91 protein-coding genes and 3 tRNA genes (1 of these 94 running past the window's edge) are annotated in these 115,343 nt (G+C 32.5%); 47 read left to right on the top strand and 47 right to left on the bottom strand.

Annotated features, from left to right (window positions below):
- Positions 1-334 precede the first annotated feature (334 nt).
- The 3 genes from BC748_RS11665 to BC748_RS11675 form a co-directional block, all read right to left on the bottom strand.
- Entirely contained in the window at positions 335-955 is a 621-nt protein-coding gene (locus tag BC748_RS11665; protein WP_133533677.1) for a hypothetical protein, read from the bottom strand.
- 419 nt (positions 956-1,374) lie between these two features.
- A complete protein-coding gene (locus BC748_RS11670) occupies positions 1,375-3,831 on the bottom strand; it encodes a TonB-dependent receptor (protein WP_133533678.1) in 2,457 nt (818 codons plus the stop codon).
- Between the two features lie 42 nt (positions 3,832-3,873).
- Entirely contained in the window at positions 3,874-4,239 is a 366-nt protein-coding gene (locus tag BC748_RS11675) for an ArsC/Spx/MgsR family protein (protein ID WP_133533679.1), read from the bottom strand.
- 70 nt (positions 4,240-4,309) lie between these two features.
- Between BC748_RS11675 and BC748_RS11680 the strand changes: the two genes are divergently transcribed.
- Both BC748_RS11680 and BC748_RS11685 read left to right on the top strand, forming a co-directional pair.
- Positions 4,310-5,275 carry a CPBP family intramembrane glutamic endopeptidase gene (locus BC748_RS11680; protein WP_133533680.1) on the top strand — a complete coding sequence of 322 codons (966 nt, stop codon included), beginning with the start codon at positions 4,310-4,312 and terminating at the stop codon, positions 5,273-5,275.
- The gene (locus BC748_RS11685) at positions 5,256-6,296 is read left to right on the top strand and encodes an AMP-binding protein (RefSeq protein WP_133533786.1); all 1,041 of its coding nucleotides are present in this window, start codon (positions 5,256-5,258) and stop codon (positions 6,294-6,296) included. The genes BC748_RS11680 and BC748_RS11685 overlap by 20 nt, the downstream gene beginning before the upstream one ends.
- A gap of 9 nt (positions 6,297-6,305) precedes the next feature.
- Here the strand turns inward: BC748_RS11685 and BC748_RS11690 are convergent, their stop codons facing one another.
- The 4 genes from BC748_RS11690 to BC748_RS11705 form a co-directional block, all read right to left on the bottom strand.
- Positions 6,306-7,928 (bottom strand): M1 family metallopeptidase, encoded by a 1,623-nt coding sequence (locus BC748_RS11690; RefSeq protein WP_133533681.1) that lies wholly within the window; start codon positions 7,926-7,928, stop codon positions 6,306-6,308.
- 137 nt (positions 7,929-8,065) lie between these two features.
- Positions 8,066-9,712 carry an RluA family pseudouridine synthase gene (locus BC748_RS11695; RefSeq protein ID WP_133533682.1) on the bottom strand — a complete coding sequence of 549 codons (1,647 nt, stop codon included), beginning with the start codon at positions 9,710-9,712 and terminating at the stop codon, positions 8,066-8,068.
- Positions 9,713-10,008: 296 nt separating this feature from the next.
- Entirely contained in the window at positions 10,009-10,575 is a 567-nt protein-coding gene (locus BC748_RS11700) for a hypothetical protein (RefSeq protein WP_133533683.1), read from the bottom strand.
- A 38-nt stretch (positions 10,576-10,613) separates the two neighbouring features.
- Positions 10,614-12,242 carry an acyl-CoA carboxylase subunit beta gene (locus BC748_RS11705; protein WP_133533684.1) on the bottom strand — a complete coding sequence of 543 codons (1,629 nt, stop codon included), beginning with the start codon at positions 12,240-12,242 and terminating at the stop codon, positions 10,614-10,616.
- A 189-nt stretch (positions 12,243-12,431) separates the two neighbouring features.
- Here BC748_RS11705 and BC748_RS11710 point away from each other — a divergent pair, with 189 nt between their 5' ends.
- The 4 genes from BC748_RS11710 (at position 12,432) to BC748_RS11725 (ending at position 16,378) form a co-directional block, all read left to right on the top strand.
- Positions 12,432-13,073: a DUF47 domain-containing protein gene (locus BC748_RS11710; RefSeq protein WP_133533685.1), complete on the top strand. Its 642-nt coding sequence runs from the start codon at positions 12,432-12,434 to the stop codon at positions 13,071-13,073.
- Positions 13,074-13,101: 28 nt separating this feature from the next.
- Positions 13,102-14,433, top strand: coding sequence for an inorganic phosphate transporter (locus tag BC748_RS11715; RefSeq protein WP_133533686.1), 1,332 nt, complete (start codon positions 13,102-13,104; stop codon positions 14,431-14,433).
- Between the two features lie 130 nt (positions 14,434-14,563).
- The gene (locus BC748_RS11720) at positions 14,564-15,787 is read left to right on the top strand and encodes a porin (protein ID WP_133533687.1); all 1,224 of its coding nucleotides are present in this window, start codon (positions 14,564-14,566) and stop codon (positions 15,785-15,787) included.
- Positions 15,788-15,931: 144 nt separating this feature from the next.
- Positions 15,932-16,378 (top strand): hypothetical protein, encoded by a 447-nt coding sequence (locus tag BC748_RS11725; protein ID WP_133533688.1) that lies wholly within the window; start codon positions 15,932-15,934, stop codon positions 16,376-16,378.
- Positions 16,379-16,720: 342 nt separating this feature from the next.
- On the opposite strand, the gene lpxD (BC748_RS11730) is transcribed toward BC748_RS11725, so the two are convergent.
- Positions 16,721-17,719, bottom strand: coding sequence for a UDP-3-O-(3-hydroxymyristoyl)glucosamine N-acyltransferase (gene lpxD / locus BC748_RS11730; protein ID WP_133533689.1), 999 nt, complete (start codon positions 17,717-17,719; stop codon positions 16,721-16,723).
- A 217-nt stretch (positions 17,720-17,936) separates the two neighbouring features.
- The gene (cphA, locus tag BC748_RS11735) at positions 17,937-20,555 is read right to left on the bottom strand and encodes a cyanophycin synthetase (RefSeq protein WP_133533690.1); all 2,619 of its coding nucleotides are present in this window, start codon (positions 20,553-20,555) and stop codon (positions 17,937-17,939) included.
- 273 nt (positions 20,556-20,828) lie between these two features.
- Between cphA and BC748_RS11740 the strand changes: the two genes are divergently transcribed.
- A complete protein-coding gene (locus tag BC748_RS11740) occupies positions 20,829-22,535 on the top strand; it encodes a S8/S53 family peptidase (protein ID WP_133533691.1) in 1,707 nt (568 codons plus the stop codon).
- Positions 22,536-22,538: 3 nt separating this feature from the next.
- Here BC748_RS11740 and BC748_RS11745 read toward each other — a convergent pair whose 3' ends face one another.
- From BC748_RS11745 to BC748_RS11760, 4 genes are read right to left on the bottom strand one after another with little or no spacing between them, the layout of a single operon-like run.
- Positions 22,539-23,384 carry an alpha/beta hydrolase gene (locus BC748_RS11745; protein WP_133533692.1) on the bottom strand — a complete coding sequence of 282 codons (846 nt, stop codon included), beginning with the start codon at positions 23,382-23,384 and terminating at the stop codon, positions 22,539-22,541.
- A 34-nt stretch (positions 23,385-23,418) separates the two neighbouring features.
- On the bottom strand, positions 23,419-24,198 hold the full coding sequence (locus BC748_RS11750; RefSeq protein ID WP_133533693.1) for a zinc ribbon domain-containing protein: 780 nt from the start codon (positions 24,196-24,198) through the stop codon (positions 23,419-23,421).
- A 3-nt stretch (positions 24,199-24,201) separates the two neighbouring features.
- On the bottom strand, positions 24,202-25,296 hold the full coding sequence (locus BC748_RS11755; RefSeq protein ID WP_133533694.1) for a Nif3-like dinuclear metal center hexameric protein: 1,095 nt from the start codon (positions 25,294-25,296) through the stop codon (positions 24,202-24,204).
- Positions 25,297-25,354: 58 nt separating this feature from the next.
- The gene (locus tag BC748_RS11760) at positions 25,355-25,918 is read right to left on the bottom strand and encodes a hypothetical protein (RefSeq protein WP_133533695.1); all 564 of its coding nucleotides are present in this window, start codon (positions 25,916-25,918) and stop codon (positions 25,355-25,357) included.
- A gap of 49 nt (positions 25,919-25,967) precedes the next feature.
- On the opposite strand from BC748_RS11760, the gene lpxK reads away from it, so the two are divergent.
- Together lpxK and BC748_RS11770 are read left to right on the top strand one after the other, a co-directional pair.
- The gene (lpxK, locus tag BC748_RS11765; protein WP_133533696.1) at positions 25,968-26,987 is read left to right on the top strand and encodes a tetraacyldisaccharide 4'-kinase; all 1,020 of its coding nucleotides are present in this window, start codon (positions 25,968-25,970) and stop codon (positions 26,985-26,987) included.
- Entirely contained in the window at positions 26,959-27,771 is an 813-nt protein-coding gene (locus tag BC748_RS11770) for a purine-nucleoside phosphorylase (protein ID WP_133533697.1), read from the top strand. Before lpxK ends, BC748_RS11770 begins: the two co-directional genes overlap by 29 nt.
- Here the strand turns inward: BC748_RS11770 and BC748_RS11775 are convergent.
- The 10 genes from BC748_RS11775 to rluF form a co-directional block, all read right to left on the bottom strand.
- Positions 27,746-29,932 (bottom strand): ATP-binding protein, encoded by a 2,187-nt coding sequence (locus BC748_RS11775; protein WP_133533698.1) that lies wholly within the window; start codon positions 29,930-29,932, stop codon positions 27,746-27,748. The two genes, BC748_RS11770 and BC748_RS11775, sit on opposite strands and share 26 nt — an antisense overlap.
- Before the next feature lie 44 nt (positions 29,933-29,976).
- Positions 29,977-30,966, bottom strand: coding sequence for a type I glyceraldehyde-3-phosphate dehydrogenase (gene gap / locus BC748_RS11780; RefSeq protein WP_133533699.1), 990 nt, complete (start codon positions 30,964-30,966; stop codon positions 29,977-29,979).
- Between the two features lie 3 nt (positions 30,967-30,969).
- Positions 30,970-31,842, bottom strand: a complete 873-nt coding sequence (gene lipA / locus BC748_RS11785) for a lipoyl synthase (protein ID WP_133533700.1) — start codon at positions 31,840-31,842, stop codon at positions 30,970-30,972.
- Between the two features lie 110 nt (positions 31,843-31,952).
- Positions 31,953-33,182 carry a peptidylprolyl isomerase gene (locus BC748_RS11790; protein WP_133533701.1) on the bottom strand — a complete coding sequence of 410 codons (1,230 nt, stop codon included), beginning with the start codon at positions 33,180-33,182 and terminating at the stop codon, positions 31,953-31,955.
- 17 nt (positions 33,183-33,199) lie between these two features.
- Positions 33,200-34,318: a peptidylprolyl isomerase gene (locus BC748_RS11795; RefSeq protein ID WP_133533702.1), complete on the bottom strand. Its 1,119-nt coding sequence runs from the start codon at positions 34,316-34,318 to the stop codon at positions 33,200-33,202.
- The gene (gldI, locus tag BC748_RS11800) at positions 34,311-34,892 is read right to left on the bottom strand and encodes a gliding motility-associated peptidyl-prolyl isomerase GldI (protein WP_133533703.1); all 582 of its coding nucleotides are present in this window, start codon (positions 34,890-34,892) and stop codon (positions 34,311-34,313) included. The genes BC748_RS11795 and gldI overlap by 8 nt, the downstream gene beginning before the upstream one ends.
- A 2-nt stretch (positions 34,893-34,894) precedes the next feature.
- Positions 34,895-35,899, bottom strand: a complete 1,005-nt coding sequence (locus BC748_RS11805) for a DHH family phosphoesterase (protein ID WP_133533704.1) — start codon at positions 35,897-35,899, stop codon at positions 34,895-34,897.
- Positions 35,900-35,991: 92 nt separating this feature from the next.
- Complete coding sequence (locus BC748_RS11810; RefSeq protein WP_133533705.1) at positions 35,992-36,453, bottom strand: hypothetical protein; 462 nt, start codon at positions 36,451-36,453, stop codon at positions 35,992-35,994.
- Between the two features lie 40 nt (positions 36,454-36,493).
- On the bottom strand, positions 36,494-36,865 hold the full coding sequence (crcB, locus tag BC748_RS11815; protein ID WP_133533706.1) for a fluoride efflux transporter CrcB: 372 nt from the start codon (positions 36,863-36,865) through the stop codon (positions 36,494-36,496).
- Positions 36,866-37,660 (bottom strand): 23S rRNA pseudouridine(2604) synthase RluF, encoded by a 795-nt coding sequence (gene rluF / locus BC748_RS11820; RefSeq protein ID WP_133533707.1) that lies wholly within the window; start codon positions 37,658-37,660, stop codon positions 36,866-36,868.
- Positions 37,661-37,774: 114 nt separating this feature from the next.
- Here rluF and BC748_RS11825 point away from each other — a divergent pair, with 114 nt between their 5' ends.
- The 3 genes from BC748_RS11825 (at position 37,775) to BC748_RS11835 (ending at position 40,071) form a co-directional block, all read left to right on the top strand.
- Complete coding sequence (locus BC748_RS11825) at positions 37,775-38,647, top strand: cyanophycinase (protein WP_133533708.1); 873 nt, start codon at positions 37,775-37,777, stop codon at positions 38,645-38,647.
- 91 nt (positions 38,648-38,738) lie between these two features.
- Complete coding sequence (locus BC748_RS11830) at positions 38,739-39,584, top strand: isoaspartyl peptidase/L-asparaginase (RefSeq protein ID WP_133533709.1); 846 nt, start codon at positions 38,739-38,741, stop codon at positions 39,582-39,584.
- A 10-nt stretch (positions 39,585-39,594) separates the two neighbouring features.
- Positions 39,595-40,071: a hypothetical protein gene (locus BC748_RS11835; RefSeq protein WP_133533710.1), complete on the top strand. Its 477-nt coding sequence runs from the start codon at positions 39,595-39,597 to the stop codon at positions 40,069-40,071.
- Between the two features lie 23 nt (positions 40,072-40,094).
- Here the strand turns inward: BC748_RS11835 and bla are convergent, their stop codons facing one another.
- The 6 genes from bla to BC748_RS11865 form a co-directional block, all read right to left on the bottom strand.
- Positions 40,095-40,853 (bottom strand): subclass B1 metallo-beta-lactamase, encoded by a 759-nt coding sequence (bla, locus tag BC748_RS11840; RefSeq protein ID WP_133533711.1) that lies wholly within the window; start codon positions 40,851-40,853, stop codon positions 40,095-40,097.
- A 486-nt stretch (positions 40,854-41,339) separates the two neighbouring features.
- Entirely contained in the window at positions 41,340-41,897 is a 558-nt protein-coding gene (locus BC748_RS11845; protein WP_133533712.1) for a hypothetical protein, read from the bottom strand.
- 154 nt (positions 41,898-42,051) lie between these two features.
- Entirely contained in the window at positions 42,052-42,804 is a 753-nt protein-coding gene (locus BC748_RS11850) for a hypothetical protein (RefSeq protein WP_133533713.1), read from the bottom strand.
- Positions 42,805-42,926: 122 nt separating this feature from the next.
- Entirely contained in the window at positions 42,927-45,536 is a 2,610-nt protein-coding gene (locus BC748_RS11855) for a zinc-dependent metalloprotease (RefSeq protein ID WP_133533714.1), read from the bottom strand.
- Between the two features lie 163 nt (positions 45,537-45,699).
- Positions 45,700-48,618 (bottom strand): M16 family metallopeptidase, encoded by a 2,919-nt coding sequence (locus BC748_RS11860; protein ID WP_133533715.1) that lies wholly within the window; start codon positions 48,616-48,618, stop codon positions 45,700-45,702.
- A 69-nt stretch (positions 48,619-48,687) separates the two neighbouring features.
- A complete protein-coding gene (locus tag BC748_RS11865; RefSeq protein WP_133533716.1) occupies positions 48,688-49,185 on the bottom strand; it encodes a GNAT family N-acetyltransferase in 498 nt (165 codons plus the stop codon).
- 129 nt (positions 49,186-49,314) lie between these two features.
- Between BC748_RS11865 and menD the strand changes: the two genes are divergently transcribed.
- From menD to BC748_RS11935, 14 genes are all read left to right on the top strand, one after another.
- Positions 49,315-50,976 carry a 2-succinyl-5-enolpyruvyl-6-hydroxy-3-cyclohexene-1-carboxylic-acid synthase gene (menD, locus tag BC748_RS11870; protein ID WP_133533717.1) on the top strand — a complete coding sequence of 554 codons (1,662 nt, stop codon included), beginning with the start codon at positions 49,315-49,317 and terminating at the stop codon, positions 50,974-50,976.
- Between the two features lie 21 nt (positions 50,977-50,997).
- Positions 50,998-52,230 (top strand): HD domain-containing protein, encoded by a 1,233-nt coding sequence (locus BC748_RS11875; RefSeq protein WP_133533718.1) that lies wholly within the window; start codon positions 50,998-51,000, stop codon positions 52,228-52,230.
- 33 nt (positions 52,231-52,263) lie between these two features.
- On the top strand, positions 52,264-53,283 hold the full coding sequence (lpxD, locus tag BC748_RS11880; RefSeq protein WP_133533719.1) for a UDP-3-O-(3-hydroxymyristoyl)glucosamine N-acyltransferase: 1,020 nt from the start codon (positions 52,264-52,266) through the stop codon (positions 53,281-53,283).
- A 16-nt stretch (positions 53,284-53,299) separates the two neighbouring features.
- Positions 53,300-54,688 (top strand): bifunctional UDP-3-O-[3-hydroxymyristoyl] N-acetylglucosamine deacetylase/3-hydroxyacyl-ACP dehydratase, encoded by a 1,389-nt coding sequence (locus tag BC748_RS11885; RefSeq protein WP_133533720.1) that lies wholly within the window; start codon positions 53,300-53,302, stop codon positions 54,686-54,688.
- Between the two features lie 63 nt (positions 54,689-54,751).
- Positions 54,752-55,537, top strand: coding sequence for an acyl-ACP--UDP-N-acetylglucosamine O-acyltransferase (lpxA, locus tag BC748_RS11890; protein ID WP_133533721.1), 786 nt, complete (start codon positions 54,752-54,754; stop codon positions 55,535-55,537).
- A gap of 65 nt (positions 55,538-55,602) precedes the next feature.
- The gene (gene efp / locus BC748_RS11895) at positions 55,603-56,169 is read left to right on the top strand and encodes an elongation factor P (protein ID WP_133533722.1); all 567 of its coding nucleotides are present in this window, start codon (positions 55,603-55,605) and stop codon (positions 56,167-56,169) included.
- A gap of 72 nt (positions 56,170-56,241) precedes the next feature.
- Positions 56,242-57,171 carry a UDP-3-O-(3-hydroxymyristoyl)glucosamine N-acyltransferase gene (locus tag BC748_RS11900; protein ID WP_133533723.1) on the top strand — a complete coding sequence of 310 codons (930 nt, stop codon included), beginning with the start codon at positions 56,242-56,244 and terminating at the stop codon, positions 57,169-57,171.
- A 3-nt stretch (positions 57,172-57,174) separates the two neighbouring features.
- Positions 57,175-57,534 (top strand): nuclear transport factor 2 family protein, encoded by a 360-nt coding sequence (locus BC748_RS11905; RefSeq protein WP_133533724.1) that lies wholly within the window; start codon positions 57,175-57,177, stop codon positions 57,532-57,534.
- A gap of 131 nt (positions 57,535-57,665) precedes the next feature.
- Positions 57,666-58,538, top strand: a complete 873-nt coding sequence (gene sucD, locus BC748_RS11910; protein ID WP_133533725.1) for a succinate--CoA ligase subunit alpha — start codon at positions 57,666-57,668, stop codon at positions 58,536-58,538.
- A 464-nt stretch (positions 58,539-59,002) separates the two neighbouring features.
- Positions 59,003-61,345 carry a DUF7619 domain-containing protein gene (locus BC748_RS11915; RefSeq protein ID WP_133533726.1) on the top strand — a complete coding sequence of 781 codons (2,343 nt, stop codon included), beginning with the start codon at positions 59,003-59,005 and terminating at the stop codon, positions 61,343-61,345.
- A gap of 12 nt (positions 61,346-61,357) precedes the next feature.
- Positions 61,358-64,012 carry a DUF7619 domain-containing protein gene (locus tag BC748_RS11920; RefSeq protein ID WP_133533727.1) on the top strand — a complete coding sequence of 885 codons (2,655 nt, stop codon included), beginning with the start codon at positions 61,358-61,360 and terminating at the stop codon, positions 64,010-64,012.
- 12 nt (positions 64,013-64,024) lie between these two features.
- A complete protein-coding gene (locus tag BC748_RS11925) occupies positions 64,025-66,496 on the top strand; it encodes a T9SS type A sorting domain-containing protein (protein ID WP_133533728.1) in 2,472 nt (823 codons plus the stop codon).
- Between the two features lie 12 nt (positions 66,497-66,508).
- The gene (locus tag BC748_RS11930) at positions 66,509-68,992 is read left to right on the top strand and encodes a DUF7619 domain-containing protein (RefSeq protein ID WP_133533729.1); all 2,484 of its coding nucleotides are present in this window, start codon (positions 66,509-66,511) and stop codon (positions 68,990-68,992) included.
- Between the two features lie 12 nt (positions 68,993-69,004).
- Entirely contained in the window at positions 69,005-71,452 is a 2,448-nt protein-coding gene (locus BC748_RS11935) for a DUF7619 domain-containing protein (protein ID WP_133533730.1), read from the top strand.
- Here BC748_RS11935 and BC748_RS11940 read toward each other — a convergent pair whose 3' ends face one another.
- From BC748_RS11940 to BC748_RS11950, 3 genes are all read right to left on the bottom strand, one after another.
- Positions 71,453-71,932, bottom strand: a complete 480-nt coding sequence (locus BC748_RS11940) for a hypothetical protein (RefSeq protein ID WP_133533731.1) — start codon at positions 71,930-71,932, stop codon at positions 71,453-71,455.
- A 193-nt stretch (positions 71,933-72,125) separates the two neighbouring features.
- Positions 72,126-72,887: a C40 family peptidase gene (locus BC748_RS11945; protein ID WP_133533732.1), complete on the bottom strand. Its 762-nt coding sequence runs from the start codon at positions 72,885-72,887 to the stop codon at positions 72,126-72,128.
- 78 nt (positions 72,888-72,965) lie between these two features.
- Positions 72,966-74,144 carry an acetyl-CoA C-acyltransferase gene (locus tag BC748_RS11950; protein ID WP_133533733.1) on the bottom strand — a complete coding sequence of 393 codons (1,179 nt, stop codon included), beginning with the start codon at positions 74,142-74,144 and terminating at the stop codon, positions 72,966-72,968.
- Between the two features lie 252 nt (positions 74,145-74,396).
- Here BC748_RS11950 and BC748_RS11955 point away from each other — a divergent pair.
- The 3 genes from BC748_RS11955 to BC748_RS11965 all read left to right on the top strand — a co-directional run bounded on the left by BC748_RS11955 (position 74,397) and on the right by BC748_RS11965 (position 74,683).
- Positions 74,397-74,483, top strand: a tRNA-Ser gene (locus BC748_RS11955).
- Between the two features lie 33 nt (positions 74,484-74,516).
- Positions 74,517-74,591: transfer RNA gene (locus tag BC748_RS11960), tRNA-Pro, on the top strand.
- Positions 74,592-74,609: 18 nt separating this feature from the next.
- Positions 74,610-74,683 (top strand) — tRNA-Arg (locus tag BC748_RS11965).
- 36 nt (positions 74,684-74,719) lie between these two features.
- On the opposite strand, the gene BC748_RS11970 is transcribed toward BC748_RS11965, so the two are convergent.
- On the bottom strand, positions 74,720-75,775 hold the full coding sequence (locus tag BC748_RS11970) for a DUF3810 domain-containing protein (RefSeq protein WP_133533734.1): 1,056 nt from the start codon (positions 75,773-75,775) through the stop codon (positions 74,720-74,722).
- Between the two features lie 163 nt (positions 75,776-75,938).
- Between BC748_RS11970 and BC748_RS11975 the strand changes: the two genes are divergently transcribed.
- Positions 75,939-77,405, top strand: coding sequence for an aminoacyl-histidine dipeptidase (locus BC748_RS11975; RefSeq protein WP_133533735.1), 1,467 nt, complete (start codon positions 75,939-75,941; stop codon positions 77,403-77,405).
- Between the two features lie 95 nt (positions 77,406-77,500).
- Here the strand turns inward: BC748_RS11975 and BC748_RS11980 are convergent, their stop codons facing one another.
- Positions 77,501-78,364, bottom strand: coding sequence for an AraC family transcriptional regulator (locus BC748_RS11980; protein ID WP_133533736.1), 864 nt, complete (start codon positions 78,362-78,364; stop codon positions 77,501-77,503).
- An 80-nt stretch (positions 78,365-78,444) separates the two neighbouring features.
- Between BC748_RS11980 and BC748_RS11985 the strand changes: the two genes are divergently transcribed.
- From BC748_RS11985 to BC748_RS11995, 3 genes are all read left to right on the top strand, one after another.
- Positions 78,445-78,807 (top strand): DUF983 domain-containing protein, encoded by a 363-nt coding sequence (locus BC748_RS11985; protein WP_133533737.1) that lies wholly within the window; start codon positions 78,445-78,447, stop codon positions 78,805-78,807.
- 106 nt (positions 78,808-78,913) lie between these two features.
- A complete protein-coding gene (locus tag BC748_RS11990) occupies positions 78,914-79,966 on the top strand; it encodes a hypothetical protein (RefSeq protein ID WP_133533738.1) in 1,053 nt (350 codons plus the stop codon).
- Complete coding sequence (locus BC748_RS11995; RefSeq protein ID WP_133533739.1) at positions 79,926-82,196, top strand: hypothetical protein; 2,271 nt, start codon at positions 79,926-79,928, stop codon at positions 82,194-82,196. Before BC748_RS11990 ends, BC748_RS11995 begins: the two co-directional genes overlap by 41 nt.
- Positions 82,197-82,212: 16 nt before the next feature.
- Here the strand turns inward: BC748_RS11995 and BC748_RS12000 are convergent, their stop codons facing one another.
- The 3 genes from BC748_RS12000 to BC748_RS12010 all read right to left on the bottom strand — a co-directional run bounded on the left by BC748_RS12000 (position 82,213) and on the right by BC748_RS12010 (position 86,244).
- Positions 82,213-83,403, bottom strand: a complete 1,191-nt coding sequence (locus tag BC748_RS12000; RefSeq protein WP_133533740.1) for a PepSY-associated TM helix domain-containing protein — start codon at positions 83,401-83,403, stop codon at positions 82,213-82,215.
- Between the two features lie 75 nt (positions 83,404-83,478).
- A complete protein-coding gene (locus tag BC748_RS12005; RefSeq protein WP_133533741.1) occupies positions 83,479-85,590 on the bottom strand; it encodes a TonB-dependent siderophore receptor in 2,112 nt (703 codons plus the stop codon).
- A 177-nt stretch (positions 85,591-85,767) separates the two neighbouring features.
- Positions 85,768-86,244: a DUF6265 family protein gene (locus tag BC748_RS12010; protein ID WP_246014040.1), complete on the bottom strand. Its 477-nt coding sequence runs from the start codon at positions 86,242-86,244 to the stop codon at positions 85,768-85,770.
- Positions 86,245-86,342: 98 nt separating this feature from the next.
- Here BC748_RS12010 and prfA point away from each other — a divergent pair, with 98 nt between their 5' ends.
- The 4 genes from prfA to BC748_RS12030 all read left to right on the top strand — a co-directional run bounded on the left by prfA (position 86,343) and on the right by BC748_RS12030 (position 90,685).
- Entirely contained in the window at positions 86,343-87,416 is a 1,074-nt protein-coding gene (gene prfA, locus BC748_RS12015) for a peptide chain release factor 1 (protein ID WP_133533742.1), read from the top strand.
- 10 nt (positions 87,417-87,426) lie between these two features.
- The gene (locus BC748_RS12020; protein WP_133533743.1) at positions 87,427-88,998 is read left to right on the top strand and encodes a T9SS type A sorting domain-containing protein; all 1,572 of its coding nucleotides are present in this window, start codon (positions 87,427-87,429) and stop codon (positions 88,996-88,998) included.
- Between the two features lie 77 nt (positions 88,999-89,075).
- Positions 89,076-89,897 (top strand): orotidine-5'-phosphate decarboxylase, encoded by an 822-nt coding sequence (gene pyrF / locus BC748_RS12025; protein WP_133533744.1) that lies wholly within the window; start codon positions 89,076-89,078, stop codon positions 89,895-89,897.
- On the top strand, positions 89,894-90,685 hold the full coding sequence (locus BC748_RS12030) for an alpha/beta fold hydrolase (RefSeq protein ID WP_133533745.1): 792 nt from the start codon (positions 89,894-89,896) through the stop codon (positions 90,683-90,685). The genes pyrF and BC748_RS12030 overlap by 4 nt, the downstream gene beginning before the upstream one ends.
- Here BC748_RS12030 and BC748_RS14390 read toward each other — a convergent pair.
- Together BC748_RS14390 and BC748_RS12040 are read right to left on the bottom strand one after the other, a co-directional pair.
- Positions 90,639-90,917 (bottom strand): T9SS type A sorting domain-containing protein, encoded by a 279-nt coding sequence (locus tag BC748_RS14390; protein WP_425459554.1) that lies wholly within the window; start codon positions 90,915-90,917, stop codon positions 90,639-90,641. The genes BC748_RS12030 and BC748_RS14390 overlap by 47 nt on opposite strands.
- A gap of 38 nt (positions 90,918-90,955) precedes the next feature.
- Entirely contained in the window at positions 90,956-92,965 is a 2,010-nt protein-coding gene (locus BC748_RS12040) for a T9SS type A sorting domain-containing protein (protein ID WP_133533747.1), read from the bottom strand.
- Positions 92,966-93,046: 81 nt separating this feature from the next.
- Here BC748_RS12040 and BC748_RS12045 point away from each other — a divergent pair, with 81 nt between their 5' ends.
- On the top strand, positions 93,047-93,856 hold the full coding sequence (locus BC748_RS12045) for an ABC transporter substrate-binding protein (RefSeq protein ID WP_133533748.1): 810 nt from the start codon (positions 93,047-93,049) through the stop codon (positions 93,854-93,856).
- A gap of 157 nt (positions 93,857-94,013) precedes the next feature.
- Here the strand turns inward: BC748_RS12045 and BC748_RS12050 are convergent, their stop codons facing one another.
- Positions 94,014-94,721 carry a DUF4197 domain-containing protein gene (locus tag BC748_RS12050; protein ID WP_133533749.1) on the bottom strand — a complete coding sequence of 236 codons (708 nt, stop codon included), beginning with the start codon at positions 94,719-94,721 and terminating at the stop codon, positions 94,014-94,016.
- Between the two features lie 122 nt (positions 94,722-94,843).
- Here BC748_RS12050 and BC748_RS12055 point away from each other — a divergent pair, with 122 nt between their 5' ends.
- Positions 94,844-98,269, top strand: coding sequence for a methylmalonyl-CoA mutase family protein (locus BC748_RS12055; protein WP_133533750.1), 3,426 nt, complete (start codon positions 94,844-94,846; stop codon positions 98,267-98,269).
- Between the two features lie 124 nt (positions 98,270-98,393).
- Positions 98,394-98,888, top strand: a complete 495-nt coding sequence (locus BC748_RS12060) for a hypothetical protein (RefSeq protein WP_133533751.1) — start codon at positions 98,394-98,396, stop codon at positions 98,886-98,888.
- A 210-nt stretch (positions 98,889-99,098) separates the two neighbouring features.
- Here BC748_RS12060 and BC748_RS12065 read toward each other — a convergent pair whose 3' ends face one another.
- The 5 genes from BC748_RS12065 to BC748_RS14215 all read right to left on the bottom strand — a co-directional run bounded on the left by BC748_RS12065 (position 99,099) and on the right by BC748_RS14215 (position 105,279).
- Positions 99,099-102,650: a choice-of-anchor I family protein gene (locus tag BC748_RS12065; RefSeq protein ID WP_133533752.1), complete on the bottom strand. Its 3,552-nt coding sequence runs from the start codon at positions 102,648-102,650 to the stop codon at positions 99,099-99,101.
- A gap of 394 nt (positions 102,651-103,044) precedes the next feature.
- The gene (locus BC748_RS12070) at positions 103,045-103,251 is read right to left on the bottom strand and encodes a hypothetical protein (protein WP_162846463.1); all 207 of its coding nucleotides are present in this window, start codon (positions 103,249-103,251) and stop codon (positions 103,045-103,047) included.
- A gap of 170 nt (positions 103,252-103,421) precedes the next feature.
- Positions 103,422-104,123: a VIT1/CCC1 transporter family protein gene (locus BC748_RS12075; protein WP_133533754.1), complete on the bottom strand. Its 702-nt coding sequence runs from the start codon at positions 104,121-104,123 to the stop codon at positions 103,422-103,424.
- A 249-nt stretch (positions 104,124-104,372) separates the two neighbouring features.
- Complete coding sequence (locus tag BC748_RS12080; RefSeq protein WP_133533755.1) at positions 104,373-104,768, bottom strand: hypothetical protein; 396 nt, start codon at positions 104,766-104,768, stop codon at positions 104,373-104,375.
- A gap of 358 nt (positions 104,769-105,126) precedes the next feature.
- Complete coding sequence (locus tag BC748_RS14215; RefSeq protein ID WP_162846464.1) at positions 105,127-105,279, bottom strand: hypothetical protein; 153 nt, start codon at positions 105,277-105,279, stop codon at positions 105,127-105,129.
- Between the two features lie 120 nt (positions 105,280-105,399).
- On the opposite strand from BC748_RS14215, the gene fabG reads away from it, so the two are divergent.
- From fabG to BC748_RS12095, 3 genes are read left to right on the top strand one after another with little or no spacing between them, the layout of a single operon-like run.
- Complete coding sequence (gene fabG / locus BC748_RS12085) at positions 105,400-106,146, top strand: 3-oxoacyl-[acyl-carrier-protein] reductase (RefSeq protein WP_133533756.1); 747 nt, start codon at positions 105,400-105,402, stop codon at positions 106,144-106,146.
- 45 nt (positions 106,147-106,191) lie between these two features.
- Positions 106,192-106,566: a four helix bundle protein gene (locus BC748_RS12090; RefSeq protein ID WP_133533757.1), complete on the top strand. Its 375-nt coding sequence runs from the start codon at positions 106,192-106,194 to the stop codon at positions 106,564-106,566.
- Between the two features lie 26 nt (positions 106,567-106,592).
- Positions 106,593-108,620 carry a hypothetical protein gene (locus tag BC748_RS12095; protein ID WP_133533758.1) on the top strand — a complete coding sequence of 676 codons (2,028 nt, stop codon included), beginning with the start codon at positions 106,593-106,595 and terminating at the stop codon, positions 108,618-108,620.
- 1 nt (position 108,621) lies between these two features.
- On the opposite strand, the gene BC748_RS12100 is transcribed toward BC748_RS12095, so the two are convergent.
- Positions 108,622-109,344, bottom strand: coding sequence for a YoaK family protein (locus BC748_RS12100; RefSeq protein ID WP_133533759.1), 723 nt, complete (start codon positions 109,342-109,344; stop codon positions 108,622-108,624).
- Positions 109,345-109,397: 53 nt separating this feature from the next.
- A complete protein-coding gene (locus BC748_RS12105; RefSeq protein ID WP_133533760.1) occupies positions 109,398-111,491 on the bottom strand; it encodes an LTA synthase family protein in 2,094 nt (697 codons plus the stop codon).
- Positions 111,492-111,598: 107 nt separating this feature from the next.
- Here BC748_RS12105 and BC748_RS12110 point away from each other — a divergent pair, with 107 nt between their 5' ends.
- From BC748_RS12110 to BC748_RS12125, 4 genes are all read left to right on the top strand, one after another.
- Complete coding sequence (locus BC748_RS12110; protein ID WP_133533761.1) at positions 111,599-112,261, top strand: response regulator transcription factor; 663 nt, start codon at positions 111,599-111,601, stop codon at positions 112,259-112,261.
- A gap of 2 nt (positions 112,262-112,263) precedes the next feature.
- A complete protein-coding gene (locus BC748_RS12115) occupies positions 112,264-113,652 on the top strand; it encodes a sensor histidine kinase (protein WP_133533762.1) in 1,389 nt (462 codons plus the stop codon).
- 190 nt (positions 113,653-113,842) lie between these two features.
- Positions 113,843-114,985: an alpha/beta hydrolase gene (locus tag BC748_RS12120; RefSeq protein ID WP_133533763.1), complete on the top strand. Its 1,143-nt coding sequence runs from the start codon at positions 113,843-113,845 to the stop codon at positions 114,983-114,985.
- A 116-nt stretch (positions 114,986-115,101) separates the two neighbouring features.
- Positions 115,102-115,343, top strand: partial view of a leucyl aminopeptidase family protein gene (locus BC748_RS12125; RefSeq protein WP_133533764.1) — the beginning only. 1,180 nt of this gene lie beyond the right edge of the window; 242 of the gene's 1,422 nt are visible here — the first part of the coding sequence; it begins with the start codon at positions 115,102-115,104; its stop codon lies beyond the right edge, outside the window.

The raw sequence follows: 115,343 nt of genomic DNA on the forward strand, positions 1-115,343 counted from the left end.
TATTGGATGGGCTTTTTTGTTTTTAGTGCTTTTGTAATTTATATGAAATAGCTATTCTTTTGGTGTAAGTTGATATTCTTCAAATGGTGTTTGATATTCTTGTGATGTAAGTCAATTTTCTTCTGATGTATATCAATTTTCTTTTAATGTAAGTGAGTATTCTTTTGATGCAAGTTGATATTCGCCTGATGTTGGTTGATATTCTTGTGATGGAAGTCAATATTCTTTAAGTGTAAGTAGATTTCTTATGATGTTATCCGATTTTCTTCAAATGGAGTTTTATTTATACAAATATTAAAGGGTTTCTTGTTGGAAACCCTTTTGAATTATGTTGTTATTTTTTTCTTGGACGGGTGAATTTTATACCACTTACTTGTTTATACTGAGGACTCGATGCTCCGAAAGCTGATTTTATATAGTTTTTTGTTGTATAAGCTAAATCTGCTAAACCTGTTTCGGGAGTATAGAGTGTTTTGTCTAGGGCTATTATTGCATTGCTATATGATATGTATATATCTTTTACTGTTTGGTTTATTATAAACAGTTGCTGTTGATAGAATTTCATATTTGCTGTTGTTAGCTCTGTTTCGGATGGATTGTATTTGGCTTCTGAATCAGCTAGTTTAATTAATTCTAGAAAGAAATCTGCTTGACGGTCATAACTTTGTTGGGATGTTGAGATTGTATCTGGATTGTCTTTACCATCGATTTTGGTTTTTGGTAATCCTGGTGCTCTTTTTCCTTGAATTTTTCGATTAATTGCAATTGCTTTTTCAATTGTTTCTTTTGTTGCACCGCATGATTGGAATACACCAATTACTCTTGTTGATAGCCGTTTTAGTGGTTCAAAAAGGGCTATTCTTTCACCTCTTATTTTGTTTAGTGGAATTTCTGTATCCTTGACTAATTCTAAATCGGATTCGGCTGTTGTTTTCTTTGTGTTTAATTCCGTCAACTGAATTGCTGTGTTGGATGGTGCGTAGTTGACACCATATCCTGTTGTGAATGAAATTAACGTACCAAAGTTGGTTACGTTTTTTAAGTTTCCTACTTCTGAAGTTGAACTCTTAATTAAATTATTTATTTGTTATTTGTGAACTATTTCACACAAATTCGATAGCAAATTCCTTGCCAAAGTTTGTAGGTTACTACTTAATTATATGTTATTTTTATCGTAGTTGACCTTCAAATGTATTTTGACTACGCTCAATACAAACTAGGGTGACAAAATGTGGTTATTATAAAGTATTTCTTTTATATCTATTATTGGATTTTCATTAGTATTATATTGCATTGAATTGGTAATGTTCTATAATAAAAAAAGCGCTCTCAATTGAAAGCGCTTTACTTTTATAAAGTAAAATTTAGTATTGATTATCCTTGAAAATCTCCGCCATCGTCTCCGCCATTTCCGTTGCGTGGTTTTTCTCTTTCGTTTTTCTTCACGTTAAATCTGTAAGTGAAGGACAGTGTGATTTGTCTTTCTCTCCATTGGAATTCGCCATAAGAATCTACTTGTCCAGGAAGATAGGTTTCGGATATTCTTTTTCTAGAATTTAGAAGATCGCTTACGTTTAATGATATGGTTGCTTTTTCTTTGAAAACATCTTTACTAAATGCTAAATTCATTGCAAATACGCCAAGATTTTTTCCTTGTGCAGTTCTTTGTGAACCATTATATGTCATGTTTGTTTGCCAATCTATTTTATAAGGTAAGTTTATTTTTGATGTAAGTCTTGCAAACCATGAAGTTGCTTTGTTGTCGAAGTTTTGGATTATTTCGTCACCATTGTTGTCAATATAGCTGAAATCGCCATCGGTTTCGTTGTAGAAGAAGTTGAAGTTACTGTTTAGTTTCCACCATTTGTATGGAGAATAATTTAGTGTAAATTCAAATCCAGTACGATATTCTTTGGCTAAATTGATTGGTGTACTTATAATTACTGGTATTCCATCTTGGAAATCACCATTTGGTCTTCTAACAAATTGGAACGAATCATTTGTAATATTGAAATACATTGAAGTATTGAAAGTTATTTTACTCCATTTTTTTAAGAAACCTAGATCGAATGCATCGGTAAACGCTGGATCTAAATCTGGGTTACCGATAAAGATGTTTACATTACTTGAAAGGTTGTTGAATGGATTTAATTGTCTTCCTCTTGGTCTTTGAATTCTTTTGCTGTAGCTTAATGATACATCGCTAGTTTCAGATATTTCATAAGTGAAAAATGCAGATGGGAAGAAGTTGTTGTATTTTTTATTGTTAAAATCGTTGGTTGCTAACTGATTAACATCAATATTAGAGTCTTCCCAACGTAATCCATAAAGCATGGAAAGTTTATTGAATTTAGTTCCGAATTGCGTGTAAAGCGCATTTACCTTTTCTTTGTATTCTAGTGTGTTTGTGAATTGAGGAAAAGGAATTCCGTTTCTTATCACGCTGTAATCCGTTATATTTCTAATAAAATTACCTAAATAACCTGCCTCGAACTGGGTGTTTTTTCCTATTGGTAAAACGTAGTCGGCTTGAATTAAATTACGACTTTGTTCTTGATTGTTTAAGGTATTGTCTGTTGCAACAATCGCAGAATTATTTGTGCTATCAGTAATTAGTGCAATATTATTATCGGTGTTTGATGAAAACGAACCATCAACAGTCAGTTTGTGTCCGTCTTTTTTGAATTTTTTGGTGAAATTAGTGCTGAATTCAATATTTTCACTCTTGCTGTCTTCTTCGTTTACACGGTTTCTGGTATAATCGTAAATAAAATCTACGTCGTAATAGTCTTGAAATACATCATCAATATTGTTTCCGCTACTTTTTCTATAATTTAGTGTGTTGGTCCACGTTAAAGACTTTGATAAAAACCAATCAAAACCAAAATTTCCGTTATAGGATTTATTTAGTCTCTCGTTTTCACGATTTTCGTACATGTAATCACGTGTAGAATTGTCGTCATTTAAGTATCTAGAGTTGGTAAAAGAGTTTCCTGGACTGTTTCTATAGCTGTATCCTTGTGTTGTAAATAGATTAAATTCTTCTCCTTTAAAATTTAATGTTCCGCTAAGTCCATGATTTTCAGGATAACCTGTATTGGCAATCAATGTTCCGTTTAGTCCTTGATTTTTACCTTTTTTAAGAATAATATTTAGAATTCCACCGCCACCTTCGGCGTCATATCTTGCAGAAGGATTGGTTATTACTTCCACTTTATCTATTGCATCGGCAGGAATTAATCGTAAAGCATCAGTAACACTAATTGCATTTGAAGGTCTTCCGTCGATAAGTATTTTTACATTTTCATTACCTCTTAAGCTAACATTTCCTTCCACATCTACAGAAACGGATGGAATGTTGTCTAAAATATCACTTACAGTTCCGCCTTTTACCATCAAATCATTACCAACGTTGTATACTTTTTTATCCAATTTGATTTCAACCGTTGTTTTTTCAGCTCGAATGATAACTTCATCCAATTGTTTTGCACCTTCATCAAGAATTATTGTACCTAAATTAGTGTTTTGCGTTATAGATTTGTTATTTATTTCGTTCGGCTGAAATGAAATAAACTCAATAACAATATTGTAATTTCCTGAAGCTACATCAATAGAAAACTCACCTTTATTGTTAGTTATTCCGCCAAAAACTGAATTTGGATTGGTTGTACTTTTTAATGTAATGGTAGAATACTCTAGTGGAAGATTAGTTGACTTTTCTATAACTTTTCCAGTAACTTTAAATTTTGCGCCACCAGCATTTGGTTGTGCATGAGAAATGAAAGAAATTAAAAAAAGAATTGCGGCTAAAATCGTTTTGATGCTTTTCATTGAAAATGAGTTAAAATTTCAACGGCAAAAATACTCTTTCACTTAGGATTGGTTTCCCAAAACTTTGTTAAATAAAACTTCGGATTTGCTTAAGTCTCTAGCTATGACTGCATAGTTTTTACTTATGACGATTGGTCTTTCGATGAGAATTGGGTTTTTTTGTATCACTTTAATCAGTTCTTTGCGGCTTAGTTTTTTTCCTTTGTAGTTTTCTATCCAAATGGGTTCTTTTTGGCGAATTAAATCAATTGGTTCTAGGTTTAATTTTTTGAGTAGGATTTCAATTTCGTTTGTATCTAATGGATTTTCAAGATATTTCACTATTGTATATTCAATATTTTTTTCATCAAGAAAAGCCAAACAGTTTCTTGATTTTCCACAACGAGGATTATGTAGTACTTCAATCATATATATTTTTTCACAAAGTTCTTTATTTTGGCGTAAAAAATGTTAAATTAGACGAAATAAAATTTTTATTATGTTTTTAGAAAATGCTATCACACGCGAAAACAAGTTTTGGAAATATATTGTAGGTTCAATTATTGTTATTGTAGCGTCGTTTTTGGGACAAATCCCTTTTTTGATTGCTGTAGCCGCAAAATCTTTCTCAAGTGGAAAAGCTTTTCCAACGGATGAAAAATCGGTTATGTCTTTTTTGAGCCCTAATTTATCATTGTTTTTATTACTGATTTCGTTTGCGGTTGCTCTATTAGTACTGTATTTTGTTGTCAAATATTTTCACAAACAGACGTTTTTATCGGTAACAACTTCACGAAGTAGGATGGATTGGAAGCGATTTTTCTTTTCATTTACTATTTGGGGAATTTTTACAATTGCTTCAACTGTTTTGATGTATTATGATAGTCCTGAAAACTTTAGCATTAATTTCAAACCCATTCCTTTTGCTATTTTGGCGGTTATAGCCATTGTTTTGATACCAATTCAAACAAGTACTGAAGAATATGTTTTTAGAGGTTATTTGATGCAAGGATTTGCTGTTTTGGCAAAGAATAGATGGTTTCCTTTAGTGTTAACCTCAGTTATTTTTGGGACGTTACACATCGCTAATCCTGAAGTGCAAAAGCTTGGGTATATCGTAATGATTTACTACATCGGAACAGGTTTTTTTCTAGGAATAATTACGTTAATGGATGAAGGAATGGAATTGGCATTGGGTTTTCATGCTGCTAATAATTTAATTGCAGCTTTGTTAATTACATCCGATTGGTCTGCCTTTCAAACCGAATCAATTTTAAAAGATAATTCAGAACCTTCGGCAGGATTGGAAGTTTTAATTCCGGTTTTTGTTATATTTCCTTTATTGTTGTTCCTTTTTAGTAAGAAATACAAATGGACCGATTGGAAAGAGAAATTAACTGGAAAAATAAATATAGTAGAAGTTAAACCTATTCAAAATATTGAAAATCATGACAGTAACTTATGAAAATGTACATAATAAATTTAAGCTAAACGGGTTTCATTTGGACAAGGATGATTTGTGTCGTGTTGCTTATAGTTTTATAAAAGAAGGAGAAGATTTTGAAAAACCAGTGGGCGATTTTCTACTGGATTGGTTTGATAATAAGGAGTTTATCCAAATGCAAACTTCGGGTACAACTGGAACGCCAAAAATCATTTCGGTGAGCAAACAAGCAATGGTCAATTCGGCTTTGGCTACAGGCGATTTTTTTGGTTTAGAACCTGGAAATAAAGCATTGCATTGTCTTCCTGTTAAATATGTTGCGGGAAAAATGATGTTGGTTCGAGCGATGATTTTAGGTTTGGATCTAGAGTTTGTTGCGCCAAGTTCTCATCCGTTGCGCAATAACGAATATGATTATGATTTTGTTGCAATGGTTCCGCTACAAGCTCAGAATTCTATTAGTGAACTAAAACGCGTTAAAAAAATGATTGTTGGTGGAGCAAAAATCAATAATTCGCTCGAAAAGCAATTAATTAAATTAAAGACCGAAGCGTTTGAAACCTATGGAATGACGGAAACTATTACACATATTGCTGCTAAAAAAGTAGGCGAGAAGGCATTTACTGTTTTGCCAGATGTTACGATTTCCTATGATGATAGAAATTGTTTGGTTATTCACGCACCAAGGATTTCGGATGAAGTAATCGTAACGAATGACATCGTAGAGCTGATTAATGAAAATCAATTTATCTTCCTAGGTCGAATGGATAATGTGATCAATAGTGGAGGAATTAAATTAATTCCAGAACAAATTGAAGAAAAACTAGCTGGAAAAATTGACGTTCGTTTTTTTATTGCTTCCAAAGAAGATAAAGAACTAGGCGAAAAAGTAATTTTGGTTGTTGAAGGGGAAAAACAAGCTATTGATGACGCTATTTTTGCCGATTTGGACAAATATGAAAAACCAAAAGAAATTGTTTTTGTTCCAAAATTTAAAGAAACACCAACTGGAAAGATTTTGCGAAATGAAACATTACTTTAATGAAAAGTTTTAATTATTCTCAAATGATTTTTTGACAAAGAAGTTATCACTAACTTCTATTTTATCCGTGGGTTTTACTTTAAAATTCGATTTAACCCAAGCATTTACTGGATAAATTCGTTTTGATTTGCCGTTTATTTTAATATCTATGGGCATGAAAAAATTAGTTTCATTGGTTGTCCATTTGTAGAATAAACGTTTGTTTTCGATTTTATATTCCAATTTTGGAATAGAAGTGTGACGCAAATACTGATTGAAAACAGCGGTTAAATCCATTCCGCTTTCTTTGTTGAAAAAAGCAATAACGGTTTCGGTATCAATGATTTTATGACGGAAAGTGTTAGAATAATCCAAAATCAGTTTCCACCATTTTGTGTCATCATTGATAACATGACGCAAGGTGTTTAAAAGTAAAGCACCTTTTGGATACATATCGCCTGAACCTTCATTATTAACGCCATAGTTTCCAATGATAGGACTGCTATTAAAAACATTTTTCTGCAAACCTTTGGCATATTGCATCGCTTTTTCGTAGCCCAATTGGCACTCTACAAAAACAATTTCAGTGTATTGTGTAAATCCTTCGTGTATCCACATGTCAGCAATATCTTTGGAAGTAATGCTGTTTCCAAACCATTCGTGTCCACTTTCGTGAATGGTTATATAATCAAAAGTTAGTCCAATTCCTGTTCGAGATAAATCATTTCCAAGATATCCTTTTAAATACTTATTCCCATAAGCCACAGCACTTTGATGTTCCATACCTAAATAAGGAGTTTCAACTAGTTTGTAGCCATCTTCTTTGAAAGGATAGTCGCCAAACTTATTCTGAAAACAATCCATCATCGGTTTTACTTCTTCAAAATGTTTTCTTGCTTTTTCTTCGTTATAGCTTAAAACATAATAGTCTAAATCCAATCCTTTGTGATTGTCATGAATGTGAACATAATCACCGATATTTAGTGTAATAGTGTAATTGTTGATTGGATTTTTAACTTCCCAATCCCAACGAGTAAAGTCATTTTCTAGCTTTTCCGAACCTATGAATCTTCCGTTGGAAACATTCATTAAGCCATTAGGAACAGCTACTTTTATACTTGCACCATTTTCTGGTTCGTCGCTTTGAGAATCTTTACATGGATACCATAAACTTGCCCCAGTTCCTTGAACGGCAACGCCAATCCAATCTTTTCCGTTTTTATCTTTATTAAATACAAAACCGCCATCCCATGGTGCATTTCTCGCAACTACAGGATTTCCTTGGTAAAAAAATTGAATGGATTGTGTTGTTTCTTTATTTAATTCAGATGGGAAAGAGATAAAAACAGCATTGAATTCTCTTTTGTAATCTAATTTTTGTTTATTCCAAATGATGGAATCGATTTGCATATTATCAAACAAATCGACTTGAATTTTTTTAGTATTTTCAACTACTTTAAAAATAATTTCGTTGTTGCCTTTAATCTTTTTTGTTCTTGGTAAAACCATGATATCAAGATTGTAGCGCACAACATCGAAACAGGTTCTTTCAAAACGCAATCCGCCGTGAAGACTGTCTTTTCGGGTAAAAGTTTCTTGTGCTGTAACGATATGCGTTATGAAAAGAAATAGAAATAAGGATGTTTTTTTCATACTATGGTTTGTTTTTTAGCCCTGATTGTAGTGGAAATCCTTTTTTTATTTTTTCTAAAAAAGCACTTCGACTGCGCTCAGTGTGACAAAAAAATAAAAAAAGATTGCAACGAAAAGCAGGAATAAGGTTTGTTTTATTACCAAACGTTTTGCTTTTCAAAATCAATTTCCACTTGAATTGTCATTTCTTCCTTCGAAAATGGGTGAATAAAAGTAATACTTTCGGCGTGAAGATGCAAACGATTGGCTTTGGTTCCATATAAATCGTCGCCAACGATTGGACAATTTAATCCCAAATGGTGCGCTGCGTGAACGCGCAACTGATGCGTTCGTCCAGTGATCGGGTAGAAGTGAACCAAGGTTTGATTGTTTCGAATTTCGATGGTTTTCCATTCGGTTTTTGCTGGTTTTCCGTGTTCAAAACATACGATTTGATTGGGACGATTGTCTAAATCTACACGAAGAGGCAATTCAATTTTTCCATTATTGGCTTTTACAACTCCATCTAGCAACGCTACGTAGCGCTTTTTTACTTTCCTTTTAATGAATTGTGCTTGCAGATTTTTATAACTTTCAAAGCTTTTCCCAATCAAGATAATACCTGAAGTTGACATATCTAACCGATGAACAATCATAGCGTTAGGATATCTCGATTGTATTCGAGTTTGCACAGAATCAGTAATTTGTTTTCCTGGAACCGAGAGGAATTCGGCAGGCTTGTTTACCGCAATGATGTGTTCATCTTCAAAGACGATTTCGAGTTCTTTTCCGTCGGCTGGATTGATTTCAAACGGATTTTTATCGGTTTCAATGCCTTTGAGCATATGTTTTAAAATAGGTTCGCATTTGCCCATGCAAGCTGGATAAAACTGTTGGTGTTTTCTAACTTCGGATTTTGGCGATTTTCCCCACCAAAATTCCGCCATAGCAATTGGTTTTAAATTATGTTGAAAAGCATAATGCAACAGTTTTGGCGCAGCACATTCACCCGAACCTGCTGGCGGATTTCCGTTGAAGATTTCTGCTAAACTTTTGAGTTGCTTGTCTTTATTGAGAAAAGCATATTCGGTAAAAAGTTGCTGTTGCAAAGTAGCCGATTTTTCTTTTCGTTCTTCTTTTAATTGGTTGATTTTATTGGTGAATTGTTCTAAATTTTGTTTGGCATCATTCAGTTTATAATTCCAGTATTGCGACATTTTTTTGAGCATAATACCTTCGTCTTGACTTTCTTTGTTGAATTGTTCGATTTCTGACGGAGTTGCTGTTTGTCTTTTTTCAGCCCGAAGTTTTTTCCCGAGTTTTATTTGTTCTTTTTGAGCTGTAATTTCTTTTTCGGCTTGGAATTTGGTTTGTTCCAAATGTTGAATGGCTGATAAATAATCATTGTTTTGTTCCAAAGCTTCGATTTCAGTATTGTATTGATTGAGAATGATTTCTTCTTTTTTGAAATAGCCGTTATCATCCAGCATGTCATAAACAGTTGGAACAAATTTTGGGTGATGATTGCTTTCAGCTAATTTTCCCGAAAAAGCCCAAAGATGACCGAGTTCACCATTTTGATTTTGAACGACTAAAACGCCAAACATTTTCCCTATTTCCAGACCTTTTTGTTTTTCGTCCAAACCAAAATTATGCTCAAAATCGGTTTGGGTTTCCAGATAATTTTGCAGTTCTTTTGCTGCAATTCTGCTTAATTCGTGCGGTTCATAATAAAACGGAAAAGTGAATTTTTCCGGTAATGGAATGGTGGAGATGTTGGATTTGAATGTTTGGAATAATTCCATTCTAAATTTTTAAAATGCGTTTACAAAATTGATACGACAAATATATTCCAAAACCGAAGATTAAAACAAATTGAAAAGTAGAAGGATAAGCATGACAACCATTCCAACTTGGGAAATCGTATAGTAAGTTGATTAACCAATTTATTACCGCTATTATGATCGTCACAACTATCAGGAATTAGTAAGCTTTCAATAATAGAGGAAATAAAAATCGAAATTATTATTCCTGGAATAGAAAATAGAATTAGGAAAATTATTTTATTGATTTTTGGCATTATTCCGATAAATATAAAGAACTAATAATACATATCAACAGCATGCTTTTTCCCAATCTGTATTTTATAAGCAAAACCACCTTGAAATTCAGCAGTTAAAATTTTTATTTTTATATCAAACTTTTCCCACTCGCATTTTCCTATATAATAATCATCAGAATTAATGTTTATGCTATTTATTTCAGGATTACCGATATTTTCTGATAGGTGTTTTATTAATTTATCGGCTGTTTCTTTATTAATAGTGTATTCGATAAATTCAAACTTTTTAAATGGTTCAATATTCCATTTTACTATTTGAATGTTAAGTTCAAACCCATTTAAGATTTTATTGTTATTGAAGTACCAAGTTGTTCTATCGCCACTTTTCTCTTTTTTTGTATAGTTTGAAAGTAAACTAAAAGGCATTTCCCAAATCAAAAATTGTTTTTTATTTTCAATCAACAATCCATATGCTAAATTTTTCCATATCTGATTTTCCCTTAATTCATAGTCATTTGAATAAGGAAAAATAAATTTATTTTTAAATTTTAGTTTAAATAGAAAATATAAATAATTATATATACCAATCAATATTATTGGTAACACAAATGATATAACTATTATGAGAAATATGTATTTATACACTACACTTGAATAACACCTAAATTAAACTTTTTCTCAATCGGTGAATGATTTGCCGCTTCAATTCCCATAGAAATCCAAGTTCGGGTTTCTAAAGGATCGATAATCGCATCGGTCCAAAGTCGCGCTGCAGCATAATAAGGAGAAACTTGCGCATCGTATCGTGCTTTGATTTTATCAAACAGTTCTTGCTCTTTTACTTCATCCACAATTTCGCCTTTGGCTTTTAAGGAAGACGCTTCAATTTGTGCTAAAACTTTAGCCGCTTGTGTTCCGCCCATAACAGCAAGTTCCGCACTTGGCCAAGCAAATATCAATCTTGGATCATAGGCTTTTCCACACATGGCATAATTTCCGGCACCATAAGAATTACCAACAACTACGGTGAATTTTGGAACAACCGAATTGGAAACAGCATTCACCATTTTGGCTCCATCTTTTATAATTCCTCCGTGTTCCGATTTACTTCCAACCATAAAACCCGTTACGTCTTGAAGGAAAACCAACGGAATTTTCTTTTGGTTACAGTTCGCAATAAATCGTGTGGCTTTATCGGCAGAACTGGAATAAATTACGCCTCCAAATTCAATTTCTCCTTTTTTGGTTTTAGAAACTGTTCGTTGATTGGCAACAATTCCAACAGCCCAACCGTCAATTCGGGCATAACAAGTGATAATTGATTTTCCATAATCAGGTTTGTACATATCCATTTCAGAATTGTCAACCAATCGTTTGATGATTTCCATCATGTCATATTGGTCACTTCTTGATTTTGGTATAATGCCATAGATGTCTTTTTCTTCCAAGGCTGGTTTTTGTGGTTTTTCCCGATTGAAACCTGCTTTTTCATAATCGCCAATTTTTCCAACAATACTTTTTATTCTGTCTAGCGCGTCTTTATCGTCTTTTGCTTTATAATCGGTTACACCTGAAATTTCGCAATGTGTAGTTGCGCCGCCAAGTGTTTCGTTGTCAATGTTTTCTCCAATGGCAGCTTTTACCAAATAACTTCCAGCAAGAAATATACTTCCGGTTTTATCGACTATCATTGCTTCGTCACTCATGATGGGCAAATACGCACCACCAGCAACACAACTTCCCATTACGGCAGCAATTTGGGTAATTCCCATACTTGACATAATAGCATTGTTTCTAAAAATGCGACCAAAATGTTCCTTATCTGGAAAAATTTCGTCTTGCATTGGTAAATAAACTCCAGCTGAATCGACTAAATAGATAATTGGAAGGCGATTTTCCATAGCAATTTCTTGCGCACGAAGGTTCTTTTTTCCTGTAATTGGAAACCAAGCACCGGCTTTTACAGTAGCATCATTAGCAACAACTATACATTGTTTTCCTTTGATATAACCCATTTTTACCACAACACCGCCAGAAGGACAACCACCGTGTTCAGCATACATTCCATCACCAACAAAGGCACCAATTTCGATGCTATCGGCTTTGGCGTCAAGCAAATAATCGATGCGTTCACGTGCTGTCATTTTTCCTTCAGCATGTAATTTTTCGATACGTTTTTCGCCTCCGCCAAGCTTTACTTTTGCAAAACGTTGTTTTAAATCTGATAATAAAAGTCTGTTGTGGTCTTCGTTTTTGTTGAAGTTGATATCCATTTTGTAAAATATATTGCTGTTGTTTTATTCGGGTTGCTAATCTACGAAAACGTTTTCAATGTGTGAAATTATGATAAATATTAGATGATTTCAATGTTAAGAAATTGTAAACTTCTGTAAAAAATAGTCGTTATACATTTAATATTCACTTAACATAAGAGTAATACATTTGCGTCAAATTTTAATATTATGTCTATAAACAGTATTTTCCAGTTTTTAGTTCCAAAAGATAAAAAATTCTTCCCACTTTTTGAACAAGCATCTTTAAATTTAGTAATACTAGCAGAAACATTGCACGAAGCTGTAAATGCTCCAAAAGAGCAACGTGAAGAATATTATAAAAAAATTGAAGAACTTGAAGTTATCATTGAAGAGATAACTCATAAAACTCATTTAGAATTAAGTAGAAATTTCATCACACCATTTGATAGAGAAGATATTCACTCTTTGATAAAAGCGGTTGATAACGTAGCGGATTATATGCATAGTGCTGCAAGTAAAATGCGTTTGTATCAAGTTGAAAAAATCACCAAATCGATTAGAAAATTAACAGAAATCAATTTAGAAGCTTGCCAATTAATTGCGGTTGGTATCAAAGAATTGAAAGACATGAATCACAAATCGATTAAGGAAACGTGTAAAAAAATCAATAAATTAGAAAGTAAAGCAGATTCTGTTTTTGATAAAGCTGTTGCAGATATCTTTGAAAATGAGAATGATGCAAAAAATATAATTAAATACAAAGAAGTACTTTCAGCCTTAGAATCAGCATCTGATAAATGTAAAAGTGTTTCTAACGTAATGGAGCAAATCTCAGTAAAACATTCGTAATTAGTCTTTTAAAAATTAAAAATTACTTATGGATTTTACTTTACTTTTAATAATCATTTTTCTTGCTCTAGTTTTTGACTACATCAACGGTTTTCACGATGCAGCCAATTCTATTGCAACTATCGTAGCTACTAAGGTTTTAACTCCATTTCAAGCGGTACTTTGGGCTGCGCTTTTCAACTTCATGGCTTATTGGGTTTTTGGATTTGGTGTAGCTGATACAGTAGCTAAAACAGCTCATACGGCAAGTATTGACCTTGTTGTAATACTCGCAGGAGTTATTGCAGCTATTATTTGGAATTTATTAACTTGGTGGAAAGGAATTCCATCATCTTCTTCACATACTTTAATTGGTGGTTTTGCTGGAGCAGCAATTGCTCACGGTTTTAGGGATGTTACTGATCCAGAACATGCTGGTTTTAAAATTGTAAACTGGTTGAAAGAAGCAAAAGAAGGCGAATTATTGCCGTCAGGTGTATTAATAGTAATCTTATTTATTGTTTTTGCACCATTATTAGGAATGTTGATTTCCTACTTCATTTCGTTATGGTTGATGTATTCTTCAAAGAAAAATGTTTGGCCAAAAATATTAACGGGTGTTTTGATGGTATTGGTGTTTTGGTTTTTATATTCAGTAATGACACCTTATGCTGATATTAAGAAACCAAGATTTGAAAGTCATTTTTGGAGCTTCATGACAGAACCAGCCAATATTAAGTGGTTCTTAGTTGCAATAATTTTCTACAGTTTAGCAATTTTTAATTTATTGTTCAGTAGTTTTTCTACAGCTACTGCAGAAAAAGTTTTGAAAAAAATGCAGCTTTTATCTTCTGCAGCATTTAGTTTAGGTCACGGTGGAAATGACTCCCAAAAAGTAATGGGAATTATAGCAGCAGCAGTTGCCGTTTACATAAAATCTAATCCAAATATTGACATGTCTGCTGGTTGGTTGGACTTAAATGTAGTTTTACCACACGAAGTTGATGGAGTAAAAGTAGATGGACAAATGCCAGGTTGGATTCCATTAACATGTTATACTGTTATCGCACTTGGAACACTTAGCGGTGGATGGAAAATTGTAAAAACCATGGGTTCAAAAATAACCAAAGTAACTGCTTTTGAAGGTGTTGTTGCCGAGTCAGCTGGAGCTTTGACTTTGTTCTCAACAGAACATTTTAAAATACCGGTTTCAACTACACATACAATCACTGGTTCAATTATTGGAGTAGGTGTAACTAAAAGAGTTTCTGCGGTTCGTTGGGGTGTAACAGTAAAATTGCTTTGGGCTTGGATACTAACAATCCCAGTTTCGGCGGTTCTAGCAGCTTTAATTTATTATGTACTAAAATTATTTTTATAATATTTTGATATATCATTAAGCCGACTATTAAGGTTGGCTTTTTTTATAACTTGTTTATATTTGTTAATTAATTGTTTACAAAACATCAAATTACAGTTAATAGTAATAAAACACAACACAACTAAACCAGATGAAAAAAGTACTATTTCTAATTTTATTTTTTCTTTCCATTTCGTCATCAGCACAAGTTACAATTAAACAAACCAAAGAAGATAACGACCTGAAACTTTCCGCTTTACCCTACTATAGTTTTGGAAAAGGATTGGGACTTACTTCTCCTGATAGTATTTTTCAATTGAATATTCGTTTCCGAATGCAAAATAGAATTAGCTATATTGAAAATGATGGAGAAAATGGTGCTTATGACGGGCAAATTCGTCGTTTGCGTTTGCGTTTTGATGGTTATGTTGGAAATCCAAAATTTCTTTACGCCATTCAATTATCATTTGCTCCTGGCGATGTTGGAGAAATTCGTGATGGTGAGAACATCAATATTATTCGTGATGCAGTTGTTTTTTATAGACCAAATAAACACTGGAATATTAGTTTTGGACAAACAAAATTACCAGGAAATAGGCAGCGTATCAACTCATCAGGAGGTTTACAATTGACAGATAGAACAATCAATAATGCAAAGTTTACTGTTGATAGGGATTTTGGTTTTCAAGTTCATCATTTAAATGAGTTCAAAGATGATTTTTCTTATAATTTTAAAACAGCAATTTCTGGCGGAGAAGGTAGGAACAGTACAGAAAAACCAGATGATGGTATAGCTTTGACAGGAAAAATAGAGTTGTTTCCATTTGGAGCATTTTCTAAAGATGGTTCTAATTTTGAAGGCGATGTTGTTCGTGAAAAGAAACCAAAATTGATGTTGTCTGGAGCATTTCAACAAAATAATCATGCCCGAAGGACACAAGGTCAACTAGGAAACGATTTATTTGATGAACGAACAATGAAGTCAGTTATGCTTGACGCAATGTTTAAGTACAATGGTTGGGCTGCAATGATGAGTTATATGTCTAGAACAACTAATGAAAATGCAGTTACTATCAATCCTGTTGATAGTAATGAAACTAGTTTTGCTTATATAGGAAATGGATTTGATTATCAAGCGAGTTACAATACAAAATCAAATTACGAATTTATTGCTCGTTATTCAATTCAAAATGTTGGAGATGACATTCGAAATTTAGCACCAAATACTAAACAATATTCCATTGGTGTAACCAAATATATTTGGGAACATTCCTTTAAACTTCAAACCGAATTGAATTTTGATACCTTAAAATTTGTTGATGGTTCTACTAAAAATAACTGGTACTTGCGCTTTCAAGTTGAAATAGGTATCTAACATTCTTTTTTTTTAAACGAATTCCAATGTTAAGTTTTTGCTCGAATCGAAAACTTAACATTGGGGCGTCTTTTTATGTTGTATTTTTGTTAACGTAAAATTTACATTGAGTTTACGTTAATTTAAAATTTAACAACATATATCATGATAGAGAAAAAAGTTGAAGAAATACAAAATGAAGCAACACCTGAAAAAAAGCCTGCTGCTTCAAGAAGAAGAACGGTAAAGCCAGCATCAACAACGGAAGCAACAACACCAGCAAAACCAGCTTCTCCAAGACGAAGAACAACAAAACCACTAGTTATAACTGAAGCTGTAGTTGAAGAAGTAGTTTCAAATGAAGTGGTTCTAGAAAAAGTAGAACTAAACAACGAAACACCAACCGAAATGAAAGATTCAGAAAAAGAAAAAGCTAAAAAAGCAAAGGCAAAACAAAAAGCGAAAGAGAAAGCTAAGAAAAAAGAGAAAAAAGAAAAGGAGAAAAAGAAAGCTAAAGCTAAAAAAGAGAAAGAAAAAAAGAAGAAAAAAGAAAAAGCTAAGAAGGCAAAAGCAAAGTCAAAAAAGAAAGCTACCTCTAAGAAGAAAAAATAATTGACAAAAAAACCGATACAAACGTATCGGTTTTTTTTATTTTGAAATGTGAAGTTCGCCTCTGAAAAGAGCTAGTTTAGCTCAGAAGAGAATTAGTTTAGTTCCGAAGAGAACTGGTTTACTTCCGAAGAGAACTAGTTTAGTTCCGAAGAGAACTAGTTTCGTTCAGAAGAGAACTAGTTTCGTTCAGAAGAGAACTAATTGAGTTCTGAAGAGAACTAGTTTAGTTCCGAAGAGAATTAGTTTAGTTCCGAAGAGAACTAGTTTAGCTCCGAAGAGAACTAATTGAGTTCAGAAGAGAACTTTTAAGATTTTCTATCAAACAAACTTAATATGTTTATTTTATCTAGAGGAATCTTTTACTAATCGTTTTAAAATTGCCCATTGTTTTAGCGCGTCGCGTGCTTCAATCGCTGGATAACCTAACATGGTTTTTCCTGCTTCAACATCCGCTGCAACTCCCGAACCTGCACCAATTATAACACCATCGCCAAGTGTTGTATGATCTTTTATGGAAGCACTTCCACCAATGATTACGCCATTTCCTAATGTTACAGAACCAGCCAATCCTGAATTTCCTGCCATAATACAGAATTTTCCAAGTCGTGAATTATGACCAATTTGCACTAAATTATCTATTTTACAACCGTAGCCAACAATTGTTGAACTGAATTTTCCTCTGTCAACACATGAGTTAGCACCAATTTCAACCCAATCATGTAGAATTACATTGCCAATTTGTGGAATTTTAACCAAACCTCTTTCTGGACAAGGTCTAAAACCAAAACCGTCTGCACCAATTGTACAATTTGGATGAAGAACGCAATGGTTTCCAACATGACAACGTTCACGAATAACTGTTCCAGACCAAATGATCGTGTTAGAACCAACTGTACTTTCGTCGAGAATGGTTACATTGGCATAAATGATGGAGTTATCACCAATTTTTACATTTGGTCCAATATAACTTCCGGCACCAATTTTAGTTCCTTTTCCAATAACAGCAGTTGAATCTACAACGGCAGTTGGATGAATTTCTACAGCAAATTGTGGTGGAGCAGGAGCAAAGAGTTCGAGTACTTGCGACATGGCTAAATCGGCGTTTTTTACTTTTATAAACGCTCTGTTTTCTCCAGGTTCAATGCCAATGTCTTCGTTAACCACGGCAACACATGCTTTAGATGTTTCCCAATATTTTTCAAATTTTTTATTTCCTATAAAAGATATTTCAGTTGAACTTGCCATTTCAAGTTGTTCTGGCGCTGTAATTTTTTCAGAGATATTGCCAACGATAGTTCCATTTAGAATATCGTTAATTTCTTGAATAGAAAATGTTTTCATTGATAGTTTTTTAAGATATGGTAAATAATTTACCAAATAAATGGAAAATGTTTTGAAAACACTAATTTAAAATATGGAATATTTAAAAATGGGAAGGTATATAAAATACAAAAGTCGATCTGGAGCGATCGACTATTGTGGTAAGGTGTAACTTCCTTTCGGAATCCTTGATGCAAAAGTAAGTATAATATTTAAATAAAATAGTCTTTTTTACAAATTATGCATCTTCATTTTCTTTATCTAAATATTCTTGAACGATTTCTATAGCATTTGTAACTACATCGCTCAATGCAGTGATAAAGCTTCCTTCTTGAGCACTATTGATGGCATGTTTTATTGCTTCCGTTTCTTTTGGTATAATCTCGTGAGTAACAGATCTTCCGCTTGCGTTGATACCTTCAAGAATTAAATTGATGATTTCATCTTCTGTTCTACCTCTTAAATATTTTTCTTGACGAATGATAATATGGTCAAACATTCGAGCGGCAATAGTAGCACATTCTTTAATGTCTTCATCACGTCTATCGCCAACGCCAGCAATTATTCCAATCTTTTTGGTTGCCTCTACAGATGATAAATATTCTTCAACACCACGATAGCCAGCAGGATTGTGAGCAAAATCGATTAAAACTTTAAATCTTTTGAAATCAAAAATATTCATTCTTCCTGGAGTTTGTGCTGCACTTGGAATAAATGTTTGAAGCGATAAACTAATATCATCAGTTTTAAAACCATATAAATAACTAGCTAAACTAGCTGCCAAAACATTAGCAATCATAAATTTAGCTTTTCCACCAAGTGTTAATGGAACATGAGTTGCGCGTTCCACTCTAATTTTCCATTCGCCTTTTTTGATGGTAATGTAACCGTTTTCATAAACGGCAACAATTTTTCCTTCTTTGGCAAATTGTTTTACTTTTGGATTGTCTTCATTCAATGAAAAATAGGCAATGTTGCAACTCAATTCGTTTGCAATCTTCAAGCAATGTTCATCTTCAGCATTCAAAATAGCCCAACCATCTTTTTTAACACTACGAACAACAACGCTTTTCACTCTTGCTAAATCTTCTAGTGTATGAATATCAGAAAGTCCAAGATGATCCTCTTGAATGTTTGTAATGATAGCAATATCACATCGACTGAAACCCAATCCAGAACGAAGAATTCCGCCACGAGCTGTTTCAAGAACAGCAAATTCAACAGTTGGGTCTTTTAGAATATATTCCGCAGAAATTGGTCCAGTTGTATCTCCTTTTTCCATCATGTGATTTTGCACATAAATTCCATCGGAAGTTGTAAACCCAACACGATAGCCATTGTTTTTTACGATATGCGCAATAAGTCGAGTAGTAGTAGTTTTTCCGTTAGTTCCAGTTACTGCAATAATTGGAATTCTGCTTGGTTTTCCTGGAGGATAAAGCATATCTATTACAGGCGCAGCAACATTACGAGGTAAACCTTCGCTTGGTGCTAGGTGCATTCTAAATCCAGGCGCAGCATTTACTTCAAGGATACAACCACCATTTTCTTTTAAAGGTTGTGTTAAATTTTCTGCCATGATATCAACACCACAAATGTCAAGTCCAATAACTCTTGAAATTCTTTCGCACAAGAAAATATTTTCAGGATGCATCATATCGGTTACATCAATAGACGTTCCACCAGTACTAAGATTTGCAGTTGATTTTAAATAAACCGTTTCACCTTTGTTAGGTATGGTGTCTAAGGTATAGTTTAATTTTTCTAACAAGTCTGTTGTATCTCGGTCAACATCAATTTGGGTTAAAACATTTTCATGACCATAACCTCTACGTGGATCTTTATTTGTTTCATCAATTAATTGTTGAATGGTTTGAACACCATCACCTTTTACATGTGCAGGTTCTCTTTTTGCAGCAGCAACTAATTTATTATCAATAATTAATACTCTAAAATCAAATCCTGTGATGAACTTTTCTACGATAACTCTTCGGCTATATTTTTTAGCGTAAGCCAAGCCTTCAACGGCATCTTCCCAAGTTTTCACATTAATTGAAGCACCTTTACCATGATTTCCATCTAATGGTTTTAGTACAATTGGATAACCAATTTTCTTGACAACACTTTCTAAATCTTCTTCATCAACACAAATTCCACCACTTGCTACAGGGATTGAAGCTAAGTCGAGCATTCGTTTTGTTTCTTCTTTATTACAAGCAATATCAACCGCAATGTTACTCGTTTTACATGTTATTGTAGCTTGAAAGCGCATTTGATTAACTCCATATCCCAATTGCACTAAAGAATTAGTTCCTAATCTAATCCAAGGAATATCTCTTGCAACAGCTTCGTCAACAATACTTCCGGTAGATGGACCAAGTCGAACACGTTCGCGAATTTCACGCATTTTTTGAATGTCAGCTTCTACATCATATTCATTTCCAGAAATTAAAGCTTCAGCGATGGCAACGGCGCTTTCTGCGGCAAACATTCCTACGTTTTCTTCCATATAACTGAAAACTACATTGTATATTCCGGGTGTTTTGGTTTCACGAGTTCGTCCAAAACCAGTTTCCATTCCTGCCAATGTTTGAATTTCTAATGCAATGTGTTCAATAACGTGTCCCATCCAAGTGCCACGTTCGATGCGCGAGAAAAAACCACCACGTGTTCCTTCTGAACATCGATGCTCAATCATTGTTGGAAACATAGCTTCGATACGTTCTCTAAAGCCGTCGATTTTATTAGTAGGGAATTGCTCCATTTCTTCTAAATCCAAACGCATTTGAATTAATTTCTTTCTTTGAATGCTCCAAAGATTAGGTCCACGAAGAGCTTGTATTTTTAAAATTTTCATGATTAGGTGTAATTTTTAATATAGTGCTAATGATTTTGTTAAAAATAGGAAATATTTGTTTTGCAATTAATTTTTTTTAGTAGAAATGGTAAAAAAATGAAAAATTCCATAAGAATATGTCAAATCTTCTGATTATCAAAATACTATATATTATTTTTAATTGCGTTTTCAAATCAATTTGTGATAAATGAAATGTCTAACTTTAAAAACGCATTGAAATATTTTATAAATTGCACAAAATTGTTTGATTAATAACTTGTTAATTTCTTTGTTTTGAAAAAAAATCTACTTTATCTATTTATAATCAGTTTTTCTATTTCTTTTGCTCAACAAAGAAAAGGGCAACTCTATTTGACTTCGGCTTCTAAACATGATTTGCATGTTTCTTTTGGCTTAGATGTCACTTTAAATCCCACAACTTTTTTTGAAGATTTAAAAGAAGACAATTCTATTTTTAAATTACTTGTTGATCAATATGGTTTTAAATTAGAGAAAGACATTTTAATTTCTGAAGAAAAATTACTTTCTATGGAGGAAAGTGCAATGAAAATAAAGGGAAATGCAGATGCAATTAAAAAATTGCGCAATATTTTTAAAGTTAGAATAGATAATCCAACTAATGAGCGTCTTTTTGAAGTTGGGCAAGCTTTAGAACAATTAAAAATTGTTGAATATTGTAATTTAACCTCACTTGAACCAACAAAACCTCCAGTTGATATTCCACCAACAACTCCAAATTTTGAACCAAATCAAGGTTACATTCAATCCAATCCTGGAGTTAATATGCAATATGCCTGGGATTTAGGATTTACTGGTCAAGGAATTAAAATGCGCGATGTGGAATATGGTTTTAATAAAAACCATGAAGAATTGAATGTGATAAACACTAGTATCGCAACAGGTATGAATATTTCCACTACACTTAGTGAACAAGCTTACGCAGGTTTTACTGAACACGGAACTGCAGTTTTTGGAATTTTATTTGCTCACAAAGGAACCTATGGAATTTCTGGGATGGCATATGGTGCTGATGAATTAGTATTGTTTCCTGAATGGCAACAATCAGGATATAATAGAATAAATGCAATAACTCAATCTATTGCAAACTCTACAACTGGTGATGTTATAGTTTATGAAATGCAATCCAATGGTCCAGCTGTAGAGGTTAATCAAAACGATCCGATAGATTATGTTATGGCCGAATATAATCAAGTGGTTTGGGATTTAACAAAAGCGGCAACCGATGCAGGTATTACAATAGTTGCAGCTGCCGGAAATGGCGGAGCAAATTTAGACACAGCTGCTTATGCAAGTTATAATGCTCGAGGCGATAGTGGTGCCATTATTGTTGGAGCAGGAACGGATAACATAAGTCATAATCGATTGAATTTTAGTACTTTTGGAACAAGAGTAAATCTTCAAGCTTGGGGACAAAATGTTCGTTCGATTGGTTTTATTACTGGTATTAGTTCTTTAGTTGGAAATGATTTTAACCAAAGCTATTCCACTTTTTCTGGAACAAGTTCGGCGACTCCAATTGTAGCGTCTTGTGCTACTGTTTTGCAATCGTATTATTTTAGTTTGACTGGAAATTATTTAACATCACAGCAATTGAGAACTATAATGCAGCAAACAGGTATAGCACAAGGAACAGCAGTGGCTGGGAATATTGGTCCAATTCCTAATATGGTTGCTGCAATGGAAGAAGTTTATAACCAATCGTTAGGATTGAATGAAGATACTAAATTTCAGTTTCAGGTGTATCCTAATCCTGTTTCTAACCAATTTACAATACTATCTGGCGAGTTGATTTCCAAGGAAGCCAAAGTTGAAATCTACACTAGTTTAGGTCAAGTTGTTTTAACTACAAACTTACCAAATGATAAAGTTGTTGATGTTTCTCAATTATCAAATGGATTTTACTTCGTGAAAATTTCAGAAAACAATCGAAGTTTTATTCAGAAAATAATAAAGAAATAAATATTACTTTTCGTTTATAAAATCGATGATTTGATTGTATAGTTTTGCGTCATGCATACTGTGACCAAGTCCATTTGTTTCAATATAAGTAGCATTTTTCCATGTTGAAGCAAATTTTCTTCCTTCTTCAACTAATACAACCGTGTCGTTTATATCGTGAGCAATGAAAGCTTTTTGAGTAAAGTTTTTTGCAAAATTATGTCCTTTGAAATCATCAATAAGAATGTCGAATTTTTCGTGATAGAATTTTTCGAGACGATTTTTAATTCTATTGTTCAAACTAAGTAATGAAACAAACGAATTACTGATGATTTTGAAATCTGAAGGCGAACCAAGCATAACAACTTTTTCAACCTTTTCATTCCCGAATTTATGGAGATAATAAGTAATTGCTGCTCCACCAATTGAATGACCAATTAAAATTGTTGGATTGTATTTTTTGGTTAATTCATTGATATAAGTAGCATAACTAGGTGCATTAAACTCTTTTCCAGAAGATAAGCCATGAGCTGGAGCATCGATAGCTATTATTGTTCTTCCGGTTTTAAACAAATGCGGTAATAATTTTTTCCATCTAGAAGAATTACTTTCCCAACCATGAACTAACAAAATTATTTCTTCGTTTCCTTTCCAGATGTAGGTTTGAAATGTTTCTTTCCCAAATTGAAAAACTTCTTTTTCTGCGTATTCTAATGTTTTTGGAAATTTTGAAGCACGAATTTTACCTTTTCGCGGTTGACTGAAAAGAGAGTAGGCTTTATTTTTAGCTTTCTCTGGCTGAATGAAACTCAACAGATTTAAATATAAACCTATTGATTTTGTTAGAATGAGTAGTTGTATTTTTTTCATAAAAAAAATCCCGAATTAATCGGGATTTAAGATATTAAATTTTTGAAAATAAATTTTGCATTTTTTCTTTTTCTTCATCTGCTAAAGCTGCATCAACAAGAATTCTTCCTGAATGCTCATCAGTAATTATTTTTTTACGAGCAGCAATTTCAACTTGTGTTTGTGGTGGAATAGTAAAGAAAGAACCAGCAGATGCGCCACGCTCGATAGAAACTACAGCCAAACCATTGATAACACTTTTACGAATTCTTTTGTAAGCTGCTAATAAACGCTCTTCAATCAACGCTTCATACTCAGAAGATTTTTCAGTTAAGAAAGTTTCTTCTTTTTGAGTTTCAGACATGATGTCGTTTAATTCCGCTTTTTTATGTTTTAAATGCGTAGATTTTTGCTCTAATTTTTCTTTTGAACTAGAAATAACTTCTTTCTTGTGTTCGATAGAAGCTTTCATTTCTTTAATTTGCTTTTCAGCCAATTGAATTTCTAATTCTTGAAACTCAACTTCTTTAGTTAAAGAATTGAATTCTCTATTATTACGAACATTTTTTTGTTGTTCAGTATATCTTTTAATAGCAGCTTGATGCTCTTCAATAGCGTTTTTCTTTGCTTTGATTTGGTCTTCAATTGAAACTAAATCAAGTTTAAATTTTTCTAAACGAGTGCTTAAACCTGCTACTTCATCTTCTAAATCTTCTACTTCAAGAGGAAGTTCACCTCTAACATTTCTAATTTCGTCAATTCTTGAGTCGATTAATTGTAAATCATATAGCGCTCTTAATTTGTCTTCAACGCTCAATTCTTTTGTAGTAGCCATATTTTATAAGTACTTAACTGGGTTTGTATTTTCTTCTGATAAAACGACTGCAAAATTAGTAATTTTTTCTTTAAGAAAATCAACAATATAGTTTTTTGTATATCTTTCGCTTTCAAAGTGACCGATATCGGCTAAAACTATTTGATTTTCAGATTGATAGAAGTCGTGGTATTTCAAATCGGCTGTTAAAAAAATATCAGCACCAGATTGAATAGCATTTTTGATTGCAAAACTTCCTGAGCCGCCAAGAACAGCCACTTTACTAATTTTTTTATTCAATAATGTAGTATGTCTTATACTTCCGCATTGCATTTTTGTTTTTACAAAGTTTAGAAATGCTACTTCTTCTAAAGGTTTTTCAAGTTCACCAACCATTCCAAGACCTATATTTTGATGTACATTTTGAAGAGAATAAATTTCGTAAGCAACTTCTTCATATACATGATTTGAAAAAAGCGCTTTCAGCATTTTTGATTGCAATTGTTTTTCAAAAACGACTTCAATTTTTATCTCTTCGGTTTGTGTTAGCTCACCTTTTTTTCCAACGACAGGATTACTGTTTTCATTTCCTTGATAGGTTGAAAATCCTTCCGAATTAAAACTGCAATTATCATAATTCCCAATTGTTCCAGCACCAACTTCAAATAAAGCAATGCGAAGTTGCGTAGCATTTTCAGGAGTTGTGTAGGTAACTAATTTTTGGATAAAGTGCTGTTTTGGAATTAAAATCGAAGTATTAATTAACCCCAAAGCATCGCAAAATATTTTATTAACACCATTCTTGTGATTGTCCAAAGCGGTATGAACGGCATAAATTGCAATATCATTTTTGATAGCTTTTATTACTGCTTTTTCTACATAATCTTTACCCGTAATTTTCTTTAATCCAGAGAAAAGAATAGGATGGAAGCAAACCACTAGATTGCATTTTTTTGAAATTGCTTCGTCAATAACACTTTCTAAAGCATCATGACAAACTAAAATTCCCGTTATTTCTTCTTCTTGATTTCCAACTAGTAAACCAACATTGTCAAAATCCTCAGCATATGCTAAAGGTGCCATTTCTTCGAGGATATTTATTATTTTTTGTAGTTTCATTTTTTATTAGGTTTCAAAGAAATCTATTATCTATTTGTCTGTCATCTGGCATCTAAAATCAAGTATTCCATTCGTTCAACGTTTCTTTAATTGTCCAAATGCCATTAATTTTTTCAAAGAGAAAAAAGCTGCCGCTATTGTGTTCAATACTTCTATAAAAAGCAACTTTAACTAGACAATAATTGGTTGCAAAATACATTGGTTTACTCACAATCATTAATCGTTGGTTGTTTTCTCCAAATTGTTTCGAAACTTTTTGAAAATCTTCAAGCGAAACGCAATTTTGAATTTTACTTTTCAAATATTGATGTTGGTTCGTGAAAAGAATATCAAATTCTTTACTCCAATCTTCCTGAAGAGTAATGTCAATTTGTTTTTTTATTACGGTGGAATGTTTTTTTAGGAATTCACTTTTATTGATTACTTCAATCGTTTCTTCATTATTTGGTGCTTTGTTGCAATAAAAACTCAAGAGTTGCAAACGGTTTTTGACTATTGGTTTTTCATTAGCATAGAATTTTGTTAACAACACTTTTAGTAAAGCGGCATTTTCGTTTTCTTGTGAAAAACTGTTTTGGAAGCACAATAAAAAAAGGATGAAAAGTTTAAATTTTAGCTTCATTTTTTAAATTTATTACCATTTCAAAGATAAAAAATTATACTTTCGTACTATGATTATTGTTAGAAAATTACTTTTTCCTTTTGCTATTCTTTACGGCTGGATAACTTCTTTAAGAAATTTTCTTTTTGACATCGGTGTTATAAAATCCTATTCTTTTGATATTCCTATAATTGCCGTTGGTAACCTTAGTGTTGGTGGAACAGGTAAAACGCCTCAAATAGAGTATTTAATTCGTTTGCTTTCGCCAAAATATTCGCTAGCGGTTTTAAGTCGTGGTTATAAACGAAAATCAGAAGGTTTTGTTTTGGCGGATAAAAACGCTACTGCCGCAATTCTTGGTGACGAACCATTTCAAATGTTTCAAAAATTCCCTCAAGTACAATTTGCCGTTGATGCTGATAGACGTAACGGAATTACAACTCTTTTGGCACAAAATGAAAAGCCACAAGTTATTTTATTGGACGATGCTTTTCAACACAGAAAAGTAAAAGCTGGACTTTATATCCTGTTGACAACTTATAACGACTTGTTTTGTGATGATTATATGTTGCCGACAGGAAATCTTCGCGAGAGTAGAAATGGAGCAAAAAGAGCTGATATGATAATTGTCACTAAATGTCCTAAAGATATTTCAGAACTTGCACAAAAAGAAATAATAAAACAAATTGGAACAGATAAAACCATTTATTTTAGTTATATTGATTATGATGAAAAAGTGTATGGAATGAATGGCGAAATCTCGGTAGTAGAAATAAAGCATACAGCTAAAGTTTTGTTAGCTGGAATTGCAAATCCAAATCCATTTTTCAATTATTTGCAAAAAGAAAAAGATACGTTGGCTGTTTTTGCTGATCATCATCAGTTTACTAAAAGTGAAATTGAAGCTGTTGATGAAAAAGCAGACGGTAGAATAATTATAACAACTGAAAAAGATTTTGTTAGATTAAAAAATTATTCGTTGAAATCATTGATTTATTATCTACCAATACAGAGTAATTTCGTTAAAAATAAAAAAGAATTTGATAAAAATATTTTAAATTATGTGGGAACAAGTACAACAAACAGTTGATTATATAAAGAATAAAACAGGTTTCACTCCGGAATATGGCGTTATTCTTGGCTCGGGATTAGGAAGTTTTACGGATGATATTGTAGTTGAACATACGCTACCATATAACGAAATTCCAAATTTTCCAGTTTCAACAGTTGAAGGACATAAAGGTGCTTTAGTTTTTGGAACTATAGGAACAAAAAAGGTTGTAGCCATGCAAGGTCGTTTTCATTACTACGAAGGTTATGACATGAAAGAAGTTACCTTTCCAGTTCGTGTATTGAAGTATTTAGGTGTAACTAAATTGATTGTTTCCAACGCTTCTGGTGGTGTAAATCCAAAGTATAAAGTAGGTTCGATTGTTTTAATAAAAGATCACATCAACATGATGCCAGAACATCCTTTGCGTGGAAAAAATGACAATCGATTTGGACCTCGATTTGTGAATATGAGCGAACCATACAGTCAAAAAATGATTGCCAAAGCAAAAGAATTGGCTAAAGAATTGCACATTGAAGTTCAAGATGGAGTTTACCTTGGTTTGCAAGGACCAACTTTTGAGACTTTATCAGAATACAAAATGGTAAAATTGCTCGGTGCAGACTGTGTTGGAATGTCAACAGTTCCTGAAGTAATTGTTGCGCGACATATGGATTTAGAAACCTTTGGACTTTCAGTCATTACCGATATGGGTAACGAAGAAAGTATCGAAAGTATTACGCATGAAGAAGTATTAGAAGCAGCTAAAAGTGCCGAACCACAAGTAAGAAGACTAATTAAAGAATTGATTGAGAAATACTAAGTGTTTGCGAAATAACACTATAGAATTTACTTGGTTCAAACGGTTTTGTTATTACATCAGTCATTCCATACGACAGTAACATTTCTCTGTTTTCATTCAGTGAAATTGCTGTCAAGGCAATGATTGGAATTCCTGTATTGAAGGTTCTAATTTGTTGAGTAGCAATAGTTCCATTTATTCCTGGTAGATGAACATCCATCAGTATTAAATCAAAAGTGTTTTGTTGTTTAATGGCTTCAACTGCTTCTTCACCGTTGTCTATGATTTTACATTTCATGCCTTTATTTTCAAGCATTTTTTTGGTAATCATTTGATTTATTTTGTTGTCTTCAACGATGAGCACATTTTTATTTTCTAGAATAGATTCATGATATTCAATAACTTTTTCAACTTCAATTTCTTTTTGACTTATTCCCAAGTTTAAATCAAAAGAAAAAGTAGAACCATTGTTTACTTCGCTTACTAGCTCAATTTCTCCGCCTAATAGTTCGATTAGTTTTTTCACAATCGTTAGTCCTAAACCAGTTCCACCATATTTTCGATTTATTTCTATCGAACCTTGAGAAAAACTATCAAAAATAGTCTGTTGTTTTTCAATAGGAATCCCGATTCCATTATCAATGATTTCAAAATGAATGGTTGCCTTTCCTTCGTTTATTCCAAATAATTCAGCAATAACTCTTACTTCGCCATTTTTGGTGAATTTTAACGCATTATTGATTAGATTCATAAAAATCTGTGACATTTTGGTAGGATCACCAATAATTACATCAGGAATTTTTTCGTCAATATCTAAAATGAAAGAGTTATTATTAATATTTGCCAGTTCTTTTAAAGAGCTTTGAATGTTGAATAGTAAAACTTTTAAATTGAAATCAGTGTATTCAATTTCGATATTTTCTGATTCAATTCTATTGATTTCGAGGATTTCATTAATAAAAGTGAGTAAATAATTTCCTGAAAACTTCAATGAATTCAAATAATGTAATTGTGTTTCTTTTGGTTTTTCTTCCAATAATAAGTGGGTAATTCCGTTGATTGCATTTAGCGGTGTTCGTAATTCGTGACTTACGGTTGATAGAAAATCGGCTCTAGCTTGTGATGCTTTTTCAGCTTTTTCTTTAGCAATTTCTAGTTCACTATTCTTTTCTTTTAATAAAATATTAGATTGGTTTCGAATGATATTGTTTTTATAGAGTGATAAACTCAAAAGCGATAAAATTGAAATTAACGCAATAGCTAAAATGCTTATTAATTTAGCAAATTTATTGGTTTTTTGTTGAGCAATATTTTCACGATTAATCTGTTCGATGGCTTTTAAACGTTCACTTTCTTTAAATGCAACATAATCATCAGCGCCTAATTTTTCATTATTTAATTGGGATAAACTATCTCTTAGAAATAAATGCGCTTTTAAGTATTGATGCGATTTTTTTAAGTCTAAAAGCTTTTCGTTTACAACACTTAATGAGGCTAAAATTTTAGTTTTTTGCTCTAAATTTTTATCTTTTTTATTTAGTTCAAAAGCTCTATTTAAATAATTGAGTGCTAGATTATTTCGGTTGCTTTTTTCCTCAATAGTTCCAAGTTGATAATAGGCTTCAGCTTTTGTTTTAAATACATCTTTACTATCAGGTTTTGCAATTATTTGATTGAAAAGTTGAGTCGCTAATTCAATTTTCCCTTTGTTTTTGTACAAAATTGCTTTTTGAAGATTTAGTAATTCTGAAGCGTCAATTTTTAATAAATCATAAATCGATTTTGCTTTGCTAAAGTTGCTTTCCGCTTTACTAAAATTTTGGATGTTCATGTAGCACATTCCCAACTCATAATAGCACAAAGCCGACTCGCTTGTTGGAGGTAAGGCTGAAAAAATTTCAATAGATTTAGATAAGGCATCTATAGCATCGGCATATTTTCTAATTTCATAATAAGTAACACCTAACGAATGTAGTGCTGTTGCTTTGCCATTGCTGTCATTTTTTTGATTGGCAAAATCAAAAGCTTTTTGAGAATAAGTTAATGAAAATTTATAGTTGTTGGTTTTTTTGTTGAAGTTTGCCATTTGGATGTAATACTCCGTACTATCAACTTCTTTGACGGTATTTTTTTGACCAAATAAAATTATTGGAATAAGGAATATTGGTAAAAACCACTTCATATATTACTGTTTATAACCTTTTAAGGACGCTAAATATATGAAAATTATTTTCTTAACAAAATTATTAAATCAATAATTCTAGAAGAGTAGCCAATTTCGTTGTCATACCAACCTACTACTTTGACCATTTTGTTAATTACTGAAGTTAATTGAGCATCAAAAAGGCAAGAATTTGTATTTCCAATGATATCAACCGATACGATTGGATCTTCAGTGTAAGCCATGATTCCCTTGAGGTTTGTATCTGATGCTTTTTTGAATGCAGAATTTATTTCTTCAATTGTAACTTCTTTTTTCACATAGCAAGTAATATCAGTCAAAGAACCATCAGGAACAGGAACACGAATACCACTTCCGCCAATTTTTCCTTCCATTTCGGGAAAAATTTTAGTCAAAGCCTTGGCTGCACCAGTTGTTGTTGGAACAATAGATTGACTTGCACCACGAGCACGGCGTAAATCTTTATGAGGTTGATCATGAAGACTTTGGTCAGTAGTGTAGGAGTGAACTGTTGTAATGTAAGCTTGTTCGATGCCGCAAAGTTCATTGATTATTTTAATCATTGGTGCAGCGTTGTTAGTTGTACAACTTGCATTGGAAACAATTTTTTCTGTTCCATCAAGAATAAACTCGTTGACACCTAGAACTACGGTTTTGATTTCAGGAACTTCGCTTGGAGCAGATAAAATTACTTTTTTAGCTCCAGCCAAAACATGTTGATTAATCTCTTTGAAAGTTTTGAATTTTCCGGTAGACTCAATTACAAAATCAACATTTCCCCAATTTAAATTACTGATTTCTTTTTCGTGAAAAAAGGTGAAATGTTTATTAGCTACAATAATTGAATTTTCATCGTATGAAACTTCACTTGGAAGAACTCCATGAATGCTATCATATTTAATTAAATGTGCCATTGTACGATTGTCTGCAATGTCGTTTATGGCAACAACTTCAATTGTTGGATGGTTTAAAAGTAATCGAAATAAATTGCGTCCAATTCGCCCAAAACCATTTATAGCTACTCTTGTTTTCAAATTTTAAAGTATGTGTTTTTCAGCATGATAACTTGAACGAACTAAAGCACCACTTTCAACATGGCGAAAACCCATTTCCTTTCCAATTTTTTCGTATTTTTCAAATTGTTCTGGTGTAATAAATTCCTTTACAGGTAAGTGTTTTTTGCTTGGTTGAAGATATTGACCAATAGTAACAATGTCAACATTATTATCTCTCAAGTCTTGCATGGTTTGAATTACTTCTTCTTCTGTTTCGCCCAAACCAAGCATAATTCCCGATTTTGTTCTGCGAATTCCTTTATCTTTTAAATATTTTAAAACGGCTAAACTTCTATCGTATTTTGCTTGAATGCGAACTTCTCTAGTTAATCTACGAACAGTTTCCATATTGTGTGAAACCACTTCAGGATTGGCTTCAACGATTCTATCGATAATTCTTTCTACACCTTGAAAATCAGGGATAAGTGTTTCAAGTGTGGTTGTTGGATTCATTCTCCGAATAGCTTCTACAGTTTCCAACCAAATTATAGAACCCATATCTTTTAAATCATCTCTGTCAACACTTGTGATAACAGCATGTTTGATTTTCATTATCTTAATTGAACGAGCTACTTTTTCTGGTTCATCCCAATCAACGGTTTCTGGTCTTCCAGTTTTAACACCACAAAAACCACAAGAACGTGTACAAATATTTCCTAAAATCATAAATGTTGCTGTTCCTTCGCCCCAACATTCGCCCATATTTGGACAACTTCCTGAGGTGCAAATTGTATTGAGTTTATATTTGTCAACTAAACCACGTAGTTCGGTATATTTTTGACCAATAGGTAATTTTACTTTTAACCATTTTGGCTTTCCTATTGGTGGTTGAACGCTATTGATTACGTTTTCCATTTCTATTTTATTAGTGAAGCAAAGATAACAATATTGAAAATAAGTTTATAGTTTAACTTTAGTTAAGTTTATCAAAAAAAAAGTCCCGATTTTTTCGAGACTTTTAGTTATTATTCTTTTTTTGCTGGAGCTTCAATCATTTCTATTTCAAAAATAATATTTGCATTTGGTGGAATTACGTTTCCTGCTCCGCGTTCTCCATATCCTAATTTTGAAGGAATAAATGCAATTGCTTTATCGCCGTAATTCATATTGCTTAAAGTTTCAATAAATCCAGGTATTAATCCGTCTTTTTTTCCATATTGGAAGGGAAACGGCTGATATCCGTTAGCTTTTGCTCTATTTTCGTCAAACTTTCCATATTCTTTATTAACAACATCATAGCTACTGTCGAATAAACTTCCATCTTCTAAATAACCGGCATAATGAATTAGAACATTAGTTCCATCGGCTGGTTTTTTTCCAGTTCCTTGTTTGATTATTTTATATTTTAAACCAGAAGGAGTTTCTGTAGCAGTAGCTTTTTCGTTATTTAGATAGGAAGCTTTTGCGGCTATAACAGCACCATATTTAGCATTGTATTCTGCTTTTTTTGTAGCTTCTGCTTCTGCGGCTTTTCTTTTGTTTTCAGCAGCAACTTCCGCTTCCATTTTATCTTCATTAGCCTTGTTTGCTATATAATCGGAAAAGATTTTTGTTGCGTCAAACTTTTTTGCATCAGCACCTTTTCTAACTATTGTAATTTTGTTAATCAAATCGTCTTGTTTTATTGCGTTTACAACATCCATTCCTGTAGTTACTTTTCCGAAAACAGTGTGTTTTCCGTCTAACCATGGAGTTTCTTTGTGAGTAATAAAAAACTGAGAACCATTTGTTTTAGGTCCAGAGTTTGCCATGGATAAAATTCCGCCACTGTTGTGCTTTAAATCAGCAACTATTTCATCTTTAAAAGCATAACCTGGTCCACCAGAACCGTTTCCTTGTGGATCGCCACCTTGTATCATAAAGTCAGCAATTACTCGGTGGAATTTTAATCCATTATAAAATGGTTTTCCTTTTAATTTTTCATCTTTAACTGCTGTATTGGTTCCTTCAGCAAGTGATATAAAATTGGCAACTGTAATTGGTGTTTTTTTGTATTCTAATGCTAAAACAATTTTTCCTTTAGAAGTTTCAATTTCAGCAAAAATACCATCAGTAGGATTAGCAGTTTGTGGTTTTGCAGCTGTTGCTGTTTTTGTAGCAGTTGGTTTTTTGGCAACTGGTTTTTTGGCTGTTTGAGCAAATGTAGTGGTCAAACCAAAAAGTAATAAAAAGAGAATGTTAATTTTATTTTTCATTGTTTATTTTATTTGTTTTAATTTTTATCTAATAATTCTACTTCGAAAATAATGTTTGCATTTGGCGGAATAACATCGCCTGCGCCTTGTTCGCCATAACCTAATTTTGAAGGAATAAAAAACACAGCTTTGTCACCAATATTCATTTTGTTTACACCTTCTACAAAACCTGGTATTAATTTGTTTGAACCAACTTGGTAGGGTAAAGCGCTATATCCATTTTGCATTGCTCTTTGTTCATCATAGAAACCAAAGGTTTTTGCTATTTCAGGATTGCTTGTATCAAAAAGCGTTCCATCTTCAAGAAATCCTGCATATTTTATGAAAACCTTTGTTCCTTCTTTTGGTTTGCTTCCTTTTGATTTTTCTGTAATTTTGTATTTCAATCCTGATGGAGTTTTTGTTGCGCTTTCTCTTAAATTATTGAAATAGTTAAGCTTTTGTTCGATTACTGCTTTGAATTTTTGAGCATAAATCCTTTTATTTTCTTCATCGATTGCTTGTTGTTTTTTTAAGTTTTCGTTTTCTTTTTTGAAATAATCACTAAAAACTTTAACAGCATCGAACTTTTTCACATCTTCTCCTTTTCGAATGATTGTTACTTTGTTAAGTCTATCGCCTTGCTTTATTGCATTAACAATATCTAAACTTTCTGGATTTGCAATTTCACCAAAAACGGTATGTTTACCATCAAGCCAAGGTGTTTCAACGTGAGTTATAAAAAACTGACAACTATTTGTTCCAGGACCAGAATTTGCCATAGAGAGAATTCCGGGTTTGTCGTGTCTTAAATCCGTGATTTCATCTTTGAAAGTATATCCTGCATCACCAGCGCCATTTCCTAATGGATCACCAGTTTGAATCATGAATTTATCAATTACTCTATGAAAAGATATATCATCAAATAAATTTTTTCCTTTGCATTCTTCTGAAGCAAATGGATTTTTCCCTTCCGCTAAGGTGACAAAATTAGCTACTGTAATTGGTGTTTTTTTGTATTCTAATTCCAAAAGAATTGTTCCTTTTGACGTTTCAAGTTCGGCGTAAAGTCCATCTTTTAAATTGCTGTGTTCGTCCTTACAAGAAGTTAGTAAAAAGGATGAAGCTAAAAAAAGAGCTAAAAATTTTCTATTCATTTTTGATAACATTGTTTGGTGTTGCTTTATTTTCGGGTTTAAAATCGTTTAATGTGACAGTACAAATTATAGGTTCATTCGTGCCAATTCGTTTCTCATCACCATGATAACCAAATCCCATGTGTGAAGGAAAAAGAAAAGTAACTTTTTCGTTTTTACGCATTAATTTTATTCCATCTCGCAAACCCATCATGATATTTTGTTTATCAACCGCATAGACTTGTGGTCTTAGTTCAACATCAGAATAAATGACGTTTCCTTTAAAATCCTTTATTTCATAATCAAAAAAAGCGATGTCACCTTTTCTTGGGCGTAAAGTATCTTTTTCGTTTCGGATATCATAACTGTACCAATATCCTTTTTTGGATGCAAAATATTTAATTTTCGGATTGCTTTTGATGATAGAGTCGATTCTTCCTTCTTCGCCAGCTACTAATTTTTTATTACGTACAATCGATTCTTTCATAAAAGTTCCAGACGAACGCGAAACTGGCATTCGTTCTTGTGGTTGTTTACAACTTATTAAGTTTGTCATAAAAACCAATACTACTATTATTTTTATTGTGTTTTTCATTTTTAGATACTAATTTTTGAAATTAAATTTTCAAATTTCTCAATGGTTTTTTTTAAACTTTCGTATGATTTTCCTCCAGCAGCATTGATATGTCCGCCACCGTTGAAATGATCTCGGGCAAATTGATTTACATCAAAACTACCTTGAGAACGGAACGATATTTTAATAATGTTTTCATCACGATGCTCAATAAAAATAGCTGCAAAAACAATACCTTTTATAGTCAAACCATAATTAACAACGCCTTCTGTATCACCTTTTTCATAGTGGAATTCGTCTAATTCTTTTTGAGAAAGTGAAATATAGGACGTTTTAAATTCTGGAAAAACTTTCATGTTTTGTAAAGCTCTTCCAAGGAGTTGCAGCCTATTGTATGAGTTGTTGTCAAAAAGCTGATTGTGAATTTCACTATTTTCAATTCCTAAATCTATCAGTTCAGCAACAATTTTGTGTGTGTTGCTTGTTGTTGACGGAAAACGAAACGAACCTGAGTCAGTGGTTATTCCTGTATAAATGCATGTTGCGATAGTTTTATCTATCAATTCTTTTTTATCAAGGAAAGAGATAAAATTATAAATCATTTCACATGTTGATCCAAAAATAGTATCCGAATAAGTGTAAGTAGCATACGAATCTGGTTTTTGATGATGGTCAATCATTATCATTGGAACGGTTACTTTATTTAGCACTTGTTCCATTTCTCCGGTTCGGTGTAAAGCATTAAAATCTAGTGTGAAAACCATTTCTGCCTCTTGTATTACTTTAGTACAATTAGCTCTATCATTTTCAAAAATCAAAACAGTTTCTGAACTTGGCAACCAAGCTAAAAAATTAGGAAAATCATTTGGTGCAATGACAACAGGTTGATGGTTCATTTTCAAAAGAAAATGATATAGTGCTAAAGTTGAACCCATAGCATCTCCATCGGGACTTCTATGTGGAATGATGGCAATTTTTTTTGGTGTTGCCAATAAATTATGAATGGCTAAAATATCTTCTTTTTTCATAGACGGCGAAATTACAAAAATTGAACACAGATTTTACAGTTTGTAGTAGTTTTTAATTATTTGTAATGTAAAGAATGTATCAAAAAGCTTTTTCACAATTTTTCTTTTTCAATGATTTTATACTTCCATCGGTTTGAATGATGACCATTATTAAAATCGGGTAATAAAGCACCAATTGTTGTTGAAATTCCGCCAGAAGTGATAAGAATTAAAGCGCTTGGAATATCAACTAAAATTAAAATTGTACCTATTACTACTGTTGATGCGCCAATAAAAATCAAACCAGCGCTCGCAAAAGAACTACCAACCGATCTTCTTTTAAATACAATTATATCGTTTAGAAGTATTTTTTTTCCTTTTAATTCTATTGAAGTGCTGTCAATTATTTTCAATCTGCCGAAATATTTTTTTCCATCAATTGTTTTTACTTTAACTCTAGTGTTTTCTTTTAATATAATTGTTTTTCCTGTTTGATTGTTTGTAACTTGAACTGCATTGGTTTGTGAAAATAGTTGACAAGAAAAAAGTAGAAGGATAAAAATAATTTTTTTCATTTTGTTGATAATTTTCCGTTAAACCAGTTTTTTTTAATTGTTATTTTGATAAAAATAATCCAAGCCAAACGGCAAAAAGTCCAGAAATAATACTCGCAGCAATGTAGGCAAATGCTAAAAAGGAATTATTATTTTGAAAAAGATTAAAATTTTCCATCCCAAAAGTTGAGAAAGTAGTGAAACCTCCACAAAATCCGGTGATTAAAAACCATTTTAAGTTGCCGTCTGTCATGTTGTTTTTCTCTAACAAACCAATGGAAACACCAATCAGAAAACAACCCACAACATTGGTTAAAAAAGTAGCTAATGGAAAATGATTGGACCAAAACTTAGCTACAAAAAGGGATGTCAAAAACCGCAACACGCTTCCAATTGCGCCACCTAATGCTATATATAAAATGGTTTTTAGCATTTATTTTTTGGTATTGTTTTTATTGATTTTGAATTTGTTATTGCCAATGCCATTGACTTTTGAAAAACTTGCTTCTTCTGTTTTGCTTGAAGGTTCAATCAATTTATTTAATTGTTTGATTTCGTCATCGCTTAAATCACGGTAACGTCCAACAGGAATATCAAGTGAAATGTTAATGATTCGTGTGCGTTTTAGTGCCGTAACTTCGTAGTCTAGGTATTCACACATTCTACGAATTTGACGGTTTAAACCTTGTGTTAAGATGATTTTAAAAACAAATTTACTGATTTGTTCTACTTTACATTTTTTGGTAACAGTATCGAGAATTGGAATTCCATTGCCCATTCGTTGAATAAATCGATCGGTAATTGGTCGGTTTACGGTAACGATGTATTCTTTTTCGTGGTTGTTTCTAGCGCGGAGAATTTTGTTAACAATATCACCATCATCAGTCATGAAAATCAAACCTTCACTGGCTTTGTCCAATCGACCAATTGGAAAAATTCTCTTAGGATAATTGATATAATCTACAATATTATCGCGAACATTTTGATTGGTTGTACATTCAATTCCAACCGGTTTATGAAAAGCTAGATAGATTGGTTTTTCTGTTTTTTCTCGAATTAATTTTCCGTCTACACGAATTTCATCTTCTGCAGAAACTTTAGTTCCTAGTTCTGGAACTACACCATTTATGGTAATTCGTCCTTGTTCTAATAATTTATCCGCTTCACGGCGAGAACAATAGCCCGATTCGGAAAGAAATTTATTGATTCGTGTTTGATTGATTTCCATATCGCAAATATACTATTTTTTGAAGTTATTATTTTTGATAAGTTCGTTGATAAGTTCGTTTCAAAAAACAGAAAAAAGATTTGTAAATAGTAAGTTTTTGTTATTTTTACCCACATGAATATACAAGGAAAACTTATAATAATTGGTGGCGCTGTTGATAAAGGTAGTTTCACCGAAACTGATTTAGACAAAAACGCTCCAAAAAATTTAAATTTCTTCGAAGAAGGTATTTTGAAGCGAATAATTAAAGAGTCTAAAAATAAAGAACAATCTCGAATTGAAGTGATTACTACTGCCTCCAAAATTCCAAGAGAAATTGGACCAGAATATGTAAAAGCATTTCGCTATTTGGGTGCAGAAAATGTAGATGTTCTTCATATTGAGAGAAGAGAACAAGCTAGTGAAACTGAAATTCTTGATCGATTGAAATCGGCAGATGTAGTTATGTTTACAGGCGGTGATCAACTTCGATTGACTTCAATTCTAGGTGGAACGCCATTTGATGAAATTCTTATTTCTAAATATCGTAACGAAGATTTTGTGTATGCCGGAACTTCGGCTGGAGCAGCAGCTGCTTCTAATAGTATGATTTACCAAGGAAGTAGCAGCGAAGCATTGTTGAAAGGTGAAGTAAAAATTACGTCTGGTTTAGGATTGATTGACGATGTGGTTATTGATACGCATTTTGTGCAACGCGGGCGAATTGGTCGTTTGTTTCAAGCGGTTGTTGGCAACCCAAAAGTACTTGGAATTGGACTTGGAGAAGATACAGGTTTGTTGATTACAAATGGTCGTCAAATGGAAGCGATTGGTTCTGGATTAGTAATTTTAGTAGATGGAAGAGAAGTAAAAGATACAAATTTGACACAAGTAGAATTAGGTCAGCCGATTTCAATCAACCATTTGGTAACGCACGTTATGAGCAATCATGACAGATTTGATTTGGATACTTTTAAAATGACAATTCACTCTTCACAATACGTTTAATATAGATTATTAGACTTCTTAGATTGTTAGAACATTTAGATGTTTTTCAGAATTTAATAAGTCTAGCAATCAAGCAATCTAATATTCTAAGATGTCTAAAATAATCATCCACGGAGGATTTTTCTCGGAATCATCCACTAATAACGAAACCAAAGTTGCCAAACAACAGGCGTTACTACGTATTGTGAGAGATTCGTATAATTATTTGCAAAATCACTCAGCAGTTGAAACGGTTGTTCATGCCACATCTCTTTTGGAAGACGATGCATTGTTCAATGCTGGAATTGGTTCTCAGATTCAAAGTGATGGAAAAATCAGGATGAGTGCTTCTTTGATGGATTCTACTACGATGAAAATGAGTGGTGTGATTAATATTGAAGAAGTAAAAAATCCAATTCAAGTTGCGGAAGTTTTAATGAATGTTGATGACCGAATTCTCAGTGGAGAAGGAGCAACTGATTTTGCTAGAAAAAATGGTTTTGAAAAATTCTCTACCGAAATTCCACAACGAAGAAAAGAATATGAAGCCAAATTAGCTTCAACTGGAACGGGAACAGTTGGTTGTGTCGCTTTGGATAACGAAGGACGAATTGCTGTTGCTACTTCAACGGGTGGAAAAGGTTTTGAAATTGTTGGTCGAGTTTCTGATTCGGCTACGGTTGCCGGAAATTATTGTAACGAATTTTGTGGCGTAAGTTTAACTGGTGTTGGCGAAGATATTGTTAGTGGTGCAGTGGCTGCCAAAATTGTAACTCGTGTAACGGATGGATTTTCGTTAGAACAAGCATTTGAAAAAACCTTTGCTGAGCTAAAACCCTTTGACGGTTTTGCAGGCGCAATTGCTATTGATAAAAACGGAAATATCTTCCATCAAGATTCGCATCCAAGTATGGTTTTTGCCAGTTTTGATGGAGAAAATGAAGAAGTTTTTAATTAGTTTATATAATATGAAAAGAGTTTTATTTGCATTTATTGCTTTAAGTACAATTTTAATAGGATGTTCATCCGATAGTGATTCGAAATCCTTTGAGTCAACAATTAAAATAGATGGCGTTTCTTTTTTACCAAAAGAGATTACAGCTTATCCATTAAATAGTTCTTTTGAAAAATCTTTAATATTTGTTTTGAAAAAGAACTTAGACACTCCAATGGATTTGGATGAAATGGTTTTTAGGATAAATTATCCTTTGACACAGGCGGATGCTTCTGGAACTTATTTGATGACTGGAATGCAAGGCACAGGAAATTACACTAAAGCGAATAATAGTTATTTGTTCTTTAATGGAAATATTGTTGTTGAAGATTTAGGGAATAATAAATTCAATATCTCTTTTCAAAATGTAAAAGGATCCGAAGGTAATGGCTCTACAACAGTGATCACAGTCACAGGAAGTATTAGCGGAAAGTTTCAAGAAAGTAATTAGTCTTTCTTCTTAGACATTTTGTATTACTTGTTTGCAAACAATTTGATGGTATAGTCTAATAATTTTGTGCTACCATAATCGCCATGACCTGGAACTACAATTTTTAGGTTGGGATATTCCTTTTTAATTTTTTCTACGGTTTTTGACCATTCGGCTGTATTTGCATCGCCTAAATAACCTTTTGTGGCTTTTAATTCTTTAATCAAACAACCACCAAAAAGAACATTTTCACTCGGAAAATAACCCACAATGTTATCTTTGGTATGTCCTTCGCCGAAAAATTTTGCGATGATTTGTTCATTACCAACGTTTAAAACTAGCGAATCGTTAAAACTGTTTTGAGGTAAAGTTTCGTTATTATTTTTAGCAAATTCTATCGTTTTGAAATAAGAATAAGAAGGAATATTTTTGTTATGAAAAGCTGTTAAACCTGCTAAACAATCATTGTGAAAATGTGTTGGAATGATAGCATTTATTTTTGCTTGTTGCGTTTCAGATATCCATTTAATTAATTCTTCGGAAGTAGTGTTGCTTGTAGGTGTGTCAAAAATGATTGTTTCCTTGTTGTTGCTAACTATTAAACCATTGCATGGCACATTTCCGAAATCTTGGGTTTGTAAAAAAGAAGTATGGACAAAAGCGTTTTTTGAGACTTGAGTAATGATTAGATCATTGGATTTGTAAACTTCTTTAGATTGAAAAGCTTCACTTTTTTTTGAACCACAACCTAAATTTAATAATGGGATGATTGTTAGAAGTAGCAGTCTTGATAAGGTTTTCATTTTTTTGGAAGTACTTTTTTTCAAAAGTACAAAACTCTTTCAAATGGTAAGATTGGAAAGTAATATTAGAGATAATTATAAAGGAATATTACCCCTATACTATTACTACTTGTGACTTTTTATGTTAAAGGTTGCTGATGTTTCATTTGCGTATACATAAGTACAAACAAGGATTGCAATGCTATTAGTAGTTATATTAAAACTGATATCAAGCTTGTTAAAAATACAAACACGATATGTAATATTAAAAACAAGTATTTTAATACTAAAAACAATCATGGTATTACTAAAAACTATTATTGTATTAATACAATATACTATTGTAAAAATTACAACTAATATTGCAAAAACTAAAAGTCAATTAGTAATACTATAAACTAACTATTCAAAACTATTGATTGATTGTGGAGTAAACTTATCCTTTGCAGCTAGTTAAGTTTTTTTGATTTGTGAAGTAAGAAGAGAAGGATTTATAGCCTTTTGGGCTTATCTTTCATAGGTTACATAGGTAGTACCAGTTACTGTATAATTTTCGGAACTTGAAGAAGCGTTGTCAATTTTTAGTTTCAACCGGTTGTTTGTAAGTTCGATAATCTGAGATGATAATTCATATGAACCTGGCTCATTTGGTTCGATGTCATAAAATCTGGTGATTAAATTATTATTATTTATACTCCATTCACCAATGTGAACACCTTCTTGCTGGTTTTCATTGGAGTTAATTTGATAAAAAAATGAGTTTGATTGATTTTGACTATTAGTCTGAATAACATCTACAACATAACTTCCATTCGTATTTATAAACTTAGGATTGTTGGTGAATTCAATAGTATAATTAAAATCACCTCCATTTGAAGTTTCTGTTATTCCAGTTTCTGCTGTAGTTCGTGTCGAAGTGTATTCTATTAAGTTCCATGTTCCAAGAATGGCGGTTTCAAAATTTTGAGAATTAGTTTCATTATCACTTGAAGAACAGGATGCAATAATTAGAAATAGGCAAAAAATAGTTGATTTTATAATGGAGTGTTTGGTTTTAGATTTCATGGGTGTGTGTTTTTTAAAGGTTTTCGGCTTTATTAATAATTGATGAACTAAGACCAAGCCTTAGCAAATATAACCAAAACTTTAAATTAAAAACTTTTGCCATTTCAAATAAATCCTATGCTTTGCCATTTCTTGAAACCTCTGTTAGCAGTGGCTATTTTTGCTTATCCCAAACTTCAAGCATTGCTTTTAAATCATTATATTCCTCCGAAAAAGCTCCATCAATTTTATATTTATCCTTGAATTTATAAAAATACTCTCGAGCTTTTTTATTTTCTGATATTGTTGATATAAAAAGTCGATTTAAAAGTTCCATTTTTCTATCATCTATTTTTTCATCTGCGTTTTCATATTCATTTAACGTTTTAGCAATTTCCTTTTCAGAATATCTTTTTATATTTTTATTTATGAAATGTTTTTTGATTACTTTATTGTTTTCAAAATATACTTTAACAATTACCCAAATGTTAGTTTCGTAATTCCTGTCTTTTTTTGTTGGTAAATCAATAAGCTCTTCAACAATTAAAGTATCATTTTTTGTTCTTAAATTACATGTTTGAGTGGCATCCCAAAAATCAATTATATTTTTTTCTCCGCAAACTGACAATACAAATTCTGAAAAATTTATTGGTTTGTTTTCAATATTTCTATAACCACATAAAGCTATTCTTTTTCCGTTTGATAATTTATAAACAGTATCAGTTTTTGTTCCAGTTATATCATTTTCTCCACATTTACATTCTTCATTAGTAACTTTCAAAACTGCTAAATTATCTTTTTGTAATCCTTCGGGATTTGGAATTAATTCTCTATTTTGGTTATATTCAGTTTTGTTTTCACTTGATTGCTTGCAAGAAAGAAATAGGAGCAAAGTGATAAATGTTAGTATCTTAAGTTCGTTTCTCATATTGTTACTGCCAAACCCAAATGTACAAAAGTCTTTCAATTACCCAAATATCATTCGTATGGACTAAATCAAAAAACCTCTTAACAATGTCAAGAGGTTTTGTTATAATGATTGAAAAAATATTATTTAATTGTTAATGCATTTTCAATTAAAAACGAAATGTAATTTCGGTGTGCTCTTGTGCTTTCGTCTAATGAAGAAGCTGTGCTAAGCATCAGTTTAATTTTCTTTAATGTTTGACGTGCTGCGGCTTTTGAGATATCGTCATGTCTGTTTTTTGTATCATTGATATCGGCAATTGCAGCAACTTCTTTTACAAAATAGGTTTGTAGGTATTGGCGTTGCATGTTTACTTTACCTATTAAATCGGCTTTAAAAATTCCATTGGTTAAATCGGTCATAATTTCGGCAACGGTATAGCTATTTCCATACAAACTTGTGTTTGAAACTCTTTGTAACGTTGTTGGGTGAAGAATATGACCAAGTGTTGCGTCCGTTTGGATTGACTGATAAATTGCACCTAGTTTTGGATCTTCGGTAGAAGAGAAGAAGTTAAAACCACGTCTTTGTAATTGTAAATAAGGATACAATGGTGCATCAACACTATAGGCAGTTGGTGCAAAAACGTATTTATTCAATACATCGATAGCTCTTTTTTGTCGTGCTTTTGAAACGGGTGTCAATGGTTTTTCAGTCGTGTTTTGACCAACGAAACTTCTGTCCACCATTACGCCACCAACATAACGGCTAACTACTGCTGCCATGTTTCTTCTTTGATTATTTAAGTTTGAAAAACGCGCTCTTAGTTCGGCATAACTTTGACCTTCTTTGCTATATTTTGTTTTCAATTTTGTCATAACATTGTTAACCAATTGAAATCTTTCTTCGGCATTGCCAATAGCATCGCTACTTAAATCATTAATCATCACTCGTGGATCGATTGCTTTTCCTGGCGATCTCATATCGTCAGCATCGTTTCCAAATGCTAAAGCTGGTTCTGTGCTACGACTTAAAATTTTTGTCAATTCCGCTTCTTCTGATTTTTCATCAAATTCCCTGTAACCAAATTCAATTGCCCAAAGATCATAAGGTCCAGGTTTTACAGTATAATAATTTCCTTGTTTGCTTCTGTCTAAAGAAAGATTGACTGCTGGATAATCCATTACTGAACCAATAAGACCAACTTTTTCAGTGATGGCTTTGTTGTGTAATTCGGCTGGAGATAGCATTTGGCTCGATTTCATGTTGTGGTTTAACCCTAGAGTATGTCCCATTTCATGCAATACTAAATAGTATAAAAATTCTTTATGTACATCTTTCAAAGTTTCTGGATTTTCACCCAAAGCATCTACCAAAGTTGTTCCCATGACGAACTGATTTTTAAGTTCGCTAGCCATTGTGCAAGCACTTCCATCTTTGTGGAAATAATGATTTAGATGTTCAGAATTGCCTGAATTTTTTGCAGAATATAGTTCGTCAAGCGATGGTGAACTACTTCCTGAAGCCCATTCGATTGTAATATCAGAACCTAAAATTTGTCCAGTTCTTGGATTAGCAAAACTTGGTCCAATGGCACCATAAGTTGGATAAGCTGAGGCAACCCAACGAATTACATTGTAACGAACATCGCCAGCATCCCAATCGGCATCATCAGGTTGGATTTTCATCACAACTGCATTTTTGAAACCAGCTTTTTCAAACGCTTCATTCCATTTATTTCCAGCATCAACAACGATTTGACGATATTCTATTGGCGTAGTGTTTTCAATCCACCAAACGATAGGTTCAACAGGTTCGCTCAAAAAAGCACCTGGATCTTTTTTGGTCAAATACCATCTGTGGATAATATCTTTATAAGGTGTTGCTTTCATACTCGTTTGGTCGTTTACCGTTTGTCCAAAATAACCAACGCGTGGATCGTCTCTTCTTGCTCTGAAATCGTTTTTGGGCATTTCTAGAAATGTATGTTGGATACGCACACGAACATAACGTGCATCGGTAATGTCATCGCCACCGCCATTTAAAGGTGCAGGATTGTCATAAGCTAAATCGACCAAGACATCTGTATTGTTAGGATAGGAGCGAATGCTATAGTATTTTGATTTTGCAGCATTAAAATTTCCTAAATTAAAAACCGCACCTGGAGGAATTCCGGGAGGCATTGTTGGTTTAACTGGATCCAATTTTTCGCTAATAAACAAACCATCGGCAGCAATTAAATAACCATTGCTGTCTTCAGCTACCACTTTTTCGGCTAAGAAAATTGCTTCCGAAATATCAGTTCCAGCAGTTTTACTTACAGCGTTGTTTTTGTCATAGTAAAAATTGGTGTTTACGATGCCAAATTCAATTTTATCATTCGCTTTTTTGATGTTAAAAACATTAGTTGATCTGTGCATACTTTGATTTAACCCCAAAGTTGTTGGTCCGTTCATTGAGTAACTTTGGTAGATAAATTCTTTGCCTAATTGGTCTTTTTTGACAAAAAGTTGAATGCTGCCAGTTATTGTATCTTGGTAAATGGTAAATAGACCTTCTGTTTTTTTGCTTGTTTTAATTTTGTCTGCAATAGAAACTTTAGCAGGTTTTTTGTTTTTGATTGAATCTGCAATTGCAGCTGCTATTTCCTTTTTGTTTTTTTTCTTGCGTTCTGATTTGTCTTGTGCTTGAGACAACCCTGAACTCAGAATAACAGCTAAAGAAAAAAGGAACGAGAATTTAGTTTTGTTCATAAAATTTAATTTAGATTGATGTATGAAATTAGTGGTTTGATTAAAAAATTCACAATTTACTATATTATTTAATGTGTTAGCAAAAATGGTGTTGTTTTTGTTTTCAAGGCAAAAAAAAATCCCAGTTTTTACTGGGATTTTTAATAAAATTTGATTTTAAATCCTAATAATTAAAAACCTCTTCTAATGTTACTTCTTCAATTTGACCTAACTTTTTCAAGGCATCTAAGTCTAGGTTTTCTTTTTTACCGATGATAGCAGTGTTGTACTGTTTTGTTTTTACTTCTTTGTTGAAGAAATCGTCAGTAGCTTTCAGCGTTAAACCTTCAATGCTTTTGTAAACATCTTTTCTAACATCATAATCAAATCCTAGTTTTTTCAGGTTTAATTGGTTGAAATAAATGTTGGCTTTGATAATTCTGCTGGAAGCCATTTGCTTTAAACTTGATTCTTTTGCGTTTTCAAATTGTTTGTCAATTTTTGGCATTTCGGCAAGCAAAGCATTGATAGCATCAACGGCTTGTGGCAATTTGTTGGCTTGTGTTCCAATAGAAACTTGCATGTAATCGTTTAAGTTTTTATCGTTTGCCATTCCATAAAATGCTCTAGCAGAATAAGCCAACGACTTAGATTCTCTGATTTCTTGGAAAACAATTGATGACAATCCTGAACCAAAATAAGCATTGAATACATTTACGATTCCTGAGATTGCTGGATTGTACTTTTCACCTTTGGCAACACGCGTCATTTCAGCTTGAACCATATCGTAGTTAGCAAAATATACTTTGTTTGATGTTTCTGGCTCAGCATATTTCTTTGGAGTTGGAATGGCTTTGTTTGCCGCAAGGTTGTGGTGTTTTTCTAAAGAAGCAACGATTGGGTTTAAATCATTTCCGTAGAAGAAGATTTCGTGTTGGTAATCGTTTACCCCTTTGATTAAGTTAGTCAATTCGGTAACGTTCATTTCTTTCAATTGTTTTTCTGAAAGAATATCACGGAAACGAGAGTCTTTACCATATTTAGCATAATTTGTTAAAGCGTTCATAATACTTTCTTTACGCTTTTTAGCATTGGCACGATTGTTCAAAATAGTTTCTACTTGCGTATTGTAAACTTCTTGGTCTGGTTTTACGTTTTTCATGAAATTTTCAAGTAGTTCAATTCCTTTTGGTAAATTGTTTTCTAAACCAGAAAGTGTGATGTAGCTTAGTTCGCTACCAATATTTACTGAATACGAAATTCCAATTTTGTAGAATTCTTTCTTGATTCCTTCAGCGCTTAGTTTATCGGTTCCAAAGTAATCAAGCATTCCAACAGCCAAAGCTAATTTTTTGTCATGGTCAGAACCCATATTGAAGATATAGTTCAAACGAGCAATAGAATTGGTTGTGTTTTTGATGAAACTAACAGTAGTGTTTTTAACTTTTTTAGTCTGAATTTCTTTTTTGAAATCCACAAAAACGGGAGCTAAATCAGCTGATTTTAGATTTTGAAATTCTTTGTAGAATTCTGATTGCGAATCTCTATTTAATTGAATAGGAGTGATTTTAGGATTTGAAACGCGAACTAATTTATCATTAACACCTTTTCTTTTGTAAACAATTACATAATTGTCTTTGAAAAATTCATTAGCAAATTTAACTACATCTGCTTTAGTGATTTTTGAATATTCATTGGTTTCAGAAACGATGTCGTTCCAACTTCTTCCTTGAATGAAAGCTCCATACATAGTTGTTGCTAATCCATCAACCGACTCGAAGTTTTTCATTTCATCCAGTTTCATATTATTGATAATAGCCTGAATCATCCATTCGTCAAAATCACCTTTTTTGATTTTATCAACTTCGGCTAATAATAGGCTTTTACCTTCTTCAAGTGTTTGTCCATCTTTAACAGATATAGTCATCCCAAAGTAACCATAATCATTGAAAGTTGATGTATATGCTCCAGCTCCAAGTGCTGATTGTCTTTGATTAATGTTAGTATCAATTAAACCAACATCTCCTTGATTAGAGAGAATTTCGGCAACGATTGTTGCTAAACGAGTTTCTTTTGTTCCAGCGCCTGCAGTTCTCCAAGCCATCATTAATCGCTCAGCTGTTGGGCTTTTTACTTCTCTTTCAACTACAGTTGTCATTGGTTTTTCAACCAAAGTACTTTCTTTTGGTAAATCTTTGTATTTAAATGAGCCAAAATATTGGTCAACCATTTTGATTGTTTTATCAAAATCTAAATCACCTACTAAAACAACTGCCATATTATTTGGTACATAATAGGTATTGAAATAATTGTGAATAGCAACCATTGAAGGATTTTTCAAGTGTTCTGATTTTCCTATTGTTGTTTGTTGACCATAAGGTGTTATTGGAAACAAAGCGTCCATTAATTCATAATTCAATAAGCGACCATCGTTATCTTGTGCACGATTGAATTCTTCATAAACGGCTTCTAATTCAGTATGGAAAAGACGTAAAACCAATTCAGAGAAACGTTCTTTTTCAATTACCATCCATTTTTCCAACTCAGTTGATGGAATATTATTTTTATATACTGTTTCGTTTAACCAAGTGTGCGCATTTGTTCCTTTTGCACCAAGTGATGAAATTAATTTGTCATATTCATTTGCAACTGAATATTTTGAAGCTTCCTGCGATACTTCGTCAATTTGCTTGTAGATAGCAGCTTTTTTTTCTGAATCAGTTTCTGCTTTGTGTTGTTCGTACAAATCAGAAATTTGAGCGATTAGTTTTTGTTCTTTTTCCCAATTTTGAGTTCCAATTTTACTTGTCCCTTTAAAAACCATGTGTTCAAGGTAGTGAGCCAAACCAGTGTTGTCTGCTGGATCATTATTTGAACCCGTTCTCACTGGAATGTAAGTTTGAATTCTAGGCTCGTCGGTGTTTTGAGCTAGATATACTTTTAAACCGTTTTTTAGTGTATAAACACGCGTTCCGGTCTTGTCGTTTTTCACCGTTTCATAGGTGTAACCTTGTTTGTCAGTCTTTTTTTCTACTGAAGATGTTTGAGCCATAACTGTTGTCAGTGAGAGAATTAAGCAACTGGTTAATAGTGTTTTTTTCATATTTTGATAAGTTTGACCAAAAATATAGAAATGACACTAAGAAAGCTCAAAAAAATATGTTAAAATAATTTATTCCAACATCAATTGCATGATAACCGAATGGAGCCAACGATCGAATTTATATCCTGTTTCATTGACAATTCCTGCAGTTTTAAATCCAAATTGTTCGTGAAAACGAATGCTACTTTCATTCTCGGCATCAATAACGCCAATCATGGTGTGTAGTTTTTGTTTTTTGGCTAGTTGAATTAATTCGATTATCAAAAGTTTACCAATTCCTTTTCCATGAAAATCATTGGCAACATAGACGGAATGTTCAACGGTAAATTTATAAGCTTCACGAAATCTAAATTCACTGTAATATCCAAAACCAACAACTTGGTCTTCAATTGTAGCAACAATAACTGGAAAACCTTTTTTTAATTTGTCTTCAAAAATGCTAATTTGTTGTTCAATAGTTCTTGGAGTATAATCATATAAAGCTGTAGAGTTGATAATGTTAAAGTTAATAATATCAAGAATAGGTTTAGTATCGGTTACTTTGTAATTGCGCAGTTTGATTTCCATAATTCAAAAGTATAAAAAAGGATTGAGATTTACTTTATCATTTTTCAACGAGTATTTTGATTGTTTTATCTGTTATTTAGTGTTAAATTAAGGTCGTTTGTTTACATTTGTGTTACTTAATGCTCAAAAATGATTTATCCAAAAATACCTTTAGCACAAAGCATCATCGAGATATTTAATGTTAAAGGTGTACATGACATTGTTATTTGTCCAGGTTCTAGAAATGCACCATTAACCATTGGTTTTGTCAACAATCCTAATTTTAATTGTTTTAGTATTGCGGACGAACGTTGTGCTGCTTTTTTTGCACTAGGTATGGCTAAGCAAAAGCAAAAACCAGTAGCGATTGTTTGTACTTCGGGTTCAGCTTTGTTAAATTTTTATCCAGCATTTGCCGAGGCTTATTATAGTCAAGTTCCAATTATAGTAGTTTCTGCTGACAGACCGATTGATAAAATTGATATTGGCGATGGACAAACCATTCGTCAAGAAAACGTGTTTTCAAATCATTCCTTTTATAATGCTAATTTAACTGATGATGCCTCAGAAGAAAACGATGTTTTTATCAATGAAGCAATCAATGTTGCTATTGGGAAGAAAGGTCCAACCCATATTAACGTTCCTTTTGAAGAACCATTGTATGAAACGGTTAAAAAAAGAACCATTGATTTTAATGTTACAAGTTTGTTTAAAGTTTATCGTTTAATTAGTGTTGACGATATTATTGCTTTTTCTACGTTATGGAATCACAGTAAGAAAATTTTAGTTCTAGTAGGCGAGTTAAAGCCTAATTCAATAGAGCAACGGTGGATTGAAATGTTGGCTAATTTTCCATCAGTTGTTGTAATGACTGAGTCAACTTCAAATTTGCATCATCCAACGTTTATAAACAAAATCGATACCTTAATAACGCCATTCAAAGCAAAAGAAAGCCTGAGTTTGCAACCGAGAATCCTCATCACTTTTGGCGGAATGATTGTTTCCAAAAGAATAAAATCTTTTTTACGAAAATACAAACCAAAACACCATTGGCACATTGATGAGCTGCGCGCGTATGATACTTTTGGAATGCTAACAAAACATTTTCACGTTAGTCCAAATCAGTTTTTCACGCAATTTCTTCCATATGTAAAAACGATAGAAAGCGATTATAAAATTAAGTTTGCTACTATTGTTAAACACCGAGAGGCAAAACGTGAATCGTATTTGAAATCAATTTCTTTTTCTGATTTGAAAGCTTTCGAAATCATTCTTGGTCAGTTGCCAAAAAAGATTAATCTTCAATTCAGTAATAGTTCACCAATTCGCTATGCGCAATTATTCGATATTGATTCCTCAATTGAAGTAGCTTGTAATCGCGGAACCAGCGGAATTGATGGAAGTACATCAACAGCAATCGGTGTTGCTACAGCAAGTGAAAAACCAACCCTATTGATTACTGGAGATGTAAGTTTTTTTTATGATAGTAATGCGCTTTGGAATAATTACATTCCTAAAAACTTTAAAATTATAGTTATTAATAATGGTGGTGGCGGAATTTTTAGGATTCTTCCTGGACATCAAGAGAATGAAGTTTTTAATACTTTTTTCGAAACGTCGCATTGTTTAACTGCTGAACATTTAGCCAAAATGTATCATTTTGATTATTTCACAGCTAGTAATGAAAAAACATTGAAAGAAAGTTTGAAACAATTTTATAAAAACAATGACAAACCAACATTGCTTGAAGTATTTACACCAACTAAAGAAAACGATAAATCATTACTTCAGTATTTCAAATCATTGGTTTAATTCAAAATAAGAAACTAAAAGGTGAGCCAAACTAACAAGTTAAAAATATTTAACGATCCAATTTATGGTTTTATAACCATTCCTAATACATTAATTTACGATTTAATTCAACATCCTTATTTTCAGCGATTGCGACGCATATCCCAAATGGGTTTGTCTTATTTGGTTTATCCTGGCGCACATCACACACGTTTTCATCACGCTCTTGGGGCTATGCACATGATGCAAAAAGCAGTTGAAGTGCTTCGATTTAAAGAGGTTACTATTTCCAAAGAAGAAGAAAATGCTTTATTGATTGCTATTTTGCTTCACGATATTGGTCATGGTCCATTTTCGCACGCTATGGAACATAGTATAGTAGAAGTGCATCACGAAGAAGTTTCGTTGCTTTTCATGAATAAATTAAACGAAGAATTTAATGGTCAATTAAGGTTGGCGATACAAGTTTTTAAAGGCGAATACCATCGTAAATTTATGCTGCAATTGATTTCAAGTCAATTGGATATGGATAGAATGGATTATTTGAAAAGAGATAGCTTTTATTCTGGTGTTGCTGAAGGAAATATCAATTCCGATAGGCTAATTCAAATGCTAAATGTAGTAGATGATGTTTTAGTAATGGAAGAAAAAGGAATTTATTCTATCGAAAAGTTTTTGATGGCAAGACGATTGATGTATTGGCAAGCTTATTTACATAAAACTAGTTTAGTAGCGGAGTTAACCTTAACTAAAACTTTGAAACGCGCTAAAGAATTATTGCACAAAGAAATTGCAGTAGAATGTAGCAAACCATTAAAATATTTCATGGATAATGTTGTGACTCTAGAAAGCTTCACACATCACGATTTAAACACATTTGCACAGCTTGATGATTTTGATATTATCTCGGCTTTGAAAAGTTGGCAGTTTCACGATGATTTTATTTTGAGTAGTTTGAGTAAAATGATTATCAACAGGGATTTATCAAAAATAAAATTAAGTAGTGAAAAATTCCCAATCGAAGTTCTAGATGATTATTTAACTACTTTTTCTAAGGAAAACAACATCAGCTTGCAAGATGCCAAATATTTTATTTTTAAAGGTAAAATAAAAAACCAAGCCTACAGTAAAGACGCTGAACCCATTAGAATTCTCAAGAAAGACAAAACAATTGAAGATGTAGTAGAAGCATCGGATCAATTGAATTTGAAAGCACTTTCAAAACCCGTGACGAAGTATTTTATCTGTTTCCCAAAACAACTCAATGAAAAATAGCAATAAAATCGTTTTTTTTATACTTTTGTGCCAATGAAGTTTACAGCATCTCAAATAGCAGGAATTCTAGAAGGCGAAGTAGTAGGTAATCCTAATGCTGAAGTCGATAAATTAGCCAAAATAGAAGAAGCAACCGCAGGTTCACTAACATTTTTGGCCAATCCAAAATATGTAAATTTTATTTATAGTACAGATGCTACCATAACAATCGTTAATGCAACTTTTGAACCTGAAAACGATATAACAACTACACTAATCAAAGTGGAAGATGCTTATTCGGCTTTTTCAAAGTTATTAGAATATTACAATCAAGTAAAATTGATGAAATCGGGTATCGAGCAACCTTCTGTTATTTCAGATGGCGTTACCTATGGCGATAATCTCTACTTGGGAAGCTTTTGCTACGTTGGTAAAAATGTTTCTATCGGCAAAAACGTCAAAATATATCCAAACTCTTTTATCGGTGATAATGTAATTATCGGTGACGATTGTGTCTTTTTTGCTGGTGTAAGAGTCTATTCTGAAACGATTATTGGTAAAAGCTGTGTAATCCATTCTGGTGCAATTATTGGTTCTGATGGATTTGGTTTTGCACCACAAGAAGATGGCAGTTTTAATAAAATTCCACAAATTGGAAATGTTATTTTAGAAGATAACGTTGAAGTTGGTTCGTGTACTACGATTGATAGAGCAACGCTTGGTTCAACTATCATCAGAAAAGGGGTGAAGCTAGACAATCAAATTCAAATTGCTCACAATGTTGAAATAGGTGAGAATACTGTAATTGCTGCTCAGACAGGAATTGCTGGTTCTACCAAAATTGGAAAAAACTGCATGATTGGCGGACAAGTAGGTTTTGCTGGTCATATTGTGGTTGGCGATAATGTTCGCATCCAAGCGCAATCAGGAGTTGGGAAAAATGTAAAAGATGGAGAAGTGCTTCAAGGTTCACCTTCATTTAACTATGGTGATTGGAATAAGTCGTATGTACATTTTAGAAATTTACCTAAAATTGTAGCCGATTTAGAAGAATTAAAAAAGAATAAAAACTAAACTAAAATAGATTACAATGGTTAAACAAAAAACCATCCAAAACGAGATTTCTTTGACTGGAGTTGGACTTCACACAGGAAAAGAAGTGAAGATGACTTTCAAGCCTGCACCAATTAATAACGGTTTTACTTTTGTTAGGGTAGATTTAGAAGGAAGTCCAATCATCGAAGCGGATGCAAATTATGTAGTGAATACACAACGAGGAACAAACCTAGAAAAACTAGGAGTTAAAATCCAAACTTCAGAGCACGTTTTAGCTGCTTTTGTAGGTTGCGATGTGGATAACGTAATTATTGAATTAAATGAGTCTGAACCACCAATTATGGATGGTTCTTCTAAGTATTTTGTGGAAGCTATTGAAAAAGCTGGTGTTGTTGAACAAGAAGCGGAACGAAAATATTATGTTGTTAAAGAAGTAATTTCCTTTGTAGATGAAACTACCGGAAGTGAAATTTTAGTTATGCCATCGGATGATTATCAAGTAACCGCAATGGTTGACTTTGGTACTAAAGTTTTAGGTACACAAAATGCTACCATGAAAAGCATTACTGATTTCAAAAAAGAAATTGCCGATGCTAGAACGTTTAGTTTCCTTCACGAATTAGAAACATTGCTAGACAATGGATTAATAAAAGGTGGCGATTTAAACAATGCTATCGTTTATGTTGATAAAGAAATTTCAGAAGCTACTATGGAAAACCTTAAAGTAGCTTTTGGAAAAGATAAAATATCGGTTAAACCTAACGGAATACTTGATAACCTAACGTTACACTATCCTAACGAAGCGGCAAGACACAAACTACTTGATGTTGTGGGTGATTTAGCTTTAATCGGAATTCGTATTAAAGGAAAAGTAATTGCCAACAAACCAGGACACTTTGTAAACACACAGTTTGCTAAAAAGATGTCTAAAATCATCAAAATAGAACAAAAAAATCAAATTCCGGTTTATGATTTAAACTTGGAACCATTAATGGATATTCATAAAATTATGAGTATTCTTCCACACAGACCACCATTTTTATTGATTGACAGAATTATAGAAATGTCCGATACGCATGTGGTTGGAATGAAGAATGTAACGATGAATGAAAACTTCTTCGTAGGACATTTTCCAGATGCACCAGTAATGCCTGGAGTTCTAATTGTTGAAGCCATGGCGCAATCGGGAGGAATTTTAGTATTAAGCACTGTTCCAGATCCTGAAAACTACTTAACCTATTTTATGAAAATAGATAATGTTAAGTTCAAATACAAAGTATTACCTGGTGATACACTAATATTTAAGTGTGAATTGATTACTCCAATCAGAAGAGGAATTTGTCACATGCAAGCTCATGCTTATGCTAACGGAAGATTAGTTGCTGAAGCAGAATTAATGGCGCAAATAGCCAAAAAGCAATAGATTTTGATTATACGTTTTGCAATAAAATAAACGTATGATTAAATAACCAAATTAAAACAAAACATGAATCAACCTCTAGCATATGTACATCCAGGAGCAAAAATAGCCCGAAACGTGGTTATTGATCCTTTCACAACCATTCATAATAATGTGATTATTGGTGAAGGAACTTGGATAGGTTCAAACGTTACCATCATGGAAGGCGCACGAATCGGTAAAAACTGTAACATCTTTCCTGGCGCAATCATTTCAGCAGTTCCACAAGATTTAAAATTTGGTGGAGAAGATTCGCTGGCTATAATTGGCGATAACTGCACTATTAGAGAATGTGTTACCATCAACAGAGGAACAATCGCATCAGGGCAAACCAAGATTGGAAACAATTGTTTAATTATGGCAACAGCACACGTTGCTCATGATTGTCATATTGGCGATAACGTAATTATTGTTAATGGTGTACTTCTTGGCGGACACGTTACTATTGGAAATTATGCCATCGTTGGCGGATTGTCAGCTGTACATCAATTTATTAGCATTGGTGACCATGCGATGATTTCGGGTGGTTCTTTGCTTAGAAAAGACGTTCCACCGTTTACTAAAGCAGCAAAAGAACCTCTTTCTTATGTTGGAATAAACTCTGTTGGTCTAAGAAGAAGAGGTTTTTCATCTGAAAAAATCAGAGAAATTCAAGATATTTATAGAATTCTTTATCAAAAGAACTACAACACCTCTCAAGCGGTTGGAATCATAGAAGCTGAAATGGCAGCATCGCCAGAACGTGATGAAATATTGGATTTTATCCGTAATTCATCTAGAGGAATTATGAAAGGTTACTCTGGAAACGTTTAATATATTGAATTACGAATTAAAAATTACGAATTAAAATAACAAATAACCGAATAAACAAATTTACAATGGCATCTACAGCAGATATTAGAAACGGATTATGTATTAAATACAATCACGATATATATAAAATTATTGAGTTTCTTCACGTTAAACCAGGAAAAGGTCCAGCTTTTGTTAGAACTAAATTAAAATCATTAACCAATGGAAAAGTATTAGACAACACTTTTTCTGCTGGTCACAAAATCGACGTTGTTCGAGTTGAAACACAAACTTTTCAGTATTTATATGCAGAAGGAACTGAATATCATTTCATGAATACCGAAACGTATGAGCAAATTACGTTGAACAAAGACATTCTTGATGCTCCAGATTTATTAAAAGAAGGAACTCTTGTAATGGTTCAAATTAATACAGAAACTGATTTACCTTTATCAGTAGATATGCCAGCTTCTATCGTTTTAGAAGTAACTTATGCTGAACCAGGTGTGAAAGGAAACACAGCAACCAATGCAACTAAACCAGCAAAAGTAGAAACAGGCGCATCGGTTAACGTTCCTTTATTTATTAACGAAGGTGACAAAATCAAAATTGATACTGCCACCGGTTCTTATATGGAAAGAGTTAAAGAGTAAAGGTTATGAGTTTATGTAGTTTAAAAGTTTATATAAACTCATAAACATCATAAACCTTTTAAACACTATTAAATGAAGTTTCCAAAAACACATACTCTAAAAGAAATTGCGAATATCATCGGTTGCCAATATATTGGAGCCGATGATTTTGCAGTTCATGGCATGAACGAAATTCACGTGGTTAATCCAGGTGATATTGTTTTTGTTGACCATCCAAAATACTACGACAAAGCTTTGCAATCTGCAGCTACAATTGTACTGATTAACAAAGAAGTCGATTGTCCAGAAGGCAAAGCATTATTGATTTCTGACGATCCATTTAGAGATTTTAATACCTTAACCAAACATTTTCGTCCGTTTATTGCCGCTAATGTTAGCGTTTCGGCTTCGGCTGATGTTGGTGAAGGAACAGTTATTCAACCCAATTGTTTTATAGGAAACAATGTAACTATTGGAACTAATTGTTTGCTTCATGCTAATGTAATTGTGTATGACAACACAGTTATAGGCGATAACGTAATCATTCACTCGGGAACTATTCTTGGTGCCGATGCTTTTTATTATAAAAAACGTCCTGAAGGTTTTGACCAACTATTATCTGGTGGAAGAGTTGTTATTGAAGACAATGTAGGAATAGGAGCATTGTGCACTATTGATAAAGGTGTTACTGGCGACACAACCATTGGCGCAGGAACCAAAATTGATAACCAAGTGCATGTTGGACATGATACCGTTATAGGTAAAAAATGTTTAATAGCATCACAAACAGGTATTGCAGGTTGCGTAATTATTGAAGATGAAGTTACGCTTTGGGGACAAGTTGGTACTACTAGCGGAATTACTATTGGTGCAAAAGCGGTAGTATTAGGTCAAACCGGTGTAACCAAGTCAATAGAAGGTGGAAAAAGCTATTTTGGCACACCAGTAGAAGAATCACGTGAAAAATTAAAGCAATTGGCAAATGTCAAACGCATTCCAGATATTCTAAATAAATTAAAATAAACTATGAGCGCTAAAGAAATCGTTCAAAATTTTTACAAATCCGATGTTATTCTCGAGGCAGAAACCGTAAATCAGTTTTTGCATCCCGAAGTAGTATTAGAATGGCACAGTACCAAAGGTTTTTTAACCCTAGACCACGACCAAATTATTGCTATTAGTGCTGAATTAAGCAAAGCCTATGTTCGTTCTAAATCAAGGATTACTCATCTTGTTGAAGAAGGTAATACAGTGGCCGTTCGCTATTCTCATTTTGTAAAAACTATTGAAAATCCAAGAGAAGAAATGTTGTTAGCCCATTTTATGGTTATCTGGGAAGTGAAAGACAACAAATTATATCGCGGCTATCAAATGAGCCAATTATAAATCGGTTGTGAGTTTGGAGTTTTTAGTTTGTATGAATTTCACAAAAAAACTGAACACTAAACACTGAACACTGAACACTTTTTTCTACTTTTGCAACACATAAATAAAAACACAAATAAACATATATACTCATGAGCGTTTTAGTTAATAAAAATTCAAAAATAATAGTTCAAGGATTTACAGGAAGCGAAGGAACTTTCCACGCTTCGCAAATGATTGAATATGGAACCAACGTTGTTGGAGGAGTTACACCAGGAAAAGGTGGCACAACCCATTTAGAGCGTCCCGTTTTCAATACAGTAAAAGATGCTGTTGAACAAGCTGGAGCTGATACTTCCATTATATTTGTTCCACCAGCTTTTGCTGCCGATGCTATTATGGAATCGGCTGATGCAGGTATCAAAGTAATCATTTGTATTACAGAAGGTATTCCTGTGGCTGATATGATTAAAGCGTATGATTTTATCAAAGGAAAAGACTGTCGTTTGATAGGTCCAAACTGTCCAGGAGTTATTACTCCAGAAGAAGCAAAAGTAGGTATCATGCCAGGTTTTGTATTCAAAAAAGGAAAAGTAGGTATCGTTTCTAAATCAGGAACATTAACGTATGAAGCAGCAGACCAAGTGGTAAAACAAGGATTAGGAATTACAACCGCTATCGGAATTGGTGGTGATCCAATCATTGGAACTACTACAAAAGAAGCAGTAGAATTATTAATGAACGATCCAGAGACTGAAGCTATCATCATGATTGGTGAAATTGGTGGACAACTAGAGGCTGATGCTGCAAGATGGATTAAAGCAGATGGTAACCGCAAACCAGTAATTGGTTTTATCGCTGGAGAAACCGCTCCAAAAGGAAGAACAATGGGACATGCTGGTGCTATTGTTGGTGGTTCTGATGATACTGCTGAAGCAAAGAAAGCAATTATGAGAGAATGTGGCATTCACGTAGTTGACTCTCCTGCTGAAATTGGTAAAAAAGTAAAAGAAGTAATAGGATAAGACCTTTTACTAATTCTAAAATATAAAACTCCTTTTGTGAAAGCAAAAGGAGTTTTTTTATGCCATATAGCTACCGTAATATATTATAATTACCTCTAATTTAAACTAGGAACTACAGTATTATAGACTAAAACATTTATTTTACAACCTATTACTGTAGTAGGATGTTCAAAAAAATAAATTTAATAGTCTATTACTATAGTAATGTATCATAAAAAAATATTTTTAAGATACTAAACAGTAGTATTGTGCCTTAATTTTTTTAAATAACAATAGCGTACTAAAGTAATAGGCTTTTAAAAATAATTTTAAAAGCTCCATACAGTAGTTTTAACCTTTATGTTTAATATTTGTAAATAAAGAATATTGGATGTTGTTTTCTCATGTACATTATATTTTGATAACATGCTTTAATTTTTTCTTACAAGAATTTTCTATATATTTGGTTTTTAAACACTTCTTTCATGAAAAAACTCTACACTATTGTTGCTTTATTTACATTATTTATTGGTTCAGCTCAGATTGTTAATATTCCTGATGCGGATTTTAGAAGTTGTTTGTTTTCTGCTAGTCCAAGTACTGATGTTGCACAAAATGCAGCTGGACAATATATAAAAATTGATACCAATAACGATGGACAGATTCAAGTAAGTGAAGCATTAGCAGTTTATGAATTGAATACAGAATATTTTTCTATTGAAAGTATGACAGGAATTCATGCATTTTCAAATCTTAAGATTTTTAAATGCGGTAACAATCAATTAATGAGTTTAGATGTTTCTCAAAATACTAATTTACAGTCATTACACTGTAATAATAATTATATAAGTAATTTAATTCTTCCTCAAAGTAATTCTTTTATTAAATTAATTTGTGACAATAATCAATTAACTAATTTAGATGTTTCTCAATGTATTGCTCTAAAAAATTTATCTTGTGCATATAATCAATTAACAAGTATTGATGTTTCTCAAAATTTAGAATTAGTAGTTTTTTATTGCTATAATAATTATTATTTATCAGCTATTGATATTTCAAATAACCTAATGTTGTACGAATTTGATTGTTCAGTTAATCAATTGACTTTTTTAGATTTTACAAACAATTCTAATTTACATTCAGTTAATTGTAGTGATAATGAAATAACTTCAATTCTTTTGCCAACAACAACATTGTCTAATTTTTTTGGTATAGATTGTAGTAATAATTTGATTGAATCTTTTGACATGTATAATAAAAAAGTAAATTATGTAAACTTAATTGCGAATCCAACTTTAGTTAGTATAAACATTAAAAACGGCCTTTATAATGATAGAATAGATATCGGTGGCAACATTAATAATCTTCGTTATATTTGTATTGACGAGCAAGATTTTAACAATATTGGATATATTTTTGGTAACGCTAACTTGTCCAATATATTAATTAATAGTTATTGTTCTTTTGAACTAGGAGGAACATTTTATACCATTGAAGGAAACAGTAAATTTGATAACAATAGCAATGGATGTGATAGTAATGATTTAAATATACCAAATCAAAAATTTACCATTACTAACGGAACTATTTCAGGTTCATTAATCGCTAATCAAAGTGGTACTTATTCCATTCCTGTTCAACAAGGAATACATACTATTACTCCAGTTTTAGAAAATCCAAGTTATTTTACTGTTTCTCCAGCTTCAGCATCCGTTAGTTTTCCATCGGCAACAAGTCCTTTTACTCAAGATTTTTGTGTTACTGCTAATGGTATTTTTAATGATGTTGAGATTATCATTATTCCAATAGAAGTGGCTCGTCCAGGTTTTGATGCGGAGTATAAAATCATTTATAAAAACAAAGGAAACCAAGTGGCTAATGGTTCTTTGAGTTTTACTTTTGACGATGCTATTATGGATTTGGTTATCGCAACTCCTGTTAATGATGGAAATGCAACCAATAGTTTAAGTTGGAATTATACCAATTTAAATCCTTTTGAAACTGGAGAAATTGATTTAGTTTTTAATATTAATTCTCCAATGGAAATTCCTGCAGTGAATGGCGATGATGTTTTAGATTATACCGCAACAATTGTTGGCGCAACGGACGAAACACCAAATGACAATACGTTTACATTAAACCAAACGGTTGTTAATTCGTATGACCCAAATGATAAAACGTGTTTAGAAGGTTCAACTATTACGCCAAGTATGGTTGGACAATACGTTCATTATGTAATCCGTTTTGAAAATACTGGAACTTTTGCTGCGCAGAATATAGTAGTAAGAGATATTATTAATACTGCTAAGTTTGATATTGCAACTTTGGTTCCACAACGCAGTAGTCATGATTTTGTTACTAGAATAACAAACACGAATAAAGTGGAATTTATCTTTGAAAACATCAATCTTCCTTTTGATGATGCTAATAATGATGGTTATGTAGCGTTTAAAATTAAAACAAAACCTACTTTGGTTTTAGGCGATACGTTTAGCAACGAAGCAAGCATTTATTTTGATTATAACTTTCCCATTATTACTGAACCAGCTGTAACTACGGTTGCTGCTTTGAGCAATCAAGACTTTGATTTTGGAAGTTATTTTGCATTGTATCCTAATCCTACGAAAGATATTCTAAACTTCGAAGTGAAGAACGAAATAGGAATCAAGTCGATACAAGTTTACAACACATTAGGGCAAATAGTTTTGGTAGTCACTAACGCTTCAACCACAAGAAGTATTGATGTAGCTAGTTTAAACGCTGGTGCTTATTTTATAAAAGTTACAACAGACAAAGGTAGCGCGAATAGTAAATTCATAAAAGAATAAAAAAAACACACTATGAAAAAGTTTTACACGATTTTAGTTTTAGTATTTGTTGTTGCAAAAAGTAGTGCACAGATTGTTAACATTCCTGATGCGAATTTTAAGGCGAAATTATTAGCGGCTAGTCCAACGGTATCAATTGCATTAAATTCATCTGGTGTAAGAATCAAAATTGATTCTAATAATGATGGAAATATTCAGGTTAGTGAGGCGGTTTTGGTACATACATTAAATGTATACCAAAGTAACATTTCGGATATAACAGGAATACAAAGTTTCATTAACCTGAGGAATTTTAGTTGTGATTTTAATCCAATTACCGTTTTAAATTTAACAGGATTAACAAACTTACGTTCCTTAAATTTTTCTAATTGTCAGCTCACATCAGTTGATTTAACCGCTTTTTCCTTAATTAACACTTTAAATTGTCAGTATAATCAATTAACAACACTAAATGTTTCAGGGTTAACCGCAATGACTAATATGAATTGTCTGGGTAATCAAATTAGTTCATTAAATTTAAGTGGAATGACAAATTTAACAATATTGTATTGCGGCAATAATTCTCTAACGTCTTTAGATGTTAGCTCTTTGGTTAACCTAACAGAATTAAATTGTAGTAATAATCAAATTTCTGCCTTGAATTTAACGGATTTAATTGATTTATATAAAATAGATTTTTCCAATAACTTAATATCTAATATAGATTTTCAAACTAATACAAGTATGGGTTTAATTTATGGAAGAAACAATTTACTAACATCTACTAATTTAAACGGTTTAAGCAGTCTTACATATCTAGATTTATCTGAAAATGAATTCAGCTCCCTTAATTTTTCTGCATTAAATAGTTTGCAAACTTTAAATTTATATAATAATTCTATATCCAATTTAAATTTACCAATTTCTCCAAGTTTGCGTTCTCTAAATGTTGGAAATAATCAACTTTCTGTTTTAAATTTAGATGATTATCCTTTGTTGTATGGGTTAAATTGTAGCGGTAATCAACTAACTTCTCTTGATATTTCAAACAAGCCATTGCTTAATAATTTATATTGTCAAAACAATTTGCTTACTACTTTAAATTTAAATAATTTAAATAATCTTGTCATAATAAAATGTAACAATAATCCATTACTCGATAAACTATTTGTAAAAACAACAACAACAATTGCTAGTTGGGATTTAGATATAAGCGGTAATCCTAGTTTAAGCTATATATGTACCGATGAAAATAAATTATTGTTATTTCAGAATGCTATTTTAAACAATGGTTACACATGTGAAGTTAATACCTATTGTTCTTTTAATCCTAGTGGAGTTTTTTTTACTATAACTGGTAATAATCGTTTTGACTTTAATAATAATGGTTGTGATATAAATGACATAGACTTTTCTTTTTTAAAATTTAATATAACTAACGGAACAATATCGGGTTCATCATTTTGTAATACTACAGGAGGTTATTTTCTCTCTGTTCAATCTGGAACGCACACTATTACGCCAGTTTTAGAAAATCCAAATTATTTTGCTGTTTCGCCAGCTTCAGCATCCGTTAGTTTTCCATCGGCAACAAGTCCTTTTACTCAAGATTTTTGTGTTACTGCTAATGGTATTTTTAATGATGTTGAGATTATCATTATTCCAATAGAAGTGGCTCGTCCAGGTTTTGATGCAAAGTATAAAATCATTTATAAAAACAAAGGAAACCAAGTGGTAAATGGTTCGTTGAGTTTTACTTTTGACGATGCTATTATGGATTTGGTTAGCGCAACTCCTGTTAATGATGGAAATGCAACCAATAGTTTAAGTTGGAATTATACTAATTTAAATCCTTTTGAAACAAGAGAAATTGATTTAATATTTAATATCAATTCACCAACGGAAATTCCTGCGGTGAATGGCGATGATGTTTTAGATTATACCGCATCTATTATAGGCGCAACGGACGAAACACCAAATGACAATACGTTTACATTAAACCAAACGGTTGTTAATTCTTTTGATCCAAATGATAAAACGTGTTTAGAAGGAACAACCATTACGCCGAGTATGGTTGGACAATACGTTCATTATGTAATCCGTTTTGAAAATACTGGAACTTTTGCTGCGCAAAATATCGTTGTGAAAGATATGATTGACACCACTAAGTTTGATATTGCTACTTTAGTTCCACAACGCAGTAGTCATGATTTTATCACAAGAATAAGCAATACCAATAAAGTAGAATTTATTTTTGAAAACATCAATCTTCCGTTTGATGATGCCAACAATGATGGTTATGTGGCTTTTAAAATCAGAACAAAACCTACTTTAGTTTTAGGCGATACATTTAGCAACGAAGCAAGCATTTATTTTGATTATAACTTTCCGATTATTACTGAACCAGCTGTAACTACCGTTGCTGCTTTGAGCAATCAAGATTTTGATTTTGGAACTTATTTTACATTGTATCCCAATCCAGCAAAAGAGGTTCTAAACTTCGAAGTGAAGAACGAAATAGGAGTGAAGTCGATACAAGTTTACAACACATTAGGACAAATAGTTTTAGCAGTTACAAACGCTTCAACTACAAGAAGTGTTGATGTAGCAAATTTAAACGCTGGTGCTTATTTTATAAAAGTTACAACAGACAAAGGAAGCGCAAATAGTAAATTCATTAAAGAATAAAAAAAATAGACTATGAAAAAGTTTTATAAGATTTTAGTTTTAGTATTCTTTGCTACTGGTAGTGCGCAGATTGTAAACATTCCTGATGCGAATTTTAAGGCGAAGTTGTTGGAAGCAAGTCCTGATAATGCAATTGCTTTTGGTAACGATATTGGATATATTAAGATCGATGCAAATTCAAATGGAGAAATTGAGGAGAGTGAAGCTCAAATTGTAACCTATTTAGACGTTAAAAATTCTAATATTTCAAACTTGACAGGAATAGAGTTTTTTATTAATTTATTGTTTTTAAATGTCTCGAATAATCAATTGACTAGTTTAGACTTGTCTAGTAATAATCAATTAGAGACTTTGATTTGTCCTTATAATCAATTAACAAATCTTAATGTAAATAGCTTAATTAATATAGATGCTAGCCATAATCAATTAATGGAATTGAACTTAAATTTTATTGAAGTTTCAGATGAGTATGAAACTTTTTTAGATTTGAGTTACAACAATCTTATTTCTTTTACTGCAACAAATTCCTTTTTTTATAGATTTGATTTAAGTAATAATCAATTATCAAGTCTAATTTTAAATAATTTAACTATTAATAATGGTCGTATAAATAATAATAATTTAACCGCTATTGATTTTCAAGGTTATGTGTATGTTTATGGAGTATTTGATATAGCAAATAATCAGTTTATTAATTCAAATGTAAATGCAACATACTATTGCTCTGTAAACAATCTTTACATAGGTAACAATAACTTGATTGACATAATACCATATGGAATTAATGCTGATAATGTAATTTGTCAGTCTAATAATACTGTCCTAGATTTAACTGGTTTTTTTGGTTTACCTTCTTCAGATCCAAGTTATCCAAGTGGAACAGTAACTATTACTAATTCCCCAAATTTAGAAATCATTACTATTAAAAATGGCTTTAATCACACGTCTGTTACAAATAATGATGAACCTGAAGAATTTCAAATTAGTTCAATGCGTTTAGATATTTCAAATTGTCCAAATCTTTCATACTTTTGTGTTGATGAATTAGAACAACCGTATATTCAAGCAAGTATCAATCAGTTAGGACTTGGCAATCAAGTTCAGGTTAATAGTTATTGTTCCTTTACTCCAGGCGGTGAATTTTGCACTATACAAGGAACAACACGTTTAGATAATGACTCTAATGGTTGTGATGCAAATGACATTATTTTTCCAAATCAACAATTTACAGCTACTAATGGAACTGTTTCAGGTTTGTTTATCTCAAATGAAAGTGGAAACTATTCTATTCCTGTTCAACAAGGAACACATACGATCACTCCAGTTTTTGAAAATCCAAGTTATTTTAATGTTTCTCCAGCATCGATAACGGTTAGTTTTCCATCGGCTGCAAGTCCATTTACTCAAGATTTTTGTGTTACTGCTAATGGGGTGAAAAATGATGTTGAGGTTACTACTATCCCAATAGAGGTTGCTCGACCAGGTTTTGATGCAAACTATAAAATCATTTATAAAAACAAAGGAAACCAAGTGGCTAATGGAACAGTAAGTTTTGGTTTTGATGATACTGTGATGGATTTGGTTAGTGCAACTCCTGTTAATGATAATGCAGCAACCAATAGTTTAAGTTGGAATTATTCCAATTTAAATCCTTTTGAAACTCGAGAAATTGATTTAGTATTCAATATTAATTCTCCAATGGAAATTCCTGCGGTTAATGGCGATGATGTTTTAGATTATACCGCAACTATCGTTGGTGCAACTGATGAAACACCAAATGACAATACGTTTACATTAAACCAAACGGTTGTTAATTCGTATGATCCAAATGATAAAACGTGTTTAGAAGGTTCAACCATTACTCCAAGTATGGTTGGACAATACGTTCATTACGTAATTCGTTTTGAAAATACTGGAACTTTTGCCGCACAAAATATCGTTGTGAAAGATATGATTGACACTACTAAGTTTGATATTACAACTTTAGTTCCACAACGCAGTAGTCATGATTTCTACACCAGAATAAATGGTAATAGAGTAGAATTTATTTTTGAAAACATCAATCTTCCGTTTGATGATGCTAATAATGATGGCTATGTAGCGTTTAAAATTAAAACAAAACCAACTTTAGTTTTAGGTAATACGTTTAGCAACGAAGCCAGCATTTATTTTGATTATAACTTTCCGATTATTACTGAACCAGCTGTAACTACGGTTGCTGCTTTGAGTAACCAAGACTTTGATTTTGGAAGTTATTTCACTTTGTATCCAAATCCTGCAAAAGAGGTTCTAAACTTCGAAGTGAAGAACGAAATAGGAGTTAAGTCCATTCAAGTTTACAACACATTAGGGCAAATATTGTTAGCAGTTACAAACGCTTCAACTACAAGAAGTATTGATGTAGCAAGTTTAAACGCTGGTGCTTATTTTATTAAAGTAGGTACTGATAAAGGAAGCACGAATAGCAAATTCATTAAAGAATAAAAAAAATAGACTATGAAAAAGTTTTACACGATTTTAGTTTTAGTATTTGTTGCTACTAGTAATGCGCAGATTGTTAACATTCCTGATGCGAATTTTAAAGACTATTTATTGTTTAATGTTGACACAAATAATGATGGAGAAATTCAAGAAAGTGAAGCAGCCGCAAGAACATTTCCCCTGATTCTTGATGATTTGTCTATTTCAGATTTGACTGGGATTAATGCTTTTATTAATATTCAGAGACTAGAATGTAATAATAATCAGTTAACCTTTCTTAATATTTCTAGTTTAACTAATTTAAGAATTCTTAAATGTTCAAACAATCAATTAACTTCTATAATTTTTCCTAGTACAGGCTCGTTTGATTATTTAGAGTGTGATTATAATCAACTCACAGTTTTGGATTTTCCTGAAACATTTTCTGTACATTCTTTGAATGCCAGCCACAATCAATTAACAAATGTAAATATTAATTTTACAAGTTTTGTTGAAGGTATTAATTTAAGTTACAACAATCTTACTTCTTTTACTGCTTCAAATACACATTTTATTGATGGTTTTAACATAAGTAATAATCAGTTATCAAATTTGGTTTTAGATAATGTTCGATTTGATTATTTATTTATTAATAACAATAATTTAAGTTCTATCAATGTAATTGGTACTGCTAGAGTTGACAATATTATGAATATTAGAAACAATCAGTTTTCCGATTTAGATTTAACCGGATTTCAAAATATTTTGAATCCTACATTATATTTAGGTAACAATATAGTTGATGTAGTACCAAGTGGTAATGAGTTTAGTAACGTTGAATATGAGTCTGAAAATACTAGTTTTGATTTAACTGGCTTTTATTCTTTTGCAAATTGTGATCCAACAGAAACAGGCAGTGTAACTATCACAAATTCACCTAATCTAGAAACAATTACAATCAAAAATGGTTTTAATCATACGTTCGTAACTTGTAGTGAGAGTGTGGTATTTCAAATTCGAGCTTTGCGTTTAAATATTTCAAACTGTCCAAATCTATCACATATCTGTGTTGATGAATTAGAACAACCGTATATTCAAGCAAGTATCAATCAGTTAGGACTTGGCAATCAAGTTCAGGTTAATAGTTACTGTTCCTTTACTCCAGGCGGTGAATTTTGCACTATACAAGGAACAACACGTTTAGATAATGACTCTAATGGTTGTGATGCAAATGACATTATTTTTCCAAATCAACAATTTACAGCTACTAATGGAACTGTTTCAGGTTTGTTTATCTCAAATGAAAGTGGAAACTATTCTATTCCTGTTCAACAAGGAACACATACTATCACACCAGTTTTAGAAAATCCAAGTTATTTTAATGTTTCTCCAGCATCGATAACGGTTAGTTTTCCATCGGCTGCAAGTCCATTTACTCAAGATTTTTGTGTTACTGCTAATGGTGTGAAAAATGATGTCGAGGTCACTATCATTCCAATAGAAGTGGCTCGTCCAGGTTTTGATGCAGAGTATAAAATCATATACAAAAACAAAGGAAACCAAGTGGCTAATGGAAACGTAAGTTTTGGTTTTGATGATGCTGTGATGGATTTAGTTTCTGCAACTCCTGTTAATGATAATGGAGCAACCAATAGTTTAAGTTGGAATTATACCAATTTAAATCCTTTTGAAACTCGAGAAATTGATTTAGTATTTAATATTAATTCGCCAATGGAAATTCCTGAGGTTAATGGTGATGATGTTTTAGATTATACCGCAACAATTGTTGGCGCAACGGATGAAACACCAAATGACAACACATTTACACTAAATCAAACTGTTGTCAATTCTTTTGATCCAAATGATAAAACGTGTTTAGAAGGAACAACCATTACGCCGAGTATGGTTGGACAATACGTTCATTATGTAATCCGTTTTGAAAATACTGGAACTTTTGCCGCACAAAATATCGTTGTAAAAGATATGATTGACACTACTAAGTTTGATACTACTACTTTAGTTCCACAGCGCAGTAGTCATGATTTTGTTACTAGAATAACAAACACGAATAAAGTGGAATTTATCTTTGAAAACATCAATCTTCCTTTTGATGATGCTAATAATGATGGTTATGTAGCGTTTAAAATTAAAACAAAACCAACTTTGGTTTTAGGCGATACGTTTAGCAACGAAGCAAGCATTTATTTTGATTATAACTTTCCCATTATTACTGAACCAGCTGTAACTACGATTGCTGCTTTGAGTAACCAAGACTTTGATTTTGGAAGTTATTTCACTTTGTATCCAAATCCTGCAAAAGAGGTTCTAAACTTCGAAGTGAAGAACGAAATAGGAGTTAAGTCCATTCAAGTTTACAATAGCTTAGGGCAAATAGTAATGGCAGTTACAAACGCTTCAACTACTAGAAGTATTGATGTAGCTAGTTTAAACGCTGGTGCTTATTTTATTAAAGTAACAACTGATAGAGGAAGCGCAAATAGTAAGTTTATAAAAGAATAAAAGAAATAGACTATGAAAAAGTTTTACACGATTTTAGTTTTAGTATTTGTTGTTGCAACAAATAGTGCTCAGATTGTTAACATTCCTGATGCGAATTTTAAAAGTTATCTTGTAAACAATTTTGATAGTAATCTCGATGGAGAAATACAAATAAGCGAAGGATTACAGATAAATGAAATCTTTGTGAATAGTCAAAATATAAGTTCATTAGAAGGTATTAATGAGTTTTTAAATCTATATGTATTAAGGGCTGATTATAATCAAATTACTAGTTTAGACATAAGTAATTTAACTTCACTGGTTTATTTGGAAATAACAAATAATCAGTTATCTGCAATTAATCTTTCTAATCAAGATAACTTAAGTGAATTGTATGCTAATAATAATCAAATTACAAGTCTTGACACAAGTAATTTAACTTCATTAATTGCTTTGGATTTATCAAATAATCAGCTATCAACAATTAATCTGTCTAATCAACATAATTTATTTGAAATAAGCTTATCAAATAATCAAATCAATACAATTACTTTACCATCACAATCTTTGGCTGAATATTGTACTATCAATATTTCTAACAATCAAATCTCTAGTATTGATTTTTCTAACCAAAATAATTTAGTAGGATTGAATATAGCCAACAACCAATTATCTAATGTTGCTTTGCCTTTAATTAATCAATTTGATCAAAGTGGGTTAAATATTTCAGGAAATAACTATACATCAATTTCAATTGTACCGGGTACAAATCTTACCAGTTTTATTTGTAATAACACTCAACTTACATCTTTAGATTTATCAAATGTTGATTTCAATTATAATGTACCACCACAAGAAGTGTCTTTTCAAATAAATTCAAATGCTAACTTAACGTTCATCAATTTAAAAAATAATTTTTTTGAAGGTTGTGTAGATGACTCAAACCCACCAATAGGTGAACAGCCTTTTTTTTGTAGTTTAGAAAATTTTAGTATTTTAAATAACCCTAATCTAAGTGCTGTTTGTGTTGATAACAGCTTTAATGTCAATGAATTGAATTATTATATAAATTATTTTAGTAATTCACCATACGTATCAGTAACAAATTATTGTTCCTTCACTCCTGGCGGAACATTTTATACTATTCAAGGAACAACACGTTTAGATAATGACACTAATGATTGTGATGCAAATGACATTGTTTTTCCAAATCAACAATTTAATGCAACTAATGGAACAGATTCAGGTTCATTTATCTCAAATGAAAGTGGAAACTATTCTATTCCTGTTCAACAAGGAACACATACTATCACACCAGTTTTAGAAAATCCAAGTTATTTTACTGTTTCACCAGCTTCAGCAACCGTTAGTTTTCCATCGGCTGCAAGTCCTTTTACTCAAGATTTTTGTGTTACTGCTAATGGTGTGAAAAATGATGTCGAGGTCACTATCATTCCAATAGAAGTGGCTCGTCCAGGTTTTGATGCAGAGTATAAAATCATATACAAAAACAAAGGAAACCAAGTGGCTAATGGTTCTTTGAGTTTTACTTTTGATGATGCTATTATGGATTTGGTTTCTGCAACTCCTGTCTATGATAATGGAGCAACCAATATTTTAGGTTGGAATTATACCAATTTAAATCCTTTTGAAACTAGAGAAATTGATTTAGTATTCAATATTAATTCTCCAATGGAAATTCCTGCAGTGAATGGCGATGATGTTTTAGATTATACCGCAACAATTGTTGGCGCAACGGACGAAACACCAAATGACAATACGTTTACATTAAACCAAACGGTTGTTAATTCGTATGACCCAAATGATAAAACGTGTTTAGAAGGAACAACTATTACGCCGAGTATGGTTGGACAATACGTTCATTATGTAATCCGTTTTGAAAATACTGGAACTTTTGCTGCGCAAAATATCGTTGTGAAAGATATGATTGACACCACTAAGTTTGATATTGCTACTTTAGTTCCACAACGCAGTAGTCATGATTTTATCACAAGAATAAGCAATACCAATAAAGTAGAATTTATTTTTGAAAACATCAATCTTCCGTTTGATGATGCTAACAATGATGGCTATGTAGCGTTTAAAATTAAAACAAAACCAACTTTGGTTTTAGGCGATACGTTTAGCAATGAAGCCAGTATTTATTTTGATTATAACTTTCCCATTATTACTGAACCAGCTGTAACTACGGTTGCTGCTTTGAGTAACCAAGACTTTGATTTTGGAAGTTATTTCACTTTGTATCCAAATCCTGCAAAAGAGGTTCTAAACTTCGAAGTGAAGAACGAAATAGGAGTTAAGTCCATTCAAGTTTACAACACATTAGGGCAAATATTGTTAGCAGTTACAAACGCTTCAACTACTACAAGTATTGATGTAGCAAATTTAACCGCTGGTGCTTATTTTATAAAAGTAACAACTGATAGAGGAAGCGCAAATAGTAAATTCATTAAAGAATAATTACCATTCCGTTGATTCAGCTGCAGGAGTTTTGAAAAGTTTAATAAAATAAGTTTCTAAGCACATTAAGTTTTTTAGGTTCTTTTCTGTAGGGTGAAAAACGTTTTGACCTAAGCGGAGTACATAATTTTCCAATCGGTTATTGTTGTTGTCTTCACTTTCACCATCAAAGATGATGTTATAAACCGTTACTTGATATTTTCCTTCACTCAATTCAATAGAAAAAGATAAATCAAAAGATTGTTCAAAATACCATCCGCCACCTTTACAATCGCAATTTAGACTTGCACCTTTTCCAGTGTTATCTTCTTTGTTTACCGTTATTTTAGTGTGGTTTTTATCAATCAAATTAGGAACATCGGTTTCTGATGTTTTGAAAGCCATTTGCCAGAAAACTTCTTTGCGTTCCGCTTTGAAATGATGGTTTTGAGCAAATGAATTCAGTGTAATAAAGACTAAAAATAATAGGTACTTTTTCATATTTTTTTTGTAAAGATAGAAGAATAATTAAAATGGACTTATTTTACTAATATTTTGTACTTCCAAGCTTTCAGTGAGAATGCATCATCACCTTTTAATACTATTTTAGTAATAGTAAAATAGGACTGATGCTTATCATTACTAATTATATAGAACACTAAAATAAATAAAAAAACCGAAACTAATGTCTCGGTTATATAATTTTCTTAATCACTCGCAATCGATGAGTGTGTCTGTTTTGTTCAGCGTTATAAATTCCTAAATGGTCTAATCTATCAATGCGAACTTTTCCGCTGGCATGAATTATATAGTTGTTTTCCATTATGATTCCTACGTGAATTATTTTGCCTTCTTCGTTGTCAAAAAAAGCCAAATCGCCAGGTTCACTTTCTTCAATAAAACTTAACGCTTCTCCTTGAGTAGATTGTTGCGAAGCATCACGTAATAATTTATAGCCGTTTAATTTATAGACCATTTGAGTTAAACCCGAACAATCAATGCCAAAAGGTGTTTTTCCGCCCCAAAGATAAGGCGCATTTAAATACATGTATGCTGTAGTAATCAAATCTTCTTTTAATTTAACGCCGCTAATTTTCATTCCTTCAAAATCAAAACCTTCAGTATTAATCTCACTGTGATTCAAAAATGAAAGCGAAGCACCGAGTGGAATAGGCAAGAGCATGTTTTTAGCATTCGTAACATATTCTACCAAATCCGAATTAAGGATAACGGCATCGTTGGACAAAGCTTTGAAACTCTTTTCAGAAATTAGTTGGTATTGTTTTGAATCTACCCAACCTTCGTAATCGTCATATTGAAGTTTGATTTTTGCCCATTGCTTTTGGTTTTCAATAACTTCAAAATGCTCACCAAACAATACTTGCGAAACGATTTCGCTTCGATCACTTGGTTCGGCTCGTAAAGGAATTATGGCAAGGTTACAAATAGCAAACATTTAGACAAATTATGAATTGTGAATTATGAATTACGAATTGGTGATTATTAATTCGTAATTCAAAATTCGTAATTATTATTAAGCTCTTTCAATCACAATAGCTGATGCGCCACCGCCACCATTACAGATAGCTGCTGCGCCAATTTTAGCATTGTTTTGTTCTAATACATTAATTAAGGTAACGATGATTCGTGCTCCTGAACAACCAAGCGGATGTCCAAGTGAAACAGCACCACCGTTAACATTTACTTTATCATTGTCTAATCCAAGTATTTTGGCATTAGCTAATCCTACTACTGAGAACGCTTCGTTAAATTCGAAATAATCTACATCAGCAATAGAAAGACCTGCTTTGTCCAAGGCTTTTGGCAATGCTTTAGCAGGAGCAGTCGTAAACCATTTTGGCTCTTGTGCTGCATCTGCATAGGATTTGATATAGGCTAAAGGTTTTAAACCTAACGCTTTTGCTTTTTCTTCGCTCATTAAGATTAATGCCGCAGCTCCATCATTAATAGTTGAAGCATTTGCCGCGGTAACCGTTCCATCTTTGGTAAAAACGGCATTTAAAGTTGGGATTTTATCTAATTTCACGTTAGTGAATTCTTCATCTTTAGCAAACACGATAGCATCGCCACGACGTTGTGGAATGCTTATTGGAACTACTTCGTTGTCAAACTTACCCTCAGCCCAAGCTTTAGCTGAACGCTCATACGATTGAATAGCAAAAGCATCTTGTTGTTCTCTAGTAATATTATATTCTGTAGCGCACAAATCAGCTGAAACGCCCATTGCATTACCGTCATAAGCATCGGTCAGACCATCTTTTTGCATTCCGTCAACCATTGAAGTTGGTCCAAATTTTACTCCATTTCTTAAATGAACATAATGAGGAATTAAACTCATGTTTTCCATTCCACCTGCCACAACAATTTCAGCATCGCCAGTCATGATGGCTTGTGCACCTTGCATAACAGCTTTCATTCCCGAAGCACATACTTTATTGATTGTAGTGGTTGGAACTGTATTAGGTATTCCTGCAAAAATAGCAGATTGGGTAGCTGGAGCTTGTCCAACACCTGCCTGAACTACATTTCCCATTAGGACTTCGTCCACTAGGTTAGGGTCAAGATTTATTTTATCCAAAGCACCTTTGATAGCTGCTGCTCCCAATTGCGTAGCAGAAACAGAAGATAAACTTCCCATAAAACTCCCAATAGGAGTTCGAACAGCCGATACTATTACTACCTTTTTACTCATAATTATTTGTTCTTTTTTGTCGTTTGTTTGTCTTGCAAAGCTAAACTTTTATTACAAAATAATTAATTCTTAGAGCAATAAATCTTCAATAAGACTATTTATCTATCTTGATAACAATGCTATTATATTGATAGTTAACTTATTTTGATTTAATTTGATTTTTAGACTAAAAAAAGAAATGAAATAGTTGTAAATTATAGAATGATAAATTACATTTGCAACCGCTTAAAAGATTTTACGTTCATTGAGCTTGGAGAGTTGCCTGAGTGGCCGAAAGGACATGTTTGCTAAACATGCGTATGGGAAACTGTACCAAGGGTTCGAATCCCTTACTCTCCGCTTTATCTTTTTTGTGTTATTTAGATAACCTTTCGGGGTGTAGCGTAGCCCGGTTATCGCGCCTGCTTTGGGAGCAGGAGGCCGCAGGTTCGAATCCTGCCACCCCGACAATTGTTAATTGAAAATGGTTCCATAGCTCAGCTGGATAGAGCAACTGCCTTCTAAGCAGTAGGTCGAAGGTTCGAATCCTTCTGGGATCACAATAAAAAGCCGCTAGTTATAGCGGCTTTTGTTGTTTATAATATACCTTTTATTCTGTAGTAGTTAATTAACAAATCAATAAACTTACTATAGCTATCAATGCCATCTTCTTGTTGATTTGATTTTAAGTATTGATCATAAAATGCATGAAAAGCTTTGTCGATAAAGGTGTCATATTGTTTCCAAAATACTTCGCTTTCTTTGTAGTTTTCAATAATACCGGGATGCACTTTTTGTTTAAGTTGCTTAAACAATTTCTCATCTTTAGCGGCAATAGTTCCTATGCAATAACGTAATGCGTTTGAATAAGCCGAATATTGAAAGTATAAGTCTTCATTGGAAATTCCAGCTAAAAAACCAATAAAATTACATTCGCTTTCACTTCCAAAACCAATTTGATGTGCCATTTCGTGGCAAACTACATTTGGAAAACCATACATCGGTAGTTTGTCATTAACCTGAGCTTCATTGGTAAACGGATTTAAATAACCGCCAAATCCCATATAAGTCAACGGCAAACTAAGCAACGATTTCTTCTGACTTGGATTAGAATAACTGAAGTAGGAATGTTGCTTTGCCAAACGATCAAAACCGTTTTGTGTCATTTCAAAAATTTGGTTTTGAGAATATGGATTAATTACTTTTTTGGTTTTGTCTTTAGTAATCTTATGGTGAATTTCATTCGTTTTGTCAATCAGTTTTTCGGTGAAATTCAATAAATCGTCATCAGTATATTCCCGATTGATTTCCATTTTTTCAAAAAGCGGAACACGATAATAATTAAATGCCCAAAGGAAATGAAACGCAAAATATATAACAGAAATAAAACTCAAAACACTTAGAGTTATATTTTTCCATCCCGTTTTTCTGTTTTTAATCAGCCAATAAAAAACATATATTATGGCTACTGTGTAAATCAAATCGCCAACAGAAAAAGGTATTTTACCTAAAATAGTTCGGCTGATTTTAGAAATATAAATGTACAATCCATTGCTGTACCATTTCTCAACAAACTCTGGGAAAAAGGCTAAAACCTTCAGAAAAACAATCTGAAAGAATAAAAATAATGGAAGAATATATTTTCGTTTCACTGCCAATTTTTAAAATGTAAATATAATCACAATTCCATTTATAACTTTATTAAACTTTGTAACTTTGTCTTTTGAAATTTATGAACCAAACCATTTTCGTGAAATTTAAACCGATTTATTAATTTGTTAAAATTTGTGGAATTTGTGTTAAAATAAAAATTTAATGAGCCAAGAAATTAGAAATCTAGAGCCAAAAGCGCTTTGGAATAAATTTGCCGATTTGAATGCTGTTCCGCGCCCGTCAAAAAAAGAAGAACGTGTAATTGAATTCATGAAAAACTTCGGTAACAATTTAGGATTAGAAACTTTTGAAGACGAAATCCGAAACGTAATCATACGCAAACCAGCAACTCCAGGAATGGAAAATCGCAAAACCGTTGTTTTACAAGGGCATTTGGATATGGTTCATCAAAAAAATAACGATACAGATTTTGATTTCCTTACGCAAGGAATTGATATGTATGTTGATGGCGACTGGGTTCGTGCGAAAGGAACAACGCTTGGTGCAGATAACGGACTTGGTGTTGCTGCAATCATGGCGATTTTGGAAAGCAAAGACATTCCGCATCCTGCAATTGACGCACTTTTCACGATTGATGAAGAAACTGGAATGACTGGAGCGTTAAATTTAAAAGGCGGAATTCTAAAAGGCGAAATTCTTCTAAATCTTGATACCGAAGAAGACGATGAAATCGACATCGGTTGTGCTGGTGGAATTGACGTTACCGCAAATAGAAGTTACAACGAAGAAGAAACTCCTGAAGGTTCTGTGGGTTATACGATTACGGTAAAAGGTCTAAACGGAGGACATTCTGGAATGGATATCAACAAAGGTTTGGGAAATGCTAATAAAATAATGAACCGACTTTTATTTGACGGATTTGAAAACTTTGGTCTACAAATTACTGAAATCAACGGTGGAAGTTTGCGCAATGCCATTCCACGTGAAAGTGTTGCCAAAGTAATCGTTGCTGGAATGTATGATGAAGCGTTTGTGTTTGATATGCAAGAAGTTATCAATGATATCAAAACAGAATATAGAACGATGGAACCTAATTTAACCATTGAAATCGTAAAATCTGATTTACCATCAAAAGTAATGGATTTAGGTGTTCAAGAAGGTTTATTACGAGCGATTTATGCTGCTCATAACGGAGTTTACAGAATGTCTGCTGATATGGAAGATTTGGTTGAAACATCAAATAATATTGCTCGTGTTATTGTAAAAGATGGCGAAATTTCTATTCAAAATTTAACGCGTTCGTCGGTTGAAAGTTCTAAAATGGATTTAGCTAATGGATTGCGTTCGGCTTATGAATTATTTGGTTGTGAAGTTACTTTTGGCGGAAGTTATCCAGGTTGGACACCTAATGTAAATTCTGAAATACTAGACGTTTTGGTTAATATCTACGAAAAACAAAATGGTTCAAAACCAAATGTTGTGGCTTGTCACGCTGGATTAGAATGTGGAATTCTTGGAACTAATTATCCAGGAATGGATATGATTTCATTTGGACCAACCATTCACGGCGCGCATTCTCCAGATGAAAGAGCTTCGATTAAATCATCTCAGAAATTTTGGAAATTTTACTTGGAAATTTTAGCGAATATTCCAGTTAAGAGTAATTAGTGAATAGTAAAAAGTAAATAGCAAACCTCGTTTAGAAATAAGCGAGGTTTTTTTATGGAAAATAATTTGTGTAAATCTGTGAAATTTTTGTTGATTTAATTTAATGTTTTCCGAAACTCACTTGGAGTAATTCCTGTTTTCTTTTTGAATATTCGAGTGAAATAGGAGTAGTCATCAAAACCTAATTCGTCTGCAATTTGATTGACGGATTTTATCGGATTTACTAAAAGTCGTTTGGTTTCAAGAATAACTCGATTAGTGATAATTTCGGTTACCGTTTGATTTAATATTTCTTTACAAATTCTGTTTAAGTGTTTTAATGTAATGTTCATATTATCAGCATAAAAAGATGGCGATTTTTCAATTTTATAATGTTGTTCCAAAAGCAGTTCCAACTGATGAATTTTATAATTATACGAATGTGAAATATGATTAGAAATCGAAAGATATTTTCTTGAAATCTCAATGTGAATACAATCCAAAAGATTTAAAATTTTATCGGTTTTCTTTGGGAAATCGGTTTGACTTTCAGTAATCATTAAATCAAAAAATGGTTTGATTGTATTAACTTCATTTTCGTCTAAAATAATTTCGGGTTGATTTATTACCGATTGATAAAACGGATAATCTTCCACTTTTTTATTGCCAAAATACAGATTATATATTTCTTGCGAATAGAATAAAATGTAACCATCAATGACTTCGGATAATTGCCAATTGTGAATTTGTCCGGGTTGTAACACGAATAAACTTCCAGGTTTTATTTCATATTTAGCAAAATCAATCTCATGTTTTCCTGTTCCGTTGGTAAATAAAACCAATAGGTAAAAGTTGTGACGATGCGGTTTTTCGATAAAACTATGTGCTTTCAAATGATTGGTAAACGTGTTGATATACAGCTCTTTTTTACCTAAATCAGTTTTAAAATTATGAATGCTATAAACTGGATGTTGTTTCAAAATGTCTTTTTTGTGCTATTTTTGGCGAATATACAAAACAATTCCATCGAATAACTGTAGTATCTTTGTAAAAAAAAATAATGTTGAATAGTTTATATCATATTTTTCATAACGATTGTCCGCATTGTCATAAAGGAAAAGTCTTTGCCGATAAGAGTTTCTTCTTCAGTATGGGTTTTCCTAAAATGAATTCCCATTGTAGTCATTGTAGCTATAAATTTGAAAAAGAACCGGGATATTTTTTCGGCGCTATGTTCGTCAGTTATGGCGTTGCCGTTTTAGAAGGATTGCTCACTTATTTTTGTATTCGTCCTTTTTTTGACAGTAATTTTGATTTTTGGATGTTTCCAATTATTGCCTTTGTTTTATTAAGTCTGACTTTTTTTAACATCCGATTTTCTAGAATGATTTGGATTTATATGTTCAAGAATTATTCGAATTGATGTTTGGCAATTATAAAGTTAAAAAGCGTTCACAATTGAACGCTTTTTTTATTTAATTTTTATACTTTTAATATCATTTTTACGTTATAAAGAAAAAAGCCATTATATGAAAAAAATAGTGTTGTTGGTATTGTTATCGTCTTTGTTTTTTTCTTGCCAAAAAGAAGGAAAAATTGAAAATGTCGAGCGTGCGTTTTACTATTGGAAAGGCAATAGTTTAGGTCAAGAAAACCATAGTCAAATTGAAAAGTTAAAAGTAAAAAAGTTATACGTCAAGCTATTTGAAGTCGATTATAGTGAAACTCGTGGCAATTTTCCATACGAGAAAAACAGACCAAGTGTTTATGATTTTAAAGAATTAGATTCGGTTAAAGTTGTGCCAACTATCTTTATTAAGAACGGAATTTTTCAGTATAATGACGAAAAGTCTTTGGACAAATTAGCCGATAATATTGTGTTTTTAATCAACAAATACAGTTCATCTGTTGACTATTCAGGAAAAAAGGAACAAATCTTTACTTATGACGAAATTCAAATTGATTGTGATTGGACAAAGTCAACGAAAGACAAATACTTTTATTTGCTAAAGAAAATTAAAGCACTTTCCCAAAAAGAATTGAGTTGTACATTACGATTATATCCGTATAAATATCAAGATATTATGGGAATTCCGCCAGTTGATAAAGCTACTTTAATGTGTTATAACTTAATCAAACCATTATCACAAAAAGACAAAAATTCCATTCTAGATATTGATGAATTAAAAAAATATTTGAACCAAAAGAAATCGTATCCATTGCATTTGGATATTGCATTGCCAACGTTTTATTGGACACAATTGTATCAAAATAATCGTTTCATGGAATTGATAAACTTGAGTACTAACGAAGTAAAAAGTTTTGCTAAAAACGTGAAACCGCTTTGGTATCAAGTAGAAAAAGACACTAGTATCAACTATCAAACCTATTTGAAAGTTGGCGACCAATTAAAATGTGAAGATGTTTCTGTAAGTACTATTCAAGAAGCAATTTCAATTATAAAAAAGAATGTAAGCTTTGACAAGAACACCACAATAAGTTTATTTGATTTAGACAGCAGCACTTTTAAACAATATTCTAATGAAGAAATATCTAGTTTTTACGACGCTTTTACTAAGTAGTTTTAGTAACGTTTTTTCTTGTGGTTATTCGCCTTATGGTGAAGATATTCGATATTCACTTTTTTTGCCAGACTACTTTAAATATACCGACTTCATGGCATTCAATTATAATACTCAATTGTTTGGTTTTGATTATGAATATCAAAATCAATATGAGTCTAATGTGGAAGATTGGTATAATTTCACACAGAAAAAAGTATCTATAGAAGATATAAACGAGTGTTTGAATACGTTAAAATTGACTGATATTACTAGTAATTCTCAGAATAAGTTTCTGCAATATTTATACAAAAACAAATTAAACAATGTTCTTCAATATCTTATCATCGCCAAACAATGTGAAGATGTAAACAATTTTGAATATGATGATCCGTGGGAAAGAGGTGAAACAAAAAGAGTTGCTATTACGCCTTTTTTCAACAAGTTACAGCAACTAATCGATAAAGAAAAGAGTAATTATTTGAAACGAAAATATGCTTTTCTAACCATTAGAACTGCCTATTATAACGGAAACCGAAATCTAATAAATACACTTTTTGAAAAGCATTTTGCTCAAGGCAAAAAAGATTATCTCTACTATTGGGCTTTGTATTTTAATGCATTTCAAAATGAAAATGCTAGTGTTGATATCGCTAACATTATGGCTTATTCTCCCGAAAAAAAATATGCGGCTTACTATTATTTTCATGACCAATTTAATCTTGAAAATGCTTTAGCTCACGCAAAATCAAATCAAGAGATTGCCAACATTTATGCTTATGCATCGGTGCAAAGAATTGAACCTAATTTAGATTATCTAAAAAATATTTATCAAAATAGTAACCAATCAAGAATTTTAGATTTTTTACTTCTTAGAGAAATCAACAAAATAGAAGATTGGATTTATACGCCTTATTACACTAACTATTTGCCATCTATTGAGTTTTCTAACTATTGGTGGAACGAAAATCAAGATATTGTTTACTCTACAGAAAAACTTCGTGAGCGTTCAGAAAAAGATAGAATGTATGCCAAGCAAGTTTTGGATTTTGTGAACTCGGTTGATTATTCCAAAATTAAAGACATTTCGCTATGGAAAGCTGCACAAATTCAATTGCTTTTTATGACAAAAGACTATCAAACTTGTTTGAATAAAATTAAGGCATTTGAAAAACAATTTTCAGATGAAAAAGTCTTTGCTCAAATTGAAAAAATAAAAGCGTTGTGCATTATTTCCAATCAAGAAGTAGGCAAAGCAATCATTAAAGAAGAAGCCAAACCAATCATACTAAAATACTTAAATGACGAGCGATTCTTGTTTTCGTTAGGCAGAGAATTAGAGTTTAGAAATAATCTTCCTGATGCCATGGCGTTGATAGCGCATGGAAATCAAAAAGTTGATAATTATTATGGAGATTATTATACAAATTCTGTGGAATGGCAAGGCAATCGATTGAAAAATTCAGGAAACCTAAAATATTTTTATGAGTATTTTGATTATCTCGATTTTGTTTACAGTGCCAATGAAATGCAAATTGTAATCAATAAATTAAACACAAAAATAGACGATGATTTTAGCAAAACGATTTATAGTCAATTATTGAAAGACAAAAATTACCTAATCGATTTATTAGGAACAAAATACATTCGTGAAAATAGATTGGTTCAAGCCGAAAGAACCTTCAAATCATTAGGAAATAAATATTGGAATGAAAATTATAATTCTTGGGAAAGAGATAATTATGATGATTATTACACGTTTGATCAAAATCCATTTTATGATTTGAAATACACGGAAAGTTTTATTTCAAATAGAGAAAAATTTGTAGTTAATAAATTATCGGTTACGCAGCATTTGATTAAATATTTGAATATTGCCAATAATCCAAAAACGAAAAACCGAGATTACTATTATTTCTTGGTTGCCAATTGTTATTTGAGTATGACACAATATGGAAATTCCTGGATGATGCGACGTTACAATTCAACTACAGATTTTAACGGAGGTAATAACGAATCGTATATAGATGAAATTGAATACCGAAACGGAAATTTAGCTCAAAAATATTATCATTTGGCATTTGAAAACGCAAAGACAGTAAAGTTTAAAGCATTATGCCTTCGAATGGAAGATTATGCAAAAGACAATGTTATGAGTGATTACCCGAAACTAAAATCCGCTTATCCCGATTATTTTAACGATTTATCCAGTTGTGATAATCTTGAGGACTATTTCAAAGCCCGACGATAACAAAAAACTCCGAAAATTATTCGGAGTTTTTTGTTGCTTTTTTATTTCGTCTGCCATACCATATCATAAATCCTGTTAAGGGAAGCGAAGCACAAACTAAGCTTAATAGCAAAGCAATTATTTTGCTCCAAATGCCAAATATTGCTCCAATGTGAATGTCATAATTGGCAGCAATGGCTTTTTCACCCAAGTTTTTGTCTTTGTGCGAATGAATGTGCAAAAGTTCTCCAGAATTTTCATCAAAAATCAAACTGTGATTTATGTGATAGGAATAGGAGAGTTGTTTCACAAAAACATCATAGTTAGGATGTTCATGATCGTCAATATGTTCATAACCAAAATCCAAACTGTATTGAAACGCATCGGGATACAATTCTTCTACTTTTTTACCAATTTTGTCCAACGTATGTTCATTTCTCATCTCGATAGGTGCTTTGGTTTTAATGTGTGAAAAATCAGGATAAGTGCTACTACCGCCTGAGAAAATAAAATATAAAATGGCTTGAATAAAAAAGAAAGCATAAAATAATCCTGTGAAAGCAGACACAAATGCTAACGATGAAGCATAAAATCCTAAAACATTGTGCAAATCATAGTTTTTTCGTTTCCAGTTTTTTACTTTTTTCCAGTCGAATGACAAGCGTTGTTTTCTAGCTTTTTTGTTTTTTGGCCACCAAAGAATTATTCCTGAAATCAACATGAAAAGGAAAATCAACGTTGGAATTCCGCAAACATAAGTTCCCCATTCGGTATTCAACATAAAACTGAAATGAATGGATTTTATAATGTTGAAAAAATCAGTGGTTTCATCATAAACACCTTTGATTTCGCCAGTAAACGGATTAACATAAACCGATTTGTAAACCACATATTCATCATAGAAATTCCATCCTTTTGGATTGTGTTCATAATAATAGAAAATGTAGCTTCGGCTTTTATCCATTGGAATTGTAGCCCAATGAATTGGATATTTTTCTTTGGTAAACGCATCCACTTTTTGTTCTAAAACTTTTAGCGAAAGCGGTGTTTTTGAAGCGATTTTTTTTTCGTTGTGAAAAATTGCTTCTTTTCTAATTGAATTCGTTATTTCTTCCTGAAAAACATAAATCGCTCCAGTTATAGAAATAATAAATACAATCAATCCAGTTGATAATCCTAACCAAAGGTGTAATTTTCCAATTGCTTTTTTGAAACCGTTTTTTTTCATCTAAAAAGTATAAAAACTCCTCACGCTAATGAGGAGTTTTGTTAAACAAACAAAATAATCCAAACCTTAACCTAGTTAAAACTTGTACGTTAATCCAGCAATCAAACTTCTCAAGCGTTGTGGCGTGACAGTTGACCAACCTGAATAATATTTTTCATTAAAAAGATTATTAACCTTTAATGTAATGTTGAATTTATCAGTATTATAATTCAATGCAGAATTTAAGATGGTATAATCTGGTAAAGTAAAACTTCCAATTCCTTTTCTGTGTAATACATTAAATTCACTAGCATGATTTCCACCAAATCCAATTCCAAAACCTTTTAAACTTCCATCAGTAAAAGCATAACTTGCCCAAAGATTAACCAAAGCTCTTGGTCCAGCTTCTTCTGGTCTAAAGCCAATGTAGGTATCGTCTAATTCATCTTTTACGACTTCGCTATCATTGTAACTATAACCAGCAATTATGTTCAACCCTTTAATTGGATTGGCTGTAAAACTAATTTCAACACCATTACTGTTTACTTCACCACCTTGACGGAAAGTAGTGAAAGCAGCATCCGACATTACTTTGTCTTTTACATCAATGTTATAATAACTAATGGTTGCAGAAATAATGTCTTTGTATAAATTTGTTTTTAAACCAAATTCATATTGATTGGCGTGTTCTGGTTTAAAATTGGAATAGGTATTGTCTAGTTGTAATGTTGGAGCATTATTTTTAAAACCGTTCATATAGTTACCAAAAACGGAAACTTTGTTTTGAATGATTTGATAAACAGCTCCAAATTTTGGAGAAACCGTTGTTTGATTATAACTTTTGCCAGTTTTACTGATGAATTTATCAACTCTAACACTTGCCATAACCGATAATTTATCAGTAATATTTAATACATCTGAAACATAAGCACTAATAACCTCATTTTCTGACGTAGTATTTCCAGCATAGGAATTAGCTAATAAATTATCCACACCGGAACTAGATAAAACACCGGTATCTTCTCCTGTAGATAATGTAACTATTCCGTTTCCTAACCAACCCGCATTTCCATTTCTTTGATTTAGGTTTAAATAATCAATTCCAACAACCATTCGGTTTCTTAAATTTCCAATTTTGAAATCTCCAATAAAGTTTTGTTGAAAATCGGTTCCTTGCGTTTGCGAATTGGCTTTTGAAATAAAACGATAAAAATCATCACCATTTCCAGCATCATATAAATAGTGATAAAAACCATTTGTTTTAGCACTACTTCTTGATAAAACGGTTTGTGAAGTCCATTTTTCTGATATTTTATAGAACATTTGCGCTTGCATATTGAATGTTGGATTACTCATAGTCAACTCATTTGAAGTAAATGAATTGTTATAGTTTTTTTCAAATAAATCCATTGAATTGAAAGAAAGTAAAACACCTCTGTTTAAGAAAATCATCGGAGCATTTGCAGAAGTTCTATTGGTAAATTCAGTATTAATCAAGAACGAAAGCTTATCATTCACTTTGTAACTTAAAGATGGTGCGACAAAAAACGATTTAGAAAAACCAGCATCTTGAAACGAATCTTCATTTTGATGAGCCGAAGTAACTCTAAGCGAAACATCTTTATTCAAAGGAATATTTACATCGGCAGTAATTCGGTCTAAACCATACGTTCCTGAATTATAACTAATTTCTCCGCCAAAGGTTGAATACGGCTTTTTAGTCACAACATTGATTAATCCACCATACGATATCAAACTACTTCCAAACAACGTTCCCGATGGACCTTTGATTACTTCAATATTATCAACATTTATTGGATCAATACTTCCGTTGTTAATTCCTGGTAAACCGTTTATCATCGTTGGTTGAACTGAAAAACCACGCATTGAATAATATTCAGCACCATCGCCACCACGACCAGTTGATTCCCAAAGACGAGTAATTCCAGTTGCATTTTTTAACGCATCATTAAAATTAGTAACGACTTGTTCTTTCATTAATTCACTAGTAATCGTGTTATAAACTTGTGGATTTTCAATATTGTTTAAAGGCATTCTTGAAACGGTTGTACTTTTTTCTCTTTTGTACTTGTATTTGTTTTTGATTTCAACTTCTTTTAACGAATTGACGGTATCTTTTTTTGTTTCTTGTGCCAATATTGATACTGAAAAGAATAGTGAAACGGTTGTAATTATTATTTTTCTCATTATTTATTTAGATTAATTAAAAATAGTGACGCAAATATATATCGTTCGATATTTAATCACAAAATTTATTTAGACTTAATTTAAATAAAATAATTATTTAACTGATTATGTATTGATTAAAAATAAAAAAACCTCACATTTAGTGAGGTTAGAACAAAAATATAGAAAGAATAATAGCTATTTTTTCTTCATCGGATAACTTTCAGATGATGATTTTCCTTGTTGTTTTCCAGAAATAGTTGCAACAAGATTGGTTTCATTTACTTTTTTATAAACAATTTTTTGAGGATAATCATGTTTTGGATTTTCAAAAGCAAATTCATTTTCGATTTTACTTTCCATCATTTTAAACTCAACTGGTTTATCATCATTTTGACCTTTTACCGTTGGTATGTAAAGTAAATTTTCTCCTTTTTGAGTAAGAACAATATCTTCAGAGTGAAGTGTGTCTTTTTCATTGATAAAAAGCGTTTTACCAATAAAAGTACTGTCGTTCGCTTTTGTCCAACTTTCCGTTAAAACTCCTTCGGGCATTTTATTTTCCCATTCGCCAACAAGCCAAGACATTTTTTCAAGTTCATCAAATTTTTTCTCTGATTTATTTTGACATGAGATAAAAACAACAACAACAGCAAGGATAACTACATTTTTCATAATATGATTTTTAATGTGATACAATACTAAGAAAATTAACTTTACAATTGAAGCAAAAAGTTGTATTTTTGCACTCTTAAAAATAGAAAGACAATACAATGTTAGAAAGATTACAATATGTAAAACAACGTTTCGACGAGATTTCGGATTTGATTATTCAACCCGATGTTATTGCCGATCAAAAACGTTATGTACAATTAAATCAAGAATATAAAGGATTAAAAGCGTTGATGGAAAAACGCGAGGAATTGATTAATGTTACCGGAAATATCAATGAAGCTAACGAAATTCTTGCCGATGGTTCTGATGCAGAAATGGTAGAAATGGCAAAAATGCAATTAGACGAAGCCAAAGAACGTTTACCAGAACTTGAAGAAGAAATCAAATTCATGTTGATACCAAAAGATCCAGAAGATGCTAAAAACGTAATGGTTGAAATTCGTGCTGGAACTGGTGGCGACGAAGCTTCTATTTTTGCTGGAGATTTATTCAGAATGTACACCAAATACTGTGAAGCTCGCGGTTGGAGAACATCGGTTGTCGATATGAACGAAGGAACTTCTGGAGGTTTCAAAGAGGTAATTTTTGAAGTAACTGGCGAAGACGTTTATGGAACATTAAAGTTTGAAGCTGGAGTTCACCGTGTGCAACGTGTGCCACAAACCGAAACCCAAGGTCGTGTTCACACTTCGGCAGCAACGGTTATGGTTTTACCAGAAGCTGAAGAATTTGATGTACATATCGATATGAACGATGTTCGTGTTGACTTTTTCTGTTCTTCTGGTCCAGGTGGACAATCCGTTAACACAACAAAGTCAGCGGTTCGTTTGACACACATTCCAACAGGTTTGGTCGCACAATGTCAAGATCAAAAATCGCAACATAAAAATAAAGACAAAGCTTTTACGGTTTTACGTTCAAGATTATACGAACAAGAATTGGCGAAAAAACAAGCCGAAGATGCAACAAAACGTACATCTCAAGTAAGTTCTGGAGATCGTTCTGCAAAAATCCGTACTTATAACTATGCACAAGGTCGTGTAACTGATCACAGAATTGGTATGGATATTTTTGATATGGATGGCGTAATGAATGGTAAAATCCAAAAACTAGTTGATGAACTTCAGTTGGTTAACAACATGGAAAAACTAAAAGAAAGCGAAGTTTTTTAAAGTGAAACTTATGAAAAATAAAGTTGCATTATGTTTTATACTATTCTATTTTCAAATAGTAAATTGTCAGTACGGTCAACTTGACTTTACTTTCAATAATAACGGAAGCATTCGTTCATCAATAGGACAAAATAGTTCTGCAAGACAGATTTTATTTCAACCTGAAGGTAAAATACTTTTTTTGGGTAGTTCAGACGATAGTGGTATTAGTTTTGGAAATAGTTATGTAGGCATTTCTAGATTGTTAGAAAATGGAAATTTTGACACTACTTTTGGAACTAATGGTTTTATGAGGTTTTCATTAAATAATGCATCTTATACATTCTTTTCTGGAATAACACCTGATGATAATGGTAATCTTTTTTTACGAACACGTTATCTCAACTCTTCACTTACGAAAATGTCATCAGATTTTGTAATTGATACCACATTTGGAACAAATGGTACAATATTAATTAGTTTTGGAACAGAATATTATAGTTCAAGAATTGAATTTTTGCCTGATGGAAGTTTTCTCGCTATTGGAAATACAAAGCTTACTTCATCAAGTCCGTATAGTACTGTGGTAAGGAAATATAATGCTATTGGTCAGCAAGATATGACTTTTGGACTTAATGGTACAAGAGTATTTAGTTTAGATAATATTCCATCCAATCGTTATGGTGGAAGATTAATAAACTTACCAGATGAAAAATACGCCGTTATTGGAACATATTTATATACAGATAATAATAATGTTCAAAGAGAAAATTTATTTATAAAAAAATTTAATGCAGACGGTACAGTAGTAAATACTTTTGGCAATAACGGTACTGTTTTATCATCCGAGGTTTCAATTTCTTTCATTAACCAAATTGACGAAAATGGAACAATAACAATATATGGAGACGGAACAACAACCTATTTAAATTCCCCAACAGTTTACATAAAAAAAATTAAATTTGATGTAAATGGAAATTTAATCAATCAACCTGCAACGTTATTTTTTCCAGATATACCAAATAGAAGGATATATGATGTAATTCTTCAAAGTGATCAAAAATTAATCATTGCAGGTGATTATATTGAAAATACTCCCATAAATGGTGCAAATAGTTTTGTGTGTAGATTTTTAAGTGATGGTTCACTAGATGATACTTTTGCTAATAACGGACAATTTTTGAGAGCATTTGGTAACGGTAACGAGGCTATAAACAAAGTCGCTCAAGCACCAGATGGAAAAATTGTTTTTGCAGGTCAAATAATTAGTAATCCAGGAACAGAATTTCTTATGGGAAGATTAACGTCAGGAATTGACTTAGGAGTTGTAAATTTTAATCAGAAGGACATAGTTAAATTATATCCTAATCCTATTGAGAATCTAGCAACATTGAATTTTGAGTTGAATGAAACAAATAAAATTACTTTGCGTTTGCATGATTTGAATGGTAGAATTATCACTACTTTTTTTGATAATGAAATAAAGGAAAAGGGTAGTCATACTATTGAATTAAATATAGAAAATAATATTAAAGGAGTTTTTCTTCTAGTTCTCTCTGACAATCTTGGTAATTCGCATTCAACGAAAGTAATTATTGAGTAGGGTAATTTTTGTTTTCTCATAATTATTTTAAAGTGATACTATAAAACAAATGATACTATCTTTTTAAGATTAAATAAATGACAACACAACAACTAACCCAACAAATCCAACAAAAAAAATCATTTCTCTGCATCGGATTAGATGTCGATGTAACTAAAATTCCACAACATTTACTCGAACTAGAAGATCCAATTTTTGAATTCAATAAAGCCATTATAGATGCTACACATGATTTATGCGTTTCCTATAAACCAAACACAGCTTTCTATGAAGCTTATGGATTAAAAGGTTGGCAATCGCTCGAAAAAACAATTAATTACATCAACCAAAACCACCCAGAAATTTTCACCATTGCCGATGCAAAACGCGGTGATATTGGAAATACTTCCTCCATGTATGCTAAAGCATTTTTAGAAGATTTGAATTTTGACAGCGTAACCGTTGCGCCATATATGGGCAAAGATTCTGTAGAACCATTTTTAGCTTTTGAAAATAAACACACTATTTTGTTAGCCTTAACTTCCAATGAAGGTGCGTTTGATTTTCAAACAAAACTTTCCGGAGGAAAAGAATTGTATAAAACCGTCATTGAGACTTCCAAAACTTGGAAAAACTCCGAAAATCTAATGTATGTCGTTGGAGCAACTAAAGCTGAATATTTTACCGAAATCCGTAAAATAGTTCCCGATAGTTTTTTACTTGTTCCAGGCGTTGGTGCACAAGGCGGAAGTTTACAAGAAGTTTGTAAATTCGGAATAAACTCCAATGTTGGTTTACTAATCAATTCTTCTCGCGGAATTATTTATGCTTCTAATGGAACAGATTTTGCCCGAAAGGCTAGGGAAGAAGCACTGAAAATTAAATCTGAGATGGAAGTTATATTAATGAAAAACAATTGATTGCCTATTCAATATATACAAACGAAAACACCAATCAATGGGTAACATTTGTTCATGGTGCAGGTGGAAGTTCTTCTATTTGGTTCAAACAAATTAGAGAATTTCAAAAGCATTTCAACGTTTTGTTACTAGATTTAAGAGGTCATGGCAACTCTAATTCCCAAATCAAAAACGCATTCAAGCATAAATATACTTTTCAATCTATTGCTAACGATGTTGTAGAAGTATTAGATCATTTAAAGATAAAAACATCTCATTTTGTTGGGATTTCTCTCGGAACAATAATCATTAGACAGTTAGCCGAAGAAAATCCTTCTCGTGTTCAAACCATGATTTTGGGCGGAGCAATTCTTAAAATGAATTTTCGCTCTCAAATATTAATGCGTTTAGGCAATGTTTTTAAATACATTTTGCCCTATTTGGTTTTGTATCGATTTTTTGCTTTTGTGATTATGCCTAATAAAAATCACAAACAATCAAGAATACTATTTATAAATGAAGCAAAGAAATTATATCAAAAAGAATTCATTCGATGGTTCAAACTCACCGCTGAAATTAATCCAATCCTAAAATGGTTTCGCCAACAGGAACTTAATATTCCCACTTTTTATGTCATGGGTGAAGAAGATTATATGTTTTTACCAACAGTCAAAAAAGTGGTAGAAAAGCATTATTTATCTTCTCAATTATTTGTAATTAAAAAATGTGGACATGTTGTTAATGTGGAACAAGCTACCGTTTTTAATCAAAAAGTAATTGCATTTTTACTACGTAACAAAGGCGTTTAGTTTTGATAAACTTTGAAGTGTAAATTTCTTTATTAGATTGAATTTTAATAACATAAACACTTTTACTTAAACTCGATAAATCAATAGTTTTTTGTTTGGCATTGACAGCAAATGTTTTTAATTCCTGACCAATAACCGAATAAATTTTTGCTTGATTTCCAACTAAATTATCTTCTATTTGAATTGTCAATTGCAACCCGTTTTTCCGTGAGTTACAGCATTTAAAATACAAAAATAAATGGAAGAAATTCTGATAGTAAACTTTACAAATTAGAACTTAATAATTTTTTCTGTTTTAGTTTCACCAGTTTCAGATTTAATTTTCAATAGATAAATCCCGCTATTCAATTCCGCTATTGAAATTATTTTTGAATTGTTGGTATATCTTTTAATTTCTTTTCCTTGTAAATCGTAAATAGATTTTTCAAGAATATCAAATGATGTTGTTATAAATATTTGATTATTGGCAGGATTTGGATAAATGCTAAAATCAAAAGGTTCAAACATCTCATTGTTTAAAATAGTTGTTGCAACTATTCCAATACTCGGATTCAAATAAGTTCCACTTCCAGTAGTTTCAAGTTTAATGGCTTTTACTAAATAATATCTTATCACATCGGTCAAATCACCATCATTATAAAATAAATTTGTTGTTGGTGTTGAAGTTAATCTTTCAAAAGGACCAAATTCGGTATAACTTCTATAAACGTGATAACCAATAATATCTGTGTCTGTTGATTGTAACCAACTTATAGAGTGACCATTTGAAAAAGAAACTTGAACATTTGTTGGTGGTTTCACTTGATTTAACCTCAATGTTGGATCTCCATGGTATTGAAAATGCGTACGATTCCAATAATCAGGTGTGTCATATTGTTGTGATGGTTTTTGATATAAAGAATTAGTTTGACTGTGATCCATAATTCGTTTACAACTCCAACCCATTGTTTCTCCCATTCCAGGTTGATGAAAAATATTAATTCCAGTTGTGGTATAAATCAACCCTAAACATTTTGTGTTTTGAGCTAAAAGATCTCTTATTTTTCCATAAGCACCTAGTGTAAAAGGTTCGTCCCAAAATCCCCAATAACTTTGATCGCTAGAAAAAATGGTAGTATTCATTCCATAGGTTTGCCATTGATAAGTATCAGGAACTTGTATATTTTGCATAAATATTTGGTAAGGACCATTTTGTTCAACCCATTGAGGAAAAGGTTGATTTCCTGAATAAAAATCAACATTTTCGGCTTTAGAAATTGGAATGAGACTTCTGTACGAACCATCATTAGAGTTATCATATCCAAAATGGAAAGCGGTTTTGTTTCCCATATCAAAACCATCAGCAACAATTCTATAATTATGCAATCGATTTAAGTAATTTCGGAGTAGGTTTTCTTCATTAATCGAGCTTCCCGCAATATCAGCAAAATCAACTCTTCCAAAAGCCATTTCTAAGGAAGACGGAATATAATCTTGATCCCATTTTAGATCATTTGGTAAATTTATGGCTTTAACATCAATGTTTCCGGGGTTGTAAGTGGCTGCATCAGTGTAAACACCATCAATATCAGCATAAAAACAATCGGCACCACGAGCTCCTTTATTTTCGTCGTGTTCATCTGGTGCAGATTCTCCTTGACCCGAACGTGCTATCGGAATATGACCAAGTAAAAATAAATGACTTGGTTTGTCATTTATTGGCGAATTATTGTAAGCCGCAATAATTGCATTTTTTACAGTAATTATGCTGTTTTCTGTTTCCCATGTTGTGGCTCGTGGTACATATATTTCAATAACAAACCAACCTTCATTAGTTAGATCATGCTTCAATTGTAAAATTTCAGCAGCTAAACTTGTTTCAAAAGAAGTATCAATTACCAAAATCATTCTTCCTTTATAATTGGATTGATCATATCGTAAGCAAGCGGTAACGTAACCTGTTGCAACATCGGTTCCAGTGTTTCTAGAAACTTGATATTCATAGGATTGGCCAACAGTTGCTGTATTGTCAAACCAAGTTGCTGACACTGGATAGTTTGAAACCATTGTTGTCCAGTCTAAATTTGAACCATTTATTGGTCTTCTTTTTATAGTGTAGTTTTCTGATGTATTGTATATATTTTCGAGTAAGTTCAAAGTAATTCCTGCTGGAGTTTCACTTGCCGTTGCAGAAATCAAACAAACTCTTCTTCCGTTAGTGTTGAAATTATAATCGAAATTAAATTGTCCGTATATTTGACTGGTGAAAATAAAGACAAATAAAAGTATATTTTTTTTCATACGTTATCAATTTTGTACTATAAATTTAATACATCTATTGTTTCGATAGTATTAATTAACATTTGTTGAATCTTTTAAAGAATGAAAATCTATATTGACCAAATTGGAAATCATCATGTTTTTGAAACAACACCAAAGCGAATTGTTTCTCTAGTTCCATCACAAACCGAATTATTATATGATTTAGGTCTAGAAGAGAGTATTGTAGGCATCACAAAATTTTGCGTTCATCCGTTTCATTTTAAGTCCACAAAAAAAATTATTGGTGGCACGAAAAAAGTACATTTTGAAAAAATAAGATTGCTTCAACCCGATATTATTATTGCCAATAAAGAAGAAAATATAATTGAAATAGTTGAAGAATTGTCAAAAATTTGTCCGGTTTGGGTAACTGATATCATTACTATTGAAGACAATCTACAAATGATTACCGATTTTGGTGCATTATTCAATAAGCGAACGGAATCTCAAAAATGGATGGATAAAATCAACTTTGCTCGGAATGATTTCAATCATTTTATGAAAGACAAATCGATACAAAAGGTAGCTTATTTTATTTGGGCAAATCCTTATATGGTTGCTGGTGGAGACACTTTCATCAATGAAATGTTGAAGTTGAATAAATTTGAAAATATTTATGATAATAATCCAAAGTATGAAGGTCGTTATCCAGAAGTTGTAGTTCAAAAAATGCGAATTCAAGGCGATCCTGATTTGGTATTGCTTTCATCAGAACCTTTTCCTTTTACCGATGAACATGCGTTTGAATTGGGAAGACATACACATCATGCGAAAACTGTTTTTGTTGACGGCGAAATTTTTTCTTGGTATGGAAGTAGAATTATTAAAGCTTTTGATTATTTCAAGATAATGCACCAAAAAATTGCATAAAAAAACCAGTGCCGTTCAAAACACTGGATTTTTTTTAACTAACCCTAACCAAAACGTGATAAAACCAATTTTCACATTACAAATTTACGTCATGTAGTTTGGTTTTAATGTTAAGGATATGTTATTCTTATGTTATTGATTTCTAAATTTTTAGAAATTATTTTTTGTCTTGTAAAGCAAACACTTTTTTCAATAAATCTGAAGATCTTGAATTTAAGTTGGTTCTAATGCTTTTTTCTTCAACAGCTATCATTTTAAAAACACCTTCAAGCGCTTTGTTTGTTGTATAATCCGTTAAGTCCGGATTTACTTTTTTAACTAATGGAATGGTATTGTATTTTTTAATAATATTTGCCCAAACTTTATCGGCTCCAACTTTAGTAAATGAATTTTTAATTACTGGATTGAACTTTGCATATAAAGCTGTTGTAGTTGAATTTTGCAAATAACTAGTAGCAGCTGTTTCATTGCCCATCAAAATATTTTTAGCATCGCTAAAACTCATTCCTTTAATGGCATCAACGAAAATAGGAGTAGACTCTTTTACAGCATCTTCGGCAGCACGATTTAAAACTAATAATCCTTCATCGGCTAATTTCCCTAAACCTATTTTTCGCAACGAACTGTCAACTTTTTTCAGTTCCTCTGGCAACAATATTTTTACCATTTCATTTTTATAAAATCCGTCTGTAGCAGTAAGTTTTGACACTTGTTTTGAAATTCCATTGTTCAACGCCTCTTTCAATCCACCCGAAATATCCAAGCCTTGTGTCTGTCCCATATTTGGCAATTGATTGGCAACTTGTTGTAATTCAGCACAACTTAAAAAAATAAAGCAACCCAATAATAATAAATAATTTTTCATGTTTTAACTCTTTTTAGAATAATAAATCTTTTGCAAGATAAGCCAAAAATTATGCCAATTATTCTTCGAATAATTTTTAATAAAATCGTAAATTGCGCACTCAAAATTATCATATTCACAATATGGAAGCACAAATACCTTATATTCCTAAAAATAAAGTTCGAATTGTTACTGCTGCATCACTTTTTGACGGACATGATGCCGCTATCAATATTATGCGTCGTATCATTCAAGCCACAGGTGTAGAAGTAATTCACCTTGGACACGACAGAAGCGTGGAAGAAGTAGTTAATACTGCTATTCAAGAAGATGCAAATGCTATTGCGATGACTTCCTATCAAGGTGGTCATAATGAGTATTTTAAATACATGTATGATTTGCTTAAAGAAAAAGGTGCAGGTCATATCAAAATATTTGGCGGTGGCGGTGGCGTTATACTTCCATCTGAAATTGCTGAACTACAAGAATATGGTATTACTAGAATTTATTCTCCTGATGATGGTCGCGCCATGGGTTTACAAGGAATGATTAACGATTTAGTAAAACAATCTGATTATCCTGTTGGAGATGTTCTTAATGGTGAAATCAATCATTTGGAAGAGAAAAATCCAACATCAATTGCTCGTGTGATTTCTTCTGCAGAGAATTTTCCGGATGTAGCCAAAGAAACTCTTGATGCTATTCATAAAAAGAATGAAACATCAAAAATTCCAGTTTTAGGAATTACCGGAACTGGTGGTGCAGGAAAATCATCGTTAGTAGATGAATTAGTTCGTCGTTTTCTAATCGATTTCCCAGAGAAAACTATCGGATTAATTTCTGTAGATCCATCCAAACGAAAAACTGGCGGCGCATTATTAGGTGACAGAATTCGTATGAATGCTATTAATAATCCAAGAGTTTATATGCGCTCGTTAGCAACTCGTCAATCGAATTTAGCGTTGTCTAAATATGTAAACGAAGCTATTCAAGTATTGAAAGCTGCAAAATATGATATCATCATTTTGGAAACTTCTGGAATTGGACAATCCGATACTGAAATTATTGAGCATTCCGATGTTTCGTTATATGTAATGACACCCGAATTTGGTGCGGCAACTCAATTGGAAAAAATTGACATGCTTGATTTTGCCGATTTAGTTGCATTGAATAAATTTGATAAACGCGGCGCACTAGATGCATTACGAGATGTAAAGAAACAATACCAACGCAATCACAATCTTTGGGATGTAAATCCAGAGGAAATGCCAGTTGTTGGTACTATTGCTTCTCAATTTAATGATCCAGGAATGAATACGTTATACAAGCGTATTATGGATAAAATTGTAGAAAAAACAGGAGTTGATTTACATTCTACTTTTGAAATTACTCGTGAAATGAGCGAGAAAATCTTTGTAATTCCGCCACACAGAACACGTTATTTATCTGAAATTGCAGAGAACAATCGCAAGTATGATGAAACGGTTTTAACACAAGTAGAAGTTGCTCAAAAGCTTTATGGAATTTACAAAACTATTGAAAGTGTAAATAAAAAAGCGCCTAACTTTGACAAATCAGGAATTGATACTACTAGTTTGAATATCAATATTGATAACGGTGACTTCTTAAACTTATTGGTTAAGGAATTCGACCGCGTAAAAATGAACATCGATCCGTTCAATTGGGAAATAATAATCACTTGGAACGACAAAGTAAACAAATATAAAAATCCAGTGTACAGCTTTAAAGTGCGCGACAAGGAAATTAAAATCCAAACGCATACCGAAAGCTTATCGCATTCACAAATCCCGAAAGTGGCGTTGCCAAAATACCAAGCTTGGGGCGATATTTTGAAATGGAATTTACAAGAAAATGTACCTGGAGAATTTCCTTTTGCATCTGGACTGTATCCGTTTAAACGTGAAGGCGAAGATCCAAGTAGAATGTTTGCTGGCGAAGGTGGACCAGAACGTACTAACAAACGTTTTCATTATGTTTCTGCGGGTTTACCCGCAAAACGGTTATCAACCGCTTTTGATAGTGTAACATTATATGGAAATGATCCTGATTTGCGTCCAGATATTTATGGAAAAATTGGTAACGCTGGTGTTTCCATTTGTTGTTTAGACGATGCGAAGAAATTGTATTCCGGATTTGATTTAACCCATCCATTGACTTCGGTTTCAATGACGATTAATGGTCCGGCGCCAATGCTATTAGGATTTTTTATGAATGCGGCAATTGACCAAAGTTGCGAAAAATACATCATCGAAAATAATCTTCAAGTAGAAGTAGAAGAAAAAATAAACGAAATCTACAAGAAAAAAGGAATTCCAAGACCGAGATACAATGGCGAATTACCAAATGGCAACAACGGTTTAGGATTGATGCTTTTGGGCGTAACGGGTGATGAAGTTTTGCCAACAGAAGTATATAAAAATATAAAAATAAATACGCTAGCCCAAGTTCGTGGAACGGTTCAAGCGGATATTTTAAAAGAAGACCAAGCACAGAATACGTGTATTTTTTCTACTGAGTTTGCACTACGATTAATGGGCGATGTGCAAGAATATTTTATTCAAAAGAATGTTCGTAATTTCTATTCGGTTTCTATTTCGGGCTATCATATTGCTGAAGCAGGAGCAAACCCAATTACACAATTAGCGTTTACCTTAGCCAATGGTTTTACTTATGTAGAATATTATTTGAGCAGAGGAATGGACATCAATGACTTTGGTCCCAACTTGTCGTTTTTCTTCTCCAATGGTATCGATCCAGAATATGCTGTGATTGGACGTGTGGCAAGAAAGATTTGGGCAAAAGCCTTGAAAAATAAATACGGTGCCAACGAAAGAGCGCAGATGTTGAAATACCATATCCAAACGTCTGGTCGTTCGCTTCATGCGCAAGAAATTGATTTTAATGACATCCGAACTACGTTGCAAGCACTTTATGCTATTTATGACAACTGTAATTCGTTGCATACCAATGCTTATGACGAAGCGATTACTACACCAACCGAAGAAAGCGTTCGTCGTGCGATGGCAATTCAATTGATTATCAATAAAGAATTAGGTTTGGCTAAAAACGAAAACCCAATCCAAGGTTCGTTTATTATTGAAGAACTTACGGATTTGGTAGAAGAAGCTGTTTTGAAAGAATTCGACAAAATAACTGAACGTGGTGGCGTTCTTGGTGCTATGGAAACAATGTACCAGCGCAATCAAATTCAAGAGGAAAGCATGTATTATGAAATGCTGAAACACACTGGAGAGTTTCCTATTATTGGTGTAAATACGTTCTTGAGTTCGAAAGGTTCGCCAACGGTTTTACCAGCGGAAGTAATTCGTGCTACCGAAGAAGAGAAACAGTTCCAAATTCAAACGCTTGAAAACTTGCATAAAGCAAATGCTCATGTTGTTCAAGAACAATTGAATATTTTACAAGAAGCAGCCATCAACAACCAAAATATGTTTGAAAAATTAATGGACGCTACGAAGGTTTGCACGCTAGGACAGATTACAAGTGCGTTGTTTGAAGTTGGCGGACAATATAGAAGGAATATGTAGGTTATTTTTAGACTACTTAGATTAGTTAGACTTCTTAGATTGTTAGATTTTTAGACTTCTTAGATTTTTAGACTGGTTAGATTGGAGGATTGGTAAGAATGTTTTGAATTAAATTAAATAGGTTATGAAAAAAAGAATTTTATTACTCCTTTCCGTTTTTTGGGTTGCTATTAGTTGTTCTTCTTCAGATGATAATAGTACTACTGTAGATTCAAATATCTTAGTTGATGGTGTTGCATTTAATCCAACTAACTTTAGAGTTGATAACGGAAGTTCAAATGCTCTTGGCGTGTCCTCTTTAGTTTTTAGTCTAACTAAAGGAAGTATATATACTGCTAATTATGAGGCATTAGTTTTTACGATTGAATATCCATTAACTTCTAGTAGTTCTCCAAACGGCACTTATGAATTTGGTATCGGAGAAACTGCTACTACATTATTCGCAAATGGTTCTTATGCCAAAGGAACGAAGTTTTATAGTTTAGCTGGTTATTCCGTAAAAGTTACTGCATTGGGAGAAAGCAAGTATAAACTTGAGTTTCAAAATATAGAAGCAGTAAGTTTTCCTGATGGTTATGTAAAAATAGTTTCAGGTTATTGTGAAGGAGATTTTAATTAAAATTGTTTGATTTAAGAATAAAAAACCTCACATGACTGTGAGGTTTTTTTTTGCTTCTCAATACATTTTTGGCTTTAATGGTTTGTGTTTCTATTTATAGTTTTAGTGAGCCAAAAACACTCGAAGAGACGAAGTGGATTTACAATTTTTTTAGAAAAAAAAGACCTTTCATCACGAAAGGTCTTTTTAAATTATTTCAAACAATAGTATCTATTTGATAATCAATTTTTCAATCATTCCGTCAGTTGTTTTTAGAAGGTAAATTCCTTTTGGGTAATTCATTTCTAAAGTGGTTGTATTTTCTTTTTCGGTAACTCTTCTTCCTGTTACATCAAATAAACTAACCGAGACTTCTCTGTTGAAATAAACTTTTCCATCAATTACAGGATTTGGATAAACAACAAATGAATTTGGATTTCCAATAAAATCGTCATTGCCAAGTGTATCGTTTGTAATTTCATAGATACTCAACGTTGCGCTAATCTCATTTGCCATAACTACTAATCCTTTGTTAATTGGACTGTTAGTAGGAGCGATGTAAATAATACCTTCTGGTGCTAAATCACCTCCAACTGCAGTTGTAGTTCTACTGTTTTTATAAGAAACAAATACTGGAGCTAATGGATTTGTAATGTCATATGTCATTAAACCACCTGTTCTTTCTAAGGTAATAAACGTATACGTTGCACCATTGATTTGACCAACCGTAATTCCTTCTGGTTCTGGACCTTTATTATCGCTTCTGTTTTTTAAGTTATTGTTATCGTTGCTTGCGTTGAATAAAGCCTCAAAAGTTGGATCATTAGCCGTAATTTTTTCAAAATCATCACCACTGTCATACACTAATTGTCCTGTGGTTGTATTCCAAATACTAAACGAACGTGAACCAAAAACGTGAATTTCATCAAAATCGCCGTCATTATCGGTATCACCAGAAGCATTGGTTACTGTTAATCTTCCTAAATTGGAATTCTTTTTAAGCAAAGCAGCATTAGGGAAAACGCTTGAGTCTAAAGTATAAGCACTACTTCCTACGCGAACTTCTTCGGCTAAAGCATCATAATCTCTTGCATCACCTTCATTGGCAGTTACAAGATAAGTTGTTCCTGCAACAGTATAATTGGCAATAGCATCTGGCATATACATTCCTTTTATTGGCCAATTGCCCATGAATATCGCTCCAAATTGATCTGATGTATCTAATGAGTTTCCAGTTAAACTATGGTCTTTTAATCCTAATGGAGTAATAGCTGTGATTTGGTTTGAAACTAAATCAATTGTTGCCACAGCATTGTTTTCTTGCAATGTTACCCAAGCTTTTAAACCATCGTCTGCTACAGTAATATATTCTGGTTCAACGTCTTTTGAAACTGTTGCATTTACACCAAAAACTCTTAATCCGCTTGCTTTTAAAGTCGCTAATTGACTATCAAAAGCATTGAAATTTAAATTCGTAACATCCGATTGTTGCACGTTGTTAAATCCACCACTCACATTGATTATTGAAATACTTCCTTCTGGATCAATAGTATAATCGCTGTTTGGTTGTCCTTCGTTTGCTGTTAGCACTTTTGTTCCTTCTGGTGTGAACGTAATCATATCTGGTAAAACACCCGCTTCAACAACTGAACCCACTGTTCCGTTGGCATCCATGAAAACTACTTTTCCGTTACCGAAATTGGCACCTTCCACTGTTGCAACTAAAATTCCGTTTTTGAACGCAATACTTGTTCCTCCAATTCCATACGAAGACAAATCGATTGATTGTATGCTAGTGATAGCTGAAGGGTTTGAAAAGTCTAAAATTTCTACTTTTGAAGCGGTAGAATTCATCACAAATAAACGTTGTGTTACTGGATCGTGCGCTACGATTTCTGCTGAACCCGTTGCATCTACTAAATAGCTCGACAGGAAATTAATGTCTAAAGCATTTGAACCTACAGCTGCGTCCGTTTCGTCATCAAGGATATAAACTATGTTTTGTGAAATACCAGTAATGTTAGCTCCTGAAGCATTTGAAATGGCTAACACAAAGTATCTATCTCCATTAGCAACAGCATCATCGTTTAAAGTAACATTTACAGTTTGTGATGTACTTCCTATTGGGAAAGTTATCGTTTCATTAGTGTAAGTATATTCCGTTCCGTTAGTTGCTGTTCCTACATTCGAAACAATGGCAACATTAACGGTAACTATAGAAGCAGCAGCATTAGAAAGATTGATTGTTATTTGTGCAGTTCCATCATTTTCGTTAACAATCCTTGTTTCTGAAGCAAATGCAATATTAGAAGCCAAAACAGGAGTGAATGTTCCCGGCGAAGCTAAAACATTTAAACCTAACGATTGCCCAACTAAATTAGTAGCTGGAGCCCAATTGGTTCCGTCGTTTAAGTTTCCATTTGGATTTAATAATTCTAACGAAGGACCATTTCCGTCAGGTGATAAAGGCCAAGGCGACGCATCGTCATAAGAAACTTGACTGATTATAGCTCCAATTGAATTCAGGATTTGAAGGTTTTCACCACCGTTTCCAAGCGCATTACTAATTCCTTGTGGCATATCAATAAACGATACACCATAAAAAGCATCCGCGCTAGTTTTGTCTGTAGCTAATAATACTATACCACCAGCAGCAATTGATAATTCACTAAATTCAAAAGTGAAGTTGCTTTCGTCTTTTACTTTTATACCGCCTAATGCAATGGCAGAAGCCGAATTGTTATAGATTTCTATAAATTCCAATTGGTTTGAATTAGCCGAAGGTGCATTGTACATGATTTCAGTAATAAGCAATCCTGAAGTCAAGGTATTGTAATATAAACTTGGACTGACATAAGTAGGCGACAACGCATTGTTTGAAGCATCTTGAACATTGCTAACCGTTAGTTGATATGCACTTCCAATGGTAAAACCTGAATGTGTAAGTGTAACGGAATTCAAGGTAGCGTTATAAACCGCACTCGTAATAGTTAAACTTGGAGCAAAATCATAATTAGCAATCGTTTCAGCTGATGCTGGGTTTAAGCTTTCTGAAAATATCACTTCAACTGTATATTGAGTTAATACATTTACAATGGCGACCGTTGGAGCCGAAGTATCATTAGCCGAAAAAACAAATTGCGTACTATTGAAAGGTAAATCAGGAGTTGTGCTATTATTATGGTCGTCTGCAGCAGTATCTTCCACTTGCCAGTTGGCAGGATTGTTCAATTGCGATAAATAGCCGTTAGCGTTTAATCCGGTTCTAACTCCGTTGTAGTTGGCGATATCTGTACCTTCTGGTAAGACAATAGCGGTTGAACCCACTGTTAAACCTGAGTTGGTCAAATCGCCAAAACCTGTTGAAGAATTTGAAATAGCGGCTAACATCGTGCTAACTGTTCTAGGCGATGTTCCTAAAAAAGCAAACATGGCATCACTAGACGAAGAAAGTCCGCCAGCGTTATTCACCGTTATGCTTCCTATTGATGGTGTAATGGTTGCACTAATTGTGTTGATAGCAATAACAGTTCCTGCTGGAATAACCGTTGCGCCAGATGACCATGTGAAGTCGCCTTCGTCTGTGCCAAAACTGGTGCCATTCCATTCTGAATCACAAAAAATAATAGTTGTGTTTGCTGGGATTTCTTTAAAGGTTACAAAAGCGATATCATCATCGCCATCGGCATTGAACCCTACAAATGCAATGTCGCCAGTGGTAGTCAACTGCGCTTGCATCCATGAGGTCACTAAACATAGGAGTAGAGTAATTTTAATTTTCATAAGATAAGTATAATGTTGTTTGTGCAAACTTACCTTAGAAATGCATCTTAGTGTGTTATCTCAAAATCATGAATTTATGTTTAAAACATTATGCTAATGTGTTGAAATAATTAAGAGGTTAGAGAATTGTTATGAGGATAGATTGTTAGACTACTTAGACTTGTTAGATTGTTAGACTACTTAGACTTGTTAGATTGTTAGATTGTTAGATTTTTAGATTATTAGATTGTTGGCTTCTCGATACATTTTTGGCTTGGATGGTTTGTGTTTCTATTTATAGTTTTGGTGAGCCAAAAATACTCGAAGAGACGATGGATTGATGGGTTGTTAACTAGCGGAGCACTGAATTGACACTTTTGCCAAACAGTGTTATGTCATTGTTGTTTTTTTTTCGTCAGTTTTCATTTTCGTCTTGTTCAACATTTAAAATATGAAGTAGTCGGTGAATTATTGGTGAAAAGAATACAGCCGTTATACTTAAAAATGCAACTCCGCTATACAAAGCATAGATTGAAGAGAATATTTTTGCTGTAGGTGAAGTCATTTCTACAACTGGTCCCATACATGTCAAAATCATACAAAGCCATATGAAAACTGTCAAGCCAAGGGATTTGTCCAAAATAATGATTGCCAACCATGCCCAATAAAACGGAAAATACTACTAAACCATAGCAAATATTCCATAACTTCCAAGTCTATATAAGAAGTGAGTAAACGTTGTAACTTTCTGTCTTCGATTCTCTAATTTCATTTCTTTACTACTTTTAGGAATTAAACCTTAACACCAAATATATAACCCACTAATGCAGAAAGTACCATGGCTATTGTTCCCCAAATGGTAATTCTAATCACAGCTTTTTTTATGCTTGAACCACCTGTTTTGGCAGACGTTACGCCAAGTATTACAAGAAAGATAATCGTGAAACCATATAACCAATACTCCATACCTTTGACAGGTGCAAAAAGCACAATCAATAATGGTAGAACACCACCAACAGTAAACGATGCACCCGAAGCAAAAGCAGCTTGAATTGGATTGGATTGACTAATTTCGTTTATCCCTAATTCATCTCTAATATGAGTTCCTAGGGCATCTTTCTCGGTTAGTTCAATTGCAACTTGCATTGCAGTTTCTTTTTTCAATCCACGTTTCTCATAGATTTGCGCTAAAATGTTAAGTTCTTCTTCAGGCATTTCATTTAGCTCTTGTCTTTCTCGTTCAATATCTGATTTTTCGGTATCTGTTTGTGAACTTACTGAAACATATTCTCCTGCTGCCATAGATAGCGCACCAGCAACTAGTCCTGCAACAGTTGCTAATACAATCGGCTCTCTTGTTGAACTTGCTGCTGCAACTCCTATTGCAAGACTTGAAATTGAAATTATTCCATCATTTGCACCAAGAACAGCGGCTCTAAGCCAATTACTTCTGTGTATATAGTGGTTGTCTAAATAATTTTCTAAGGTTATCATTTTCTGTTGATATTAGCTGTTTTTTCAAATTAGAACTATCAGTTTTAATTTGTATTGGGTTGCGAATTTTGTAACTGCTTTTATATGTTAAAGATAAAGTTTTTTTGTGAAAAAATAGGCACAACTGTAGAAAAACCTACATAGGGTTTTTAACAAAGGCTATAGACTTTGAGTAGTTGTTTGTGGCTTTTCGATACATTTTTGGCTTGGATTTGTTAGACTACTTAGACTTTTAGGCTGTTAGATTATTTATTTCCTCTCAAATACCATTTTTCCGAATTCAAGTTTAAAAACAAGGAGTTTATCGTCAATTGAGTGGATTTCTGCGCTTTCGTCTTCGTTTTCACTAGAGATGTCGCTTTTTTGAATGATGGTTTTTCCGTCTTCGGAGATTTTGTATGTTCCGTTGATTTTGTTGGACTCAACGCCACTCTTGGTATTGGTAAAATTTCCATCAGGAGTAAAACATACTACTGTGTTTTTTGCATTCTTGTTTAATTCTTCTGCAAAATCGACTTGCTCACTGAATTGTAGTTCTTTGAATATCCAGCAACCTAGTATTTTTTCTGCATTACTATTTTGGGCTACTGATTTTAAATTGGTTAAGATGAAAAGAAGAAGGAATGTTATTTTTAGATTGTTCATGGTTGTATGTTTTACAGATTTTAGATTGGCTCAAAGGTTCTAAACTATGAATTGGTCTGACAAATGCTAAATCTTTATTAATTACTCAAATATATAAAAACAACAATCATAAATTAACTCCATTAATTATTTTCTTAAAAAACGCCATCGTTGACATAAAAGACGTCATCGATTACGTCAGCAACGTCAAATTTGGCATCAGTGACGTCAAATTTGACGTCAACAACGTCATCGTTGGCGTTCAGACCACTAAAATTGGGTAATAGTAGTATTAAAACTAAGAATTGACCTTTACAATTCTTAAACTTTTAATTTATTACTCTTTAGTTAAAAATTCGTAACAGATTGGTTTTCCGTTTTATTCTGCTGTGCCTTTCGCATCGTCTCTAAATTTTTTCAATATCGCTTTGCGTAGCGCTAAACTTGCTGCTTTTTTGGCTTTGGCTTTGTCTTGTGCTTTGTGCAACTTATCGTTGTGTGCCTTGATGTTCTTTTCGTTATTTCGTCCCATGGTGTGTTGAATTATTTTTCAAAAATAGTGTTAATTTTAAAAGAACTGTTATTTTCCCTTCCTATAAAATATGCTATATTTGGCGTTTGAATAAAAGAATACAACCTAACTTTTTATATTATGAAATTACTAGAAGGAAAAGTAGCCATTATCACTGGCGCAAGTAGAGGAATAGGTAGCGGAATAGCTAAGACTTTTGCAGAACACGGAGCGAATGTTGCTTTTACATACAGTTCATCTGCCGAAAGCGCATTGGTTCTAGAAAATGAATTATCGGCGATGGGAATCAAAGCTAAAGGATATAAATCAAACGCAGCTGACTTTAACGAAGCGCAAAAACTAGTAGATGATGTTATGGCTGATTTTGGCAATGTAGATGTGCTTATCAACAACGCCGGAATTACCAAAGACAATCTGTTAATGCGAATGAGCGAAGAGGATTTTGATAAAGTAATTGAAATCAATTTGAAATCGGTTTTCAATATGACAAAAGCGGTTCAAAAAATCATGTTGAAAAACCGCAAAGGTTCTATCGTTAACATGAGTAGTGTAGTAGGAGTGAAAGGTAATGCTGGACAAGCTAACTATGCCGCTTCAAAAGCAGGAATGATTGGTTTTACTAAATCAGTTGCTTTGGAACTAGGTTCAAGAAATATCCGTTGCAACGCCATTGCACCAGGTTTTATTGAAACCGAAATGACGGCTAAGTTAAACGATGATGTAGTGCAAGGTTGGAGAGATTCCATTCCGTTGAAACGTGGTGGAACGCCAGAAGATGTAGCTAATGCGTGTTTGTTCTTTGCCTCTGATATGAGTGCTTATGTTTCAGGACAGGTGTTGAATGTTTGTGGAGGAATGCTTACTTAGTGGTCAGTGGTCAGTTTTTAGTGGTCAGTTAAATAGTAGATATATATGACGTTTCAGGATTTATTGGCTTATCAGAAATCATTTGATTTGGCTATGCGTATATTTGAACTGACAAAATCTTTTCCAAAAGAAGAAACCTATTCGTTAACAGACCAGATTAGACGCTCATCAAGAAGTGTTCCTGCAACAATTGCTGAAGCTTATAGAAAAAGAATATATCCAAAAAATTTTCATAGTAAATTAACGGATAGTGATGCTGAAAACTCAGAAACACAAGTCTGGTTAGAGTTTGCTCTTAAGTGTAATTATGTTAATCAAACCGTTTTCAATGAATTGCTTGCAAATAGCATAGAGGTTGGAAAACTTATAAATTATATGATATTAAATCCTGCCAAATTTGGTGTAAAAACTGATCACTAAAAACTGACCACTGATCACTAAAATATATGAATTCGACAACAATCTTACTTCTTCTATTATCAATATTAATTGCTGCCGGCGTTTCATTTTACCAATACATTTATAAAGTCAAAAGCAGGACGAAAGTTACCTTGCTTTTGGCTTTTTTGCGTTTTATTACTGTTTTTGGACTTTTACTTTTATTAATCAACCCAATTGTTAGTAGAAAAACAATAGAAACGGTCAAAACACCATTTCCAATAGTTATTGATAACTCTGCCTCAATAGCCGATTTGAAAGCGGACAAAGCAGCCATGGAGTTGTTTGATAAACTAAAAGACAATACCGCTTTAGCCGATAAGTTTGAGGTTCAAACCTATCAGTTTGATGAGGAGTTTTTACCGTCGGATACTATCAACTTTAGAGGAAAGCAATCTAATCTTGACGTGGTTGCTAAAAACCTAAAAAGCATCTACAAAAACCAAAAATTTCCAACGGTTTTAATAACGGATGGAAACCAAACTTCGGGTGAAGATTATGTATTTACTTTTGATGCGCAAAATAAAGTATATCCTTTGGTGGTTGGCGACACGACAACGTATTTAGATTTAAGAATTGCTCAGCTTAACGTTAATAAATACGCTTTTCACAAGAACAAATTCCCGGTTGAAGTTTTTTTGAATTATGCTGGAACGAAATCCATCAACGCAAGTTTTAAAATCACTCAAGGCAATTCGGTTTTAAACCAGCAAACGGTTTCTTTTTCGCCTTCAAAAAAATCGGCAACGTTGACTGTTTTGCTACCATCGGATAAAGTTGGGTTGCAAATTTTCAAAGCCACTATTTCTTCTACATCGCAAGAGAAAAACACCTATAATAATACGAAGAACTTTGCTGTTGAAGTCATTGATCAAAAAACTGAAGTAGCGCTGATTGCAGATGTTTCGCATCCTGATTTAGGTGCTATAAAACGAAGTATTGAAACTAATGCGCAACGAAAAGTAACCTTGCTTAAACCTAATCAAGTCAAAGACTTGCGCGATTATAATGTTTTGATTTTGTATCAACCTACTGCTGCTTTCAAATCTATATTTGAACAAAATGCAACTGCTAAAATCAATTCGTGGATTATCACAGGAAATGCAACCGATTATAATTTTTTAAACCAAAATCAAGCCACTTTTGATTTCAAAATGAGCAGTCAAAAGGAAGATTATTTGGCTGTTTTTGATAGTCAGTTTAACCTTTTTGCACTTGACAATATAGGTTTTGAACAATTTCCTCCGTTGGAACATCCTTTTGGTGCGATTACGGCTTCAGGAAATGTGAATGTGCTTTTGGCTTCAACCATTCGCAATATAGAAACCAATCAACCACTATTAGCTTTTAGCGAAAATCAAGGAAAACGCGAAGCTAACCTTTTTGGTGAAAACATATGGAAATGGCGCGCTGCAACTTATTTAAAAGATAAAAATTTCGAAGCATTTGATGTGTTTTTAGATAAAACTATTCAATATTTGGCTTCTAATAATTCGAGAAAATCGCTTTTAGTAACACACGAACGTTTTTATAACTCTGGAGAAGCTATTGAAATCACGGCACAATATTTCAATAAAAATTATGAATTAGACGAAAAAGCCCGACTTTCAATTACCGTAACCAATACTAAAACCAAGCAACAAAAGAAATACGATTTGTTGCGAACAACCAATGCTTTTAAAGTAAATTTAGATGGTTTGTCTGCAGGAAGTTATTCGTTTACAGTAAAAGAATTGAATTCAAATTCGAGTTATAGTAGTGGTTTTGAAGTTTTAGATTTTGATATCGAAAAACAATTCGTAAATCCAGATTGGAACAAATTAAATCAACTTGCCAATCAAACCAACGGAAAAGCGTATCTACCAAATCAATTGGAAACAGTAGTCAAACAATTACTTGCTGATGAAAGTTATAAAGCCATTCAAAAAACAATTGTAAAAAAATCACCTTTAGTAGATTGGGTTTGGTTGTTAGTTTTATTGGCAATCACCTTGGCCTCGGAATGGTTTATTAGAAAATATAACGGTTTGTTATAGATTACATTTCTTTATTGTTTGCTGCTATTTTTAATCGGATAAAATCATAAAAAAGCGCTATTATCAAAACGATACATGCCAAGAGTAATGTTTTTATCTTTAGATAATTATAAGCAAAACCGCCCAACACACAACCGATAAAGAAGAATACAATAATAGACAATCGCAAGGATATTGTTTTCTTAAGCTGGCTTTGCTCTTCTGGTTTTTTGAAGAAAAACAATTGCGAAAGTTCAATGCCTAAATCCGTAAACAAACCCGTTAAATGCGTCGTTCTAACAGTTGATTGAGAAACTTTAGTCACTAACGAATTTTGAATTCCCATGGCTAATAATAGGAGGAAAGCAGTCATTTTTCCTTCTGTGGTATAAATGCTATTTGGAACAAAAAATAATGCAACACAAAGCAGTATACTTATTTCAAGAAAAATAGGAGTTATGTAAGCTAACCTTGGTTTTCGGGTGATTACAAATTCAACGATAAAGTTGGCTATAAACGATCCAAGTAAAAAGCATAAGGTAAAAACTAGAAAAGTTAAGGCAATACGATAATCATGTCGCATTATTTCTTCGGCAAAAAAAGCAAAATGTCCCGTTACATTTGTAGTTAACATTTTGATAGATAAAACTCCAGTAATATTTACTATACCAGCAACTAACGATAAGAGAGTTGCCAAGCGAATATTATGGGTAAAAGTTCGGTTTTTGCCGTGATGGACAAACATAACATTATGTTTAAATTATAGATAAAGATACGCTATTTCATTACCTTAAAACATTACTTATTTAGTTTTTTATTTTGCAGTAAATAAGCTGTTGTTTGATAAAAAGCAACCGTTTCATCTATCAAATCTTGTCGAAGTTCACGCAATGGTTTTTCGATGTAATGGATTTCATATTCGGGTTTTATTTTATCGTTATGTTTTTGTTCTAAACTGTATTGTTTCACTTGTTTTACTGGCGATAGAATAGTAATTACATTATCTTTTATTAATCCCAAATCTTGATACGTAGCTACAAAAGCACGTGGATTGTAGTCTTCATTAAAAACATCTTGTCCATAAAACTTACTGCTATAATCAAAGTGAAGTAAACCAAATAACGTTGGCATCAAATCAATTTGCGACATTAGCGTTGGAATGTGTTTGGCTTCTACAAATCCTGGCGCATAAATGAAAGCTGGAATTCTATATTTTTCTAATGGTAGTTCCGTTTTCCCTGAACTTGACGCACAATGATCGGCTACAATAACAAAAATGGTGTTTTTGAACCAAGTTTGTTTTTCTGCCATCAAAAAGAACTGTTTCATGGCATAATCGGTATATTTTACACCACCATTTCTTGACTTAGCATCAGAAGGAATATCAATTTTACCATCAGGATAAGTAAATGGTCTGTGATTACTTACCGTCATAATATGATTAAAAAAAGGTTTGTTTTGACTGTCTTCTTTGTTCATTTCTTTAATGGCTTTTCGATACATATCTTCATCGCAAACGCCCCAAATATTATCAAAAGTAATTTCATTCGGAAGGAATGTTTTTTTATCAATAACGTCATAGCCATTACCACCAAAAAAATCATCCATATTATCAAAATAAGCATCGCCGCCATACATGTACTTGACTTGATATCCTTTGTCTTTGAAGATACTAGCGGTAGAAAATTTATTTTTATTGTCTTTACGTTTTACAATACTTTCGGCAGCACTCGGCGGAAGACAAAGCGTTACAGCTTCTAGCCCGCGAACGGTTCTGTTTCCTGTTGCATACATGTTGGTAAAATGCAAACTCTTCTTTGCTAACGAATCTAAAAAAGGAGTAATGTGTTTTTCATTTCCAAACGAAGTCATAAACTCTTCACTTAGGCTTTCCACAGTTATTAAGACCACATTTTTCTTTAACTCTGTACTGTCATAATTGATTTCTCGAATGGTGTTTTTGTTTTTAATTCCTTTCAATTGATTTTGTAAAATGCCGAAAGCATCGTTAATCGCCATCGTTTTGTAATAGGAATTGTAATCCAACTCACTGTTGTTAAATGCAGTGTAAAACTTGTAAATACCATTGGCTTGAATTTCATTAACAAAAACATTATTGGACGATTCTTTTTTAGCAAGCGTTGGAATTAGAAATAAGGAAATGCTGAATAGAATACTATAAAGAAGTATATTTTTTTTCTTTTGATTAAAAGTAGGAAGGTTATCCAATAGTGATTTTGAATTTTTTACTATCCAATACGTGATTAAAATAGTAATAATGCCTATACCTGTAAACAATGGAATAACAGGATAAGACTCCATTATATTTCCAATAACAGCATTAGTATAAACCAAATAGTCAACCGCAATAAAGTTATATCGAACACCAAACTCGTTCCAAAAGAAAAACTCACTAACCGAATTTTGAACCATTATCAAAACAAAAAGAAATACGGCAATCGAAAAAAGAACCAACCGAATTTTATTTCTGTACTGAGGGAAAAACAATAGTAATCCAAAAAGAACAGTTTTTATTGCAATAAAACTAATCCCAATTTCGGGCAAAGAACCTCCATATTCATTCAGTATTGTATTGAAAAAACTAACGTACAATAACAACAAACAAAGCACTACAAAAATAAAATAACCCAAAGGTTTTTTATATTTAGAATTGGATAAAAACAAAATGTAAATCCAAAATAAACTGCTTCCAACAATGAAAAGCAAAATATCAGATAAAAAACCCAATCCAAAAATCTTGACAATTTCTAAGAACGTAAAATCAGATTGTGTGATAGGATGCAAAATAAATACAAATCGGAGTAGAAAATTTAGAGAAAGATAAACAACCAGAAGATTTATAAATAGCGCGTACTTTTGTTTTTTGAGCATTTAGTTGATTTGGATAAAATTAATAGTAGCTTAATTTTTTGACTACCTTAAATGTAATCAAAAATTTGTGATACTTTTATAACATCTTAAAATATAATTACCCTACTATGAAACTTTTATTAGTTGAAGACGAAATAGGAATTATGCAATTTCTCCAACAAGGTTTGGAAGAAGAAGGATATGAAGTGCAAACTGCCAATAATGGTGAAACGGGTTTAGAATTAGCACTAAACCATAAGTTTGATTTAATTCTTCTCGATTGGATGTTACCAAAAATGACTGGACTTGAAATCTGTAAAGCCTTTCGAGAAAAGAATACCACAACTCCAATTTTATTCTTAACCGCTAAAGATACAGTTCAAGAAACGGTTGAAGGATTAAAAGCAGGAGCAAATGATTACATCAAAAAACCTTTCAGCTTTGATGAATTACTCGAGAGAATAAAAGTGCAATTGCGCGATAAAATAAACACTCCCGTTTTAGTACTTGGCAATGTTAAAATTGATTTGCAAAAACATGCTGTCACGGTTGATGGAAATGAAGTGTCGTTAACTCAAAAAGAGTTTGATCTGCTTCATTATTTGGTAAAAAACAAAGGGAAAGTATGTACTAGAACAGAGATTATACAAGACGTCTGGGATATTCATTTTGAGTATGATACAGGTGTTATTGATGTTTTTATGAATGCCATTCGAAAAAAATTAAATTTAAAAGTTGAAGAAGATTTTATTAAAACCATTCGAGGAGTTGGCTATATGGCTAATGATTAAAAATGAAACAGTTATCGTTTAAAAATAGGATTGCATCCAATTATATTATTACCACAGCATTGTTAATTTTTGTGGTGTTTTTTGTTATTTATTCTATTGTAAAATTTAGTGTTTATGTTAGAGTTAACAACGAAATTAAAGCTGAAGTTACCAAGCATTTAAAAGAAATTGAGGTTATAGAAAATTGTGTACTTCTCATCCGTGAAGAACAATGGAAGACCAAGCAATTGAACAAAGTAGAAGTCAGTCCGGCATTTATTCAATTTGTTGATGAACTTGGCGCTTTGGTTGAAAAATCGCCCAACTTAAAGCAGAAACAGTTAAAATATAATAATAAAGAACTAGCCAACGAACTGTTTGATACTAAGTTAGAAAATATTGCTGTTCGTCAAATTCAAGTGCCTTTATATCAAGGTTCTAAAATTATTGGTTATCTCATTGTTGCTATGTCGTTGGAAGATTCCGTAATGGTTTTAGATAATCTTTTCAAAATTTTATTGATTGCTTATCCTTTGATTATGTTGGTGCTTTTCTTGATTGCTCGTTTCATTGCTGGACGTAGTATAAAACCAATAAGTGCAATTATTGAAACTTCAAATTTTATTACGAAAGACAACTTGAAATCGAGAATTCCATTGCCACAAAACAAAGACGAATTGCATTTGCTTTCGCATACAATTAATGACTTGTTGGATAGAATAGAAAATGCCGTGGTTCGTGAAAAACAATTCACTTCTGATGCATCACATGAGCTTAGAACTCCGTTAGCCGTTATAAAAGGAACACTTGAAGTATTAATCAGAAAAGAAAGAAAACCAGAGGAATACAAAGAAAAAATAGAATATTGTGTTCAAGAGGTAAATCGATTAAACCATTTGGTCGACGAGCTACTTTTATTAGCCAGATTTGAAAACCAAAGGCAAAATTTAAAGCTTGAAAAAGTAAATCTCAATAGTTTACTAACGGATGTTGTTTCAAGAAATTCGCAAGCTATTAAAGAACAAAAACTAAAATGCACTACTGAATTTTCAAATGAAGTTAGTGTAAAAACAGATAGTTATTTGTTTTCCATAATCATTAATAATCTATTGACCAACGCGATAAAATATTCCAAAAAAGGTTCCGAAATTGCCATACATTTAGTAGAAGAAAATAACAAAGTGCAATGTTCAATAATTGACTATGGAATTGGTATCGCAAAAGAAGACATGGATAAAATTTTTGATCAATTCTATCGTTCAAAAAACACGCACGAAAGCGATATTAAAGGAACTGGACTTGGATTATCAATCGTAAAGAGATTATGCGATTTACTCGAAATTGATTTGAAAATTGAAAGCCAGGAAAACATTGGAACTAAAGCTATTTTAACCATTTATGATAAAAAATAGACAATCTACCTTTTTATAATTTTAAAAACCTAGTAGCTTTTCTATTAGGTTTTTTTGTTTTTCTACATGAAAAATTAAAATTCAGCAATAAAAAGTAGCCATTTCCGATGATACACTAATTTTTCAAAATCCTTTTGTTTTAAATGGGTAAAAAAGTATATTTACCTTTTACGAAAATTGAAAGAATAGAATGCAAACAGATCAAGAAAATACTATTGAAGATATAGAAAATAAAAAAATAGTTGAACCCCAACTCAATATTATTTTAACCACAGACGAAGACGACGAACGACCAGTTTATATCTCAGGAAATTTCAATAATTGGATTACCCAAGATAAAAAATTTGAAATGGAACGCGTTGGGCAAGGCTTGTATCATTTTAAGTTTGCTCACGATTTCAGTTACCCCGATGAATTACTCTATAAATTCACCCGTGGTGATTGGAGTGAAGTCGAGATTGACAAATTTGGAAATCGTACCGAAAATAGAAGTTGCAAACAAAAAAACGGTGTTCGCAAAGAACATGTTGCAAAATGGCGTCGCAATTGGTTGCCGTTTAAATCCAAGTTTTTACCCAAAGTACATTTAATTTCCGAAGAATTCGAAATCCCGCAGTTGAATAAAACCCGCAGAGTTTGGGCTTTGTTGCCTTATGATTATGATACGTCAACAGAAACCTATCCTGTTCTGTATCTTCAAGACGCTCAAAATTTATTCAATGAAAAAGCGCAATATGGCAATTGGGAAATCGATAAAAAGTTAGCCGTAATGGCAGAATATAACATTGGTAAAATCATTGTTATTGCGGTTGAACATGCCGAAAAAGAACGTATAAAAGAATACAATGTTGGCAATACCGTTTTAGGAAATGGACAAGGAAAAAAATACATTCGCTTTTTAACCGATACATTGAAACCATTTGTAGATGAAAATTTCAGAACTAAACCCGAGCGAGAATTCACTGGAATTGGCGGAAGTTCAATGGGCGGATTAGTCAGTATTTTTTCTGGAATTATGTATCCAGAAGTTTTTGGAAAACTGATGATTTTTTCACCATCACTTTGGGTTGTTCCTAAAATAAAATTGTCTTTCCTTGATATGGATGAACCGCAAGATGCTAGAATTTATCTTTATGCTGGAGGCGATGAAAGTGCAACAATGATTGATCATGTGAAGCAATTTAAAAAACGATTGCTCAAAAAAGAAGGCTACGAAGACAAAATGAAAATCCGTCTTAGTATTAATATGGAAGGAAAACACAACGAAGTGTATTGGAGTGACGAATTCCCAAAAGCCATTGAATGGTTGTATTTTAGTGATAAAAATGAATAAATATATAAAATCCTAAACATTAAAAACTTTGTGAGCTTTTTGCTTTCTTCGTGTTCTTAGTGGCTAAGATGATAATTTGAGGATGCGATTGCTTCGTTCCTCGCAATGACAAAAAAATGAAAACAAAACAAATACAAAATCTAGATAATTTCACAGGAACTATTTTAATTCCGGTTTTTGAAACCAATGCTAAAAGTATTATTCCAATTGAATATCACGGAATTTCTGTGCCATCAAAAGTATTTTACGGAAAGAAAGACACACATTATGTAGTAGAAAAATACGATTGTACTCATATCTTCATTGGATTAGGAAAAGAAATTGACTATAAATCAATTAAAACAATATTTAGAAGAAT

This window comes from Flavobacterium dankookense (genome assembly GCF_004362665.1).
In the GTDB taxonomy this organism is placed as follows: domain Bacteria; phylum Bacteroidota; class Bacteroidia; order Flavobacteriales; family Flavobacteriaceae; genus Flavobacterium; species Flavobacterium dankookense.

Bases quoted from the DNA above. Each gene is read 5' to 3' on its own strand.
- BC748_RS11670 (WP_133533678.1), bottom strand. From the start codon at position 3,831: ATGAAAAGCATCAAAACGATTTTAGCCGCAATTCTTTTTTTAATTTCT.
- BC748_RS11675 (WP_133533679.1), bottom strand. From the start codon at position 4,239: ATGATTGAAGTACTACATAATCCTCGTTGTGGAAAATCAAGAAACTGT.
- BC748_RS11680 (WP_133533680.1), top strand. From the start codon at position 4,310: ATGTTTTTAGAAAATGCTATCACACGCGAAAACAAGTTTTGGAAATAT.
- BC748_RS11690 (WP_133533681.1), bottom strand. From the start codon at position 7,928: ATGAAAAAAACATCCTTATTTCTATTTCTTTTCATAACGCATATCGTT.
- BC748_RS11695 (WP_133533682.1), bottom strand. From the start codon at position 9,712: ATGGAATTATTCCAAACATTCAAATCCAACATCTCCACCATTCCATTA.
- BC748_RS11705 (WP_133533684.1), bottom strand. From the start codon at position 12,242: ATGGATATCAACTTCAACAAAAACGAAGACCACAACAGACTTTTATTA.
- BC748_RS11710 (WP_133533685.1), top strand. From the start codon at position 12,432: ATGTCTATAAACAGTATTTTCCAGTTTTTAGTTCCAAAAGATAAAAAA.
- BC748_RS11715 (WP_133533686.1), top strand. From the start codon at position 13,102: ATGGATTTTACTTTACTTTTAATAATCATTTTTCTTGCTCTAGTTTTT.
- BC748_RS11720 (WP_133533687.1), top strand. From the start codon at position 14,564: ATGAAAAAAGTACTATTTCTAATTTTATTTTTTCTTTCCATTTCGTCA.
- BC748_RS11725 (WP_133533688.1), top strand. From the start codon at position 15,932: ATGATAGAGAAAAAAGTTGAAGAAATACAAAATGAAGCAACACCTGAA.
- lpxD (WP_133533689.1), bottom strand. From the start codon at position 17,719: ATGAAAACATTTTCTATTCAAGAAATTAACGATATTCTAAATGGAACT.
- cphA (WP_133533690.1), bottom strand. From the start codon at position 20,555: ATGAAAATTTTAAAAATACAAGCTCTTCGTGGACCTAATCTTTGGAGC.
- BC748_RS11745 (WP_133533692.1), bottom strand. From the start codon at position 23,384: ATGAAAAAAATACAACTACTCATTCTAACAAAATCAATAGGTTTATAT.
- BC748_RS11750 (WP_133533693.1), bottom strand. From the start codon at position 24,198: ATGGCTACTACAAAAGAATTGAGCGTTGAAGACAAATTAAGAGCGCTA.
- BC748_RS11755 (WP_133533694.1), bottom strand. From the start codon at position 25,296: ATGAAACTACAAAAAATAATAAATATCCTCGAAGAAATGGCACCTTTA.
- BC748_RS11760 (WP_133533695.1), bottom strand. From the start codon at position 25,918: ATGAAGCTAAAATTTAAACTTTTCATCCTTTTTTTATTGTGCTTCCAA.
- lpxK (WP_133533696.1), top strand. From the start codon at position 25,968: ATGATTATTGTTAGAAAATTACTTTTTCCTTTTGCTATTCTTTACGGC.
- BC748_RS11770 (WP_133533697.1), top strand. From the start codon at position 26,959: ATGTGGGAACAAGTACAACAAACAGTTGATTATATAAAGAATAAAACA.
- BC748_RS11775 (WP_133533698.1), bottom strand. From the start codon at position 29,932: ATGAAGTGGTTTTTACCAATATTCCTTATTCCAATAATTTTATTTGGT.
- lipA (WP_133533700.1), bottom strand. From the start codon at position 31,842: ATGGAAAACGTAATCAATAGCGTTCAACCACCAATAGGAAAGCCAAAA.
- BC748_RS11790 (WP_133533701.1), bottom strand. From the start codon at position 33,182: ATGAAAAATAAAATTAACATTCTCTTTTTATTACTTTTTGGTTTGACC.
- BC748_RS11795 (WP_133533702.1), bottom strand. From the start codon at position 34,318: ATGAATAGAAAATTTTTAGCTCTTTTTTTAGCTTCATCCTTTTTACTA.
- gldI (WP_133533703.1), bottom strand. From the start codon at position 34,892: ATGAAAAACACAATAAAAATAATAGTAGTATTGGTTTTTATGACAAAC.
- BC748_RS11805 (WP_133533704.1), bottom strand. From the start codon at position 35,899: ATGAAAAAAGAAGATATTTTAGCCATTCATAATTTATTGGCAACACCA.
- BC748_RS11810 (WP_133533705.1), bottom strand. From the start codon at position 36,453: ATGAAAAAAATTATTTTTATCCTTCTACTTTTTTCTTGTCAACTATTT.
- crcB (WP_133533706.1), bottom strand. From the start codon at position 36,865: ATGCTAAAAACCATTTTATATATAGCATTAGGTGGCGCAATTGGAAGC.
- rluF (WP_133533707.1), bottom strand. From the start codon at position 37,660: ATGGAAATCAATCAAACACGAATCAATAAATTTCTTTCCGAATCGGGC.
- BC748_RS11825 (WP_133533708.1), top strand. From the start codon at position 37,775: ATGAATATACAAGGAAAACTTATAATAATTGGTGGCGCTGTTGATAAA.
- BC748_RS11830 (WP_133533709.1), top strand. From the start codon at position 38,739: ATGTCTAAAATAATCATCCACGGAGGATTTTTCTCGGAATCATCCACT.
- BC748_RS11835 (WP_133533710.1), top strand. From the start codon at position 39,595: ATGAAAAGAGTTTTATTTGCATTTATTGCTTTAAGTACAATTTTAATA.
- bla (WP_133533711.1), bottom strand. From the start codon at position 40,853: ATGAAAACCTTATCAAGACTGCTACTTCTAACAATCATCCCATTATTA.
- BC748_RS11845 (WP_133533712.1), bottom strand. From the start codon at position 41,897: ATGAAATCTAAAACCAAACACTCCATTATAAAATCAACTATTTTTTGC.
- BC748_RS11850 (WP_133533713.1), bottom strand. From the start codon at position 42,804: ATGAGAAACGAACTTAAGATACTAACATTTATCACTTTGCTCCTATTT.
- BC748_RS11855 (WP_133533714.1), bottom strand. From the start codon at position 45,536: ATGAACAAAACTAAATTCTCGTTCCTTTTTTCTTTAGCTGTTATTCTG.
- BC748_RS11860 (WP_133533715.1), bottom strand. From the start codon at position 48,618: ATGAAAAAAACACTATTAACCAGTTGCTTAATTCTCTCACTGACAACA.
- BC748_RS11865 (WP_133533716.1), bottom strand. From the start codon at position 49,185: ATGGAAATCAAACTGCGCAATTACAAAGTAACCGATACTAAACCTATT.
- menD (WP_133533717.1), top strand. From the start codon at position 49,315: ATGATTTATCCAAAAATACCTTTAGCACAAAGCATCATCGAGATATTT.
- lpxD (WP_133533719.1), top strand. From the start codon at position 52,264: ATGAAGTTTACAGCATCTCAAATAGCAGGAATTCTAGAAGGCGAAGTA.
- BC748_RS11885 (WP_133533720.1), top strand. From the start codon at position 53,300: ATGGTTAAACAAAAAACCATCCAAAACGAGATTTCTTTGACTGGAGTT.
- lpxA (WP_133533721.1), top strand. From the start codon at position 54,752: ATGAATCAACCTCTAGCATATGTACATCCAGGAGCAAAAATAGCCCGA.
- efp (WP_133533722.1), top strand. From the start codon at position 55,603: ATGGCATCTACAGCAGATATTAGAAACGGATTATGTATTAAATACAAT.
- BC748_RS11900 (WP_133533723.1), top strand. From the start codon at position 56,242: ATGAAGTTTCCAAAAACACATACTCTAAAAGAAATTGCGAATATCATC.
- BC748_RS11905 (WP_133533724.1), top strand. From the start codon at position 57,175: ATGAGCGCTAAAGAAATCGTTCAAAATTTTTACAAATCCGATGTTATT.
- sucD (WP_133533725.1), top strand. From the start codon at position 57,666: ATGAGCGTTTTAGTTAATAAAAATTCAAAAATAATAGTTCAAGGATTT.
- BC748_RS11915 (WP_133533726.1), top strand. From the start codon at position 59,003: ATGAAAAAACTCTACACTATTGTTGCTTTATTTACATTATTTATTGGT.
- BC748_RS11920 (WP_133533727.1), top strand. From the start codon at position 61,358: ATGAAAAAGTTTTACACGATTTTAGTTTTAGTATTTGTTGTTGCAAAA.
- BC748_RS11925 (WP_133533728.1), top strand. From the start codon at position 64,025: ATGAAAAAGTTTTATAAGATTTTAGTTTTAGTATTCTTTGCTACTGGT.
- BC748_RS11930 (WP_133533729.1), top strand. From the start codon at position 66,509: ATGAAAAAGTTTTACACGATTTTAGTTTTAGTATTTGTTGCTACTAGT.
- BC748_RS11935 (WP_133533730.1), top strand. From the start codon at position 69,005: ATGAAAAAGTTTTACACGATTTTAGTTTTAGTATTTGTTGTTGCAACA.
- BC748_RS11940 (WP_133533731.1), bottom strand. From the start codon at position 71,932: ATGAAAAAGTACCTATTATTTTTAGTCTTTATTACACTGAATTCATTT.
- BC748_RS11945 (WP_133533732.1), bottom strand. From the start codon at position 72,887: ATGTTTGCTATTTGTAACCTTGCCATAATTCCTTTACGAGCCGAACCA.
- BC748_RS11950 (WP_133533733.1), bottom strand. From the start codon at position 74,144: ATGAGTAAAAAGGTAGTAATAGTATCGGCTGTTCGAACTCCTATTGGG.
- BC748_RS11975 (WP_133533735.1), top strand. From the start codon at position 75,939: ATGAGCCAAGAAATTAGAAATCTAGAGCCAAAAGCGCTTTGGAATAAA.
- BC748_RS11985 (WP_133533737.1), top strand. From the start codon at position 78,445: ATGTTGAATAGTTTATATCATATTTTTCATAACGATTGTCCGCATTGT.
- BC748_RS11990 (WP_133533738.1), top strand. From the start codon at position 78,914: ATGAAAAAAATAGTGTTGTTGGTATTGTTATCGTCTTTGTTTTTTTCT.
- BC748_RS11995 (WP_133533739.1), top strand. From the start codon at position 79,926: ATGAAGAAATATCTAGTTTTTACGACGCTTTTACTAAGTAGTTTTAGT.
- BC748_RS12000 (WP_133533740.1), bottom strand. From the start codon at position 83,403: ATGAAAAAAAACGGTTTCAAAAAAGCAATTGGAAAATTACACCTTTGG.
- BC748_RS12005 (WP_133533741.1), bottom strand. From the start codon at position 85,590: ATGAGAAAAATAATAATTACAACCGTTTCACTATTCTTTTCAGTATCA.
- BC748_RS12010 (WP_246014040.1), bottom strand. From the start codon at position 86,244: ATGAAAAATGTAGTTATCCTTGCTGTTGTTGTTGTTTTTATCTCATGT.
- prfA (WP_133533742.1), top strand. From the start codon at position 86,343: ATGTTAGAAAGATTACAATATGTAAAACAACGTTTCGACGAGATTTCG.
- BC748_RS12020 (WP_133533743.1), top strand. From the start codon at position 87,427: ATGAAAAATAAAGTTGCATTATGTTTTATACTATTCTATTTTCAAATA.
- pyrF (WP_133533744.1), top strand. From the start codon at position 89,076: ATGACAACACAACAACTAACCCAACAAATCCAACAAAAAAAATCATTT.
- BC748_RS12040 (WP_133533747.1), bottom strand. From the start codon at position 92,965: ATGAAAAAAAATATACTTTTATTTGTCTTTATTTTCACCAGTCAAATA.
- BC748_RS12045 (WP_133533748.1), top strand. From the start codon at position 93,047: ATGAAAATCTATATTGACCAAATTGGAAATCATCATGTTTTTGAAACA.
- BC748_RS12050 (WP_133533749.1), bottom strand. From the start codon at position 94,721: ATGAAAAATTATTTATTATTATTGGGTTGCTTTATTTTTTTAAGTTGT.
- BC748_RS12055 (WP_133533750.1), top strand. From the start codon at position 94,844: ATGGAAGCACAAATACCTTATATTCCTAAAAATAAAGTTCGAATTGTT.
- BC748_RS12060 (WP_133533751.1), top strand. From the start codon at position 98,394: ATGAAAAAAAGAATTTTATTACTCCTTTCCGTTTTTTGGGTTGCTATT.
- BC748_RS12065 (WP_133533752.1), bottom strand. From the start codon at position 102,650: ATGAAAATTAAAATTACTCTACTCCTATGTTTAGTGACCTCATGGATG.
- BC748_RS12075 (WP_133533754.1), bottom strand. From the start codon at position 104,123: ATGATAACCTTAGAAAATTATTTAGACAACCACTATATACACAGAAGT.
- BC748_RS12080 (WP_133533755.1), bottom strand. From the start codon at position 104,768: ATGAACAATCTAAAAATAACATTCCTTCTTCTTTTCATCTTAACCAAT.
- BC748_RS14215 (WP_162846464.1), bottom strand. From the start codon at position 105,279: ATGGGACGAAATAACGAAAAGAACATCAAGGCACACAACGATAAGTTG.
- fabG (WP_133533756.1), top strand. From the start codon at position 105,400: ATGAAATTACTAGAAGGAAAAGTAGCCATTATCACTGGCGCAAGTAGA.
- BC748_RS12090 (WP_133533757.1), top strand. From the start codon at position 106,192: ATGACGTTTCAGGATTTATTGGCTTATCAGAAATCATTTGATTTGGCT.
- BC748_RS12095 (WP_133533758.1), top strand. From the start codon at position 106,593: ATGAATTCGACAACAATCTTACTTCTTCTATTATCAATATTAATTGCT.
- BC748_RS12100 (WP_133533759.1), bottom strand. From the start codon at position 109,344: ATGTTTGTCCATCACGGCAAAAACCGAACTTTTACCCATAATATTCGC.
- BC748_RS12105 (WP_133533760.1), bottom strand. From the start codon at position 111,491: ATGCTCAAAAAACAAAAGTACGCGCTATTTATAAATCTTCTGGTTGTT.
- BC748_RS12110 (WP_133533761.1), top strand. From the start codon at position 111,599: ATGAAACTTTTATTAGTTGAAGACGAAATAGGAATTATGCAATTTCTC.
- BC748_RS12115 (WP_133533762.1), top strand. From the start codon at position 112,264: ATGAAACAGTTATCGTTTAAAAATAGGATTGCATCCAATTATATTATT.
- BC748_RS12120 (WP_133533763.1), top strand. From the start codon at position 113,843: ATGCAAACAGATCAAGAAAATACTATTGAAGATATAGAAAATAAAAAA.